Raw genomic sequence first — 115,343 nt, forward strand, 5'->3', positions numbered from 1 at the left:
TGCCTTGGGCAACGGCGGCGGTCCCGGAGGCGCGGACTGTCCAGCAGACTTCACCGTGCTGTCGATGAAGATGCGCGAAGGCAGCGTGAAGCCCCGCAACGCGAGCAGTTCCAGCGGCCCCCTGCCCACGTCGGTGCGGATCAGGTAGCGCAGCGGATGGGTCATGCTCGACGGTACGGGCACGAGCGGACCCTGCACGGTCAGCGCGTTACTGTCAGGCTTGCTGTCCGATCTGGTGTCAGTGGGCTCTGCCAGTTTCCCTTCCATGACAATCGGCGAAGCCTGCCACGTCAGCTGGTACGTTGCGCTGTCGAGCGGCTCCACCTTCGCGCGCTCGAGCATGCGCACGAGCGCCCAGCGGCCACCGAATTCGAAACTCCGGTTCGTGCCTGCGGTATCGGTCTGCCATTCGAGCCGGGTGCCGGCGGTTTGCGGATCGCTGGAGGGCCACGTCATCGTCTGCCACGTCTGCTGCTGGTTGTAGTAGTGCAGCTTCTGCGCGTCGATGGTGAGCAGCGTATCGGTGACGCCTGGCGTCGGTACCGGCTTGAGCTCGAAGCTGAACTGTGGCTCGCCCTGCGCGAGCAGATGGCCAGCGATCTGCTGCAGCGTGTTGATGGCTTTCAGGAAGGCGGGATCGAAGGCGCGCGAGGTGCCGCCTGCCCCTGCTCCCACGGAGGCCGGCACCCACTGGTCGCCCTGAAGCTGCAGGGCGCCGGCGAGCTGCGTGGAGAGGAATGCACCGATCAGACCGCCCTGGGGACGCACGAAGCGCGCAAATTCCGGCAGCGACGCATCGTTGGCCGTGTTCGCAAAGGGATAGCGCCCGGCGAACGAGCGGTTCCAGGTGGCTACGATCGTCTGGCGCCATGCATCGTTAAGGCTCGCCTGAGCCGGCCGCAGTACGGTCTGTGTCGCCTGCCCGATAGGCTGCACGAACAGGGCACTACCCATGCCCGCCCACTGTTCGCCGAGGCTCGCTGAGACGAGCTGCGCATAGGCGAGCGTGTCGGAGAGCTCCGAGCCCTTGCCCTGGAAAAGCGCCTGCGCGATCTGGCGTGCCTGGTCATCCGGGTCGGCGCTGTCGCTGATCTGCTGCAGCTTCAGGCGCAGTGTCGTGACGCGTTCGGTAAAGCGCTCCATGCTCAGGTCGCTGCCGCCGGCGGGTGCTGTATTGCCGCCTGCCTGACCGACCAGCTTGATCACCGGACCGAAAGAGGCATCGAGCGGTCCGGCCGGAGCGGCCTGCGCTGCCTGTGGCGCATCGTCCTTTTTGCCGAACAGGTTCTGCGCCTTGGTGACGAGTGCGTCGGAAAGCGAAGCCTGCTGCGCGCCCGCCCCGCCTTGCCAGGCGAGCGACTTCATCAGCGCAATAAGCGGCGACTGCCGGGCGTCGGCGATGAGCTTCAGCTGTCCGACAGCGGCCGGCAACGTGGGCGCGGCTTCGCAGCGGATGCCGTTCATGAAATCCTGCCAGTGCTCGGCGTAGTCGGCGAAATAATGGGCACGTAAGGCCGCACGCAGCGCATCGGGCGTCATGGCCGTGCCAGCCTGCGCTTCACCCGTGTTACCGAGCACCCAGTTTCCTTCGACGCCGTTATGTTTCGCCGCATCGTCGATCGCGGCCTCGATGGAGCCTTCCCAGGCCTGACGCGTAAAAACGCCGGGCACCGTCGCGGACGTCGCGAAGAGTCCACGGGTGTCCGTGCCAGCAGTGAGCGAGGCCAGGGTCTGGTCCGGATACTTGTGGCCCACCGAATCGAGAATGCCCTGATAGATCGTGTCCTCGGAGTTGCTCACACCGATGATCGCGAGCAGCGTCTGGCGTGCGTTGCCCACGAGATCCTCGCGCGGCTGGATGCGCCAGTCGGGATGCGCCGGAAAGTGCTGGGCCCAGAAGCCCATCAGTTGTGCGGACAGGTCGAGTTTTTCACCCGGACGCAAACCGGTATCCAGGTTCCAGTGATGCTGGAGCTGCGGCGTCATGAAGGGTGGATCCGCGCGTTGCGGATCGGCCATCATGAGGTACGTTTTGAGCGCCTGCTGGCCATCCTGTGCCACCTGGCTGCTCTGGATGTCGACCTGGGCGGTCGACATCTGGCCGAGATCGACGAGCTGGCCTTCGATGTCCTGCTGAACGGGCGCGACCAGCAGCGGCTTCGCGGCTCGCGCGTAAGGCGTCCACAGCGCGTTGAGTATCGCGCGGTCGTGATTCAGGCCGAAGCGCGTGAGCAGTGGCGTGTGTTCCTGCACGCGTGCCTCGTGCAGTCCGATGCGCTGCTGGAGTCCGAGCAGCGCGCGCAGACGACCAGGGGTGTCGCTCGCGCGGTTGAGCGCCTGCAGCGACTCCTTTGTCAGCATGACCTCGTGGGCGTTGTTCATGCCCGAGATGAGCATGCCGGCACTCCACAGGCCGACGAGCGCGAGCGCAATCGTCGAAGCGATCGTAACCGGATTGGACCAGGTACGGCGGCCGGGCGAGTGGTTCGCGGCGTTTGCAAGGTAGCGCCACAACGCCAAACGGGTGGTATCGGAAGAAGCGGCTGCCGATACGCCGGCGATGGCCAGCGGAGCGAAGAATGCACCCGCGACGGGCATTGCCCGACGCTGCCAGTCGGAGAGACCCGCAATCCAGCGCGCGAGCGGCGTTGCGCGGGTTTCGAGCCGCTTCGAGAGGTCCGAGGCGTAAGCGTCGTCCGCATTGGTGGCGAGCTGATGCACACTGCGGTCCGCGAGCCGGTCGCGCAGTTCGAACAGCGCCGCTTCGACAGCGGATGCGTTCAGCGGACGCTTGAATTCACATCCCGTCACGGGCGTGTCGATCCGGTGGACGGCATCGGTGCCCGCGACATCGAGGACGAACACCGGCGCCGACCAGCGCAGGATTTCGCGGATACGCGCAAGATGAAGGCCCCAGGGATTCTTTTCGTGCACCGATTCTGACAGCAGTGTGCCGTTGTCCAGCACGAGGGCAATCGCATCAATCGGGCGGCCGCGGCGCAGCCGGCGGATCCGGCGCAGCCACAGTCCGTCGGGGCGGTTGTCTGCGCCCAGGGCGCCCCAGAGCAGCACCACGTCATCGGTGATGATGAAGCCCTTCTGGGCCAGTTCCGGCACCAGTGCAGTCACGGCGGTGCTGTCGCCTGCGACCAGCAGCCACGGCTGCACGTAGGCCCACCGGAACCAGCGCTTCTGCCTGAGCTGAAACTTGAGGTCCTTCGCCCACGTTGCGACCTGCTCTGCCCGATTCCTGGCGGCGTTGGCTGCTGGATCGTCTGGCTTGGGTGGTTCGGCGCCCTGATCCCTGGACGCCTGCTGAAGACTGATCTGCGCAAGCTTACGTCGCCCGAAAGCGAAGCCGAGTGCGGCAAGAACCAGCACTGCCGCCGCAAGAATGACCAGTCGATTCCGGTCAACCCAGGCGATGAGATCCTTCTGGTCCACGGTGTACGCAACCACGCCTACGATGACAGCGATAATCGCAACGGCGATGATCCACAGGCCCCAGACGTATTTTTTTTCGTTATTCAAACCGGTGCTTCCTTTTGAGGCAGGGGCGAGACCGTGCACAGATGAAGGGATTCAGATTCGGGCTCGCGCCACGCGACAAGTTGCGGGCCGCCTCCGCGCATCGCTTCCATCGCAATGGCAAGCGCGATCCAGCCGCTGACCGGTCCCGGAACACCGAGAAGTCCGTCGAGCAGACGTTCGACTACCGACTTCTTCGGATCGGCAGTGAGTGCCGAGCGGATGGCGGTGGATTCGCCGTCCTCACAGCCGGCGAACCATACCTGCGTGAGAGGCACAGCAGGCGCCTGATACTGCTTGATCTGTTCGAGATCCGCTTCGAGAGTGTTGCGGGCGCTCGTCATGGGACGAAAGATCGAGCCGGCTGCGGACGCGCCAGGTTCGATGAGAAATGCCGCTGCACCTTCACTGAACGAGTGTCTGTCGACCTTGTCCGCCCAGAACTGTGCGGCGATCACCAGCCGCGTTGTTGTTTCGATCCGGTCAACCCGTTCTGTAATCCACGGCGCGCCGTCCGTAGCGGATTGTGCCTCTACGTTAAACACGACGCCGGGAACAAGCTCACCGAAAACGTTCTTCGCCTGCTGCCGAACGGATTCAGCCTGCTTGAGTGATACATCATCGAGCATCAACGAAATGAAGATCTCACTTCGGGTGAGAAGCGCGTCGGAGAAACGCTCCGCAACGAGCTGCAACAGCCTTCTACGCCGATCCGCGGCGGAGAGGTCCATTGCCCAGCGGAATTCGATGATCCGGTCCTTGTTCGACGGCAGGTCGATCTTCGCCTCGCCGAACTTGTCGATTTCATTTGTTGCCGCCACGAAGGCCGCAGCATCGACAACGCGCAAATGGCGACGGGACCAGTCGCGCCACATTCCGCGAAGACGCTCATGCTCCCTTTCGGTTTCTTCGGCATTGGTCTGATGACGTTCCCAGCGATTGAGCCTGGGGCCGAACACCAGAGCGCAGGCCACCAGCGGTGCCCCAATCAGCCCACCCCAGAACTGAACCGTGTTGGTCGGTTTGCCATGCGGCCATAGCAGGAGTACAGCAGCTACTGCACCCGATGCTATGGCAACAAGTGTCGGAAGCCACACGCGCAAAGCGATAGGCTCCGGTCTTTTTACGGGAGCAAATGACGGAATTGGCCAGGTCATGCCGTTAGATCGGTTCGTTCTAATCCTGCTTGCCAGGGATGAAGTTCTTGCGCTCTCAAGGAAAACCTATGCTTTTGATCACGGCTGCAGTGGGGAAGCCGCGACACCCGACTGGCTGTATCCATTCCCGTCCATACCGGTACTCGCATCGACCGGTACCGTATCGGATGCCGGTGACTGTGCCGTCTGTGTTACGCCGGACGGGTCGATGATCAGCCGCCTTGTGAGGTACATTCCTCGCACGATCGGAATCGCGAATCCCGCGCGCGAATCGTGGACATAGTTGTCGAAAAAATCCATCAGGCCGCGCGACAGTTTGGGTGGATGAAGCCACGCCTGGTAATAGGTTTCCTCCTCTGGCGAGAGGGGCACGGGTGCACCGGTCAGCTTGATCCGCTCGGTGTATTCCGTCGGATCGCTTTCCTTCAGCGTCTGCATGTAGCTGCGCCAGTTCAGCTCACTGGCTTGGGGGTCGATGGACGACAGCGACTGCTGCAACTGCGCCAGTTCGGCCCGGGCCTGCATGTCGGTCTGGCCAGCTGTTGGCGCGGCGCAGATACCCTCGTAGACCTTGCACGGGTCTGTGTTGTAGCGCGCGCTGAGCCAGCCATAGTAAAGGCGCATGTGAGCGGCAATCTGTTGTTCCAGCGTTCCGCCGATATCGACCGCTCCCATGTACTCATCGAAGCCGCTCTTTACTGCCTGATCGTAGCCGAACATGTCCGCAACGCTGGAACGGAGATCGGCGGGCGGCGTGAACGGCACACCTGCCTTTGCCGCCTCCAGACGCATGCGGTTCAACGATATTCGCGCTAGCATGTCGCTGCGTCCTTGTTCGCCCGGCCGGTATCCGCCGCCGACATCCGAATGCACACCCGGATAGACGATTTCACGGCATTGGCCAGCATTGCTACCAACTTTGGTCAGTGCGAATGCAGTGCGAATATCATGCGCGGCCACGAGATGCAGGCAATTTTCAACCGCATCGGGAATCGCCATTTTCATGCCAGCCAGGTTGTGTGCTGGCAATCCTACCGACTCGACAGTATCGAAGATGCCGAGAAAGCGGAAATGGATCGGCGCGGCTTTACCGTCAAGTGCGGTACCGCACGGCCAGTAGGGCTGGCCGTCACGGTATTCGCATTTGTCGAGAATGCGATTGACAAACGCCCGCGCGAGCGCCGCGCCACGCGAAAACCCGAACACTGCCACATCAATGCGGATCACACGGTGATTCTTTTCGAGCGCCTTATTCAGATCGCTTTCCGCCAGTTTCAGGCGCGCATCGCTTCCCGCACCTGAGCCACCACCCAGCGCTTCGCTGTCGCGAACGGCATCAATCCAGCTCGGATTGCTAGCGTCCAGCGGCGTGCCGACGCCGGGATAATACAGTTTGACGACAAGCGGGTCATCTGCTATATGCCCTTCGAACAGCCGCGCGACGTTCGACCATTTCTTCTTTTCGGCATCGAGGAACCTGTTATTCCCCGTGCCATCGAAAAAAAGGCTGAACCATGGCCGCTGCTCGCAGGTCGTGCACATCTTGAATTCTTCCGCATACAGTTCGGTCATGGTCTTGAACGTCTGCTCGAACGTTTCATGACTGTCCGTAAACCAGTCCTGCATCAGTGATTCATTGTTCTTGTCGTTCATTTTTATTCCCCGATACGACGCATTACGCCACGACCGTAAAAGAGCTGATCGAGTCTCGGGCTTCGGCCACCTCCCATCGGTTCCGACACAAGTTCGACTTCTAGCTGCTGGCCCGGAAAGAAACGCGTGATCACATAGTTATATGAATCGCCAGGAAGAGGCGCCGAGCCAATCACCACCACATCGCGCGAATAGTGGTACGTCTTCTCTTTATTACGATTTGGTGTTTCCTCGTCCCACACCACCCGCACGGTCTGTCCTGGGCCAGGCAGCGTAGCGCAGCATGTACTCCCTCCCGTCCCCCCCTTGCTGAAAGGATTAGCGCCCCCTCCTAGACCTAGGTTCCGGCCTTTCGTGTCATAAAACGTATAGTCAACATACATTTCGGTATAGTTTGCAGTAACTGCCCTAGCTTCGACATATCCCTGCTGCCCCCACGCTGAACAACCGGCGACCATAAACAGCAGTGCAAGCGCTGCCATTAATTTTTTTATTCCACCTAGTAAACCATTATTATTTTCTGTGGTCATTCTTATTCCCCTATCTGACGCATGACGCGTTGATCTGTAAAAAGTGCATCAAAACGGTGATTTCTAAGGCTCTCTGGTTTCTCTTCCTGAACGACATACTCCACCTCTACCTTGTCATCAGGAAAAAAACGAACAATTAGAGAGATATTCGAATCTGGATCATCTGACGTAGTGCCCCTTGCACGCGTAACTGCAGAATGTCGCGTCCAGCGTGACTCAGGATCATTACGTTGGCCCGTATACCATTCAACCTGGACGCTCTGTCCTGGTCTGGCAAGCGAGAAGCAACACACCCCTCCACCCGTTCCCCCTCTTGAAAACTCTTTAATTGAGGTTCCAGCAAGACGGTCATTTCGACTCTCGGGTATGCTGAGATAGAAGTCGGTAATGTAGTTCTCTGTATAGTTAGCCGCCCTCACACCAACGTCAGGAATAGCCTTACGATATCCAATAGCTGAACAGCCACTTATGATCATCAGTAGCACAAGCGCTACCACCGCTTTTTTCAGTCCCGTCATTGCCTGTTTCTCCCCGCGCTACGCAGTGCGTCCTCGTCCTGATCGGTCATCGTTTTGAACGTCTGCTCGAACGTTTCGTGGCTATCCGTGAACCAGTCTTGCATCAGATCGGTATTGTTCTTTGTAGTCATTGTTATTCCCCGGGATGGCGCATGACTCGCTCACCAAAAAAAGCTCGGTCGAGCCTCGGACTTGGCATGCCCTTTCCTAAATTTTCTTCTGGAACCGATATAAACTCGACTTCTAATTGTTGATGTGGAAAGAAGCGAATAATTAGCCGGTTATGTGCATCCTTTGACTGGGGCGGAGAACCGATAACAACAACGTCCTTTGTATAGGTGTATTTCGCGGCAGGCGCTTTGTGTTCTGTATCTTCATTCCAACCGATGCGGATAGCCTGTCCTGGGCCGGGTAGCGCTGCACAGCAGTCACCGCCAGTTGCGCCCCCCTTGTTAAAGGGTTTCGCATTACCACCCAACCAGAATGGCTTACCTTCGGCACTGAAAACGGCGTAATTAATATACTTATCGGTGTAATTAGCCGCATCGGGGGCCATCATGTATCCTCGCTGCCCACCGACTGCGCAACCGCCAAACGTCACCAGCAGTGCGAACATTGTCACTGCTTTTGTTAGTCTTTTCATTCGCTTTATTCTCCAATCTGGCGCATCACACGCCGACCATAAAACAACTGATCCCGTCGAGGGCTCGGAGCCCAGTTTTCTAGACTTTCTTCCGGTTCGGACACCAGTTCGACTTCCACCTGCTGATTTGGAAAGAAACGAGTGATCATGTAGTCATAGGCATCGTGAGGAATGGGAGGGGGGCCGATTACCACCACATCGCGCGTATAGTGCCTGGTTGTGCCTTTGCTACGGCCAGGAGGTATCTCATCCCACGACACCCGTATGGTCTCGCCGGGGCCGGGTAGCATGGCACAGCATGAACTGCCTCCCGTGCCGCCTTTGCTGAAGGGATTCGCTCTCCCACCCATTCCGAGATTCTTTCCACTTTGGTCGTAAAGAATGTAGTCAACAGACATTTCGGTGTAGTTGGCTGTGCGCACGCTGACATCAACATATCCCTGCTGCCCCAACGCTGAACAACCAGTGGCCACCAGAAGCAGCGAGAATGAGGTCAATATTCTTTTCAGGTGGTTCATTCTTATTCGCTTACCGTTGCATTCTTCTCACGCCTGCACGCGTTGCGGCGCGCTTTGCGCCAGTTCGCGCCACGCGCCTGCTTTTACGCGTCGATAGGCCGACGCGAGCGGGCCGCCCTGAGTAGCTGTGTCGGCTAGTGCAGCGGCAACTTCCGGATGCAGGTCATAGTCAACCTGATAGCGCAGACCGTAGGCAACGAATGTCGCCAGGTCCATCAGGCGACTCAGGCCATAAACCTCCTGGGCCCTTTCGACGAGCGGCGTGATCTGCGCCAACTGTTCGTTGTAGCACTCCCCGTCGATCGGGCCCAACCGGGCCTGTTTGAGCCATGCGTAGACTTGTGCGGGCATTGCCGCGCGCTGCAACGCTACCGCGACATCGGCCGGGATAGGCAGCACATCCCATGCATGCGGCACCTGGGCGCATTCGCCCTGCAGTTCGACCAGCTCACCATGCACGTCCAGCATCCACCATGCGTGGACGGGCCCAAAGACATATTGGCGCGTGGCCGCCGGCAGCTGTTCGTAAAGGACATTGAGATGTGACGGGTAATAAAAGAAGAACCAGGCGTCGTCGTCGGCCTCGAGATGGGCATGCAGCAATGTCTGCAGGTGCTCCACCAGCGCATCGGCGTCATGCGGCGTCCAGATCCATGTCACGCGCGCAGCATTACGCCAGGCGAGCGACAGCAGTCGCACAAACCGGCCTGCAGTGGAATCATCGCCCGATAAACTGGTGTACGTCAGGGGCTCGATGCTGCACACGTCCGGCATCTCCAGGAGTACCGGTCCCACCGCCTCCAGACTGTCCAGGCCAGAACCGGCGTACAGCGAAACGCCATGCGGCTCTTCCGGGTCTCCGAGACTGCGCCGTTCCTGCGATGTCAATCCACCCTGGTCGAGTAAGGCATAGAGACGGACACGCTGCCCGGCCTCCTCCAGTTCGCGATGCTTCGCGCGGAAGCGCTCCAGCATCGCGTTGTAGTCACCGAGATCGTCGCGCATTACGTCGCCATCCGTGCGAAGGGTACGCCAGCCTGACTGTCACGCAGCGCACATTCCGTCGTCACAAGCTTGGGGAGTTCCGGCAGTTCGGCCTGCATTTGAGCCGCGCCCTTCTTCTGGATCGTGATGACCTTGAAGAACAGATCGGCAGGGCCGCCGAGCGTGACATTGCCGTCCTTGAGCTGGATGAATGCGCCACCACATTCGAGTACAAGCTCCTTCTTTGCGCTGACGCGCACCGTGCCGTTAACGCTTGTGACCGTCACATCCTGATCGGCAAACAGCGACATCGCGTCGCTCTGGGACTGGATCTCAACAGGGCCCTTCGCGAAGATCTTGATGCCGAGCTTCTGGGCGAACAGCGAAATTTTTTCGCCCGCCGCGACCGTGAACTGCTTGAGCACGCTCCAGTCAACGTTCTTCCCGGCAACACCGGTGATGTTGCCCTTCGCTGCAAACTGCACGCCCTGCCCCGCAACAAGTGCCGCGGAAGCCGGCGTGCTCATCAGCAGCCCAGGTTTCTTGAGGCCGTCGAGATCGTCCTTGAGTTGTTGTTGCGCATCGGTGTCAGCGGGCTCCGCCTTGGCGCTGCTGGCAGATGCCGCGAGCGCCCTTGCCGTGGCCAGCGCGCTTTCCAGCTCCGCGATGGTTTCCTGCATGTCAAGCTGCTTGCCGGTGGCAGCCGGACGATCGTACGCCGTGAGGTGCAGGCCCTTGCCTGCGCGGTTGACGCCGTACCCCGACGTGCGAAGCTCATAGCCCTCACCCCGGTATTCGAGCTTCTGGTTCACCAGATAGCCGAGATTAAGCTGTGACTTGCCGGAATGCTCCGTGCTAAGCTTGATACCTTCCTGGCCGGTCCAGTCTTCCATCCGCAGCTTGTTGTTCTTCTGCGTACGGATCACGTTGCGCGAAAGCCAGCGACGATCATTGGTGATGAGGTCGCGCGCCTGACTGTGATGGTGGAAGCCGCTGATTTCTGGCTTGTCGGGATCGCCATCTCTAAAGGAAATCAGGGCTTCGTCATTATCCAGCGCGACGAAATGCATGCCGGTCTGCAGCTTGCCAGCGAAGGGTTTTGCGAGGCGCAGTGGTACACTTTCACCGCCCTTCGGCCAGTCCGCAAAATCGACGTCGAAACGCACGACGTAGTAGCCAACGGAATTCAGGTATCCATACGTGTACTTGTCCGGGCTGCAGATTCGCGCTGACAGTGTGCCCGCGATTTTGGGCCAGGTCTCCGGCTTCAGTTCAAGACGGAAACGGCGATCGGCAGGAATTGCCTTGTAGCTGTTCGAATAACCTTTGTCGCGCGCACCGCTGTGTGTGACCTCGATGATCACCTGGCCCTTGGGCGCATCGGGCAGCACGATGTCCGTTTCCAGGACGCGCGCACACTGCAGGGCGAGCACGGTGCTCTCGCCTTCATATACGACCTGACGGGCAAGTGCAGCCTCGTGGCGCAGTTGGGCTTCCCACTTGGCGCCCTGCTGGTCGAGGTGATTGGTCCCGTAGATGTACGGCTTGCCATACGTGGTCGGGTCGTCTGGCGCAACATTCGCCTCATCGCGAAAACGCTCCCAGGCGCTCTCGGGGTTATAGTCCGCGACCACGAACGACTGCGGCACCGTCTCGGTACGCGTCCTGATCGACGTGACGGCTTCTACCCCACCCGCTTCGAGACCGGCCGCTTCGCGGTACGGTGCGATCAGCAGCGGGTCGTAGATATAGTGGTCGATATCGTCGCCAAAGACGATCTGGTCGCCGTGCTCGGTCTCGACAATATAGAAGTAGATGCCGGACTTCTGCATGAGCATCTGCAGATAGGCCAGGTCATCGATCTTGTACTGGAAGCGAAAGAGGTGCTTGAGGTACTGCTTGCGCAGATGGAAAGAGAACTGGTGTTCGCGCAGGCCATGACGTCGCAGGATCGCCGCCATGATCTCGGGCGCCGTCTGATGCTGGTAGATCTGCGTAGTGGTGACCGCGGCAAGCCGGCCGATGTGGGATTTCAGAACAATCTCGTATTTCCTGAAATCCTTCGTCGTCTGTATGGTCGAGAAGCGTTCGATATATCCCGAAAACATCTTCGGCACACCATCTTCCGGCACGATCCTGAAAACGGCATCGCGACTCAGATAATCGGCGCGCGCAAGCTGGCCTGGATGGGTCACCACGATACGCACGACGTTGGGTTCGCCCATTTTTTCGGACGCGTCAAATGACACGACCGAGAGCTGCGCCGCACTGTCAGTACCTGGCACATCCAGGAAATACGCCTGCCGTCCCGGTATCGCTGTCAGGTTCGATACAAACTTCCTTGAGTCGTCATACAGGCTTGCCATTTCTTCTCGTTCCTCACCTGATCAGCAGTACTTCGGGATCGCGTTATGCAGAATAAATAGCTGCATAACCAACGGGTGTTTGGGGTGAGGACCATACGCGCGTTTTAGCTCGCGGTGAAGTATTGGTCACATCGATAAAAAGCATCCGTTGTTTTCAGCCAAAGGTTGACCATGTTTAAACTTTCAGACTGTTTTTGAGATGTTTTGCGTGCTATAGATGACCGGTTATACAGGACCGGGACAGATCAGGCATGCAACGATGAGCGCAAGTTTCGAGAACAGCACACAGCGGGACCTGAAGACCACGATAACGGGCACACTTGGGCAGGCAGTCATGAATGCGCGGGTACTCGTGGATCCGTTCCGCCTGGATCACGACCTCGCCACCATCGACCGGTTGCTCGGCAGCCAGATCGACGCGATTCTTCACCACCCTGCGTTCCAGACGCTGGAGTCCGCATGGCGTGGCCTGCAGTTCCTGGTAGACCGGACTGAGTTTCGCCGCAATGTGCTCATCGAAGTACTCGACGTCTCAAAGGAAACGTTGCGTCAGGACTTCGAAGACACGGCCGAGCTCATCCAGAGCGGCCTGTTCCTTCAAACGTACGTGCAGGAATACGACACGCCCGGCGCCTATCCCGTTAGCGCGATCATCGCGAATTACGAGTTCGACGCCAGCGCGCCGGACGTTTCCCTGTTGCGCAATCTTTCGAAGGTCGCGGCCGCGGCGCACATGCCATTTATCGGCGCGGTCTCGCCTGAGTTTTTCGGCCGGACCACCATGGAGGAAGTGACGGGAATACGGGACCTTCCCGGCTACTTCGATCGCGCGGCGTATCTCAAATGGAAGGCATATCGGGATACGGACGATGCGCGCTATGTCGGGCTCACGTTGCCGAGGTTTCTCGTGCGTCTGCCGTATGGCGCCGACACGAACCCTGTGCGTGCGTTCAACTACACCGAGGATGTCCGTACTGGTGGCAGCCGGTCCTTCCTGTGGGCGAATGCGGCGTTTGCCTTTGCCGTGAACCTGGTCAGAAGTTTCGTGCGCAATGGCTGGTGTCTTCAGATCCGCGGCCCGCAGGCGGGTGGTCTGATCCCGGACCTGCCGGTCAATCTGTACGACCTCGATACCGGGCATCTGGGCAAGATCGCCACTGACGCGCTGATTCCCGAGACCCGCGAATTTGAATTTGCCGAGCTCGGCCTCATCGCGCTCTCGTACACCAGCAATCACGACTACGCGTGCTTCTACTCCGCGCATTCGACCCAGAAGCCCGCTCACTACGAGACACGGGACGCTGCTGCCAACAGCCGCATCAACGCGCGCCTGCCGTACATCTTTCTGCTCTCGCGGATCGCGCACTACCTCAAAATGATCCAGCGCGAGAATATCGGCACCACCAAGGATCGCCGGCTGCTTGAACAGGAACTGAACGCGTGGATCAGCTCGCTCGTCACGGTCATGACCACGCCTGGCGACGACCTGCAGGCCTCCCACCCGCTACGCGAAGCCCGTGTCGTGGTGGAAGACATTGAAGACAATCCCGGTTTCTTCCGCATCGCGCTCTTCGTTGTTCCGCACTTCCAGATCGAGGGCATGGACGTGAGCCTGTCGCTCATGTCGCAGATGCCGAAATCAAAACGTTGACCACTGCCTACTCTCCCAATTTAATCCTCTATCCACGATGAAGATAACGAAACCCCTGTGGGCACGTGGCATTTTCATGGCGCCGCAGCACTTCCAGCAGCAGGCGCTGTGGGAACAGTTTGCCAATGACCAGATCGCCCGGATGTCCAGCCCCGATGCATGGGGCGTGATCGGCGCCGCACTGGATACGCAGGCGCTCGCCATCGACCGGCTGCAGGTCGCCAGACTGACGGCACGGCTGCGCGATGGTACGTTCATCGACAGCGAGACATCCGACTGGCTCCCCGCTGCGCGCAGCCTCGCCGACGTGCCAGCCAATGTCGAAGCGGTGACGGTGCTGGCCGGCGTGGCGCTTGTCGATCCACAGGGCGGCAACTGCGTTGAGCCGGGTGAGAAGTCAGCGCGGCCGCGGCGCGTCACGCGCGAATTCGTTCATGTGGTCGACATCAACGGTGACAGCAAGGAAGAGATCAGCGTCGAGCGTCAGGTAGTAGCACTGCTGTTCGATTTCGAGCAGGCCGGTGACTACGTCACGTGCCCTATTGCGCGCCTCGTGCGCACACCGCAGGGTCGCTTCGCGCAGGACGAGACATTTGTTCCGCCCTGTCTCTTCCTGTCGGCAAATAACCGCCTCATGCAACGCGTGCGGCGCCTATCCGAGATCCTGACGGCCAAGAGCGCGAGCCTTGCCGTGCGCCGCAAGGAGCGCTCGGACCAGATCGCTGACTACGCTGTTTCGGACGTGGCGCTCTTCTGGCTGCTCCATTCGGTAAACAGCACGTGGCCGGAACTTGCGCGCTTTGCCCAGGCGCCCGAGCAGCATCCGGAACGCCTGTACGCTTTGCTCGCGCGCCTCGCCGGATCGCTCCTCACCTTCTCGACCACGGAAACGCTGCAGGCCATTCCCGCCTACGACCATCGCGCGCCGGAACCTGTATTTGCGGATCTGGAAGAGCTGATCCGCGCACTGCTCGACGCCGTGATTCCTTCGCGGGTGGTACCCATCGCGCTCGAACGTATGCGTACCTCGATGTGGCGCGGCCAGATCAAGGAAGAGCGGCTGACCGTTGACGTCGACTACTACCTGTCGGTGCGCGCGGCGATGCCGGCCCACGCCCTGCTCGAGCAGGTCCCGGCGCTATGCAAGATGGGCGCGCCCGACGAGGTCGAGCAGGTCGTCAATTCCGCGCTCGCCGGTATTCCCCTGAAGCCCGTGTCGCGTCTGCCGGCCGCGATTCCGGTTCGCATCGAGAACCAGTACTTCGCGGTGGACAGCTCGGACCCGGCGTTCGCGCGCATGATCGCCGCACGTGCCTGCCAGATCTATGTGCCAGGCTCGATTCCCGAAGCCGAGCTTGAACTCTATGCGGTGCTGCCGTCATGAGGTTCGCCACAGCAAAACGGGTCGGGGACCTGCTACCCGTCGCCCTGCGTGACACGGCAGAGACCGTCGTGGCACTTCGGGAGTTCCGTCCGTCCTCGCTGAAGGGCCTGCGTGAGCGGTGTGATGCACAGATCGCCCACCTGCGTGAAGAGTTGCAGCAGCGCGGACAGCCACGCGACGTGATCGATGACGCACTCTATGCGCAGTGCGCGCTGCTTGATGAAGCTGCGCTCAAGGGCCTGCGTGGTGAGGCACGCGATGCGTGGGAGCGCGAGCCGCTGCAGGTGCGTGCGTTCGGCCGTAACGATGCGGGCGAGGAGTTGCTGCGGCGGATTGGCCAGCGGCTGCGTGAGGCGAAGCCGGTACTGCCCCTGCTGGCTATCTTTGCCGCCGTGCTCAGGCTCGGTTTCATGGGCCGCTTTGCCGCAACCGGGGATGGTGCTCGCGCGAAACTTGTCAGCGAGATCGATGAACGCCTCACGCGCGCCACGGCGGACAGAACGGACAGAAGCGCGGCAGATACGTCGAGCCCGATCGTGGTGAACCCGTCCCCCTGGCGCCGGCGGCCGGTGTCCCCGCTCGCGTGGGTTCTCCTCGCCTGTATCGCGGCGGGACTTGTATGGTTTGCGATCGACCGGTGGCTGCTGTCGTCGATCGCCGGCATGGCGCACTGAGGCCTGGCATGCGTACAGGACCAGGACTATTCGAGCGGATCACGGGGCATTTTGCTGACGGCTCAACCGTGAACGACTTCACGCCGCAGGAGCAGACGTTCCTGTCGGTGCGCGACAACATCGAGCGCATCCTGAACAGCCGGCGTCGCTCGCTCGCGCACCTGTCCGACTTCGGGCTCGATGACCTTTCGGAAATCTACCGGCATCTGCCTTCGTCGACGCACCGGCTGCGCAACGCGATCGAGTCGACCTTGCTCAAATACGAGCCGCGGCTGAAGGCGGTCGAGATTGAGGTGCATGCGCCGGAGCCCGGCATGATGGTCAGCTTCACGATGGCCTGCCACCTTCATCAGGAAGGGCTCGTGCGGTTTGACACGGTGTTCACACCAGACGGCAAGACGCGCCTGAAGATGTTGCAGGCTGCGCTCGACCGGTACTGACGCCGTGTTGGCGTGGTAGCAACGACTTCGACATGAACAGGAGATTGAAGTGGCAACGATGCTCGCGATCAAGGGCAACAGGACGACAACGGACGGCGAGGTACTCGAGGGTGACGAGGATTTTTCCGACGAGAACGGCGCACTCGCGAAGGATGGTGGGCTGGCGTCGTGCGGGCGCTGTGGGCACAACGGCCCCATGCTCGGCACAGCGAAAGGCTGGGGGCTGACTGGCTCCACTGCCGCAGTGAAGGACAACGACATCGTGGCCTGCCAATGCCCGCGTGGCACAAACCGCGTGATCGCCCGCTCGGAGTACTACGACGGGTAATCAGCGGTGCCCGGTCGCCGGGGGAGACCGGGCTGGCGTCACTGCGGTCCCCAGATGCGAATACGGGCCTCCATGTCACCGCCCGGATCAAGCACCCGCAGCCACTGCCGGAAACGATTGACCCGCGCGTTCACGAACACCGGCGTGGTCCCCAGTGCACGTGCTGCGTCACTGAACGTCACATTGCGTGAGAGCAAGGGTACCAGGGCGGCCACCACGTCCCGATGCCTGGCTCGCTCGAGTGCTGTTCCGGTCAAACGGGAGAACGTTCGCCCACAGTCGCGACAGATAAAATGGGGTACCTCTGCTGGCGTGCGTGGTTCCCGGTGCAAGCGGGTGTGGCCGCTATTGCAGTGCGCGCAGGCCGGCGGCTGAAGATCCAGCGACTGTGCCTGCTCGAGCTGCGCCGCGAGGAACGCGGTGAGCACGGAATCGTCTGCCGCATCTGGCTGTGCACCGGATTGTGATTTCCTGAGGCGCGTGCGAGCTGCAGGCTTCAGGGGCATCTGAACGACGGAGGCGGCGAGATCCACGCGCGAGGGCGGCTGCACGCGTGCCGCGACAAGAAGCAGCCCACGTTCCGGAGCCCGATGTTCCGGGGCATCGCGCCCTGCCCGACGGGTTCGCCGGGCAGCGGTCAGCGCCGGGTCGTAGGCAAGGTGGACTTCCATGCTGTGATCCGATTCATCATCAATCATCCAGGTACGGGCGCATTCCGGGCAGATAACCCGACGCCGCCGCCCGGGAGCGAAGCCGCCAAAATGAAGCGCCCCGTGGTAGCCGCAACGCTCACAGGTGTCGACAGGCCGGTACCTCAGCCCGAGCTTCACGCGCGGCAACCAGACGCCTTCCGGATCGTTCTGTACGATCAGTTGCCTGAACCGCATCAGCCAGTTTGAAATCGCCGGGTAGTCCATGTGCAGCCGCCGGCTTGCCTCGTTGAGCGAAAGTGGCAGGGACAGCAGCCGGATAAAATCAGGTGTCTTGTGGGGATGGCGCAGTCGCTTCACGGGCGATTCAGACATACGCGTGTAAGTCCTGCCGCAATCGCGGCACTGGAACATCGGCAGAAGTCGACGCGGACCTGCCCGGCTCAGCAATGCCGTACGCCCGCCCGCGCACTCCGGACACGGAGGAACCGGTGTTTCATCACGGGAGCGCAGTTCTTCCCATAGCGACATGACCCATGCGGTGAGTGCAATGTCCTCATCCGTTTCCAGATAGTCACGCGCAGGCTGCCGCTTGACGGTTTGCCTGGCGTCAAATACCGGCCCATCTGCGCTTGCCGGTGCCAGTGCGGGTGCGCTCGCGTCAAGCTCGGCGCCGGGTAGAACCACGGCTTTTCGCCGACCGCGCTTCATCGCCGGCCTGGTCACGAAAGCCCCAGCGCACGTGCCGGATCCAGCACCGTCATTTCGCCCTGCAGTTCGGCGATGCGCCGCGCGAGAGCCGGCTTGTCCGCATCCTTGCGGCTGCTTGCGGCCTTCAGTGCCCGCACCAGCTGGAGTTTGATCTCGAACACGAGCGCAGGATCCCAGCGTATGAGCGGTAACGATTTCGCTGCGGTATCAAGCTCGAGCAGCAGCGACATGGCCGTGTCCGGGCGCTCGGCGTTCTGCGCGAGGCGCGCCATCACAAAGCGCTGCAGGAACCGGTGCCGCTCCGTTTTCATGCCGGGCAGACCCTCGAGCCATGCGAAGGCCGCCTCGATACCATCGCGTGAGGTGAGATCCCTCGCCTGTGCCTCGATTTCCAGCCAGTCGCCGGCCCCCCCTTCCTCGCTGTCGGCCGACACCGGCAACGGCGCGAGCGTCTCCCCCGCTTCGAGATCGCGCACGACAGCGTGGCGTGCGATCCACTCGAGCGTCGTGTCGTCCGCGAAGGGCGTCCCATCGTTGAACGACAGCCGCTCGATGCCGGGCAGACGCTCGAGGAAGAGCGCGAAATCCGCGCGCAGCAATTCACGCCATGCGCTGTACGGCGCGCCCGCGTGATCGAGCGCAATGTGCTGGAAGTACTGCAGATCGAACCACAGGTGATTGACGCCTTCCATGAACGCACCTTCGACGCGCTCAAGCAGTTCGTTCCACTGCTTCTGCAGGACGAGCCGCTTCATCTGCGCGCGCAGTTCCGGGCGCGGGGCGGCAAGTCGCGTGTGTGAAGCAGCATCGGCCGGCGGCACATCATGCAGGGTATCCCAGCGAATGCAACGCACGAGACGCACAGACGGCAGGTAGCCCTGCTCCTGATCGCGCAGCCACATGGCCATCGTTCGCGACTGTTCCAGCAGGTCGGCCGTCGAGGCGATCGCTCGGGAGAGTGCACCACCCATCACAGGAGATGGGGGCGGCGACGTATCCGTGGCGACACCGGACGGTTCACTCTTACCTTCAAACCTCGAGATGAGGGGTTGCAGGTTCGGCCGCGCGGCTTCCGCCCATGTGGCCGTCTGCGTCGCGAGGACGTCAAGTGCTGCAAGCACGCGTTCAAGATCGTGGGAAGCTGGCTCGCCACGGCTCTCGAGCAACTCCACCATGCGGGTGGTGGCCAGCATTTCCAGCGCGCCCTTCTTCGCCTCGGCACGCGCGGGCAGCACCGACTCGCCGAAGCGCTCAATGAGGGCGGCTACCAGCTCCAGTCCGTCTGCAAATCCGGCCGGCCCATCCTGCCTCAGGCGTGCGCCGGCATGGTAGCCAGCCACCCGGAGATCCTTGCCGGTTTCCTTGAGCAGCTGCTCGCAGGAGCGCACGATCAGCGCATCGTCGATGCCGGAAAGCCGGGTCGATTCATCCTTGAGCGCAAAGAACGCGTCTTCATAGCCGGGATCACGCCCCACGCCGTGCTCGCCCGGTAGCGGCTGCAACCAGTCGCTCCATGTATCAAGACGCGAGCGTGTGAGCTGTTCCGCGTCACGCGATGGAAACAGTGTCCTGAGCAGGCCAGACAGCATCAACGGATCCCCACCATACAGATTCAGAAAAAAGAACGCCGGGGCGGTACGGTGCCCCGGCGCGGTTCACATCAGCAGTAACCGTTTAGCTTTTGGCCTTCGGCATCTGCGACACGAGTGACAGGCCAATGTCCATGCCTTCGACCTGGAAGTGAGGAATGACGTACAGCTTGATGCGGAAGAAGCCCGGATTGTCCTCGATGTCCTCGACCGTCACCTTCGCCTCACGTAGCGGGTGCGACGCCTGCAGTTCATCGCCCGGATCCTTCATCTCGGTGACGAGGCCCTTGATCCAGCTATTCAGTTCCAGCTCGAGCACGCGCCGGTCCTTGGTCGTGCCGATGTTTTCGCGCTGGATGAGCTTCAGGTAATGCGCGATGCGCGAGAGCAGGAAGATGTACGGCAGGCGCGCGTTGATGCGGCTGTTGGCCGTTGCCTCCTTCGTCTCGTAGAGCGCCGGCTTCTGCGCCGAGTTGGCCGAGAAGAAGCACGCGAAGTCGTGGTTCTTGTAGAACGAGAGCGGAATGAACCCCAGGTTCGCAAACTCGAACTCGCGCGTCTCGGGAATCAGCACTTCGGTCGGGATCTTGGCCTGAACGCCGGTGCCGAGATCGTACAGATGCAATGGCAGGTCCTCGATCTTGCCACCGGCCTGCGGCCCGCGGATCTGGACACACCAGCCGTTATTCACGAAGCTGCGGCTCATGTTGGCGGCGAATGCGAACGAGGCATTGACCCACAGGTACCTGTCGTGATCCGGGCCCATCACCGCTTCTTCATAGTTGAAGGCACGCACCGGCACCGTGTCCTTGCCGTACGGCAGGCGGCCCAGCACGCGCGGCATCGTCAGACCCACATAACGTGCGTCGTCCGTGTCGCGGAAGCTCTTCCACTTGATGTATTCGGCGCGATCGAAGTAGTTGCCGATGTCCTGGATGGCGGCCACTTCTTCCATCGACTTCTTGCCGAAGAACGCTGCGCCCACCGAGCCAATGAACGGCATATGAGCGGCGGCCGCCACCTTCGAGATGTTGCGCAGCAGGGCGATGTCCATCGGCGAGTTCTCGAACTCGAGATCGCTGATCAGCGCACTGATCGGCTGGCCACCCGGCGTGTCGTATTCCTCGATGTACGTGAGACGATACAGTCCGCTCTGGATGAGCTCCGGCGTGTCCTCGAAGTCGCGCTGCAGTGCGTCCTTCGACACATCGAGCACCTCGATGCGCGCATTGCGACGGAAGTCCGTGCGCGAGACGAGCATCTTCAGGCCGCGCCAGCGACCTTCGAGCGCCTGGAATTCCGGCGAGTGCATCACCGCGTCGAGCTGACGGCTGATCTGGCGATCAAGCTGGCCGATGTGGAAATCGAGCAGCGACTTGTCAAGACGCTCGACCGGCTGGCTCGATTGGGCAACCAGCTCAAGGAAGGCACCCATGCCGCGCGCAATGCGCTCGTCGGCGGAAGCTTCGGAAAGCGTGTCGCTGTCACGGAACGCCTCGATCGGGCGCGCTTCAGCGATGGGCTTCAGGTTGATCTTGCCGCACAGCGAGGCATATACGCTCTCGGGTGCGTCGAGCACAACGGTCTCAGTTGCGCCCTGATGGGTTTCGTTCTGTTTCATGAGGATTCCTGTCTGCGTTTGAATGGCAACCTGATTGCGAAAGGCGGTGAAGGCCGACTTCGGCCTGCCTCCCTCAGGCATGGCCTTCCGGTTGCGTTGCCGCCGTGGCGAGCTGTCCCAGTTCGCCACGCAGCTTGTCCGACAGACGCTTGTCCTTGAGGATCTTTTCGAACTCGCGACGGAACGTCGCGTTATCGAGCAGGTTCGATTTCAGGTCACGCAGCAGGTTACGCATCGCGAGCAGCGCCTGAAGTTCCGGGATCTGGCGGGCAACCTGTTCCGGCTCGAAGTCCGTCATCGAACGGAACGACAGGTTCACGGGCAACTCCGAACCATCGGCCGCGAGGGTGTTTTCCGCGCCAAATTTCAGGTCCGGTGCATAGTCAGCCAGTACCGAATCAAAATTGTTCTTGTCAATGTTGACCTTCTTGCGCTCGGCCAGCGGGGCCTGCTCACGGCCTGCGCTGAAGTCACCCGCGACGAGCAGCTTGAGCGGCAGCTCGACCTTCTTCTGTGCCCCGCCCGTGTGCAGGTCGAGTGTGATCGAAACGCGAGATTTCGGAATTTCTCTTTGAAAACTGTCCATTGGTTGTCCTCACGAATGGAGTAGATGATCTCCGCAGGAATCAACCGTCGCGACAGAGAGGCCGCCCGCACACACAGCGCGAATTTCCATCCAGACTGCTCCCCTTGACGTGGTTTTCATTCTTGCGACCCTATAGGCAACGCGTATTAAACAGGTTTACCGCATTCCAGTCAAAGCCTGTTCGCAATTCATTCACGAACCGTCGTTTGTTAAATAAGGTTAATTCGAAATGGGATTGACGCTATCTGGCATCCTCAACACAGTCACGATGATTTGCCCACTACCGTACCCCGCCTTTTTGCGGTGAGACGCCCTTTCAATCAATCAGATGGGGCTTTGCTGACTTGACGTTTATCAACAATCTCTGCGATGTGAATGCGCAATGCGTATCTCAAATTTAATGTACGCCGATATAACAATCCTTGTTTCATGATTCACCAGGATTCCTGAAAAAATCGCTATGCTCAATGCGACAGTGCCATATAGAATCCGATGCGTATGAGGAAAAGAACGTAGAGCAGCTATACAACCATAGACCAACTGTTGCAGACGGATAGCCCGTCCGGGGTAAAAGACCACACTCTCACAGAGCATGTGCCCCGGCGCATCCGGTCCCGCCTTGAAGACCCGAGCGCATGAACACTCTGACACTGGGCCGCGATAAACGGACCCACACATATCCTGCACCTGAGACCGGCCGTCTGGCCGGCGGTGGCATGCGTGATCTGCTTCACGATACCGCGCTGCTCGTGACATCACTGTCGTCCGGGGGAGCGGTTCGGAATGCTGCGCGCTTTCGCGGACGCTGCAGTCAGCTGGCCGATCAGCTCACGGATGAGCTTGCACATCGCGACTGTCCCGAAGACGTCAAACGCGAAGCGCTGCTTGCCCAGTGTGGCCTGCTCGATGAAGTGGCGCTGCGCTATCTGCCGGGCGAGGACCGTACTGCATGGGAAACGCATCCGATGCAGGTCGAGCGCTTTTCCATCTACGACGCCGGCAGGCGCGTAATCGACAACGTCGAAGCGCGCCTTCACGAATCATCGCCCGATGTTGAACTACTTGAGTACTACGCGGCGATCCTCGGCATGGGCTTTATGGGTCGCACGGTGCGCGAGTCAGACGCGAAACGTACTGCGCTGGTCGCAGCACTTGATACGCGTCTGCAGGCGCTTCGTGCAGACGTGGACCACCCTTTTCTGACGGATACGGCCGGGCTGCGGATTTCCAGCGGGCTTCGGCGCCTCGCACCGTGGCTCCTCGTTGCACTTGCGTGCATCGTGGCAGTTGCGGTGTGGATCGCTGGCAGCAGGGTGCTCGATACCCAGCTCGCGCAGATCGGCCCGGTGAAGGCGAAGATCGAGGTCAGCCAGCGATGAAATCCGATCTCTCGATGCTGACGGCCGGAACGGGTTCGGCGCAGGCGGCGGGCCATGACGGCCTGGGCTATCCCCTGCGGGTGATGACCGTGTTTGCGCTCGTGCTGGCGCTCGCCGTGATCTGGCTCGTGGCCCGGCTGACACCGGGGCTCGCCTGGACGCTGACGGCTGTCTTCGTGATCTTCGCCGGCCTGCTGATGTTCTGGCGTACCGGTCTGCTTGCCGGTGCGCGTCACGATAACGCCCACGTGATGGCGTCCCTGGGTGCTGCTACGGCTGACATTCCCCTGCGGCTTCGCACCCGCATGCCGCTCGTGCTGGTGACGGGCGACGATCTGCCCGCACTCTTTGACCGGCATAACGGCCAGCGATTCGCGCACGTCGGAGATGGCGCCATCTGGCTGCGCGTGGACCGGCCCCAGGATTTGCCCCGTATGGCGGTCGCCGTCAGGCAGTGGCGTGACGGGCGTGCACCGGACGGTGTCGTACTGTCGGTGGCCCCGGGCCGGTATACAGATGAAGATGTACTGCTGCAGTCGCTGCGTGTCGTCCGGCAGGCGACAGGAGACGCTGCACGGATTATGGGCTCGCGTCCGGTTCCGGGCTATGTCGCGGTGTATCAGCGGCTCGCACCCGAGGGAGTCCGCGGAACCCCGCAGGAGCTGGTTTCGGACCATGGTCCGATGTCACCGGTGGACCTTCCTGCACCGCAATGGTACGGCGTGTCGTCAGCCACCCGACTGCTCGATACGCAGCGTTTCGCGAGTGTGATCCGGGCCGCCGACAATGAAGTCGGACGCGTGGCAGACAGCTGCGTACCTGCCACGCGTGCCGCCGCTCTCGCCTCGATCATCGGCTGGACACAACGCGTTGTCATTCATGCGCTTGTTGACCCCCGGCAGCCCGCCACGCCATGGGCGCTGTACGGCGTCGGCTGGATCGACTGCGGGCCCGCGTGCGGGCCGGGCCGTCCGTGGGAAAACGACGTCCAGATGCAAACGCAGGTCACGCGCTCGCCCGGCGTTGGCTCACCGATGCCCTGGCCACTGCCACAGCCGCTGATCCGGGCCATGCCCCAGCGATTCTGGATGTCGCCACGCTGGATTGCGCTCGCCCACGCGCTGGTGCTGCTTGCCTGCGCCGCCGCCGTCGCGTTCTTCTTCTCGATGCGGCACAACCAGACACTAATCACGCGTATTGGCGCAGATCTGGGGCGCTGGTCGATGATCCCGGCCAGTCACGACGCCGCGAAGCGCGATGTCCTGCAAACGCTCGTCGCCGATCGCGACGAGCTGCAACGCTATGCACGCTCGGGCGTGCCGCTGCCGCTGTCGTTCGGCATGTACCGGGGCGCCAGCCTGATTGCACCGCTCAATGCCGCCATTGCGTCGTATCAGCCGCCACCACCACCGCCCGCCGTCGTGACGCTCGACAGCATGTCGCTTTTCGATAGCGGCAAGTCGCAGCTCAAGGACGGCTCCAACCGGGTCATGGTGGCCGCGCTCGACATGATCAAGGCACACCCCGACAAGCGGATTCTCGTGGCGGGCCATACCGACAACGTCGGCTCGCCGGACAGCAACCTGAAGCTCTCGACCGCGCGCGCCGAAGCGGTGCGCGACTGGCTGATCGACGCCTCGGGCATCCCGGCCACCCAGTTCGCGATTCAGGGCTATGGCGACACGCGCCCTCTTGCGGGCAACGACACCGACGTCGGGCGGGCAAAAAACCGCCGCGTGGAAATCACGCTGGTGCCCGATACACCCGTGACTGCCCAGGGCTCAGGCAAGCCGGCAGGTACGGGCGCTACGCCCCAGTAACGTTTTGGGTCCCTGGAGCTTCTGGCTTTGGGGTTGTGAAGCCCGGCGACTGGTTCCGGGCGATTCTTGCTGTAAGTAACAGGGAGTAAAGAATGGCAATTCCGTCATACATGTGGCTCAAGGACGATGGTGGCGCAGACATCAAGGGCTCGGTCACCGTCCAGGGTCGCGAAGGCAGCGTCGAAATCACCGCGTTCAATCACAGCCTGCATATTCCGACCGACGGCAACACCGGCAAGCTGACGGGCACGCGCGTGCACGCGCCGATCACGCTGGTCAAGGAGACCGACGCGTCGACGCCGTATCTGTACAAGGCCGTGACGAGCGGCCAGACGCTGAAGTCGGCGGAGATCAAGTGGTACAAGATCGACGACGCGGGCAAGGAGAAAGAATACTTCAACACCAGGCTCGAAAACGTGAAGATCGTCGCTGTGCGTCCGAAGATGCTCGACATCAAGGATCCCGACTACGAAAAGCATAACCACCTCGAAGAAGTCGAGCTGCGTTACGAAACGATCACGTGGTCGTACAAGGACGGCAACATCATCCACAAGGACACCTGGAACGAGCGTTCCTGATCCTTGTAAACGTTGGTCTGAAGGCCGGTCCACCATCCCCGGTGCCTCGGAATATCCGGCCTTCCTTTGCCAGCCCGCTCAATCCCCTTTGCGGGCTGGCCTTTTTATGCACGGGGCCGCGTCTCTTGCAGACGGGCCCCTACTCCAGTGCGAACAGCCCGAACATGACCGTGCACCCCGACCGATACGCTTTCACCCGTGACGCAAGCCAGCTGCTGCAGCGCCTGAATCCCCATTGTGCAAACGCGCTCGAGGCGGCCGCGAGCCTGTGCCAGGGACGACTCTCGGATGAAATTACGGTCGAGCACCTGCTGCTCAAGCTGATCGAGGCCGGCGACGGCGATATCCCGGCCATCATCAACCACTATGATCTTGATGTGGATGCCGTGTGGGATACGCTGCTCAAGGCCATCGACCACACGCCGCGTACCCAGCGTGGCCGCCCCAGCCTCTCGCCGCAACTGGCCGTCGTTCTCCAGGATGCCTGGTTCATTGCGTCGACGAACGACACAACCGGCGACGCGATGATCCGCTCGGGCAATGTGCTGCAGGCCATTATTGAAGCACCGCACGTGCTTCGTGCAAACAATGCCTGGCAACTCCTGTCAATCAGCGCAGCGCAGATCCAGCGCCTGCTGCCGCGCCTTGGGCTGCGAACCTGCGAGAACCAGCCGGAGGAGCCGGAAGTTCCGCAGGACCTGTCCCCTGCAGTGAATGGTGGCGACGCGGCTGGACACACGCCGCAGGCGACGACTGCGCAGGCTGCACAACCCGTCAGGCGCAATGTGGAAGGCGACGCGCTTGCCCGCTTCGCGATCGACATCACAGCCAGGGCACGGGATGGAAAGATTGACCCGGTGTTCGGCCGCGATCGCGAAATCCAGCAGATGGTTGACGTGCTGGCGCGACGTCGCAAGAACAATCCCATCCTCGTCGGTGAGCCTGGCGTAGGCAAGACCGCGCTCGTCGAAGGGCTCGCGCTGCGTGTGGCTGAAGGCGCCGTGCCCAATGTGATCCGCGATGTGCGCATCCTCACGCTCGATCTGGGGTTGCTGCAGGCCGGCGCGGGTGTGAAGGGCGAATTCGAGCAGCGCCTGAAGAACGTGATCGACGAAGTGCAGGCCTCAGCCGAGCCGATCCTGCTTTTCATCGACGAGGCGCACACGCTCATCGGCGCGGGCAACGCCGCCGGCGGCGCCGACGCGGCCAACCTGCTCAAGCCCGCACTCGCGCGCGGCGAATTGCGCACGATCGCCGCAACCACCTGGTCTGAATACAAGGAATATTTCGAGCGCGATGCCGCGCTCGAGCGCCGTTTCCAGATGATCAAGGTGGACGAGCCGGACGATGATTCGGCGTGCCTGATGCTGCGGGGCCTGAAGGACCGCTATGCGAAGTATCACAACGTGCACATCCGTGACGAAGCGCTGGTGGCTGCGGTCAAGCTCTCGCGCCGGTATATCCCCGCGCGCCAGTTGCCCGACAAGGCAGTTGACCTGATCGACACGGCAGCCGCCCGCGTGCGCATGGGCCTCGAATCACCGCCGGCGGAAGTGCAGCGCGCCCGGGCAACGGTGGCTGCGTTCGAACTGGAGCGCGCGACGCTCGACTCGGACGAGCGGACTGGCATCGACACCGTGAAGGCACGACGCGACAGCCTGGATGCCGCGCTCGTGGAGGCGCACAGCCAAATGACCACCCTGCAGGCGCGTTACGTCAGCGAACGCGAGCTGGTGCATCGGGCGCACGACTGTGGCCCTTCCGATGACGGCGGCGCTGGTGTCATGGATCGAACGAAGCTCGCCGAAGCCAGACGGATGCTTGCCCAGGCTCAGGGCAAGTCACCACTGATCTTCGCCGACGTGGACGCCCAGGCGATCGCGCGCGTGGTGGCAGAATGGACCGGCGTGCCGGTCGGCAACCTTCTCGAAAATGAGCTGAAAGGTCTGCTCACGCTTGAGACCGAACTTGGCAAACGCGTCGTCGCACAGGACGAGGCGCTGGCCGCACTCGCGGAAAGCCTGCGTACTGCGAAGGCGGGACTGAAGAGCGAACACGCGCCGCTCGGCGTCTTCCTGCTTGCGGGCCCGTCCGGTGTTGGCAAGACGGAAACCGCGCTTGCACTCGCGGACCAGCTCTTCGGCGGTGAGGCAGCGCTCACCACGATCAACATGTCGGAGTACCAGGAATCGCATACCGTATCCCAGCTCAAGGGATCGCCCCCGGGCTACGTCGGCTACGGCCGCGGTGGCATCCTGACCGAAGCCGTGCGCCAGCGCCCGTACAGCGTGGTGCTGCTCGACGAGGTCGAAAAGGCGCACCGCGACGTACTCGACATCTTCTACCAGGTGTTCGATCGCGGCACGATGCGCGATGGCGAAGGACGCGAGATCGATTTCAGCAACTGCGTGATCCTGATGACGTCGAACCTCGGCAGTGCAACGATCGACGAGGTGACCAGCGACAGCCCGGACATCGCGCAGGCGGCCCTCCTCGAGGCGATCCACCAGCAGCTGGTCGCGCACTTCCAGCCGGCGCTGCTCGCGCGCTTCCAGACGCTCGTCTATCGCCCGCTCGACGTCGCTGCGCTGGCTGCCATCGTGCGTCTGAAACTCGCGAAGATCGCCGGACGGCTGCGCCGGCAACACGATGTCGAACTCTCGTGCGATGACTCGCTTATCGCGGCGATGGCTGAACTATGTCTCGCGCGTGAGTCTGGCGCGCGCAACGTCGACGCGTTCCTGAACCAGCGCATCCTGCCCACCATGTCGCGCGAGCTGCTGGCGCGTATGGCCAGCGGCACAACGCCAGAAAAGATCCTGCTTTCGAGCTCGGCCGAAGGTAACCTCACGATCGACTTCGTCGATCGGGACGCGCCTCACGAAGCCGCATCCGGGGCGCGGGCTGCGGCGACGATCTGACACGATGCATACGAAGCCGTCCGCTGGCGACATTGCTGACTGCCACATCCAGCGCGAACAGTGCGATCGCGCGGCCGTCGGCACGCCGGCAAAAAAAATCGCCAGCCTTTCACCACTTCAGGCGAAAGGCAGGCGGCCAGCTACCGGTTGCCGGTTCTTGCAAATGTCTTCAGGAATGTGCCTGCATGGGCGAACGATGCCCTCTGCTGGAATCCCAATGCTTTTACCCCGGAGTGAAATGAAACAGAAGTTCGCGACGATCGCGATCATGTCTGCCCTGCTGGCAGTACTGAGCACCACCGCCCATGCAGCGTATACCGAGCAGTGGATGAGCCCCCAGGATCTGCGCAAGGAAGAAGCGGCGCATTCGAAACGTCACAAGCCGGCTGACGCATGCACGAAAGCGGCCACGCACTGCAACACCGACCATTCAAAGGCAGTTCGAGGGAAATCGGGCACGCAAACACCCAGTAATAAATCCGCACGCCCGGATGATCCGATTGCCACGTTTGCGCAATCGGGAAACACGCACGGCAACCGCATCGCGACACACTGATCGCGTCCTGATTCCTGGTACCGTCCCGAACTGAAGAGATGACCAGATTGTCCATTTCGATCCGGCTGCGATGGCTTGCGGCAACAGCGATTGCGCTGGCGTCCTTGCCGGTCGCACACGCCGGTAACCACGCCAGCGCGTATTGCGAACCCTCACTGCGCGCGAGTCTCGTGGCGGCCGCGCAATCCGCTCCCGGGGCCGTTCGGGAAGATGGGTCACTGTACGGAATGCAACGCTGGAATGCCTGGACGAAGCGCAGCTATTTCGGCGTAGGTTTCCCGGGGCTGCTGTCATGCGCCTACACCGTCAGTGCGATTTTCCAGGGAGCCTGTCACCCGATCGGCAGGATCGCTTCGGTGTCCGCGGTCGATGCAGCCCTCTCGCGCTGGCGGAAGATCGATGCCCAGGACATGGTACAGGCCGGCGATATTGTCTTCTGGCGACCTCGCCAATTGCCGGTCGTGCACCGGCTGTGCGGCGCGCACTGGCATGTCGGTATCGCAACGGGCAACGGCCGGACTGTCGATAACGACTGGTTCTCGGGAAAGCCGGAGAATCACGGTATGTCCCGCCTGTGCGTTGCGTTCGACCATGCACGTAGACCACCCGATTAAAGCGCATTTTGTCCAACCCCGGCCCCCGAATCCGGGTCACGGTGGCGGGCCCTCTTCACCTTCTTCACCCTCCTCAGGGTTCTCCTCCTCGTCTTCGCTCCCTTTCTTTTTCGCTCCCGGCTTTTGCGGTTTCCCTTCGCCCGATTCATTGCCGGTCTCGCTACCCGTTTCGTCAGCCGTTTCGCTGCCCATTTCGTTACCCGTTTCCTCACCAGCCTCGTTGCTACCTCCCGAGCCGGTCTCTTCCTCACCGCCCGTGTTCTCCTCGCCACCGGATCCGAACGGCGACGGCGTCAATTCGCCCTCGCCCTCAGACGTCTGCATCGCGTCGAAGCCCTCACCACCGCCGAAGTCCGGCATCTCACCGCCGCCCATGTCCGCCTCGCCACCACCACCTCCAAAGCCATAATCCTCGCCGCCTGAAGTGTCGGAGCCCGACGAATAGCTGTCGGTGGCCTCCGTCGTGCTCTTGTCCTGCACCGTCTTGAACTTCTCGTTGGCGCGGTTCGTGATCGGCAGCAAACCCTTGAAGAACTCACCGAAGGCCTTCTGCAACTGCTCGATGTGCTCGGTCTGTATCCTGAAGACATCCACGAGCGGTTTGCCGTCCTCGTCCATCGTGGTGAGCTGGGCGAGCTCCGGCAACATGCCGTTCTCGATCATGTAGAGGCGGACGTAGTAGGCCTTGGCCACTTCCTTCAGGGTTTCGATCTTCGCAGCGACATCGCCAGCCGTATCGACGTTGAAAAATTTCTCGGAGATCCACGCTTCGAGCCCGGCCTCAAGCGCCTTCGTGTAAGTCTCGAGCGCCGTCACCTGGTTTTCCAGCGTCGACGAGTTCGGCCGCGGCAACGACACCTCGACGTTCATCAGAAACTCGATCAGGATCTGCTCGACGAGGTATTCCTTCTGCTCTTCGCCGACATTCCTGTCTCCTGCCGGCCGCTCCGTGATCACGGGCACTTCCGCTTTGCGGTCCGGTGCGGCGCCCGCACGATACGTCGACCAGTTGCGCGCCTCCTGCCGGTCCTCCCTGTCGAACTTCAGCTTGGCGAAGTTATCGCGCAGGATCTGCTTGAGGTCGGCCATCGTCTCCGCCGTATTCATCACGTGGATGCGCATATGCGCCGCAAGCTGCGGATGAAACTCGTCCTGCAACTGCATCACGCGTTTGGACATCAGCGTATTGCTCGTGACGATCGAGGTGGCGAACTCGGGTTGGCTCGCGGTATCGATGAGCTCGGGTGGTGTGCCGACCTTCATGAGCGCGCGCTTGCGCAGGTTGTCCTCGAGATCCGTATCGGGCTTGGCATAGCTGGTATTCCGCTCGCCAAAGTCGATGTTCACGTCCGGGTAACCGGGATGGCCCTCCACTACGAAATTGAAGCCCGCTCGCGCGATGAAGTCCAGCACGTCATAGGGCGAACTGATTCCGACTGGCATCTGGTTTGAACGCAGACGCGCGGTCTCGTTCATAATGGTTTCCATCGTCTTCTCGGGGTTCGGATCCTCCTCATCGAGTTTGATCTTCACATCCGTGCGGGCGATGGAATTGCGCACGCCCGCCATCACGTTGGAGAAGAGCAGTGTCGTGCGCAGCCCGTTCAGGATGCGGATCTCGTCGAGCAGCGACTCCCCGATCCCGTTCTCGTTGAACCGGAAGGCGAAGTAGGTCATGAACTCCGCGGGAATGAAGAGCAGCTGGCTATTCTGTCTGGCCAGCGCCCGCGCAAACATCACGCGATAGATTTCCTCGCGCCGCGCGAGCTCGACGCCGGAGCCATAGACACCATTGCGCAGGCGCGCGAGCAGGTCCTGCTCGATCATGTCACCGTAGACCCTGGCGCTGTAATCGAGCGATTCCCGGTTCGTGAAATTGAAACCCTCCATCTGCGACTTCACCTTGTTGATCATCGCGGAGGGAAACGCACCGCCGGTGTTCAGCTGCTGCGTCATCTGCTGGTAGGAGTCGGTGATCGCCTGCCTGACGATCGGATGCCCTTCCATGTCCAGCAGCACGAAGAATCCAACCTGATGCTCAGGCGTGCCCGGCACATGCACCGGGATCACCGCCTCGGAAGGAATGTGCATGGTGAGCGGGCTGCCGACCGTGCGGCGCGTGAGCTGCTCCTGGGTCTTCACGCTTGCGATGGGTTGATACCCATACTGCCGGTTGCGATAGAGCACGCCCGTAAGTTCGCGATCGTTCATCTGCGCGATCGACATGTCGCGGCCGTAGCCCACCGATTCCAGCGCTGGCGATCTGAGCGCTTCGAGAATCCGGCACTCACGGATCTTCTGCCTGATCTCCGGGATCTTGAGCACCGTCGGGTTGTCGGTCACGCTCAGAAAAACCTCATCCTCGCGCAACGGCTGCGCGAATCCCAGTTCGAACCGGACCCGCCCGACGTGCCGGCTTTCCCACGCGTTGAAGCGCCAGTCAGCAAACGACTCGGCCGAGATGCTGGTCATGCTTTGCTCGGTGGGCGCCGTCTTCTGTACCGGCCCGAGTATCCCGAGAGGCCTCACCGTGCCATCGGCATAGATGTGCTCCGAGAGCGACTCCATCGACAGGCGCTGCTCGCCATTGATCACCGCGTCGACCGAATTTTCTGGAATCACGGCAACCGGATATGAGCCCGTCCTGAAGAGCGCAGCCCTCAGGATCTCGGGAATGAGCGCCTTAATTTTATGAACCTGCTCAAAATGCCGGCGATAGCGATCAATGAGCGCGCCGCTCACATCGGGCGGCATCAGCCCTTCTGGCGGTGTGAAGGTCAGGTCGATCGACATCATGTCCTTCGGCGACCCGATGCTGGCCACGAGTACCTGCTGCGCGAGCTCCATGTCGGGCAGCAGGCCCATGACGGTTTCCGCGTCATTGATGTTGCGGGCAGTCTGCTCCGCCGCATTGCGGAACTCATACAGGTTGGGTTGCGTGATCTCCCTCTGACCCTCCTGGTTGTATTGCACCGGATTGGTGGACGGGACCAGCTTGGCGAGTATGGCCGCGGTCTCCGGGTCGCGCCGCACGAGTTGCAGAACGTGGAATTTCCTGCCCGTTGCGGCCGATTCAATCACCCGCCGGTAGGCACTTGAATTCATGCTTTCCCCTTTTCCCGGATCCGGGAACCGCTTCAGCAACCTTTGCGCGCACCCTCCGCCCGGAGCACTGCCGTGGCATCGAGCAATTCCAATGAGTTCCAGGTCTATATCAACCAGTGCATCCAGCTCGCGAGCACCCTCACGATCAAGTCACAGGAAAGTTTGGATGGACTGAACCAGTATGTAAAGGACTACTATGGATTGATGAGATTTGACGAGACAGAGCCGACCACGTGGAAGTACTACATGAACGTGGCCGGGCAGTACCACTTCACGGATACGCCCATGCAGGTGAAATCGCTTGACAGCATGCAGATCATCGATTTCACCGTGGAGAACCTCAAGGTCCATACAGCGACTGCTGCCGCCTACCAGTTTGGAACATGGGAGTACTATCAGCTCGTCACGCAATACCCGAAGCAGGTGTTCCTGATCCTTGGAATCATCTATCCGGTTGAGGTTCAGAGCGCGATCAGCGCGGCCGATGGCGACATTCTCGGGTGGCCAGCATCGCTCATCGAACCCAACGAGTTCAGCCTGGTGCAAAAGCTTCAGGGCTGGATCAAGGCCTTCAAGAACCGCTGGTTCAATCCGCAGTACGGGATCAGTGACGAGCTTTACTTCACGGTCCAGAATTCGAACCTGTACTACGGCCTCGCCATGGCGATCATTTCGTATCGCCTTGCCGCCTGTGGCACCGCCGAAGCCCACAGCTACCACGTGAGGCAGTATCTCGCATCGCATCTCGGACTCGATGCGTACTACGATCAGCTCACGCTCGCGCAATCCATCTGGCTGTACCGCAACATCAACTATATCGAGCGCAATGCTGGCAAGCAGTCCACCTTCAGGACACTCATCCAGAAGCTGCTAACGGACCGCGGCATACCGCTGGCAGCCTACGTGATGAACCACAACGTGTCCGATATGCCGGATTCGCTCTATCCGGCGATCGAGTTCGACGCCATCGCACTGAACCTCGGCTACAACGCTGTCGCGGACACCACGTGGACGCTCGACCAGATGCTCGACAATGAGCAGCCAGTGGCCGTGGGCAATGCGCTGGTCCAGACCGACGTCGAAGCCAATATCCAGACGCGTATGGAGAATTCGCGCTCAAACACCTTGCAGACCAAGGTGCTCAATTCAGCCATGATTGATATGTCTGGATCGAGCCCCTACACGCTCGAGGATATCCTGCTCCACCACTGGGCCTTCTTCGCGAGCAAGGATCTCTACACGGCTTTTCTCGTCGTGAACAACCCCGTGACGGGAGAGCCGATCGTGCCCATGACCGCGAAGGACGGCTTTGCGTTCATGATCTACTGCTTCTGCCAGTCGGTCGGCTTTGACCTGACCAATGAGCCTGTCCCGAGCGTGATCGCTACACGTGTGCAGCGCATTCCCACGCCACCGATAGCGGACCTGATGTCCGTGGTTGACTCCGGGCTCGTGACACAGGATATCGCCCTTGAAGCGCTGTCCTGGCAGCCGGCAATTGTGCCGATGATCTCGGTTCATGCCTTCTGCGCCACGGCGAACGCAATCTGGCAGGCCGCCACCAACCAGTGGAAGCTGATCGCCTTTCAGGAGCATGAGGAACGTCGCGGCATGGTCTTCGGAATGGTCGAACGCATCTACTCCGACAACGTGATCCAGCTCGGCGACGGCAGTATCAACGGCAGCGGCGAAACCTACGCACAGTGGTTCAGGCTGCGCAATATCGACATCACAGTCTTCTCCGCTGACGACTATGGGCTCATGTACCAGTCGCTCATCGAGGCTGCCACCGGAGTGAACCTGCAGTCGACCCACTCTGTCGCAAACCTGCAGGCGGCCATGCTCTCCATGATGCAGAAGCTCTCCAGCTACAGCATCCAGTTCATTTCCGGGATCAACGACTCCACGATCAGGGACGTCGGTTCGGCCATCATACGAACGGGCGACAACCTCACGGCGTCCGTTGAGGATGTCTACGACGGTGATACTGAAGTCGATGTCATCCGTCACAGCACCCTCGCGAGGGTGCATTTCGATTACGACATCAATGCCGCGAGGGTTGGCCAGATCGGCAACCGCCTCGAAGCATCGGCGCAATCGAGTGTGAAGGAACGGATCGGTCTGGTCGTACGGCCGGCGCGCGATCCGATCGACGTCTACGGCTACGTCAGCATGCAGGGCATTGACGTGCGCTCAACGATACGTGTCTCAACGGGAAACCCTGTCATTCCTCCGTTGATTGGCATCGAGAACTGGCTCGCGCTATCCGATACGGATCGGGCCGCCTCCATCGTCAGCATCTGGCCGCCGCCCTGGCAGACACCCGGCGCCCCCCTACCCCAACTCCCGGATATCTGGCCAGTCAGGAATCTCGGCGGCCTCACGTACACGCCACCATCTGACTAGACCAGCCCGCCGCTCCTTCCGGCCGGCTCGCGTCATTTGATCAGGATACCTAAATGGAACAGAGTCAGCGCACGGCATGGGGCGCGTATCTGCAGACGTGCCTGCTGCAGAACCTTCCCTTCACGATGATGGCGAACACCACGCTCAACGAGAAGTTTGGTGTACAGGCAGGTGTGGCACCCTCACCTGGCATCCTCCCCTCCCAGCGCTACTACTGCATCGGCAATGGTGGCGCAGGTGTGACAGCCGGCGCCGACAACGTCGCGCTTTCGCAGCCCCTGCAGCATCAGGCAACGGATGCCGCACTATTCAATCACCTGCCTTTCATCATGCGCCCGGTGAACGCGGACCTCGCCACCTCGCAGATGGCCCAGTATGCCCTGCGACAGGTGATCACCTGGAATAGCGTGCCCTATGCATGCTACTTCCTGCGCAGGATCGATTTCACGGGTGTGGGGGTCGAACTGAACATGGTGACGGTAGCGGGCGGCGTCTCCACCATCACGCCCTATGTGCCGGATGCATCCAACCTCAATCCACAGCCGTCCACCCCAGCAAACGGGTCAATCAACATTCTCTCAGGCGACTTCATCACCGCGGCCGCCATCGTCAAGCTCTTCTTCAACGCACAGGACGTTACCGAACTGCTTAATTGCGCCAACATCATCTACGGCGATCCGAGATACGCAGTCGTCAACGAGATCGGGCTTGTCAGCGGCGTGGACAAGGTGGTGAACGTCCCGGTATCAGGCGGATCGTTCAACGTGAACGAGGTCATCTGCGCCCAGATCTGCTCGTTCTTCAACACGTATCAGGCAATGAACTACCAGAACGGCGGCGTCAACATCAATCTGAGCGTTGGCGCCACCGAACCGCTCTTCGTGCTTCAGAACACCGGCGCCCAATCTGGTACTTCCACTGGCTAGGGAGTACCTATGCTGAGCATGCCGGCAGACTCGCCACAGGAAATCTGCATCGTCGGCATCGATCCGGGAAGCGTGCATCTCGGCACAGCAGTGTTGTACATCGACCTCGCGACGCTGCGAATTACACGCACGACAGCGTGCACGCTGGACGCGCTGCATTTGACAACACGGTTGCCCGCGACGCTGTGGACCTCGCAACTTTTCGGTGAGCGCCTGGGCCGGATTGCGTCACTCGAAGACGCGCTCGTGTCGCTATTTCGGGAGATCGACCCGATCATGATTGCCTGCGAGGCTCCTTTCATCAATCTGCGACGCCCCCAGGCCCACGGCGTCCTGACCGAGGTGATCTGTGGCGTGCGTCGGGCCGTGATGCGCTACGACATCTGGAAGGCCCTTTATCTCATTGATCCGGCGAGTGTGAAGACCGCCGTCGGTGCGAAAGGCAATGCGGACAAGGACACAGTGCGAGACGCGCTTCTGCGCCTGCCTGAGCTTCACTACAACGGCGAAATTCCGCTCCAGTTACTCGACGAGCACAGCATCGACGCGATTGCAGTGGGGTATTCGCACTGGAAAGCATGGCTGGAGGTCTCATGTTTGACAAACTGAAGGCATACGCCGCAGTCATCGTCGGCACAGTGGTGCTCGCGCTTATGGCAAGCCTGGTTGCCTATGGCGCGTACCAGGCTCACAAGGTCAAGACCCTCAATGCAAGCCTGACGGCAGCCCAGCAACAGGTCAGCGATCTGCAGGCGGCCAATAGAAACCTCACCCAGCAGCTACAGCTCGCGCAGACCCTCAACCGGGTCAATGACGAAGTGGTCACCACCGTCGTGCAGGCCAAAGCTGACATGGCGGCCGCGCAGGGTTCCATCGCATCGTCTACAAAAGCCCAGATTGAAAGCGTCAAGACGAAGTACGCCCCAGCAGCCGGCCAGATGAAAAAGCAGGAAGAGGCTGACGCCGAGGCGCGCGAGATCAGCGCGATCCAGATCACCGGACTCTGGCAGAGCTACTGCGCGGCCGCCCCTGCGAATGCGGCAGGGTGTGTGGAATTTACCTCTCCCAGCCATGCTACGCCCAGTGCGCCCGCGGACATTCCATCAACACTTGTGCCACCCCCCTCCGGCCCGGACGGCTGATCGATCAATGTCACCCTGGCCAGAACCTGAGGGTAAGACGATGAAACGATTTAACGCGCTCGCCGCAACAGGCTTGACCGCCTTGTGTGTTGCAGGCTGCTCGACTACCCCGGCGGTCGTCAACCACTACCAGACGATCCTTCCCGAGATCCCCGCCATTCTCCTTGCCGATTGCCCGGTAGCGCCGCCGCCAGATCGCACGCAATATCTCTCGAGCGACTGGGAGGGAAAGGAAGACCTGCTCTCACAGGTGTATATCGCCCAGACGACCAATCTCGCCAACTGCAATATCGACAAAAAAAATCTGCGCACCTGGTGGGCCCAGACGAAAGCGGCCGTGGACAAGGCAAATGCCGCCGCCGCGCCAACCGGCACTGACGCACCCGGTGGCGGAGCTCCACAATGAAAGAAGAGATCGCGCAGACCATCAGGGTCGTGCTGTCAGATGTCGAAGACCCGGTACCCCTGCATAGCTACGAAGGAGCACCGCACGCCCTGCGTGACCTGCTGGTCGCCTACCAGACGCTCGCCGCGACACGCAGGCAACTGCCGGCGCTCAGCCAGGAGTCGACCGGCGCCGAGCTGAAGGACGCGATTGGCCAGCTTGAGCCCTCGCAGGCCATGGTCCTTATGGCCCGCTATGTCGCGGGCAAACGTCATGCCCATGAGGGCAGCCCGTCCGGATCCGCGACAACCCTGTCTGTGGACGTCGCAAACCTGCAGACACAGATCTATCTGCTCGCGGTCGTTCTCGCAGTCTTCATCGTGCTGACCATCGCGGCCGCCATCTACGCCACCCTCGTTCACTTCGGCATCGTGACACCGGGCGCGGTGTCTCGGGAAATGCTCAACCTGATGAAGGACGCCGTCAAGACGCTGTGGGGTATCGATTAAGGTCCGACTCCCGCCAGGAGCGCGTCATGTCCAGCCTGCTGAAACTGGCGCTCGAAGAAGATGCATCGGGCGCGAACTTCCACGAAATCGAATACGTCTTCTACGCAAGACTGCCCGAGGTCCAGCCAGAGGCGACAGGCTCCCTTCCGACTGTAGCGCCCCCGTCAGGTTTCACGTCCGCCGAGCGGCACGAACAGTGGGAAATCAAGGTTCCCCAGAGCGACGCGAACGGCGGCCGGGGCACTATCCGCATCCGTCGTACGACCTGGCCCGATGAACGTGGCAAGGCAGCCCAATACGTCCTCACCACCAAGGTGAAGCTGAAGGACGGCACGAACTCGGAAGTGCCGATCGGAACGACCGGGGATAACTTCCGGCAATTCAGGGTCCTGGCCGAAAGCGGCATGCTCAAGGACCGGTACACCTATCCCGTTGCTGAAGGCGCGCTTCCTGAAAGCATGGGGCATGGCCTCAAGTGGGAGGTGGATTTCTTCCACCGGTCGCCCCCTGAGGCATCCGGCGCGCCGGGCGCGATCCCGCGTCGCCCTGCCTGGCACCCCTGGGTCAAGATCGATCTCGAAGTCCGGCAGCGCATTTCTCCCCTTGCCACCACCGAAATCGATTCGTGGCCTTTTCCCTTCGAAGCGGAAGAGTGGATTGTCAACCAGAGGGGTGGCCAGACGCCCGAAGAAGAGGCGCGGATCGATGAGATCTACGAGCGCTGCTTTCTCATCAGGAACCCCTACGCCCGCGCCACCCTCCCCAGCCATCAACCGGATTCCCGTCAACCCGGAGCGCACGCATCATGATCTTCCACGAACACTTCGCCAGGAACACGAAGGGACGGGACCTCGTTGCAGGTGACATCCATGGCATGTTTTCTGCCCTCTCCCGCGTGCTGGATGTCGTCGGGTTCGATCGTGACGCAGACCGTCTCTTTTGCACGGGAGATCTTGTTGACAGGGGGCCGGAATCGGACCGCGTACTCGAATGGCTCAATTATCCGTGGTTTCATCCGGTGCGCGGCAACCATGACGACTACACCATCCGCTGGCCGCGAGGCACTGTCGATGCCGCTACCTACCTCTCCAACAGCGGAGGATGGAACATTGAGAACGTCCCCGAACTTCAGCAACGCTTCTCGGATGCCCTTGACCGCTTACCTGTTGCCATCGAGGTAGAGACCGAAGCGGGAATGGTCGGTATCGTACACGCCGATTGCCCCGTACCTTCATGGCGGGACTTCGTGACGCGTCTGGGCAGCGCGAAGGTTCCTGCTGAGGAGCGTGAACATCTCGCGCAGCTGGCCATATGGGCCCGGGCGCGCATCCTGGCGCTCGATCCCTCTTGCGTGCGCGATATCCACGCTGTTGTGGTCGGACATACCCCCGTCTCGCGCCATGGCACGCTGGGCAACGTCCATTACATCGATACCGGGGCGGTATTCGAAGGTGGTCACTTCACGCTGCTCGACCTCGCGAGCCTGACACCAGTCTATCCCGCTGCCAGCGAACCCAACTGGCACGCGTAACACCGGTCACGGCTCACGACAATAAAACGGCTCTCGGATATATATCACCGTTGGGAACAGTCATTGAGGACGCCCCTGCGGCGTCCTCCTTTATTTTCCCTTCCGGAGATCCGCCCATGGGCCGCCGAGACAAAAACCAGTTTTCGATCAAGGTCAACCCGCATCAGCACAATATCGTGGAACTCATGCGGGGGCTCTTTGCGAGGCACAACCCTTACTCGGTCTTTACCGACTTCATCGAGACGAGTGCCATCGCGCTGAGCAACCGTTTCGATTTCGCCCAGCGCGACAGGCGCGAGAAGCGCTATATGGAGATAGTAAAAGGCTATACCTCCGACGAGGCCACAAAATTCGCGCACATGTTCGTCGAGCTCCTGCTGTGTTATCGGGAACGCACTGACGAATTCGGTTCCCCCGGTCTTGGGCATTCCGCCATCGACCGCGACGGCGATGTACTGGGCAAGATTTTCAGCATGCTGGACGTAGGCAATGACCGCCTGGGGCAATTCTTTACGCCCGGCGGTGTTCAGAGTCTTATGGCGCTCATGACCTTACGCAACGAAGACGAGGTACGGGACCAGATCCGTGAACACGGTTTCATTACTGTCCTGGAACCGGCCTGTGGGGCCGGCGGTATGGTCGTCGCCCTTGCCGAAACCTTTCACAACCTGGGGTTCAACTATCCAACGCAGTTTCACGCGACGTGTGTCGACAAGGATCGTCTCTGCGTTCACATGACCTATCTGCAACTGTCACTGCGTGGGATTCCGGCCATCATCGTTCAGGGAGACTCGCTAACCTTGCAGACATGGGATACGTGGTACACGCCAACACATATCTTCCTGGGCTGGAACGCCAGATTGCAAAAGCGGCGAGAAAGCGAAAAACAGGCCGACCAGCAAGCCGCAAAGCTGCTCCAGCCCGCCGCTGAGCCACGCCTGGTAAAAACGCCTTCAGCCATGAATCTCGATCCCGGCAAACTGGTACCAACGCCAAACTAACCCAGGAAACGCACCTATGCTCTTCGCCCGAGAGGACTCCGGGGCGCCTTTCCTTCGCGACAACGAAACCGCCTTATTTCCTCAAGGCACGTATCCCCATCGTTCAAAAATTCGCCCCGTCTCCGGTGGCTCCCTCCTGAACTGACTGGCCTTCAGTCATTTTTTATGCGCGGCGCTTTCCACACCGAATGCCGTCTTTTCAACGCCAATCTATTTAATCAGGACTACCACATGTCTGGTCATCAATGCTGTCTTCATGGCTCTCTCAACATCAAACCTGGCACCTCCGAAGATACCATCGCGCGAGCGCTCGCTCCCCTGCTCAACGCCAACGGCATGAGGTTCGATCACGAACTGGCCAGTGGTGCGATTGAATATCTACCCGACTATCATCAGCTTAAACTCTCCCTGGAGTTCCAAGACACGGCGGATGGCCGCCTCAGCAGTGGCATTCAGGCGAATGTCGACAGCCTTGGCCGCCTTGTCGATGGCCACGGCTATCTCGAACTGGTCGATTACGACACCGCCGAAAGCGAGTCCATGATTGTTCCACTATTCATCGGCGAAAGCTTGAGGGAGCAGAACCGCGCCCGCGTCGGGTACGCAACCGATCAGGCCATTCAGTGGCTCCGACCGCTACTGCACGCAAACGCCCTGTCCTCCATCCGCGATTACATTGCATCTTTCGAGCCCGCTGGCGAACCAGCGTTTCGTCTCCCTACTGGATCACCTGCGCCGACTGAGCCAGCAATATTGGCTCGGGACGTCCTGGCGAGCACAACCGGATTCACGATTGAACAGATAGATCTGATGGTCCAGGAAACCGGACTGTCTGGCGAGGCTCTGGACGCCATTTACAACCCTGGAGGCGACGGCGAGCATCCGGCTATTACCCGCGTGATGTGGCGCGAAGCCGTGGCCAATCAGGAGACGGTAAGTGGCTACTGGGATTGGGCTGCTTACCAGATCGCAGAAGCCACCGGTCCGGCTCTGTGGTAATCGGGAGCAGTCGTAGACCATCAATTGACGTTCGGCGCGTCGATGTCCTCAACTGACGTCAACTTCTGGGTGGTCGTATTGCCCGTGATCTGGGCGTTACCCTTGACATTGACGTTGGCTGCGATGCTCACCTGCCCGGTGCCGCCACCCTGCGCACCGGGTGCTGTAGTCATGTCGCCGTTGAGTTGCAGCACACCGTTCTCGGTGAGGGTACCGGTATGGGTGGTATTGGCCTGAATGTTGAGACTCTTCGTCCTGATGTCGATTTCGTCCTGCGTCAGGATGCTCAGCTTCGACTGCATCATCTGAAGCAGCGACTGGTCGCCATTGCCGATCTCGAAGAGGTTTTGCGTTGAATCGAGCACAAGGTAGTTGCCTATATCGTCCTGGATACGCAGATAGCCTTCCTTGGTGTTGAGCTGGATTCCATAGGCGTGGGCTTCCCCGTTTGCCTTGGAAGTCGTCAGCGTCACAAGGCCCGTATGCGTTGAAACCTGAAAGAAGTAGCTGTTCGACGGGTCGAGATTCGCCGACTCGTCCTGCGTTCCACTCCATGCGTGCGTCACGGTCTCGAGTTTGCGCAGGCTCGAATCGTCGCCGCACACCGTCCAGTAATACCTGTCCGAATCCGCAAACTGGTACAGCTTGACACGGGCGCCACGCCTGACGTCAGGTGCGCTCACCCGGTTGGATTCTCCTTCCCGTAACCATTCAGCCTTGATCGTGGTAGAGGAAGCCACCTGGGTGTTGTATGCCGCACCGTTCACGTCCGTGCCAGACGCCGAGAGCGTCGTCCCGGTCTGGGTCAGTTCGCCATCAACGAACGGCAATTTCTCGATCGGTGTGACCTCGATCAGGTTACTCGAAGGCAGCTTGTTTTCCGCAACGATACCAATCGAAACAGGTTGAAGATGGGATGGCGAGGGGTTGGCCATGATCTCCCCTTGCGATAGTTTGCAAATGGAACAATAAAAAGTACTGCATACGATCATTCTCTGATTGGCAAGCCGTTAACAGGAAGTGAACATATGAAGAGTAGCGAAAACAAGAACCCGGTGGCGCAGCGTGGTGACCTGATCCTGATGATGAGAACGAGGCCCATGCTTGTCGCTGAAGAAGGCACACTGCTGGCGTGCTTCTGGTCACTCGGCCGCGTCACAGGCGTCGCACAGGACGGCATCGTCAGCGCCTTCCGCATTTTTGGCACGCACTATGTCTGTCGGGATGTGCCAGAGAACTATCAGCTGCTTTCCGCCACACTGGTCGACATGCCAGCCATCGAAGGCGACATGACGAATCGTGTTGGGCAGCACAGCGGCGCGAATGAATTCCCGATACCCGATCATGCGTACGAGTACGCAACAACGTTCATGCTGGAAACAACGAATAACGGAGTTTGATTGATGAACAGGAAAAACCTCGATCCGTATATCAGGATCTCCGCCGACTCGCTCGGCGAACTGCGCAGGGTCGACGTGCATCGCGTGATCAGTTCTGTCTGCTTTGACAATATCGACGGCGTTACACGTGGCGATCTCGCCACCTGGATCGCGACGCATCGCCCCGACCTGACCGATGAGGTCATGGACGTCATGCAGGACGAGTTTCCCGACGAAAGCTGGAAGCCAGCAACAATGGACGCGGCAAAATGATGGAAAAGCCGACGACACGACATGAGCAAGGCACGCAGACGCCGTTCATGAGCAAGCCGACCAAGCCATCCCGGCGAGGTGACCTGGTAGCCATTGTCATGGGCGAGGTCGTGTACACGGAAGAGCAAGGGGAAACGACGCGTCTGTTCTGGACGCTGGGACGTGTGACGCATGCTGACGATAATGGTACGGTTTCGGCCTGGCGCCGATTCGGTCAGCACTTCATCGACAAGGAAGTGCCCGCGCGATGCGGCGGTGTTGGCGCCCACCGCATCGACATGCACGCGGTCGAAGGCGACATGGTCGCACGCCTGGCGAAGAACGCAAAGGCCAACGAATTCGAGGACCTGGATGCACTTAACAGCTACCTGCTTCCATTTATGAAGACAATCGATAGGCAGCGCATTTGAGGCGTGGTACCAGGGATAGGAAATGAAAATGACACAAGAAAGCGTCAGGGCAAAGCGCGGTGACCTGATCGTGACGCAGACAACCGCGTCGCACGTCCATGTCAAGGAAGGAGCCCGGAGCCGCACATTCTGGACACTGGGGCGCGTAACATCCGTGTCCCGTGACGGACGGGTGAAGGCCTATCGTACCTTTGGCGGCCATCATGACAGCCGGCACATACCTCTGCACTGCCACGTGGTGACAGCGGAGACCGCCGACGTCACTGCGATCGAACGCGACATGCCGGACTGATCGTGAACCAGTGGGATGCCAATGAATTTGTCGACCTGGACGCCGTACGCATTTACCTTCAGGCCTTCAAAAGAGTGGCCGTCAATGGTGGATCACAAGCCATCAAAGCGAAAAAATGAGTCAGGCACACATTCACACCCAACCTGATGCGCATGCGCGTGCATTCTCCCTGTGCGCGGCGGCCCAGTTTTCGCCGGCGCAGGCCCTTGTGATGGCACGAGGATTCGCAGCAAGGGGAAAGACCGATGCCAGCGAAGGCTGCGCCCATTACGTCATGCGCCTGATGGTTCAAGCACAGGCAGATCACGATGCGCTACACCGCGCTGATCCTGAAGGGCTATAAACGTTTCGGCCTGAACCAGATCCAGAGCTTCACCATCCAGCCCACCGAAGCCGTCCAGCTGATCCTCGGCACCAACGGTTCAGGCAAATCTTCCCTGCTGCACGAACTCACCCCCCTGCCTGGAAGCCCTGCGGACTATAGCAAGGACGGATCCAAGGAAATCCATATCCTGGATCAAGGGCATCACTATGTCCTGAAAAGCGATTTTTCCCTCAAGCAGCCTCACAGTTTCCGCAAGGACGGTGGCAAGGAGCTGAACCCCGGCGGCACTGCAACGGTACAAAAGGAACTGGTCAGGCAGGCGTTTGGTGTCACGCCCGAGACGCACGCACTCGCGCTCGGCGCTGAACGGTTCACCTCGATGGGACCAACGCGCCGCCGCGAATGGTTCACCATGCTCTCGGACGTCAACTATGACTACGCGATCACCGTCTACAACCGCCTGAAGGAAGAGTGGCGCAACGTCTCGGGTGCGCTCAAGCTCGATCGCCGGCAACTCGTACTCGAACAGGCAAAGGTCATCACACAGGAGGAACAGGCCAGACTCGATGCCGAAGTCAGAGACCTGCATAAGGAGCTCACGCGTCTCATCGAACTGCGCGCGCCGCTCGAGCGATCAGTCGGGGAAATCGATGCCGGGCGCCGCGAGCGCGAACGTGAGCTTCATGCAATGAGCCGGCAACTGCTTGCGATGCGCGTACAGGCCCCCGTTGATCCAGTTGGCGCAGATGGCACGCCCCCGAAAAAGCTCACCTTTGAAGGCACCGATGGTGTCGACCGCCACATTGAAGCGATCCGCAGCAGCATCACAGGACAGGAGGCCGTGCTCACCCGGTGCGTGACCGAACACGAAAAGATCAGGGAAACAGTCGAAATTCTCCGACGACGAGGAACCGACGATCTGAACACCCTGCGCTCGCGCATCAGGCGTGCGCAGGAGCAACGCCAGCAGTTACTCAAGGCGCGGCGCCTCGGGCTCGAAGGATTCGACGCCGCGGCTGCCATGCAATCTTTCCAGTCGATTGCAGAGACGCTTTCGGAAAAGCTCGCTGAGATGCCCGCCAACGAGGAAGGCCTCTTCAGTTCCATCCGGCTGAAGGATCGGCGTGAGCAACTGCTCAAGCTCAAGGAAGCGGGTACGCGCGGCAACCGGCAACTGGCGCAACTGCAGGCAAGGAAGCAGCACGCCGAGCAGCACCGTGCCCATGGTAGCGTCACCTGCCCGAAGTGCCGTCATGTCTTCACTCAGGGCGTGGGTGCGGAAACGTTGCAGCAGTTGGAAAAGGAAATCGCCGCGAGCGTAGAGACGCTCGCCAGCCTGGAAAAGGAGGTGACCAAGGCCGAACAGTCGGTGGCCACTATTCAGGCCTACGGCGACCTTTACCGCGAGATCATCCAGATCACGCGCATGGCGAGCGCGCTTGAACCGTTCTGGGATCATCTCGCGCAGACAAACGCCCTGAAGGTGGCGCCCGCGAAGGTCATTGGCATGCTCGCGCTGCTCGGGGAGGATCTCAGGCTGGAGGTCAAGGCGGCTGAACAGGACGCCGAGATCGGCAAGGTGAAGGAACTGCTCGTCCAGTCGGAGCGCCTCGGGGACGCGACGCTGGGCGAGACGTCGCAGAAACTGCGCGAGTCGGAGCGCACCATCGAGGCACTCACCAGGGCGCTGGCAGCAGCACGCCGATGCCTTGGGGAGTTCGTCCAGTATCGCAGGAAGCTCGCCGATGCGATCGCACTGTCCGCACGCATCGACGCAGCGTGCCGGGAATTCGAAAATCTCACCCATGAACAGGTCGAGATGCTCTGGCGCGCGAGCATCCATGCGTGTATCCGCCACGTCCAGAGCACGCTCTCGCGCAAGGAGGAAATCCTTGCGAACCTTAACCAGCAGAAGGCGATTGTCGCCAACCTCGAGCAGACGATCCTGCGGCGCTCCCTGGAGGAAGAAGCGCTTGCAGCTGCCATGCGTGAACTCTCTCCAACCGATGGCCTGATCGCGCAGGGACTACTGGGCTTCATCCGCATCTTCACCCGCCAGATGAACCAGCTCATCAGCCGGGTCTGGGTTTATCCGCTCGAAGTCGTTCCGTGCGGAACGACGACGGAAAAAGGCGCCGGCCTTGACTACAGGTTTCCCCTGCGGGTGGGCTCCGAAGGCGACATCAAGGAGGATGTGAGCGACGGCAGCGACGGGATGCTGGAAATCATCGATCTGGCGTTCCGGGTTGTCGGCCTGAAATGCCTTCATCTCGACGACGGCCCCCTGCTGCTTGACGAGTGGGGCGCCACCTTCGACGCCGGGCATCGCAGCAATGCGATCAACACCATCAGGCACATCATGGAGACGTGGCCCTTCAGCCAGCTTTTCCTGATTTCCCACTACGCCGCGACCTACGGTGCATTCAGCAATGTCCAGACGTGTGTGCTGGATGCGCGCAACATCGCCGTACCGAAAGTCTACAACACGCACGTCACCATGACCTGAACGGACATGCCATGACCCGTGATGAAATCGCCGAGGCCCTCGCGTCGATCGGCCAGCACCATACCCGTGCCCAGCGAGAACTCCTGCAACTGGCCCTGCGGCTGCAAAACGAGGGGCTCACCGGGCAAACGCGAGACATGCTGCCTGCCCGGCACGCCATACCGGAGGACTCGCAGGAAGATCTTCTCCCTGTGGTGGCCGCAACGACGGCAGTCAGCGCACCGCGGCTCCGACCCACAACGGCGCAGGCCCTCGCCACGGCAAAGGAGGTACTCAAGGAAGAGCTGATCAACCACGACCAGTCTCATCTGCTGCACCTGGTCGACACCGTCGAGCAATCCGACATCGATGCGACCCATCACGCGCCCGCACCGACGCCTGTTACAGAGCCGTCAACGGGGAACCAGGCGAGTGTCGAGTTCTTCCGAAACATCTTTAACGCGCAAACGCTGGCCGGTGGCACAGGTCCGCTCGGCATCGGCGTAGCCGGCCTGAAACACTATCAGCAGGATGTGCGCCTTGCGAGACAGGCGCATCTGAAGAACTGGCCAAGCGGCTTCTATACGGAACACACGACTCATGCAACGCAGTTTCTGCTCAACCGGGCCGATCTGGGATGGGCAATCCTCGTCGAAGGGTTGCAGCGCGCCGATATACGTGCTTCGACCCTGAACTACGGCAAGGAAGAATTCGCAAGCTTCATGCCGATGCCCTCCGTCGGCCTCGATGAAGGAAAGCGGGAACGTCTGGCCAGTTGCTTCAACCAGACTTTCAGCTGCGACACGGCTACAAACCGCTCGCATGATCTGATCGGCGATCACGATCACATTAGCGCAGTCTTCGATAAACAGTAAGGAATCCAATTGGAATCACTAGCAGTCAACACATGGGCGCACCTCGAACATTTCGGTATCAAGGCGCTCACTGGCGAGGCCTGTAGCTACATGATGCGCATACTCTGCGACGTCAATGAGGATGGCCGACTGGGCATCCTCGACTATCTCTCGCTTCCCGTCAATACGGTACTCACAGGCCCCTGGAACAGTCTGGTGAACGGAAAGCCGAGCGTAGGCAGCATCATGCTGCATCGCGACTGCCTCCCCGCGCTGGCTGAATTCATGCTCCGACGTGCGGGGGTGAGGGCACTGGTTCGCCTTCCCTCCTCCGGCTCGATTGTCGGGCTCTTCACGGAAGAGCGCGTAACGCAGTATGAGCAGTTGCTACAGGACATGCCCAACTCCACGCATCTGTGGCAGATCCAGCGACTCTCGGGAACCACCCAGCCCTGCATTGGTTCGAGGAACATTCACGCAGCGACTGGTCGGGCCCTCTGAGCATCCCCGACGCTCAACCCTGTCCTGTCCAATACAAACATTACTCCGGAGTTCGACCTCATTCTGGATAAATCCAGTTGTCCGGGACCGTCGCAAATCGTACGTGGCGACGACGTGCGATGGAGAGGACAGCGAGGAACCCACTGTCCTCGACTGCGTGTTGCGTGTCTATTTCCTCGGTTACGGCTCGCTGACCGATGCCCCAAAACACGCTGATGATCTGAACTCCGGAGGGTTCTCACGGCAAACTTCATGAACACACAGGAAATCGAAACGGCTGCACGGCACTTTGTCATTGCAGCTATCTGGGCGGACGGCCCGGAAGGAAGGAAAATCAAAAGTGCTCCGGAAACCGATGCCATTGCCCGCGTCTTTGTCGAGGAGTTTGCGCAAGCCTGGCCGTCGGAATGCGCACAGGTCATGGCCAAGGATGGTTACGGCTTACATCCCGATGCGGGCACTCCCGCCGCAGCATTCGGCCACGACCTCTACCTCACCTGTGCAGGACACGGCGCAGGTTTCTGGGACCGCCCCGAACTGGGCGAATCCGGTCGCCGCATCAGCGAGCGCATTCGCGCCGAATGGCGACGCTGGAGCATCGAGTCGTATCCATACAGGCGGCGGCTGTATTTCTGTGTCTCACCCGAAATGCGCAAGCTTGCCGGGCAAGCCGCATGAAAGTCAGCCAGGACGTCCTGGAAGTCCTGGGAGCGGCATCTACGCAGAACACCTCGCTCGCATTGCCTCATGAGCTCGGGCGAAACCTCTATGTACGCACCAACAAGGTGCTCGAAGCCGCCGGCGGCAGGTGGAATCGGAAGGCGAAAGCCCATCTTTTTGACGGTGATGCCGCAGATGCCATCGAGCAGATCATTCTGTCCGGCGAAATCACCATCCCCCAGGACTTTGGTTACTTCCCGACCCCTGAGGAGGTCGTTCAGCGCCTGATCAAACTCGCGGATGTGCGTGCGAATCACGTCGTGCTGGAACCCAGTGCCGGGCGGGGAAACATCGCCCGTGCACTCGCGCATGCCGCACGCGTCGATTGCCACGAACTGCTGCCGGAGAATGTGGCTGCACTGCGCTCACTCGGCCTCAGGAACTGCAACATCGTGCAAGGAGACTTTCTCGGTGTCAAACCGAAGCGCGTCTATGACCGGATTGTCATGAATCCACCTTTCGGCAAACGGGCCGATATTCATCATGTCAGGCATGCGCTGCTTTTTCTTGCACCGCGCGGACGTCTCGTCTCCGTCATGTCGAAGAGCGTCACGTTCCGGCAGGATCGACTCGCGAGCGAATTCCGTGAGCTTGTTGCACGACGGGGCGGTGAATTCGAGGCTGTTCCAGATGGCGCCTTCGCAACGAGTGGCACGCTGGTGGGAACTGTGATCGTGACCATCCCTGCCGAAATCCGTTCCCCTTCCGGCAAACGCCGCGTTGCCGCTGAACATGACGGCCGGGAAGCGCACGCGGCAGGAGCGGAAGCAGGTACCCGCCCCCGCATAGCGGGAACGCGGCGTCAAGGGCAAGCGCCGCGCCCCCCCGATGGGACCCGAAAGCCTGACATACCGTCTGGCGACCACGTGCGTCTTCCGGTTGAACTGCCCGATGGCTGGGATGCCGAGCCTTACGGTGATGGCGACGTCGTCATCATCACCAGCCCGCATCGGCGCTGTGCCGTGTCAGTGTCACCAAAATGGCGGAGCTTTTCACTGGGCGCTGGCCGCCCGCGCCGAAGCGCAATAGGTATGTCACTTTACAGCGGTCGCAACTGGAGAGCCAACCTCTTTACTGCCGCAGTTGGATCCCTAAAACGTGAACTTGATGAATGTGCTATCGAAACTCAGCCACCTACCGAAGAGAAAAATTTTGAATGATTGAGATCAGACAGACAGGACTTCCTGAAAGTGGGAACCATTGGAGTTACGGGCGTGACTACATGCGCCGAATTTCAGCCGGCAGCGCCAGGAAACTCTGCGGCCTGTACCCGATGCCCCGCATGGGATATGAAACGATTGTAGCCGTCGCGAATGATGGCTACGGAGGGAAATACCATCTCTGCGTGCAAAACATCTCCGGAATCTGGTTTCTCGCGTGCACGTCTGTACCCGTGGCAGATTGGCCGGAGATCTTTCAGGTGAAGATCGTGGAGCCAGCCCGGGAAAGAGAAGATGAGAAACAAGCCCATCTGGAGTGAAGAGTATCGGGGCCACCACATCCAGGGCGTGCACGAGGACGGTAAGGAGCGGATCGAGGTGATGCTTCGTGATGCCGAAGGCCCGGGGGTCACCATCGCCACCTGCAGCAGTCGTAAAACTGCGAAAGCGAAAATCAGTCATCACGTAAGGCGGAAGACTCCGCGGTTCGATGAAATCATCCGCACCAGCGCCTGGCGTGTCCGGAACGTGACAATTGACGTCAACGAAAGCATGCCAACCGTTGCCATCGGCGAAAACGTCTTTCTTCAGGGCGAAGAAGCAGACAATTTTATCGAGGCCGCAAAGGGGCTCTACGAGCAGGCCCAAACCGTAACGATGGACGATTGCTATGCCTGCGTCGCCCATCCCTATGTCGAAAGCTGCGAGACGTGACGTCCAGTTCAAGCACACACTCTGCCCGACCCCAGTCTGCACTCTACTACGATGCCGTACGCGCGGCTGGTGAAATCAATCTGCTGTTCCTCGACCTGGTAAAAGAAGGTCTGACGCGCGAAGAACTCGCGATCAACATCAAACGCCGCCCGTCCCTGTGGCAACGCTTCGAGACGTGGCTCGATCATCTTCCCACCCTACCCGCAAAATGACATCTGGAAACACGATCAACCTCAACGATATGAACCAGGCTGCGCTGAACCGGCACAGCGAGGCACTCAACGCCCTGCAGGGCGCGTCCAATCTGAGCGGCATCGCGCGCTCGCTGGTGCGGGCGATCAACCAGTGCCATACCGAGAATCCTGGCTCCCAGGAAATCCGTGATGACCCTGCGATCCGGTTCTTCGTCCACCACATGGCGTTCCTGTGCAACGTCGGGGAGCTCGACCGGAAGCCCGATGTCTATGAAGCGCTCGAGAAAGCCTGCGAGGTAGGAAGCGCTACGCGCAAGGCTGAACTCAGGACACGACAACAGGCATAACCTCTCATGGGAGATCGGACATGACGCCGAGTCAACCGGACACGGTGATCCTGGACCTGCGCTCAGCCATTGACGAATACGAGCGCGACGTCAAACATTTGACCGGTGTGCTCGACACTGACCCAGGTGCGATGGTGAGTTGGCTGGCGTGCTACGTGACTACCCGCGAATGGGCCGAAGACGAGATCCAGAACGCTGTTATTGACGCCGTGTGCGATGACGACGACACGCCACCGGACGCGCTCGAAAAGTTTTCTGACGCTGCCTTCGGGCTCGGCCTGTCGATGGTGAGGAAGCTGGAAGAATGCGGCATATTCTCGCGCAGCGACGGTCAATTCCACTACACGTACTCCGGCCTGCTTGGCAGGTCCGCTGTTTTCAGGCGGACTGCCTAGCTGGCAGGCCGAATCACACCCGATCTACAAGACTCAGCCGTGGATCAACGCGTTGACATCAATTAGGATAACAGATGGATTCTGAATCTCTCGACGTGGACGGCAACCCGCTGTACGTCAATGCACGCTGTACTATCGTTTCAGTCTGGCATCAGGCGTTTTCGGGGTACATTGGAAAGAAGGTTGTTGTGGCGAAACTTCGAGGCGAATCCGCCTGGATTTACAACGACCAGCCAATACGCTACCGAACGAACCGGAAAGGTCGCGATGTGGTGGACCACGACCCCAAGACCATTCAAACCGTGATCGGTGTTGCGCACTTGCGTCTGAGGATTAACGAATGACGACAAATACCACCGCATCGGCACGGAAAAGCGAACGGGAAAGGCGGTCATGACGGTCCATTACCCCAACACGGTCATCGTGGATCTGGGAACGGCCATCAAGGATTACAGGCGCGAACTCAAGTGCCTCGATAGCCTTGTCGACACCGATCCCAATTCGATGCTCAGCTGGTTGTCGAGTTGCATCACCACGGCCGACCATGCCGAAGATGAAGTCGACAACGCTATCATGGAAAGTATCTCAGCAAATATTGACATTCCTTCGGACGAGATAGGCACGTACTTCGACGCTGCCCTGGGGCTGGGTTTCACGATGGTAAAGGAGCTTCGCGACAAGCAGATCTTCCCGCCCAGGTCATCGTCTAATGGCGAATTTCCCTACGAGTTCGTGTGCCTGCTCGGCAGTTCTGCGGTGTTCACGAGACCTGATCCCGCATCGGACTAGCCATATACTGCGGCCTGGTCAGCCACCTGAAAGATTGACATCACAGCCGATCTGAAGAAAGTATGCGGGACTCAGGCCCGTCGCGTGGATGGGATTGCGGCTATCGGAAAGACCCGTCTCAACCTTCGCGTCGACGGTCCTGTATATGGGGTTGTTCCTGAAGTTGTCCTCCACCCTTAGCGACCACTGCCTGTCTTCCGGGACAGGCCAGTATTCCGCAATTTTTCCGCAACCCGTCACGAGTGGCCAGACAGGTTGCACATAGCTAATATAGGCATGGGGCCAGCGTGGCGCCTCGACGCCCAGAAACTCGGTCCAGAGTTCGGTGTTGTCGATGAGCACGATGAAGGACTGACTGAGCGTGAGATAGGCCCCGATAAAGGCATCGGAGATCATTTCCGTGACCGTGAACGCGTGCGGGTTATCCGGCCACGATGTTAGCGGCATTGCAGAAAGGTCGATGAAACGCTTCGATTCGTACCAGCGGTCGAAGAGCGGCAGGTTGTTGAAGTCGATCATGATCGTGTCGGCGCCCACCAGCGTCACGGTCTTCGGATCGAGCACGTGGAGATATCCCCCGATCACCGCCATCACGGTGTAGCCCGTCAGATCTCTCCCGAGATTCAGGTACGTGTGATTGCCCAGGTTCTGCTCGTCGATCTGCTTGAAGAGCATCTCACGCGTGATCGGGACATAGGTGAGCGTCCCCAGGTCCTGAAAATCCAGAATTCCGACTTTATTTTTTTTGGCATGAGTAACGGATTTCATTCCGTCCGTCACCCATATACCGTTCTGGCCGTCGCTGTCGATCAGGTGGAAGAATCCGTTTACAGTCACCATGCAGCTCTGGAAAAACGAGCTGTAGGACGTTCGGGCGCGCGTGAGAAACAGATCCGTCTTCTCCGCTGTCGGTAGCGGACTGGACAACGACGCAACGGGGCTGATCGGCTCGATTGCATAGCCCGCCTGAAATGCGTCCTGATACCGCGCATACCGGGTGTCGAGCGTGGGGATGGTATCGGATGTCGGTAGCGCCATGTCACCAAGGGCAGCCAGATACTGGTTGAAGGTCTGCTGCTGGTCGGTGATGGTGCCAGCAATATCGTTGAGATTCAGGCTGACAGGGTTGCCGAGAAAGGGATTGGTCAGCACCGCGCAGACCGTCGAGAAGGTCTGGACGACCGTTGAAAAGGTCATGTCCCCGAGATCGATGGCGCACCAGTCCTGTCCACCGCCCAGTGATTTACCGATCGCAGATACCAGGGCATACATCGTTTTCTCCGGAAAAGGTCGCTCATCATCCTATGGTCCTTCGCACAGCCATACGATGAGCGACGCGTTTTCAGGAGTACGAACCGTATGTCTACCATGCCCTCGTACCCGTTCGATCCAACAGGTTCGCTCGCCTCGAACCTCATCACCGGAGAGCAGCAGGTACTGGTTGCCCAGAATTTTCGCGACCAGCACCTGATCATCCCGGCGGCCGCCCCCTATTTTGCCGACACACTCCAGATCCAGTTCAGGGATACGAGCGGACAGATCACGACGCTCAAGGAGGGGACGGACTACTTCTGCACGCACTGGTTCATTTCCGCGAGCCGTTCGTGCGCCATGCGGGTGCACGGCTCCATCAGCTTCATCAACACCGCCCTGTCCGGGGTGGTGCAGTTGCGGTACCAGACAATCGGCGGAATCTGGGTGCTCGACGCTGCCACGATTGCCGGGATACTTGCAAGCGCGATGAACAACGCGCGCGTGACCTCGTGGGAAGAGATCAGCGGCACACCCTACGCCTTCCCGCCCGAGGCCCATACGTGGGACGTCTATGACATGGTCGGGATGGACGCCGTCGTTCAGGCGCTGGCCGACATCCAGAATACACTGCAGGAGACAGGCGGTGCTGGTCTGGCCGCTCACAAAGCCGATCACGACAATCCGCACGTGGTCACGGCTGCGCAGGTCGGGCTCGGGAACGTCCAGAACTATGGCGTTGCGGCCAACAGTGATGCGGCCGCCGGCACGTCAACCACGCTTTACATGACCCCGGCGACGACCGCTGCGGCGATCCAGACACAGGTTCTGGGCCCCTTCCTGATTCACGCAAGCAACTTCAACAACCCGCACCAGGTGAGCGCTGCCCAGGTGGGCTTAGGCAACGTCAGGAACTATGGCGTCGCAGCGCCAGCCGATGGGGTAAGTGGCACCTCGAACACGCTCTACATGACGCCGTCCACCACGGCCGCGGCGATCAACGGGACGGTTGGCATCACGATCAACCAGCACCTGCTTGACTTTGGCAATCCGCACCAGGTGAGCGCCGCCCAGGTGGGCCTAAGTAATGTACGCAACCTGTTAACGGCGAGTGCAGCAGATGCAGTGGCCGGCACCAGCAACGATCTCTACATGACACCTGCGGCGACCGCGGCCGCCATTGCCCAGACGGGTGCCATGGGGCAACTGAACAGCCACATCACCGACTACAGCAATCCTCACCAGGTCACCGCGGCACAGGTTGGCGCGGTCACCGTGGGTGACGTCAACAATCTCCTGCAGGGCTACCTCCCCCTCACCGCTACGGCGGCCGACAGCACACTGGCGTACGGCCTGACGCTCAGTGAACTCGCGGCTTCCATTCTGGAAGGCACGGCCTCGAACGCGACGATGGTCGGGGGCATGACACCGCAGGACCTGATCAACTACATCACGAGCGGCATGTCGGACGATGCATCCACGTTCGGCGGCATGTCGCCAGCCGACTGGCAGGACTATATCGCGCACGCGACCGTCGCAAACGCCAATCTGGCGTATGGCCTCACCCAGGACGCCCTGACGGCGGCGATCCTGTCGGGAACCGCTGCCAATGCCAACCAGCTCGGTGGCATGTCGGTCTCGGAGCTCAGTGCGAGCATTCTCTCGGGCACCGCGGCGAACAGTGAACTCGCATACGGGTTGACGCAGGCCCAGCTCGCCAGCGCGATTCTTCAGGGCACAGCCGCTAATTCCGCAGAACTGAACGGCATGACGTCCAACGTGCTGATCCAGACAGCGGTGAACGCTGTCAGCGCGGTGGTCGCAGCTCAGGAGACCATTGCGGCCAACACCGACAACGTTGCCAATGTCTGGACGCCACTGGGGCAGGTCGCGATGCCGGGTCCGGCGCAAACGCAGACCGTGTTTCCCGATGTGCAGTGGATTGTCACGGGAGGCGATGCGACCACGGACACCGGCAGTGGAGTCTGGCTTGTACGCATTTCGGTCAGGGCGAGCGGACAACCCGGCAATGCGCTGCTGAGCGTGGTGAGCCTGAACGGCGTGAACATGGACACGGTGTCGTTCGGCTTCACCGTCGACAGCACCACGACACCGGGAGCACCCGTGCTCACCACGTGGATGAAAACGCCGGGCGAGACCAACCAGATGTCCGTGACTTCGCTGTCCGAAAACACCACCCAGCTTGCCGGCAACGTTGTTCAGGTTAGCGCCGAGCCCTCCGGCATTACGTACTGGGCGGCAGACGCGTTTGCGACCGTGTCGCAGATGGCCGACCTCGTAAGCCAGTTGTACTTCGCGTTTGAAACCTTCTCCAGCTCGCTCAGCTCCGCTGCGTAACTTCGCCTGCGGCACGGGGCTGGTGGATTGCATTCGCGGGAAGGCGGACTCCATACCCCGGTCAGATACGTGGGAGCGTTCATGTCGACTCCACCCGTTTCGCTGCCTGTATCACTACCATTCGACCCCGGCGGCAGCGCGCGCAGCAACCTGGTCGAGGACGAAATCCAGGTCATCGGACTACGCAGCATTCGAGCCTTTCCGTTGAATTATGGGCTTTTCTTCACCACCTCCCTGGTTGTAACCGACAATGCGACCGGCCTGCCCCTGACGCCAGGGGCGCAGTACTACGCGACACAGATGGATGTCGGCGCATCCATGCGATGCGGCAGCGAGATCGACGAGGTTGTGGTCATCACCGACCTCACGGTGAGCCAGACAGTTCGCGTGACCTATCAGGCGCTTGGCGGCGTCAACAATGTGGCACTCGGTGCCCTGCAAATCGCGATCGATAACCTGCACATCAATGACGGCCCTGTGAGCTGGGCTGACGTGACAGGCAAACCATGCGCCTACCCGCCCACGCCACACCATCCGCATATTGCTGACGATATCTACGGTGCGGAGTACATCGTTGTTGCGCTCGAGCGCCTGAGTGCATCGATCCTCCAGGGACAGGGTGGCGCACAGGACGAACTGATGGCCTATGCGCAAAGCTGCGTGAATGAGGTCCTCGATTCGATCGCGGCCGCAGGCGCCACGCTTGACGCCCACGAGACGGATTCTGGCAACCCGCATCAGGACACTGCCCACCTGATCGGTGGCTATACCACGGAAGAAACTACTGCGGCGATCGCCGTCGAGACGGTGAACCAGGAGCAGGCCGATGCCACTATCCAGGCCGCTCTCAATGCCCATATCGCTGATTACGACAATCCGCACGAAGTCACCGCCAACCAGATTGGCGGCTGGTCGACTGCGCAATCCGATGCAGCCATGGCTGCGATGCAGGCATCGCTCATGCAGGCGATCACGACGACCGAAGCCGTGCAGAACGCCCACTTTGTGAACCATGCCAACCCCCATCAGGACACGGCGGTGAATATCGGCACGCTCACGAGCGGGCAGATCAGCAGTGCTGCAACGGCTGGCGCCGCCACGCCTGGCTCGCAGGCCTCGGGGCTCGGCACCTCGGTCAACAACCACGTGACGAACACGGGCAATCCGCATCAGGACACCGCGGCCAACGTCGGCACGTGGACGTATGCGACAATCCAGAACAGCATCGTCAATCCCCTCACCTCGCACATCAACAATCTGGCCAATCCCCATCAGGTGACAGTCGCCCAGCTCGGGACCTACTCGTCGGCCACTATCAACAACAACATTGCTGCCGCACTCAACCAGATCGTAAGCGATGTGAATTCGCTGAACGGCTATATCTCGGCGCACACGGGCAACATGAACAACCCGCATCAGGACACCCTGGCGAATACGGGTGCGGGAGGCTTCACGGCCGGGGCGCTGCAAAACGCGATCAACCAGCTGCAGGGTCCGGGAGGCAGCGCCGGCAATGCCATTGCCGCGCTTCCCTGAGCACCTCGCTGAGCCTCTCCTGGGTGGAAAGGTTGCGTCTACAAGGGGCCGCGGATGATACCCAATCTCTATCGCTACCCGCTCGACCTCTCGGGCGAACGCCGGAAAAACTTCGTGACTGGCGAGCCGCATGCGATCGGAACCATGCCTGTACGCGTCATCGCGCCCCGTCAGGGGCTTTTCTTTGGCGCATCCGTCCAGATCGTGGACGCGTTCACCCAGCACACGCTGTTGCCGCTCCAGTATCGTTTCCAGTTCCTGCACGAACACGCGACGAGACTGACGGGCAAGGAGGTCGACGCGGTGATCGTCATCACCGATCCGGGCGTCAGCCCCAATGTCCTGATTACCTACCAGGCGCTGGGCGGCGAGTACGGCCAGCCGCTGGCCGCGATCACGGATGAAATCACCGCGTTAGCCAACGACACGCGCGGTGTCGCATTCCAGGACATCACGAACAGGCCGGATACCTTTCCCCCCGTGCCACATCTGCACGCAATCGGGGACACCTACGACTGGGACTATATCGTCACGGCCATCGAGATGCTGATGGCGATCGTGAGCCTGTCCGAAACGGCAGCCTACGACACCGTGCTGGGTTTCATCGATCAGCAGGTCAATCTTCGCGACGGCGACATTGCCAATCTTGCGCAGCAGCTCTCGGCGCACATCACAAACTACAGCAACCCGCACCAGACCACGCTCGCCCAGCTGAACATGTATTCCGCCGCGCAGGTCGCAACGCTGATTGCCAGCCAGACAGCCGCACGTGAGGCGGGTGACAGCGCTCTGCTTGCCAGCATTGCGGCCCATTCGGGGGATCTGGGCAACCCACATCGCGACACGGCGGCCGACATTGGCGGCTATACAAGCGAAGAGGCGAATGCCAACCTGAACACCATCGTGAATGCGCTTGACGCAACGCTCGCGCAGGATGCATCTGCGATGGCCGCGCACATCGCCGACACTGACAATCCTCATGAGGTGACACTCGCCCAGATTGATGGACTGACGACGGCACAGATCAACGCCGTGATTTCGACGGCGATGCAGCCGGCAACCACGCAGCTCGCGGCCATCGAGAGCCAGCTCGATACCCACATCACCAACTACAGCAATCCGCACCAGACCACGCTCGCACAGATCAGCGGGTGGGACAACGGCAGTATCGGCACGGTCAACACGCAGGCGACCAGCCACATCAGCAACCGAAGCAATCCGCACCAGCTGAACGTTTCACAGGTCGGTACGCTGACGGGCGCACAGATCAACGCGAACATCACCAGCAACCTGGTGAACCCGGCGAACAACTCGTATCTGACGCCACAGGCAAACAACATCAACGCCCACGTCGGCAATTTCAATAACCCCCATAACACCACGGTGGCGATGCTCGGCGGCTGGACCTACGCACAGTGGCAGGCCGCATTACAGGCCGCGATCAACAACCTTTCTTACCATTGACCTCGACGTTCAGGAGAACTGTGTATGTCCGAAGTCATGAGTTTGCCACTGGACGCAACAGGAAAGGCACCATCAAACCACATCACCGACGAACATTACGTAATCGGATCAGCCGGTATCCGGGCTATCGCGACAGACTACGGTGGATTTTACGCTTCTAGCCTCATCATCCGGGACGTTGCAACCGGCGAGCCGCTTGGACCCGACCAGTATTTCCTGTCAGGGATCATGGATCTGGCCACCGCGAAGTACGGCGCAGCCAATGCTACGCAGATCGTCTCGATCGTTGTTGTCACGGATCCTGCGGTTTCCAGCAACGTCGAACTCGACTATCAGGCGCTTGGCGTGCAGTACGCCACACCGCAAACCGCAATCGCCAATGCGATCGAAACGTATGAACCTGATACACGATCACCGCAATGGCCATCGGTTATCGACGATGTAGCCGATCTGCCTGCCTCGCAGGCGCTGCATGACGCGGGACAGGAAGGGCTGATCACCTTCGAATATGTGGTCCATGCCATTGATCGCCTGCAGCAGCTGGCGTTAATGGGTGATCCGATCGCACAGGACGAGGTGAAGGCTTACGCGGACGGGGCCGACAATACACAGACGCAGGCCATCAGTTCACTGCTCGATCTGCTGGTGAAGCACGAAGCGGATCACGCCAACCCCCACCGGCTCACACCCGGCCAGATTCTGGCTTTGACACAGTCGCAGCAGGACGCTGCCATCAGGGTCGAGACGTCAGCGCGTATCGCGGCTGACACGGAAGTCGACGAGACGCTGAACGATCACATCACCGACTACGCAAACCCGCACCAGACCACCCTTGCGCAGGTCGACATGTACTCAGTCGCACAGGCGAACAACCAGATCAGTATTGCGCAGAATGGGGTCAACGCCGTGCTCGCGTCCAACGTGAGCACAATGAACGCCCACATCAACAACACGAACAACCCCCACCAGACGACTCCCGCCGAACTCGGCACGCTAAGCGCCAGCGACATTTCGGCGGCAATTGCCGCGGCCGCCAGCACGGTGACATCCGGGGTAAGCGCTGCGCTCTCGACGCTTAACGCGCATATAGGCAATACCGCAAACCCTCACGAGCTGACCCCTGCACAACTCGGAACATGGACTGCTGCGCAGTTGCAGAGCCTCGCGAGTGCGGTGTCGGGACACGCCGCAAACTATTCGAATCCTCATGGCGACACGGTCGACATGATCGGCGGCATGGCGAGTGATGCGATCGACAGCGCCATCAATAGCGCACTCTCAGGACTGCTGTCCTATTACTCGAACAACAACGCGGCGATGGTCGGGCACGTCAATAATTTCGGCAATCCGCATCAGGTTAGCGCGCAGGCTATCGGTTGCGTCGGACCCTGGAACAATCTCGCGGGCGATCTGAACAACGCACAGGCGCAGATCAATGCGAGCGGCCATCCTGTCACTGAGTCGCCAACGCAGTATTTCAGCATCAACTACTCGGGTGCGATGGGGGGCAATTTCGAGCGCAGCCTGGAGATTGCCTGGTCCATCAGTGCCGGCACAGCGTACTACCGCCCGTCCGGCGGGGACAACACCTTTTGCGGCATCTTCCCGTTCTTCAGCGTGACCGGCGGAGCTCAGGTTCAGGGCTTTTTCCGCTCGGGCAACGTCATCTCGATCTATGTGCTCAATGGCAGCCTCGACGGCATGACCTTCACGTCGTCGATTGGCGACAATGTTCTGCTGTCCAACGCGCGCTCGTACACGTTCCTCCAGACGGGCAATGGCCTCTTCACGTTGTACTGCGGGATCAGTGCGGTGGGGCAGACGGGCACGCCGCGCTCGTACGCCGTGAATTTCACGGGCTCACCCCTGGCACCGCAGCCGCCAATGGGCTACGTCAACAACCAGCCGCCTGCGCCACCCCCGCCGCCGCAGGAAGCTGGTGGCGGGGCCTGACATGACGGCGTCCCAGCATCACTATCGCAAGCCCCGGGAGCCAGACACGATGAAACCAGCATTGCCAGGTGAGCGCCGGAGCGCAAGCCAGATGCTTCGGGATCTGATCTACCACTCGCCGCGAGGATGTGGACAAGCGCACATCCGTGAACGGAAAAGGTATCGGCAATGCAATCGCAAGTCTCATGAGTCGACTTCAATGAAACCGCCATACTCGATCTATCACAGAACATCGCCCCAGATTCTTCGCGATCTGGTCTATTTTACCTCCGGTTTTCTTCTGCCAGAACAGGGCGTGATCTATGGGAAGCCTGTAGCTAAAAAGCCCGTTCACGGAGATACGATCAAACGGGATACCGTAATCGAAATAGGGATAGAAAGAGGAGGCGCCTGCAGCCAGCGCATTCGGGGCAGAAGGTCGTTCTGGTACAGGCGGATCGATCTCGGCTTGCTTGATCCTCCAGAAGCAGGTCACGAGCCGATCCCCATAACGGCTTACCCATTTGATACGTATAACATCCTGCCTGCCATCAACGAATACTACGGGCTGAAACTCGGCCAAAACGATGTCGAAAACCGCGTATGCGGGCCAACGGACGTCGCTTACCTAGTAGCCAGCAGCGGATCGCTGGCGTTTTCGGGGTGCAAGGAACTCCAGTTGACCCTGCCGGATATCGCGAGTCTGGTCGATACAGCAAGTATCGGGGAGTTTGAAGCTGCTGCCTGAAGAAGGCGTCTGCCGGTCAGCTTCCCGAACCGGCCTCCGTATTCCATGCGAGATAGCTGGCCGGCACGGCATTGATGAACGCGCTATTGCCGGGATTGAACGTGACCTGATCCGCGACCTGCCAGGTTGACGCGGCCGGAAACACCTGGGCGGCCTGAGCGTTGTGCCGGCAAATGCTCTGGATGGAGATCCCGCCGACGTTGCCAACGGGATTCTGGCTGTTCGGCGCATCGCCGTTCCACTGCTGGGTGATCGGGTTGTAGAACCAGATGAGCGCGTCGGTGAGGTTGACCGCCATGCCCACCGTGATGCCCTGCGATGGCGGCTGCGCGCCGGTCGAATCCACGACGGCGCCCAGGTAGTAGACGCCGCTCGTGGCCTTGGCCACGTTGGTGAACATCATGATGCTGTTCGCGTCTGCGCCCAGCTCGCCTACCGGTGCCCCGAACTGGTTAGTGAGACCAAACCCTACAGCCCCCGTCAGACGGTCATAGGTCGCCTCGGCGTAGAAGTAGCCCGAAACCTGCCCGTAAGTCGTGCGCGCAGTGAGCCATTCGTTCGCGCTCGCCGCCACCGTCATGTTGCTGTTTGCGAGTTCCATGCCGTCTGGCAGCAATTCGGGATCAAACGTCGCCGTCACTGTCGGCAGGATTTTCGTACCGCCTCCCGTGCCAGGAATATCGCCACCGGGAATCGTTCCGTCATCGACCAGACTCTGGATGAACTGCGAGAGCATCGCGATCTGCTGCTGCAGTGTCGCGATCTGGGCGCGCGCTGCGGCCAACTGGGCTGTAGGCGTGCCCTTGCTACCCATCAGCGCCTCACGGCTCGCGGTGATCGAGGCATCCTCCTGCGGGCTGATCAGGGTCTTCGACGTCACGGCAAGCGATGTCACCGCGCCTGGGTGCACACCGATCGCGTCCTGCACTGCGGCGCTCACCTGCGACTTCACGTAGGTCAGGTCGAGCGAATCCGGCAACGCACCGAGATTGACGCCAAGCACGATACCCCGATACGGGATGTTGTTCGCGTTAGGCATCTGGCTGATGTACGTGCTCGGTACATACACCCAGTTGCCGCCCGTGGCCTGCAGTGAAACGATGGCGGCGCCAGCGGCGACATCATTCTGGTAGTCGGTCTGGGTCAGGTCCTGCGGCTGATAGTAGAGCGTAAAGGGATCGCCGCCGGCCGCGATAATATCGACAAGCAGGCGTACCGCCACGCAACTGTACGCCAATGCGGGCGAGATCAGCTGGTCGAATGGTGCAACCAGCGACCACAGACCCGATGCACCGACGTTCGGATTCAGGGGTGTCGTCATGGCAGGCTGGTTCACGAAGTGAGCGATGCAGTGTCGGCGGGCTGTACGGGAGCCGGCACACCGGGAAGGGGGAAGTTTGACAGCGTGACCATCAGATAGCTGATGCCCCCATAACTGGAGACGAGATACAGAATATTGTTGCGCACGAGCTTGGTCATGCCTGCCGGGACGCTACCGAACTGCGTCAGCGTTTCCGCGGTTTTGAGCATGTCAACGAGGAGCAGCAGGAAGTTTTGCGTGTCGACCGCCATGCGGTTGAAATCCACGCTTTGCGTGGGCACCGAAAGGATATCCGGAAACACGTTCACGATCTGGAATGCGCCGTTCCTGTTATTCGGTGAACCGCAGCTCACGAGCGCTACGCATTTATACGGCACGGTCTGCACACACGCGTTCGAATCAATATGATTCGAACCATACGCCGCGACCTGATTGATCATGGCATTGGCACGGCTGAGGTTGGCGACTGGCGAGTAAATCCCGCGTTGCTGGCTACGATCCGGAATCGCGAACTGGTCCCACATCGGCACGAGAGTGAATTCCGTTCGTCTGAAAATGTCCGGCAGGATCGTTTCCCAGTCGGCCTGGTCATGCGCGCTGTTGGCCAGAATGAAATTGATGATGGCATTGGCAATCGAGTCGATATTGTTGCCGGCCAGTCCGTAAATCAGGATCGTCCAGTTTGTCGGTATCGTATTGGCCGGGTTATTCGGATCGATGTAATTGAAGCTCAGTGCCTCAATCATTGTTTCCGGATTATTGCCTCTGGCCGCGTTGACCAGCGCAATGGTATCGGTATAGGACTGCGCCGCGACAAGTGCGGCGACGTTGGAGGAGGTCGTGAAAAAGTCATCGAGATTCTGGATCGGCGGCACGACGAGGATCGTGTAGTCATCGTACTGTGCAGCGAACGCCGCATCGGTGAACCAGATCCGGATGAGGCAGGTGCTACCCGTCGTGATCGAGCCATAAACCGGATCCGTGAGGTTTTCCCATTGCAGCCATTCCGGCACCCAGTACGTGCCGTCGGTCACCATGGTGCCGCACGTGAAATTCTGTGCCTCGGTCTGGAACTGGCCCAATAACCCGTCGAGCAGGGTTTGTGCCGCGATCTCGCCGGGGTTCGGGATGGCCTGCGTCTGCGCGTACACCCAAGCGGCGAACCGGAGTACCTGTGTCGCGATTCCCGGCGGTGGTTGCACCGTGCCGGTGTCGTCCGCGCTGGTAAAGCTCACGAAGAAGAGGTCTGGACTCGACTCCTCAAAAAACATGGATTTCGTGATCGCGTAGGTACTCGAGAGTTCCGAAAGCGCGCCGATCACGGCAAGCGTGCCCGCAGGAGCGGCGCTCGCGAGCTTCGAATTATTGATGAAACCTTTGAGCAGATACATCGCGTTCGCGCTCCCGCCAGAGTGTCGTTAATGAGGCAAAAGGGGCATCCAGCGTCCCGCCTTTCCAGGACCATAAAATTCGAGGTGCTGCATGCCTGTTTTCCAGTACGTCACAAAGCTGTTCACCGTGACATGGTCAGTCGTGCGGGAGATGGTGCTCAACGACCAGCCTTTCACACAGGTTCTCAGGGGCAACCGGCGACGTGCGATCTTCAGCGTCCTCGTGATGTCGAGCTTTATTTTCAGCGTGGTCAGTCTCGGCGCGGACGCGAGATTCGTGTCCATCCTGATCAGTTATGTACGACTGCAGCGTCAGTATCAGGAACTCGCAACGCAGTACAGGGAGCATGACGGGGAACACGCTTCAGATCATCGCGCCGCGGACGCTGGTCACGAGGCCGCGGCTTCCGCATCCGCGGCGCAATCCGATCCGGTCGACCGGCTACGCGCGGCGCTCACCGACTGGGAACCTGACAACTGACGATAGGTCCGACCATGCTCCAGTACGGATGGATTCTCCCGGGCATCACGCTTGCCCTGCTACCAGGTTGCATCACGATCAATCCTGTCAGCACAGCACCTCCCTCCTCCGCTCCCACCGTGCTCTATGTTTTCACGCTGCCATCACCCGCGAATAATGCCGAGCACCCCGCCATCCGTCCTCCAGAAGTGCCGGAAACGCACCGCGCCACATCGACGCACACGCCGCCAGGAGCACCGGCGAGCTCACAGACCAACCATGAGGCCCACGAGGGCATCAATGCGCAGGACGTCTGTACCCGCTTTGTCATGCCCGATCTCCCGGCCGTACCCAAAGCGCCACTCAAGGAACTCGACGCGGTCCTTCCCGGCGATACCGCGTCGGCGCTCGCCATTTCCGACCGGCACATCATCGACCTGCATCATTACATCGTCCGCCTGAAGCGCTCGCTGGACACCGCATATCAGGATTACCTGCATCGCTGCCGCGTCACCGCACCGTAAAACGTTACCGGCTCCTTCCATCGTGTGGTCCGGACTTGATGGGGAGGCGTGATGTACGCAGAAGACGGGTTTCTCGAGAAGGAAGCCAGGGACGCAGACGCGGCAGACACGCCCCCGGTCAATTCGTCCAGTCGTCCCGCAGATGACGTCCCGGACAGGCTTGCGAGTGAGGTAACGACCGGTCTCGTTCTGTATACGGACGCTGGCAGCAACCCGAATCCGGGGCCAACGGGATGGGGGGTCCACGGCTACCTCTACGCCGACTCCGCGCCGTCGAAAGGCAGCGGCAACAGCCGCTGGCTGCTCACCCGCAAGGGCTACGTCGAAAAGTACGATGCCGCGAAGCGCGTCGGTCTCACTGAAGTCACGCCGATCCACTATGTCGACGGCTACGGCTCCATGCTCATCACTGGCGAGCGCAGACCCAGCAACGACATCGGCGAGCTGACGGCCGCCGCGCGCGCGCTCGAGTATGCCCAGGACTTTGACGTGAAGCGCGTTGTCATCAGGGTTGATAGTGAATATGTACGCCGGGGAATGGAAAGCTGGGTTGACACGTGGGAGAAGAATGGCTGGATCAGACGCGGCGGCAGGCCCGTTTCCAATGTGGAACTCTGGAAGGAGTTGACCGCTGCGAGAACGCGCCTTCTGGAACGTGGCGTGGACGTCAGGTTCATCTGGGTCAAAGCCCATAGTCATCATCTGGGCAACGTGCTGGCCGACAAGCTCGCCACGATCGGCATTGCGCTGTCCGCCCAGGGACTTCCCAGAAACGAGATAAGCTCGGCAGCCGCACAGGGATACTGGAAATACGATACCGGCCGTCATCCGATGCTCGCCAACCGGTGTCTGTACTTCAACAGCGTGGCACAGTACCAGCAGCCTGGCGTCTACTATCTCGGAGATCATGGCAAGGAAGACGAGCTGCTCGGCAAGCGCATCAGCGACGGCGCGCATACGGTCACGAGACTCAGCGCACCCGATCCGGCAATCGAGCTCATCCGCAACTACACCACGGAACTGGCGGCCGGCCTCGACTCGATCATCATTGTGCGTCTGGACCAGCTTTTCAGTCCCACTACCCACCGCGAACTGATTACCTGGGGCACAGCTGCCCTGCTGAGGCCTAACACATGGAGGCTGGACCTGAACTGCCTCGATGAAGAGCCCGGCGGCCATACCCACAAGCCGCTGTCGCGGGAATGCCGGCCGCCGCGCATCGCCATGCGTGCGATCGAAGCGATATCCGGCCTCATTGAGCGTCTGCGCCTGTATGAAGCGCATGATGCGTCCATCACCACCACAGACCTTACCGGCCATCTCTACGAAACGAAGGAAAAACCCGCTGCGAAAAAAGGAGAGCCACAGGTCGTTATGGAATTGCGGCCAGAGTATGGCGTCGGCTTTGCCTCGATGAGCGTTTGCGCAAATTATCACGCAGCCGACAGCGTAGCTTCGATTCCCCTGACCCTGACGCTTGGCATCGACCTGCTCAATCGCAACTCGCTCAAGCGTCTGGAGAAGTCCAGCCCCACGGTAACGCTGATCACATGGCCCGAATCAGGGCGATCCTTCCGGTATGCGACGGTGGTCAAGGCGGGCGAGGACATCTGCATCAGCGCCGGCACGTATTCGAACCTGCGGGTGATCCCCTGATTCTCAATGCCCCGGCGTACGGCTCTGATGCCCGCCGCTGCACGCGTGACGGTTAGTCCTGCCGGAACTGCGCATCACTCAGACGCTCGGCCTTGACGTAGTGAACGTGCCAGTACGGATCGTCCAGTCTTTCAACGCGCACATGACCGCCGGACGACGGCGCGTGAACGAACTTTCCGTGGCCGAGGTATAGACCCACGTGGGAAATCCCCCGTCCGTAGGTATGAAAGAAGACGAGATCACCCAGCTTCAGGTTACTGCGCCCGACCTGCTGTCCCGCTGTCGCCTGGCTCGCCGCCGTACGGCCAAGCTGCAGCCCGGCCGCATGGCGCATCACGTACTGCACAAAGCCGCTGCAATCGAATCCGCTCAATGGAGAACTTCCGCCATACCGATACCGCACACCGACGAGGCTCATAGCTTTTTCCTGCACCCGCTCGAGCGCCGTGGTGGACTCATCGGCCACCTCAGTCTGCGGCTCGGCGGTTGCCACTGGACTTGACCCCATGTCCTGTACAACGAGAGGCGTCGAATCCTCGTCGGGGGAGTGGACAAAACCCCGCTTTGGCTGCGGGTGCGCGTCGAGCGCAACGCGCCGGTGTCCCGGCTCACGATGCAGGTTGTGCGGGCGGTGATGCGCCCAGGCAGGTGCGGCCGTCGTGGCTGCTGCCGTGACAACAATAGCCGCGCCGGCTTTCGAAATAAATTTTGCCGTATTACCTGGAAGAGTCAGCCGCATGGATGCCGTGGCCCATAGGGCCGGAAATCACGGCTGGTCATCTCGCAGCTCGACCGGAGTGTTAGCCAGTCCGCCAGATTCCAAGGCAAGAGCAATCAGCACGTCATGAAAGGAAGCTCGCGAGAATAACAGGCATATTTTTGCGATACCGTGTCATGACCTTATTTAACAAAAATGGTTCGATTACCGGATTGCTACCGGCTCGCCTGCTCCTTGCCAACAAACGCCCGGAGCACGACCTCGGCACTGAAGTCCACAGCCGTCACGAACGTCTGCACCTTGTACCAGACGGCGCTGTACATCTCGAGCTGCGAGGCCATCTGGAATGCCCCTTCCGAGAGCTCCGTCACGATCCCGGGTGAGACGCCCTCCAGCTCCTCCCGGACAATCTTCTTTTCGATCACGTCGAGCAGGTGCACCGATTCCGCGATCTTCTTCGTGATGATCGAGCGATCGACCCGGTTAATATCCGCTGTGAGCCTGTTGGCGACCTCGAACACGGTCTTCCAGTCAGCATTGCGCGAGACGACGTCCGCATAGGTGCGCTCCGTCCTCGTCGATCCCGTCTGGTAGCACTGTCCGAGCTTCTGGTTGTCGTCCTCACGCTGGCGCTGCAGTTCCCTGTAGTAGGCGGGGTCGTACTCCGCGCTGTACTGGAATTCGTGGCTTGTCACGAGCCTGCCAAGAAAGAGCGTATAGCGCGAAAGCTCTTCATTGATCTGCGCCGCGTGAGATACGGCATCCGATAGTGCTTCCGCATAGACCAGATACGGTACCTTCAGTCCCTGGGGGACGCGCGCCGGCAGTGGCGAAAGCGTGACGTAGTTGTGTCCCGCGAGCAGCCCGAGAAACGTCTTCTGGTCTGCGCTCAGGACTACCGGACGATCATCGGGTGAGATGAGCCCCGCCAGATCCTCAAAGCCCTTCCTGATGGCCGGAAAGGCCCGGCGCAGCAATCCGGCGATATCCTGAAGGGCAAATGCCTCCAGCGCCACCACCTTGCGCTGGTTCTTGAGCAGGGTCGTCATGGTCTGTGTCCCCTCATGCGGGCGCCCGGCGGGCGGTCATAAAATCTAACTTTCGAAGATCATCATCTGTAAGCAGTCCAGATCAGTTTGCAATTGACACGGAGGCGAGATGACCCAGGACATTGATCTTCGGTCGAGGATGACGCCTGCGCCCAACGTCAAGCTCATGATCAATCTCGGCGCGTGTCTGGACATCCCGACCGGGCACTACATCGAGGGACGACGCGGCGAATCGATCCTCAATGGCGGACTCGGATTTATCACCGGCATCGTTGGCATCGGCAACAACTTCAAATCGACGATCGAGCGCTTCATGATGCTCACCGCCATGGCGCGCATGATGCATTCCACCGCCAAGACCTATGACACCGAGACCAACATTCATGAAGAGCATCAGGTCAAGGTTGCCGCGAATATCGGCGATTTTCATGACGAAAACATTCTGCGCAACGGCCGCTGGATCATTACCGACAAAACTGTCTATGTGGGCGACGAGTGGTATCGCATTCACAAGGAGGAACTGGAGGAGAAGGGAAAGCGCCGTGACATCGCTGTGAACACGCCGCACTGGAACCGCGAGCATTCCGGCCCCTTCCGGATGCTCATCCCGACCTTCACGGAAATTGATTCCTTCAGTGAATTCGAGACCAGCAACATCATCGAGATGCAGGACGATATCGAACTCGGCGAGGCGAAGGGCAATACCATCGACATGCAGCAGGGGCGCGTGAAGAACCGCATCCTGATGGAAGTGCCGCGCACCCATACCAGTGTCTACGACTATCTTCTGATGACGGCCCATATCGGCAAGGTGATCGACCTGGGCGGGCCACCCGGTGCTGGCGTTCAATCCAGCATGCTCAAGTATCTGCGCAACGGCGACAAGATCAAGGGCGTACCGGCCAAGTTCACATTCCTCACGCACAACTGCTGGCACGCATTCAGTGCCGCGCCCCTGCTGAACCAGGGAACGAAAGGGCCGGAGTATCCGCGCAACAGCAGCGATGACATGGCGCACGATACCGACCTGAATGCCGTACAGATCCGTAACCTGCGCGGCAAAGCCGGGCCGTCGGGCATGCCCGTCACCCTCATCGTGTCGCAGGCCGACGGCGTGCTGCCGTCGCTGACCGAGTTTCATCACATCCGGGAAAACGCCCGCTATGGGCTGGAAGGCAGCAACACCAGCTATGCGCTCGCGCTCTACCCCGACGTGAAGCTGCAACGCACCTCCGTGCGCGCCCGGATCGATGCCGATCCTCTTTTGCGGCGGGCGCTTGCGATCACTTCGGAGATGTGCCAGATGGGCTATCTCTGGCACTCCCAGCCGGAAAAGTACCGCATTGGTCCGAAAGCGCTGTATGAGAACCTGAAGTCGCAGGGCTACGACTGGACGGTTTTGCTGACCACACGCGGGTGGTGGACCCATGAACCGGGGGAAGCACGGGAGCTCCCCTACCTCTCGACGATGGATCTGCTCCGCATGAGCCTGCCCGTTGGCGATCCCAAACGTTACGTGCCGTACTGGCTCGAGGAGGACAGGAAGACTGTCAGGCCGCGATACCAGGCATGCATGGAACAGTACCGCGCACGGGACGCAGAACGCGCAACCGTGCATGCGTGATGGACGTGCCTGGAATGCACGCGCGGTGAAACCTATATTACTTACTGGACAGAGCGCTCATCATGAGTCACCCGATCGACACCTCCGGCGGGCCTGAACCCATGCCGGCTGCGCCAGACAATCTTGCTGCTTTTGTGACCGGCCTGCTGGCCGAAAACCTTCATCCGGAGCCACAGGCCTGGCTGAGATTTCTCCAGTCAGGGGTCGATACGCTATCTGACCCCCACTATCAGCGCTTCGCCATCAATCGTGCGTGGCGCGTTATCTTCGCCAAACTGAATCAACGTGAACGTATCGACACCATCGACGTGCGGTACTGCCTGGTAGACAAGGAAGGGAGTATTCAGGATTGGAAAAAACTTTTCGAAACGGGCGTGCTGCCGTTCATTCTGGAGCATCAGCTTCCCGGCTCGCTTTGAGCTCCCGGGTTGCTCCCCGGTTGCCGCCGCCGGCGCCGTCCCGGCTGACCGCCCTGCCGCCCCTGATGATCGGCCACACTGCGCTCAGCCACACCGCGATTCGCTCGTTCGACGAAGCGGTCGTCGTCGCGGGTAGCCGTACCTTCAACGACGACCGCGTTTTCGCCGAACTTCTCGAGTCGTGGCTTGACAGGAACGTGCGCCCCGGCGCATCGGTGATCTTCATCTCGGGCAAGGCTCCCAGCGGTCCTGACGAGATGATCATCCGCTGGTGCCGTGCCCGTGGTCAGGCGTGGACCGAATATCCTGCGGACTGGGAGAACCTGGGCGCGCCGAACTCCTACATCAAGAAGAGCGCCGTGACGGGCAGACCCTACAACGCGCGCGCAGGCCATCAGCGAAACCGCGAGATGGCCCGCGTGGCCACACGCGTCGTCTGTTTCTGGGATGGCGTCTCGCCCGGCACCCGCAACATGATCGAGGAGGCCGAAGACCACCAGATCAAACCCTCCATCTTTCTGATCAACCGCGATCCGGAGCAATGGAATGAGCACCGCAATGGACAGCCCACCCGGAAAAAGAAAGGAGACAGAGAAGTTCCTTCTTGAGTATATCGGCAAGCTTATTCCCGGCTCTGACAGCAACGTCAGGATCTACCGGGCGCTCTTTGCCGGCATGGACGATGAGGCATTCCACGCCTTCATGGGCAGGCTCGAGCGCCGTGAAATCCGGCTTGCCATCGTGGCGCCCAACCTTTCGAAGGAGAAAGTCACCGTCGCCAACAACCTGGCGATCGCCGACGAGCTCGGCCACAATTTTTTCGAACGCATCTGGATCGACAACGGTAACGATGCCCCGCCCTATCTCTCGCCGGTCCGGTATCTGGTGTGCGATCTCACGCTGTGCCGCCAGGCGCAGCTGCTCGTGAAGAAGATCTCGATTCCCGAGGATAACCGCAGCGTCGACGATCTCACCGGCCAGCCTTCCGGCAAGTCGGAAGCGAGCAAGATTTCGTTTCCTGAAAACCAGGTGCTCGCCGCCTTCCATCTGGACAAGACCCTGCACGAGCTGATCACCCTGCGAGGTGGCGACACCCAGGGATTCAACGCCATGAACGAGAGCTTCGCCCGCACGGGCGGCGCCTCGCAGAAGGCGATCGAACCGTTCCGCGGTGGCGTGAAGTCGACCCAGGCGCTGCGCGTCATGCTGCTGTCCATGCACCTCGATGCTGAGGGACTGTAATGGCGCTCACCAGGGGACAGGAGGAGGGAATTGGGCCATGTCTCTCACAAGCGACGAGTGGCGCGACACAGCGCTGATCTTTACGGAAAGCGTGGAATTTGTGCTGAACAACATCGCGGCAGGCAACGAGGAGCTGCATGAAAAGCTCACGGATTTCCTGATGTCGCTGATCCTCGCCGACAAGCCCTATCTGCTCGCGAGCGCGAAGGGACTCGACCGGGCGGTGAATCTCGCCTTTGTGGATCCGCAGGTGTGCGACTTCATCCTCATGATCGTGTTCGTATTTTTTTCAAGATGGGGTGCATCGTTCAGCCGGTACATGCACCTTGTCGAATCGCTCGCGTTTGCCGTCGCGGGAGACGCCCCATTTTCCCCACCGGGCTCCCAGACCACGCAGCGCCAGGTGCTCGTCGCAACACCCTCCGAAATTCACGAATCGCTGCCCGACCCGGCTCTCACCCAGGACCTGTTGCTGCAGAACAAGTGGCTCAGCGTGCTGCTGCTCATCCATCTTTTCGTTGGGGCGCCTCGCGCAAAGCGTCAGAAGGCCACCCGCAATGAAGTCCAGCCATGAAAACGCGATGAAAGATGGAACGAATTTTGCCACTGTCCTGATCTTCCTCGACTGCCTGCTCGATACCCGTCTGGGCACCCTCGCGCGCATGAGCGATACGCTCGCGTGTCGCGCGCTCTCAGCCAGCTATCACCAGCGCGAAGAAGATGTTTTTGAAGGCGTGGACACTGCGGAATTTCGCCAGATGTACCGGGCACGCGATGTCGAGACGCTCAAACGTTCGACGATCACCACGCTGACCACCCTGCTGGGTGACTTCTCCCGCACGCTCTCGCGGATCGTGGGCACCCGTCCATGGCTTGATGGGGTGCGCATCCTCGTGAACACCTGGCCATACCGGCTCGATGCACCCACGCTCGACGCATTGCAGGGGGTCATTGCACTCTGGAGCGGTGGATCTTCGCCAGTTGAAATGGTCGACTACGCGCCCGGCCAGCTGACACCGGCGTTCGTGAAAGCGAACTTCGACATTCTCTTCATGTATGAATATGAAGAGTGGCTTCACATGCATGGCGAGGCCTTCAGCAAGACCTCGCTTGCGGACATCAACGTGATCGTTCCCGCGCTCTATTTCAACCACAGACCCGACGAGAAAACATTTGATGAACTGGTCCGTGACGGCGCCCATCCGTTTGCCGCCATCACGATGCTGACGTCCGGATTTGTCGGACTGGAACTGATCGACGTGAAGTACTTCAGTATCGCAGAGCCTGCCGGCATACCGGCGGCATAGTCCGCCTCCGCGGGGTGGCAGGAGGCGGACGCTGGTCATGCCTGCAGGGCGCCCTTCGGCTCGTCACATTCACCCAGCAGTGCCCAAGCCGGCCATGAACGAGTCAACATTCATCTGCGCGGCTTCCATGTCCGTTTCCCCTGGCACGAAGACGGGTTCGGGCACATCACACGGCAGCATCGGAATCGCAGGGCGCAGTTCGCCTGAGTGCTGATCTGACTGCCCGCCCGGCCTCGGCGCAGCCTGCCCGATTCCGGGTGTACCGAGAATCTTTGCGATGACGGCAGCAGCGGCAGCCTGGTTGGCCAGCGCAATGTTTTCCGACTTCAGACGCTTCCTGCCAAGCGCGACACGATCCATACCGTCGAGCGCGGCGAGTACAACGTCCATCTCGCGCGGGGAGAGCTTGCTGAGGCTCTCCCCGCTGTTTCCCGCCATGGTCACGATGATTGCCTGACGCTGGCGCAATGTGTAATCGAGGACTTTATCCTCATCGTCGGGCACCTCGAATACGGGCACGGCATGTTCTGGCCCGTCATCCTGATCCGCCCGCAAAACAGTACTGGACATGGCATTCCTCACGAATTCAATCCTGGCGACTATCATAGAAATGAACGATTGCGCTAAAACCCGGGCGTATGAGGTACTCCATGCAATCGTGGCGCTTTCGACTCTCCCACTGGTTTCGCAGCAAACGCACGGATCGGCTGGTCACCAGATTGATCCGCGAAGAACGGGCGATGTCCAGTCACGAGGCAGGCCGCGCGATGCTCGAAGTGCTATGCCAGTGCCTGGACATCGAGAGGTTCCAGCGCTTCGGTCTGTCCGATTCGTTCGGCTTCGATATCCGGCCGTTCTACGCAACGATTGGCCAGTACTGCGACGAACTGAAGGCCATCAATGCGAGACTCGCGACAGGCACGCCACTGCCGCCGCAATGGGCGATGCTGGATGGCAACGCCACCACCCTTGACCGGTTCTTCGAATCAAAGGAGGGCTTCTACATCAATGTCCCGGAGCACCTTGCCCGGTTCAAAAACGAAATCCTGATTTTATGCACGCTGATGCGTGAGAGCGATGGAGCCGAGACCGGCATTCATCAATACAACCTGCGCATGCTCACTCGGGTATTCGTCAATCTCAGACGGCTCGTCATCGTACTGATCGGAATGAGTCACGAAATCGGGCGCTGAACGAGACCGCAAGCCGGACAATCTGCGCAGGCGCGCCCGTCGCCCATCACAAGCCGCTTCACACGTTTTCTCACAAGTTTTTCTGCAAGGAATGCGATCATGGCTTCGCAACAGCTCGGTCACATCCTCAAATCCAGCGACAAGGACGTCCACCGCACCGCCGGTCCCAATGGAATTCTGGCCAATCTTTACCGCAAGATGCTGGTCGAACTCAACGTTGGTCCAGGGCGTTTCAGCGATTTTCTGCGCGAGTACGTGACCGACCCGCGACACGGCATTGCGCAGACCCAGAAGGATCTCACCACTGCACGTGGCAACCTGATGAAGGAGCTGTCGCGCTCAGGAATGACGTTCAAGGTCTTCCTCAAAGGCATGCGCTTTCTGCAGGTCAGGAAGTTCGACTTCTGCGTCAGGTGCCACTACTACACCGGCAGCCCATCGATCCATCAAGCCCTGATCGACTTCGGTAGCAGAAGGGATCATCAGGTGGTTTCGCCCAACGGCATCCTCGCTGATCTCTTTCGCCAGATGCTGGTCGATCTCGACATCGGCCCCGGGCGGTTCAGCGATCTGCTCGACGACTATGTCAACGATCCACGAAACGGCGTTCCCCGGACACCGAAAGACTTCACCACTGCGCGTGGCAATCTGACCAAGGAGCTTTCCCGGGACGGGATGACGTTCAAGGTCTTCCTCAAGGGCCTGCGTTTTCTGCAGGTCATAAAAGTCGAGTTCTCGGTGAGATGCCACTATTACAGTGGCCGCGTCTCGATTCACGGAACCACCGTCGAATTCGCAAAACGCCCCGAGCTCCTTGATGAATCTGGCGAGCCCGTTCGTAACGAGGAAGAAACGGCGTCACTGCTGTCCAATGCCGTGCCGCAATCCCTGATTGCGCTTGCCTGAGATACGGCGTAAGGCGTCCTGATAGCTACCCGGGGCTGGCGTCACCAGCCAGAAAGGACAGTTCACAAGCGACACAATCCCGTCAGAGATCGAGTCATGACTACGGCATTCCATGAAACCGCCCTGTCGCCATCCATCACCTTTGCTGGCATGAAACCCGAGGACGATGGCATCACCCATATCAACATTTCGACAAGCGGACAAACAGCACTCGGAAGAAAGCTTGCCCATTACAGCGTCACCCCGTTCATTCATCCGGTCTATGGACCTTTTCGCTCGATGGAGGGCTTCTGGTATTACATCAAGTGCGAAAGACCTGATGACGAGTTTCGCAACCTGTGCGGCAGCCGCGCAAAGGCGCACGCGAAAACGAAAAGGATGGTCTGGAGAGAGCACTTCAGCCAGATCATCAACGAAGCGAACTTTTACCGCATCGTGCAGAACGATGATATTCGCGAGGCCATGATCGCCTCAACGCTGCCGTTCGGCTATTACTACCTGCATGGGCCACAGCAGCTTCAGATCCACAGCCCGATTTCCGGGTGGCTCTGTGATGGCCTGGAGGAAATCCGCCGCCACCTGAAGGCGAGCTTTCCCTGGCCGCCGGCGCCCGTCGTGAAGTTCGACGTAACCCAGCATTGGCAGGAGTAACGCAGCAGGAGTCAAACATGCCATCCGGCGCACTGGCCAATCCAGGCTTCCTGACGGGTCCCGGAGACAACCTCGCGGCTGTCGACGTCTACAGCGGTACTGCAGCTGGCATCATCAACTCGATCCAGAGCCTTGCGGCAAAATACGACGTCAACCTGATCGGCATGCTGCGTGCAGGCGCCGCGGCTGCGCAGTTGCTACCGCTGGTGCAAGGCGTAGCCAACGGTCAGCTGCTCATGAACCCGCAGAACACGATCGCGCGCATTCTCACGGCGTCGAACACTCTTGTGCAGGCCGCTTCAGGCGGCACGCTCAGTGGCACCGTCAACAGCGCCTTTACTGCACTCTCCCCTTCGATCCAGAGCAGCATCGGAGCGTCGGCCCAGGTGGTCGGCAGCGTGCAGACGAGCGTGGGCGGCGTCATGAGCAGCATCACGAACGGTGCGATCGGCGACATCCAGAGCCTGGGCAAGCTCATCAACAGTTTCTCCGGATCCTCGTCGTTCATGATGATCGACAACCAGGCGCTCGGCGGTGTCGCCGCAGGGGTCATCAACCAGTGTGCGAGTCTTGGCGTCAGCGGAGTCTTCCAGCCGCTCGTAAGCCAGATCACGAGTCCGACCGTACTGTCGGCGATCGTCAAACAGACGCTGCCCAGTCTCGTCCGCACGGGCGACCTCGCCAGTCTCCAGAGCCTCGTGGCGGTGGCGGGGGCCGCCGGTATTGCCGCAGTGAATCCCGGCGTGATCTCGCAGTTCGCGCAGACCTACGTCCGCACGGCATCGGGCAATGTCACCCAGGCTACGCCAGCGCTCGATTCGACGACGTACACGCAGATGATGTCCGTCTTCGATACCGCCGCGCCCTCGTGGAACGTCTGCACACGCTCGACCCCTAGTGCGGACGACAATACCATCGACATCTCGTCGATCATTGGCGGCACAGACAACTTCAACAGCGTGCTCGCAGCAGGCGTTGCCAGCAGCAGCGATCTCGGGGAACAGTTATACGGCCTCGCCGCGGCATGCCCCGTCACCAATGTCGATTTGCTGCTCAAGAACACGTACCCGGGCTCCTACATCGATCCGGCACTGCGCAGCACCGGAACGCCGGTCGATCCCTCACAGGCCGGCATTTCCGCCGGGGTCAACGCGGCGACGAGCACGACAGCCGTCCAGGTGACATCCGGCATCGCAGTCACTCAATCGCTTCCCAACGACCCGGTCTGTAGCCAGCCCAATGCGGGTACGATCGGTCTCCTCTCATCCAACTCAGCAACCCAGGTCACCATGACCAATACCCAGATCAACTGGCTCACTGGCTGAAACCGATTCACCGGCCTGACAAGCGACAGGTCATGCACGTGCGGCCCTGCCGTCGGAACCAGCCTTCCTACTTGAGGTTGATGCGCCCAGAACCCCGGCGTGCGCTTGATGCGGCTGCTCTCCGAACCGCAGCAAGCGCATCAGACAGACGCAAGCCGGACTGCGTTGTTGCCGTCATGTGTTCCCTGATCAATTCTGTCTGGAAGCGACAGATGGTAGCAGAGAGGTACAATATTAGCCTTCACGGAGGCCGCCGGTCGAGCCGTCTAGTTGAGCGAACTGTCACATAAAACATGCTAATCGATCTAAAAAAATTCCCGAAGTATAAGAGAACTGACACAAGCGCCAAACTCGATACGTTGCGCCGACTGATCCAAGAAAATGTTTTGGCATCAAAGTATATGGATGCCCCGGCCGCGCGCCGGCTTATTGGAACGGCAATCAACTCTTTTAAAGAATTGCTAATTAAGGACCAGCAGGGCGCTAATCCAAATACCGTGCCGGACGCGAAACTCGTGCTCGCGTTTTTGTTCGACCTGACCTGCAATGCCGAATATTTGCACGACCGGCTAACCAATGATCGATGGATTTACTGCGACGCTCATGTTGAAGGTGAATCGCGGCAGCATGAGGCGTATTTTTCATTCCTTAAACAATGCCCGGACTGCTGTCTTTCGATGGGTCTTGATGCTAGAATTGAAAAAGCACAGCACAAACCGACCAGTCATCACATTGGGGAAATCACCTCTACCATAACGGTACTTCTACTGACGTTGCTTGCGAAGGCCACGGATGAAAATATTCAGCTCGCACCCATTGCGAAACAATCTCACGATGTGGACGCAGTTGTATTCAACGAAGATCTGTTGGTGCTCCTAGAGGTCAAGTCCTCACCTCTCGTGACTTTCCCGGTTGCCGCCAAGCTAGACGGATCGCTCACGAAGGAAGGCGAAGATGGACCGATTGAAGAAGCGCGACACGCTTTAGTGAACGTGGATTTTCGTAAGTATCCTTTGAGTCTATTTATTCCCCATCGTCAATTACATATTCCTCTGCCACACGTCGACGAAAAAGACTGGCCCTACGTTCCCCTCACCGACTGGATAAGTGTGCCGGAGAATTTTCTCGTGCTGTTTGAAGCATGGAAAGAGATATTCGAGGCTTACAGTGTTCCCAAAACCCAGCGTACCGGCTCACAGATATCACTTGGCTACATCGCTAATGGTTGGGGTGATGAGATCGACTCCAATAAAACGAAACCCGGTCTTGGGCGTACAGACGACGTTAAGAAAGGAACCTACCAGCTCATCAAATACGGTGCCTACTATGCACTGCAAACGCCGGATCTGACAATTAAGTCGGCGCTCGTCGCCAATTTGGATCCCCTCTTTATGCATGCGGCCTACCTTGAGAAACTCCTCGATATTCGCTGGGGCAAAAATGTCGACTTTCGTGATCTGCCAGAATTCGAGGAGTTTGCTATCAAGCGGGACCGCCTTAAATGGCTCTATGAGGGGATACTAACTTTCAACAACCCTCATATCAATGACGAGACGCTGCGGAAATTATTTAATTTTGATCGACTAGGCGAGTCGTTGCGTTACGGTCGTTTAAACACATTAATTGAGGAATGGATGACCATTCCCGTAGGTGGAAAAAATTAATTATGCCTGTTCTTAATGCATTAGCAATTCTGCGGAGCAACGTTGAGCAAGAAACCGATTTTTCACTAGCGCTTGAGGAAGCCAAAGCTCTATGCGGCGACGATTGCAAACCCGTCAAGAATGCGGACGCTCTCAGGCGGTCTCTGCCTGCTGAGCTTCGTGTGGTTGCAGAGAACGCACTTCTTGCGAACAACTTAAGCGCAGTAGCGGTCCGCATTAACAACGTTACATCTGCAACTCTGGCCGCCTTCGCTCTACGGACTGCATTTTTTCAAGAAATTGCGTTTTGGAGCAGCACTACGACGCTCCCGCAGTTTCCGCATCTACCAGCGACCGAATTGCCCGGTGGTCGCGCTATGGTTACCCTGTCCCTGTATTATGTCCTGGAGATCGAAGGGGTCTCCGCGGTGCAAGGCGATCTGCTCCGAGGACGACTTGAGTGCCTGTATGAGATTTTGCTATCTGAGGTCACGAATCCCGTGCCGAAATCGCATCGAATTGGTGGTGCGAAGCGGACGACACTGACACTCACACACGATCTCCACATCTATAAGGCGAAATTTTTCCCCCGAATGATTCGAGCGCTTCTAAATATTTATGCGCCGGAGCATGCCCGCGTGGTAGATCCTTTTTGCGGTAGCGGCACCGCATTGCTTGAAGCGAGCTTACTTGGGCTCGAGTCATACGGCATAGATTTCGACCCCATCTGCGAGCTCATCTCATCCTCGAAAGTCACGCCGTTTTTGAGTGCGACTGCGCTGAAGCAGGACCTTCATTTAGCACAAAAAGCGTTCGAAACGATAACGCCAACCGCTGACGATCATTCGGCGTTTCCCGAAGAGCTAGGAATAAAGCTTAAGAACCGCGATCGGAAATTCGGGACCCGCGAGTTCGAGGAAGTAACCAGCGATGCTGTGCTCTTGAGGGGGCTTTACCGCTCGATCAAAAACGTGTTGTCGACGGCAATCGTACCGGTGCTCGCAAGCGATGCCCTTACGAAAAAAGTGCGCTACCGCTATGTGGGTATCGGCAACGGGGCTTACACCGTTGAGGTCCTTCGATTACGAGCAGTCGACCGTTTCCGCGAAAAGGCAATGCGCTGCGTCGAGCTATGTGATGTATTCGCCGAACTCTCAGGGATTTTGCCGTGGAAGCTGGGCAAGACCAGCGCACGAAGAGGGTCGGCCGGCGACTTCTCCACTTGGGGCTTGAAAAAGGCGGTAGACATAGTCATAACCAGCCCACCGTATTTGCCAGCGTCTTCTGGACGTGAACACTATACGTCGTCACGTGCGCTGTCCTTTTTTGCAGTCGACGCCCCAGCGATGGCTTCGAAGGCGCCTCCCTCTTCAACGGAATGTCCCAGCGAAGAATGGTTCGATGCGCCCGAGATTGCCGCCTTAATCCAGTACCTAGGTGCCGATCAAGGAATTGGGAATCTGCAGACTGATGCAATGCGCTCGATCTGGAAGCTCAAGCCCACTATCGAGTATCTGCACCTGATCAAAGATTTTTTCTCGGCGGCGAAGACCGCCCTTAAAGGAGATGGCCTGTTGCTGTTAGTTGTTGCGACGCAGCACGTCTTCTACTCTCACAAAAGAAAAGAGATTGAGCACGTGGTGAATTGCGGCCAACTCTACTCGGCACTGGCGATTTCATCTGGATTTAGACTGGAGCGCGAAATCAAACTCCAACTTACGAAACACGCAGCAAGTATGGCTCGGCCTCAGGCAAAGGACGAATACTTCGAAAGCGTGCTGGTGTTCAGACAACAGTCGTTACAGTGAGCGAAGAACATGCGATACAGGAGCAGAATCGTGCCCGGGTCGGGTACGTAGCGCCCCCAGCGACGCTGTGGCTCGCGTCTGCGCTGGGCGCGCCCGCGCTGCTCAGCATTCACCACTACATTTCCTCCTTCGAAGCGCTCTGGTAAGCGAACACGCCTTTCGAGCCCGGATGGCGGATTTTGTTTTTCCCTGTTCAGAAGCCGGACCTGGTTGGTATTCGGAGAGTTGCGGCCGGACCAATAGGTCCGTCGCAACGACTCTGATGCCCTACCATTGGGGGCTATGTGTTTTTCTTTTTTCCGTAGGGAATGCTCTTTTCAGATATTCGAATCAATACCCTTGAAAAATCCCGAGATCAAACGCGCCGGCATCAGGTCTCCCGCGAAGCTCGCCCAGTGCGCGGGTGAAAGCCAGGACTTCCACTGCGCCATCTGCATCGTCAGATTGAGTTTCAGCTTTCTGAAAACATAGATCTGGTCCGCAAGACCAAGACCACCCAGCACGGCCATATAGTCGGTGAAGGGATTGTCGCCATCGAAGATATTGTCGAGTGACGTTGCAACGTTCGATACCGTGTCCACCACGGTTCCAAGCGCCGCTCCCGCGGCCGAGACTGCGGCTGCCACCGGCAGCGCCGCGGCAGCCGCACCCGCCCCACCCGCGACCGCCCCCACCGGACCCGCGATAGCACCACCTCCCACGGCACCGGCAACCGCAGCCGCGCCTTCTGTCACGGCGAACCCGAGACTCGCCCCCGTCTGCGCGGCCGCCGTGCTCAAGCCCTGGCTGATCGGCAGATACACCAGCGACGAAAGATCGGCAACCGTAAACGTTACGTCGATCGCCAGTGCCCGCCCATCGTTATTGAATCCGAGATTGCCCGTGCCTCGTGTCACGGAGAGACTGTCGATGATGCCGAGCCGTATCTGGCAGCGACCACGGTCGTACAGTTCGCAGATGAATGGTGCCGTATAGGACTGCCGGCCGGTGGCAAGTGGCAACGCGCCTGCGATCAGCATCGCGAGCGGGATGTAGAGGTTGATGAGCTGCGAGACCGGATTGCCGTAGGGGCTTACGAGGTTGACGGTATAGCTCGTGCGGGCGAGTGATGCCGAGGCCGACTGCCAGTGCCGCGGGATATCGACGAAGGCCGAGCCGCCCAGCGCGGCCAGGCCCGATAGCCCCATGCCGCCGGCGATACCGGACGCAAAGTCGAGTGCATCGTTCACCGCACTGCCGACGAGTCCCAGCACGCCACCACTCGCGAGATTGCCACCAGCCGCATCGAAGCGCGTCGTGCGTGCCTGGCTCGACATGCTGTTGATCTTGTTTGCGATCTCGGAATCCGCCGTCTGGTTCTGGAATGAATCCGTGACCGCCCCGGTCGCGTTCACGCGGAAACTGACGAACGATCCGCCATCGTTGAGCTCCGCGTTCAGGAAATCGAAAAACCCGGCGTTCTCGCTCTGGGACTGTGAAAAGTTCTCCGTGACCGAATCCAGCGTCGCGTTATCCTGCGTCTGGGTAACGGCTGTTGACGCGCCTGATGTGTCGGCGCTGGTTGTGCCGGTGGAGTCTGCTGGCGCGCTCGTGCCTGGCGCACTGTCATCGCCGCCGCCGGCCGGCTTCACCTGCGCATTGGCGACCGTGCCAAACCACTGCGAGATATAGTCGCTGAATGAGCGTGCGCCGGTATCGGCGAGCTTGTTGCCAGGACTGAAGAGGTTCTGGATGACCGAGGCGAGATTCTGGCTCGTAAGCGCACCGGTATCCATCGCAGCCTGATACATCGCAATCTGCTTCGCCTCCAGCCGCCGTGCACGCGTCGACATCTTGTAGACGTCGATTCCGCCTCCATTGAAAAAGATGTCCGGCCACGCCGCCTGCATTTGTGCAATACCTGCTGCATCAAACTGGTACTGATCGCCAAGCCCCGGAATGTTCGTCACGTCCGCGCCAACCACCGCGTCGCCGGCGCGCGGAATGACCCCGAGGTTCACGGCAATCTGGTTGACGATCGTCTGCACGATCTGCCAGTACACAGGCATCGTGCGCTTCAGGTAATAGAACTTCGAGGAGGGCTTGTTCATGAGGAAATTCAGGCCCACGCCGGCCAGATGAAACGCGAGCAGCCTCCAGCTCATGAGCGACACGACGAACCCGGCTGCCTTGCCCAGCGTGTAGAAGAAGGTCGTGCCGCGCCCGGTTCTTGCGAGCACTCCTGCTCCACTGTTATAAAAGCTCGTAAAGAACTGCGTGAGTGAATTGAACTGGGGCACGCCAAAGCTCATGTGGATGACCTGGGCGTTGTCGTCGATCGCCTCGCTGTAGTAGATGCCAAGACCGTTGCTGCCATTCAGTCGCGAAGGTGCCTTGGGATCGGCATGACGCGTGAATTGCGGCGGTGGATTGATGGCGATGTTGCCGCCCGGGCGCGTGTCGACATACTTGAGCGCCGCGCTCGTGAAAAAACGGTTCGAGGCATCGGGGCTGCCCGTTGCAAAACTGGATGAAGGCACGAGAAACGACTGCCTCACCCAGCTGACGTCACTGCCCTGGGTATCGAGTGTGTTGAGATTGGATATCATGGAGGAGTCCTATGTTTCATGATGTGCCCGGAGGAGTGGCATGCTTCCCCGGGCGGCCGTCAGACCATGCCGTCAGGCCATCTTCGCCATGGAGACGGGAGCCGTTGGCATCGGTCGCGACGTTGAAGGCAGCGACTGGACCGTGCTGGCTGCCGCCGCATTGGCACCCGCCGCCAGGTTTCCGGCACCGGAGCGCGCACCCTGCTTCACCGCCTGCTGCATCAGGTCGTACATGGCCTTCAGAACGTCCAGTGCCTGTTCGTGAACCTTGAGCGACCTGTCCAGCGTTTCTCCCACCCCACCCAGCGCGTCCATGTGCTCGTCATGCTGGGCCTGCTGGATCGTCATGAGGGATTTCGGGCCCTGGTCGATCAGCTTGACGGACCCCGGCCCGAAACCAAACTGCGCGAACGGCGCGGCTGGCGAACCGCCCGCGAAGGGGATTTTCGAGGGCACATTGCTGATCGCCCCAGCCAACCTGGTCCGCGCAACCGAGGCGTCAGCCAGGGTCACCGCCGCGGCAACTGCTGGCTGCCTGGGTACGACGCTCAGAGGGTCACCCTGCGAGGTGTTCGTTACCGGGATCATGGCCCCCGCCGTCGCGGATTTCGACGCGGTGGCTGGACCAGCAGCGGAAGCGGCGGTGGCACTTCCCGCACCGCCGACTCCAGTCATGCCCGGCGTTGTTGGGGCGATTGCCGCCGCGCCCGTCGCAGGACTGGGCGCTTTCGCAGATGCCGGCGAAGCCGGTTTCGCCGGTCCGGCGTCCGCCGGAGCGTTAGTTGCATTTGCACCTACCCCCGAGGCACCCGGCGCCGGCGCCTTGATGGCGGTGTCCGCAACGCCCGCGCCCTTGCCGGTTTTAACTGGCGCGGATGCAACGTCAACCGCGCCTGTCGTCACCCCTGTCTGCTTCAGGCCGAGCTGGACCCGCCGGCCGATCTCCGCATAGACCCCGGCCACCGAGCGATGGGAACCATCCCTGTTGAAGAAGATCGACCGATTCGCGGCCGCGGGCCCTGGCATGAGCGCTACAGCGTCCGTGCCGGGATCGGCCTTGAGAAGCTGCTTCGCACCACCGGGACCCAGAAAGTGCGCGAGATAGACATCCGTCGGTGTGATGGTAGCCTTCACGCCCTTGAGCGCCGCGACGTTTTCCTTGATGAACTCGGCACCCATGAGGGCGCTCGCGCGCGGATCGGTCTGTGGCGTGTTGGGCGGAATGTCGTACTTCGACCCGTACTTCCTGAGCATCGTCTGCCAGGTGCTGTTGATGAACTGGAACAGACCCGACGCGCTGCTCGTGCCCGCCTTCGCGGACGGATTGAACGCGGACTCGATCGCACCGATCGCTGCGAGCAGGATCGGATCGACGCCCACCATCGACGCGGCCTTGCCGATCAGATCCTTGACGGCGCTCCAGCCGCGGCCGATCGGCAGCGGCAACTGGCCAATCCTGCCGCCCAGTGCCTGCAAGCCCGTGCGGATCGCACCGCCTGCAGCACCCGCCACACCGGCTACGGTTTCCTTCACGCCGGAAACAACCTTCCCCGCCATAGTTCCAACCGCGGTGCCCGCGCGCTTCGCGACATCCCATGCCCTGCTGGCACCACCTGCGGCAGCACTCTCCACCCCCGAGATCAGGTTGCCCGCCACATCCTTGACGCTGTCCCACATGCCAGCCATGAGGCTCCCAACCGTTCCCACGCCCGACTGGATCCTGTCGGTCAGCAGGTCGGTCCAGCCCTTGCCCTGATCCCTGGCTGGTGTCGACGCGGGTGTTACGTCCCGTGCCGTTTGCAATCGCTGCGCGGCGTCGGCTTTCTTCTTCTGGTCGGCTGCTGCCTTGCCCGCTTCGGTTGCAACACTACTTGCGGCCGCGGCACCCACCTTCAGCGCGGCCGCCTTTCCCGTCGAAGGTTGATCCGCGCGCATGCTGTCGATCGCAGCCTGCGCGGCGGCAACGTAGGTGGCCACCTCCTTTGGCCCCGCATCGAGCGTCAGGCTACGGTGAAGCGTGAGAATCGATCCATGAAATGGCGAGCGCATTTCCTTGTATGGACCAGTGGGCCACGAAACCGCCTTCAGATATTGCTGCCGGTCCTCCTTCCTGCGCAGCCGCTCGTCGACCTCAGGAAGACTGATGTTCTGCCCCATCGATTTCAGAACCGTCAGGTGCGTGCAGAAAACCGGCTTGAAACGACGCAGATACCAGGTCGCGAAGTTCGCCACTTCGCCCCTGTTGGCCGGGTCGATGTCAAACGGAGCGACGATCTCTCTGAAATTGATGGATTTGCCACTGACGTCCGCGCGGCCGTTCCGGTAGTACACACCCTTCATCAGGGTGTCCTCGAGAGTAAGGATTGCCTTGACGCTGTCGTGGTCATCGGGCAGGAAGCCATACTGGGCGATGCGCACACTGGCGAGCGCCCCAGGCTTCTTCTCGAGCAGTCGCCTGATACCGCGATATGCCAGATAGCCCGCCCCCGCGACGGCAGCAGCACCGAGCACCACGGGCAGAGACAGAAAGCTGCCCACCGCGGCAAGCCCACCACCAATCACTTCGCCCGCAGTGGCGAGTCCTCCTGCCAATCCTCCCATCCCGGCAAGCGATCCACCCAGGCCGAGTGTCCCGGTCGCGCCGGCGGCGGCAAGACCTTCGCCGGCAAGCGCCTCGGCGCCCCCCGTCAGTGCGGTGCGCCCCAGCACGCTCCCAATGCCCCGGCCCAGCAGCTTCCTGCCACCACCAGCGAGCGCTCCCAGACCACGCCCCGCCCGCTTCACACCCTTCATCGCTCCCTTTAGCAGCCTGCCGCCTCCCCATCTGCCAAGCTTGCGTTCCAGCCAGTTTTGCGCGTCGCCCATCAGACCGCTGCCGTCCTTCCCATCCTCACCTTCACCATCGCGCTTGCCGCGCCCCCTGAGCCGGCCAAGCAGGCTGCCGAGCCCGGCAAGGAGCCCCTTGCTGCCGCCTGCCTCTCCGGTCGCAGCGCCACCGGGCTTTTCCCTGTCAGCAAGACGGCGTTTACGCTCGAGGTCTTCCCATGAGTTGGTGATAACGCCGGTGCCCTCCTGATCGCCGACGAGACGCTTGCGTGGCTTTGGCAGACGCTCGAACAGGATGTCGCGGATTTCGGTCAGGCGCTGCGTGATGGTCTTCGAACCGGCAAAGACAATGCCGTCCGGTCCCATCATCCTGTTGAACCAATCCGAAAGCCCCCTGAATGGCGAAAGCGCGAGATCCTTGAGAACGCCAGCCCCCTTTCTGATCGCCTTGAAATAGCCCTTTACCGGCGCCATGACCAACGCCGCGAGCTTCATGAGCGGCGTGCGGATGGGATGCCCCTGTGCATCGACCAGGCCGCGCGCGAGGTCCTCTTTCCTCAGTACGACCTTCGGATAGCTCCGGTCGCTATAGTCGACTACCGGCCCGTCGATCATGCCGGGGCGCAGGATGACCTTGTCTTCGTGCAACTGTGAGCGGTAGGCGCCCGCGCGCATCATGATGGCCAGCAACCTCGGCTCGGTCTCGCCCTTGACGTAGATGTCGACGGGCGGGTCGAGATATTCGAGACCACGTCTGGCAAGCGCAATGCCCTTTGTGACGGTCTTCGCCGCCATCGAGAAGACGTCGCCCGTCATGAACTCAGCAGCGCGGCCAATGAGCTTGCGGCCCGCGCCAAAAGCCGAGATGAGTTTTGCCTTCAACCGCCCCTTCGCATAGGCGCGTTTGATGTCTTTCGATTGCAGCACGACATTGTCATTGTCGGCGCTGTCAATCACATCGCCCTTGATGTCCTTGTACGAACGGATGACGGCACCGGTCGCCCTGTCGCGGTAGTGGCCAAGTCGCATTTTCCAGGCAAGCAGTACCGGCTCGCTGGATTCGGGCAGGTAGACATCCTTCAGGCTCGCGACGTAATCGAGCCCCTTCTGGCCGCCCTCCTTCGCGAGATCAACGCCACCGCGAATCATGCGCGCGCCGAGATGTTCGGACTTCGTCATCCAGTCCCAGCCCGTGCGCACAGCCGATGTCGCTGCCTGCCGCGCGCCCCGCAGCGTGTCGACACCCGCGCTGGCAAGATCGCGCACGGTCCAGTCCGAAAAGCGCTTGCCCCAGCGCGAACCTTTCAGCCTCTCACCGAGTTCGCCAAGCCTGCCTGCCGCACCGCTTGCTGCACGACCGGCGGCGCCCTTGATGCGACCGCCGATTCCGGAGACATCCGGTACGTGAAACAGCCCCTCCTCGATCTTTTTCTGGATGACAAGGAGCGTCTCGTAGATTTTCGCGACCAATGGCTTGCTGCTGTGCTCCCTGAATTGCTCCCTGAGCACATCAATGACGGCGCCCATCGGTCCATGCACCGCGCCCGCGGTATCGGCAGGCGTGAAGCGCCGCCCCGCCCCGAACGCCGGAACCGCGCCAGGCTGCAACGACCTTCCCCACTTCTGCTGCAGGAAGCGTTCAACATCGTGCGCGGTACTGCCATGCCGCTGCACAGGCATGGGCTCTTCCTGCAGCGCCATGCTCGCCGTTTGCACCTGCGCGGACGGCTGGATGCTGGCGATGCCTGTGACACCTGCGGCAGGAGCGATGGCTGGAACCACGCGGCGCGCGCCACCCGTGAACGGTTGGGAAACGACAACGCCGGCACGCCGTGTCTTCGTGGTTGCCTTCGCGCGGTGCGGCGGCACGCGCGCGAATGTCCTGATGGGGCGCGGAGCATGACGACGCGCGGCCATCGGCGCGACACCTGAAATCCCTGCAGAGCCCGGGGTTCCCCGCAGATCGCCTGCGCCCGGCTCAACGCCCGGCGTGTATTCTCCGGACAGGTACCAGTCAATCAGCCGGTTCTGGTCGATCATGCCGTCCTTAACGATACCGGCGTCTTCGGCGAACTCGAGCATGCCGGCATTGATGAGGCTCTGGACCATCTCGCGCGGATCGGCAATGCCCCCACCCAGATAGGCGAAGCGCGCATGAAACGCCTTCTGCCTCTCCTCCCGATCCTGCGAGGCATAGTTCTGGAACAGCTGGGCAAACGTGCCCGCGTGCTTCGCCTCGTCGCCGGCATAGCTCCACAGATCGCTGTAACGTTTGAGCGACCCGGTACGGTTGGCAAAGTTGTCGCGCACAAGGCGCCGGATCAACATCTGCCGCTGCTCCGCGCTCAGCTTTACGCCACTGTTTTTTTCCAGATCATCGATGAGTGAGCCGGCGTGCTCCTGGACGTGTTGCCGGTCGCGCGGCTGCACAATCGACTCGAATGCGCGTTTGAAGGTCAGTGAACGCTCGCGGAACCGGTTGCCTGACCAGTCGAACGATGTAAGCTCGACTTTCGTGTCTCCCGTGCGCAGGATCTGCAACTCGCGATAGATCCGCGCGAGAAACCCGGGGATGATTTCGGTGATCGACTTTCTGACGAGATGCGTAAAAGGTGCGGGCTCCTGCAGGTTGCGCAGGTTGTCGACGTGGACGCCCGTCTGCACCGCGTTCGCCCTGATGATCTGGTTCTTCAGCCACTGTACGGCCGAGCCCACCACCGGCGTGTCGTTGAGCCTGTCCGAATACGCGAACTCGGTCAGATGCTGGGGCACGCTCTGCGCGAAGTGACCGGCCGTGTGGCCGTGCCGCTCAATGAAGTCGCCAACGCGCGTGCCCTTGAGCGTGCGGCCAATGCGTGACCCGAGCACAGAAGCGAGACCCTGGGCCGCAAGACCGCCCGCCATGTCCCCGGCCATCTCCGCCTTCGATGGCCCGATTCCGTCCATCCCCGACATGCCGGCGCCCACGTCTGCCATGCCAAGACCCATCTGTGCGCTACCGACGAGGTTGCGCAGCGATGAGGTAAGTGACGACCTGATCTGTCCGGTCAGTGCCCGCATGAAGTTGCTGCGCTGACCGAGAAACCAACTGCCCGCATTGCCCATGAACTTGTTGCGCAACAGCGTCGGCCAGTCCTCGCGCATCTTCACCTTGAGCAGATCGGGCAGCGCGGTGTTCTTCTGGATGTTTTCGAGCAGCTCACGCGTGGCCACGCCCTGTTTTCTCTGCTCCATCAGCGCATCCATCGCCACGAAGTAGTGGCGCAGCTGCACTTCAAGCGACTTGCGCTGGTAGTTGACCGTCACACGGTCCTGATAGTCTGCAAGCCGCTGCAGCGCGAGTCTGATCGAGTTCAGATGTCCAAGCTGGCTGTTCGTGCGATCGGTCTCGATCTGCTTCAGGATATCGGCTTCGGCCTTGTCCTCGGCACGTTGTTGCGCCTGCGTCTGCGCCTGGTAGCTGAAGATGTCCCCGAGTGTCGCCTGCAGCGAGGCATGACGCGCGGCCTCGGCAGACAGGCCGGTGGTGCCTGTGTCCGCCGATTCCGCCCAGGATTTGAGGCGGTCCTGCGCGCTTTTCGGCAAAAACTTACCGCCAGCCGGCAAAAGTTTGCCGACGGCGCGCTTGAGTTCATTCTGGATCGGCTTTACTTCGCGTACCGAAGCATTGTATAGATCCCGGATCGATGATGCGGCCTCGTCTGCCCGGTCCAGCGCCTGTCCATAGCCGGTCGGCAATGCCGAGCGCAGCGTCCTGTTCAGAAATGACTTGCTGCGCACCCCCTCCCAGACACCGCCTGCACCGCCCTTGACGAACTCTTTCGCGTGCTTCGCGACCGGCACGCGATCATCCCGCTTTGCTTTCTCCCTGTAATTGAATTCCGGAATATCCAGATCTGCATCGAAGCCGAAACCGTCGTCGGCCTTGAACGATTTCTTTCTGAACATGACGTTTCCCAGATCAGGTTGAAACCAGTGACTCCCTCATAGTTCTTCTCCGCTTGCATTCATTAACGGAGGATGTGCGCATGCCCGAGCGTTCTGCCATCCCCTTCAATATCCGGCTACTCGACCTCACTCCCGCGCGGCTGCAGAACATCCGCCCCGTCACCTCGCTCGAATTCTTCGATGGAAACAGCCAGAACTTTCATCCGGAAGGGCTTTTTTCGACGCTGATCTTTGGCAGGGTTGGTGACGAAAAGCGCTCGCTGCGGTTTTCGTATATCGATATCCGGGTACCGGTCTTTCACCCCGTCATCTATCGCGCGCTCACGAGCCTCAAGCAGCTGTACAAGGACGTTATCGCGGGCAGCCAGTACGCTGTGTGGAATGACGTAACGAAAGACTTCGATCGTAGCGACACACTTAACGGACAGACCGGGTTTCATTTCTTTGTTTCGCACTGGCACGACATCCAGTTCTCCGAAACAAAAAGCGACGAGCGTCAGGCAAAACTCCAGCTGCTCCAGAAATATCGCGAGAAGGCAATGACCTCGAAGATTGTCGTCATGCCAGCCGGCATGCGTGACCTCGAATTTACCGACGACGGGCGCATCCGGGAAGACGAGACGAACACGATCTACCGCTCGATCATCGCCCGCTCGAACAGCGTCAACGAAAACACCGTCAGACGCAATCCCGAACTCATCGACACCGTCCGCTACAGCCTCCAGACCACCTTCAACCAGCTCTATGACCATCTCGAAAGCATGGTCGAAGGCAAGCACAAGCTGCTGCTGGGGAGGTGGGCAAGCCGCCGGATCTTCGATGGCACCCGCAACGTTGTTACTGCCATGGATGCCTCGCAGAGCTATCTGGGCTCGACCGGCTCCACCGGTCTGAACGATCATGTGGCGGGCCTGTACCAGACGCTCAAGGCCGCCAGACCGCTCGCGGTCTATCACATCCGCGCGGGGTTTCTGCAGTCGGTTTTCCCGGGACCCAACGAGCCGGCCCGGCTCGTCAACCGGAAGACGCTCGGGAGCGAACCCGTGCAGTTACGGCCTGAATACTACGATCGATGGGCGACCATCGAGGGCATCGAGAAGCTGCTCACGCTCTTCGGCGAGGAGAGCCTGCGCCATCGGGTCATCGAGATCGATGGCCGCTATCTGGGTCTCATTTACAAGGGGCCCGACATGACCTTCCGGCTCATGAACAATATCGATGAACTGCCCGGCCATCTTGACCAGCAGCACGTCTTTCCCCTCACGTTCTGCGAGCTCCTTTACTGCTCCACCTACCGGCATATGAACAAGGTGGCGGCCTTTCTCACGCGCTATCCCATCACGGGCCTGGGGTCGGTTGTGCCGGGAAAGATCCACATGCGCACCACCATCCGCAACGAGATTCGCCGCGAGCTCGGCGCGGACTGGACGCCACTCGGCGAGGACTACGTTGCTCACGAGTTTCCTATCAGGGATGGTGAATTCATCAACAGCATTGTGGTCGCGCCCGCGCTTCTTGGCGAGCTCGGTATGGATTTCGATGGCGACACCGGATCGCTCAATCTCGCCTACACGGACGACTCGATCCAGGAGGTCGACGCGTTTCTCAGAAGCCGCAAGGCCTACATCGGACCCGATGGCAGACCGCTCAAGAGCTGCGCCGTCTCCACGGTCGATCTCGTCCTGCACAACATGACCGGCGACGCCTGACAGGCACCGTGACCTGAACCGGGCATCGCATCGGAGCATCGCATCGGAGCAGCTCATGGCCGTCCTCTTCGAGACGTGGTACCGGCAGTTTGGTGTACGTCGCTCCAACCAGCTCGTCCAGCCACCGCTGCCCGGCATGGACCGCCTCATCCTTCCACGACGCAGCCTGTTTCACTATCCTGGCACGGGCCCGCTCGATGACGGACCCGATGCGACACAGCTGGAGTTCAGGGGGATCACCCGCCCCATCCTCGTGCACCACGTGGTCAGGCAGTCCGTCAATCTGGGTAACCCGCGACCGTTACCCACGCCCGTCGCCACCCTCGCCTCACGCTTCTTCCAGAAGAAGCGCCGCTACAAGAAGCTGGTGAATTTCGAAACCGCCACGAGGGACGACAACACGCTATGCGTTTTCAACTATGCGTTCCTGTGGCGCACGTACCGCTATGCGCGCTCGATCTACGCCGGTACCTGGCAGTGGCACAACATCAACGAAACCCTCTGGATGCAGGTCACGGAAGTCGCCAGCCGCTCGAACCGCAACCAGTTCATACCCGTGGCGTTGCCAGCCGTCCTGCCATGTCTGACCGACCTTAAGCTCGGCGAAATGGGACAGCCGATGGGTCAAATGAGCCAGCGTCTGGTCAAGCGCTTTGCCGCCCACGAATCGCTCATGATCCTCGAGATCTGGAAATGGCTGGGAGAAAACCGCAAGGCTTCGATGATCTCCCATGTTCCCGACGACAGGCTCAGCCGCGTAAACCTGATCCTTGAGGAAAGCGGTCGCTGGTTCGTCGTCAATCTTGGCACGCTCAACGGCTGGCGCGTAGCCACGAAGGAAGAGCTCGAAGCGAATCCCGAAGCGAACCGGCACGGGTTCGAGCCCAACCGCATCCAGCGTTATTTCCTGCGCATGCTCATGACGCTCATGGAAGTGCGCACAGCCGCCGCGCCCGAAGTCAGCGCGCAAAGCGGCGCGGCGCGGGAGCCGTCGGCCGCACCGCCCGAAGAACCCGTAAATGTGGTGGACGAAACCAGTGCCGAGGCTGGCCCCGCCGGTGCCCACTTCGGTGATCAGGTCACCCGGACCGTCCAGCAGCCGCAGCAGCTACCCGACTCGCCTGCGTTCCATGCGACGCATCCCAGGCAGGCGCACGACGATCAGGAGGACGAACGCGAAGAAGACAACGCCAGGGTCGGGCGCGTCGCCGCCCGCCTGGCCGTTGCCCAGCATGAACCCGATGAACGCGGCGTCGACATCCACCCTGATGAGGAACTGGAGCAGCAGATCGAGGCCGACCTGCAGCAGCTCGAGCATATTGCTGGCCTCACGTTCTCCGACGAAGACACGACGGCCGGTCCGGCCGCACCAGCCGAAACAGCGGCGCCAGCTGGCCCCCTGGCACCAGAAGACGCGGTCATGAAAATCGCCGACCGTCTGGCCGCGCAGGGCATGATGAGCGCCGGCGAACACCGGCGCTACCAGACGCTCTCGCAGGCCTACAAAAAGATCGTTGCCCCGGATGGCAGGTCCACGCTCAGCGCCTTCGTCCAGATTCCGCCCGGGGACGTCCATATTGCCGAATCCCCCGCGATTACCGACATCCCCACGGTGCTCGACAAGACGATGCTCAGGTCGTCACTGCTCACCTTCGATCCGAAGTACATCAGGACCGTGATGCAGAAGGACATCGCCGGCATGGTCCTGAACCTCCAGCACGCGGGGCTGTGTGTCACCGGCTATGACGTCGAGGATGTCGACGACGTCATGGGCGCATACCGGATCCATACCGCACGCGTGGTGCCTATCGAAGGTGCAGCTTCCACCCTTCGCTTCCGGCTGCCCGTCGTCGACGAGGACGGTACCTTCACCAGCAACGGCGTGAAATACCGCATGCGCAAGCAGAAGGGGGACCTGCCCATCCGCAAGATCGCGCCGGGGCGCGTGGCGCTCACGAGCTATTACGGCAAGGTGTTCGTCTCACGCTCGACGAAACGGGTCAACGACTATGCTACGTGGCTCACCAACGCCATCATGGCAGCCGGGCTCGATCCGCACGCCGGTCTGGTTACGCAGATGCATACGGCGCCGGTGTTCGACAACCTCTTCGCGTGCCCACGCCTCTACAGCACGCTGGCCACGTCGTTCAGAAGTTTCCAGCTTGCTGGCTTCGAGTGGAACTTCGATCACACACGGCGCGAGACCCTCTATGGCACCGATACCCTGAGGCGCTACGAGCAACATGGTGAGCATGAAGGCGCCATCGTCTGCGGACAGTCGCTCACCGACCCGGCCGCGCTGGCTGTCATGGACCAGCATGGCGCGCTGCGCGAAGTGCGAGAGGGCAAGGAACAGCCGCTGCCCACCTTCGAAGCGATGCTGCAGCTCGATGCCACAAAAGCGCCAGTCGATTTCGCCGAAGTGATGGTGCTCGGGCGCGCTATTCCGCTTGGTCTCGTGCTCGGCTACGAGATGGGGCTGGAGCCCCTCATGAAGCTGCTGCGCGTCACGCCGCGGCGCGTGCCCGCTGGCCAGCGTGTGAGCCTGCAGCCCGAAGAATATGCCCTGGTGTTCGCGGACGAAACGCTCGTCTTTCCGAAGGCTAACACCTTCGCCTCGATGGTGCTCGCGGGCTTTAACGAATACCACCGCAGCATCCGCACCTTCAACGTTCACGAATTCGACCGCCGCGGCGTCTACCTGAATGTGCTCGAGTCCGGCGGACAGTCGCAACGCTACCTGCGCGAGATCGACCTGCAGTACCAGCTCTTTGTCGACCCGATTACGCGCGAGCTGCTCGTCGACATGAAGGAGCCCACGGACTATCAGGGACTGCTGCTGCGCGCCTGCGCGATGCTGCTCGCCGACCACCACCCCGACGAACTCGATTCGGCCTGGATGCGCATCAAGGGCTACGAGCGCATGGCCGGTGCGGTCTATTCGGAAATCGTGCGCTCGATCCGGGTGCATCACGGCCGGCCCGGGAGAAACCGTCTGCCCATCGACCTGAATCCGTTCCAGGTCTGGAAGAACGTGACGCAGGATCCCGCCAAGCTCCAGATCTCGGAAATCAACCCGATCCAGAACATCAAGGAGATGGAAGCCGTTACCTATTCGGGTGTCGGCGGACGTGGCGCGCGCAGCATGGTCAAGCACACGCGAGCCTATCACCGCAACGACATGGGCACGATCTCCGAGGCAACGACGGACTCAAGCGATGTCGGTGTCAATACGTACACGAGTGCGGATCCCCAGTTCACGTCGCTGCGTGGCATCTCGCGCCGCTACGAGACAGGCAGGACCGGTGCCACCGCCCTTTTCTCGACGTCGGCGTTGCTTGCGCCGGCCGCCGACCGCGACGACCCCAAGCGGGTGAACTTCATCAGCATCCAGGGCAGCCACAAGATCGCCTGCCGGGGCTATCACCAGCCCGCGCTGCGCACTGGCTACGAGCAGGTGATCGCCCACCGGACCGGCGATATGTTCGCCGTGACGGCGAAAAAACCCGGCCGCGTGATCTCGGTCGGCCCCGAGGGGATGAAGGTCCAGTACGAGGACGGTGAAACCCAGGGCATCGAGCTCGGGCGGCGTTTTGGCAACGCGGCGGGTCTCGTTGTTCCCCACCAGATCAGGACGCAGATGCGCGCGGGCCAGACGTTCAGTCCTGGCGACGTAATCGCCTGGAACGAGGGTTTCTTCGAGCCAGACATCCTCAACCCCGCGAACGTCGTCATGAAAACCGGCGTCTCCATCAAGACGGTTTTCATGGAGAACCCGATGACGCTGGAAGACTCATCCGTCATCTCGAAGGAAACCGCGGCGCTCCTGATGACGAAGCAGACCCGGGTAAGAACCATCGTCATCAATTTCGACCAGGAGGTCCACAAGCTGCGCAAGGTGGGAGACGAGGTTGGGTCCGACGATATTTTATGCGTCATTGAAGACGCTGTAACGGCTGGCAATCGCCTTTTTGATGAGGCATCGCTCGACACGCTACGCGTGCTGAGTGCGCAGACACCCCAGGCCAAGGCAAAGGGCGTCATTGAGCGCGTGGATGTGTTCTATCACGGTGAGGTCGAGGACATGTCGCCGACGCTCGCGAAGATCGTGGCGACAACGGACGCGCAGATGATTCGCCGCGCGCGTGCAACCGGAAGGAAGGCCTTCACGGGAAGCGTTGACGAGGCGTTCCGGGTCGAGGGCAATCCGCTACAGCTAGACACAGCCGCGATCCAGATCTATATCACCTCGGATGTGCCGGCGGGCGTGGGCGACAAGGGCGTGTTCGGCAACCAGCTCAAGACCGTCTTCGGCGAGGTGATGGAGCGCGACATGTTCACCGAATCGGGTGTGAAGATCGGCGCCGTGTTTGGCGCCAAGTCGGTGGCCGACCGGATCGTCTCCTCACCCGAGCTCATTGGGACCACCACCACGGTACTCGACGTGATCGCGATGGCAGCGGTCGACCTGTATAGATCGTGATGTCCCGGAGGGATGGACCATGAAATCGCGGGAATCGGAAAAGACGCTCGTCACGCTCGCCAATGCCACGACGCTCGTGCGCTGCATCGTCCAGGGCGTAGTGGGCAACGATCTGGCCGACACCTTCGCCGGCGCGCCGCTGACGAACGACGTCATCGACCAGCTGGCCCAGGCCCGCTTTCAGGCGGCCGTTCAGCAATACCTGTAGAAGGGTCTCGCCATCATGCTCAATGAACGCACCCTGCTCGCATCGCTCGCGCTGACCGAGCGGCTGGACGCGGCCGGCTTCGCTCTCCACCCGGTCGCGGGCACACCGCTCGCCGCCATGTGCGCGGCGACCACCTACGATACGGGACTCGCCCAGGTGCCGGACGGCAATTTCCAGACATATGCCACCCAGCTTGCGCAGAGAACCAGTCAGATCGATCCGCTCATGGACTGCTCCGAGCACGACGCGGTGCTCGATTCGATTGCGAACACCGCGATCGACGCAGTCAGGCGTCACGTCGCCTTTGCGCGCTCGGTCGTCGCACCCACAATCCAGAATCTCTACGAGCGCGTCAGGAACTCCGTCGAGAACCTGAGCGTCTCCTCCCTGCTCGGTCTTGAGGTGGAAGTCTGGCGCGAGCCAAAACCGGTGTTCAATACAGCGCTGCAAAGCGAGCTGCGCAAACTCGAAGACATCGCGCTCGATGATCCTCCCCTTTCCATGCGCATGCCCGACCTCACGATTGCGGAACTGATGGAGCTCATCAAGACCGGCAATGGCGGGCTTGACGCGGATATTGCCGAATGGGTCGCGACCATTGGTGACGAGTTCTTCATGCAGGTCTGGCGCGACTTCTTCCAGCAGCACATGCCCGAAGATGGCGAGCGCAATCGCACCTTCACCGAGCGGGTGACCGATCGTTTTACCGGCATGCCCGTCGCGCTCGCTGTCTACCTCCTTGCCCGCAAGCTACTCGACGAGAAGCCGCCTGAAGGTGTAGAGATGCCGCTGGCCAATTATCGTGCGCAGCTCGCCGGGTTCCGCAACCAGGCCGGCGGGGCGCTCACACGTGCGCTCGAGCGCATCGAGCGCGCGCTGAAAAATGGCCTTCTTGTCCGCGAGATCGCGGGCAGCAAGACCGTCGTCTACGAACCGGTCTACCGCGACTATCTGGAAAAAGGCGGCAGCAACGAAATGCTTTTCGCCAACGCCCTCTCGCGCCCTTTCATGATGTCCACCACCGATCTGCTCGAACACAAGAATGCACTCGCGAGCCGCTGGGCTACCCACAGCGCGCTGATCAGCACGGCAGAGTCCAACCAGCGTTACAACAAGGTCATCGAACTGCTGGAGCTGCATTTCCGTTCACAACTGAACGAAGCGACCGAAGGCGAAGACACCACGGCGCAGAACCGCGACACGGTGCTCAAGCTTTTTCGCGACTGCCTGAAGCACGTCACGGAGAGCGATCTGAACGACCTGTACGCCGTATGCCTGAAGCTCGTGTGCCGGGCGAGGTTCTACACCACCGACGCCGAGCGCATCCTGACCGGCATGGAGCTTGCGAGGGCGCGCAATCCCTCACTCTCGCCGCGCGAAGCCGCCACGGCCAGTATCGTCGACTACATCGCCTGGTGGGTCGCCACGCAGATGCGGCTTGCGAGCTGTTAGCTCCGGAGCCGGTTACACGCATTTTCAGGCCGATCGCGACTTCGGCTATTACGCGCAGCTAACCGCCGAAAAGATCACGATTAAGGACTTCGCCGGGCATCAGTTCTGGGAGGGAGGTGGGAATTGCCGCTCGGCCCTGCCAACGAGGCGCTGGATTACCGTGTGCATCGCTACGTAGCCCGGTGCGGAACTGCATTATCGTTTGCGGCTCACCGTCTACACCGAACGTGCGGCGCCTCCCTATGTTGAGGCGGTTGCAGGTTCGCAGCTAGCAGCGCCCCACGCTCACTTGTATTGCTGTTCGCTTAATTGTTTGGCAAGACTATCCACGTCAATCCGCCTTCCTGCGATTCGACAATTTTCGCGTTGTAGTTTGGAGTGATCACACGTGGGCGAGATTTGACGATGTCAGCAACTTTCCTGACTATCGGTTCATCCGCTTCGGACCAATCTAGTGCTGCGATGTCAGTGCCACTACCGGACAAAACAACCCGCTTCTCGCACTTGTACACTGCTGTAGGGATTCCTTCTGGAGCGCACTCGAGCAATATCACGCGCTCCGCATTGCGCAGTTCATCTAGGGTAGCTTTCCGTACAAGTACGCTGTAATCAAACGGGACGCCGTTGACGTCCAACGTGCAAACAAATTTTGCGTCTCCTTCTATCCTGGTTGGATTTACCTCAATTAGCCAGCGGCCACAATCTGATTGAAGAAATGCCGCCAGTATCTCGTCCGCGTTACTTTGTTTCACCTTTACCACACTAGCCTCCTAATCTCAGCAGCAAACACTCGTGGCCGATAGAACTACCGGCGTGACTTTAGCATCCCCGGCCCAGTAACACCGTGTTGTCCCTCCTTCTCGATATTGGACGGGATAACCCGAGCTCAACTGGAGGCCTCCCGCGCGGCGGTGCAAGCAAGTGTGTATCCGGGTCGGCATCAGTCCATCAACCCGCGAAATTCCTGTATTGCAGCGCAACTGCGGCAGCTGACATCAAACCGGAATGCAGACTCACTCTTTTTATATCGCGACAGCTCGCAGAGGGTGCGATGGACCCGAAACACCTGGTACGCGACCCCGAGCGGGTCAGGAACGCCCTCGTGGAAACACCGGACGGCAAACTGGTGGCCCGGGATACCGTCAGGATCTACATCCCGGCCCGATTTGCGGAGCGGGGACTCGCCGAGGTTGGTATTGAAACATTCATCTACGGCGTCTATGCCATCACGGTCGAAGACAGCTACTACGGCGTCTCGCTCGTGAACGCCATGATCCGCATCGAGCCGACTTCCATGATGAAGATGCTCATCGGTGAGGACGAATACTACGAGTTTGAATTTGAGAAAGGCGCGGTCATCACGCCCTCGCTGAACCTGGTCAAGAACGATGCACTCGTCTACCGGATTTTCAACGAGATGCTCGCCGGTGCCCATGTGCCCTGGTACATCGGCTATAACGAAATGGCGTGCCTGCTCGACAGCGCGAAGTATCACGCCGGCGCCAATGTCGGTCGAAACCACGACATCACGGAGCTGCTTGTGTCGATCGTCTCGCGCAATCCGCACGATCGCCACGAGTTCTATCGTACGGTGGTGAAGGGGCAGCACGACCTGCTAGCCAACCCACCCGTTTTCATCCCCCTGCGTTCGATTGAATTCGCGGCCACCAGTGCGCTGAACAAGGTCGCGGGCAGCTATTTCAGCCGCGGCGTCGTCAGCGCGCTCGTGAGTCCCAGTACACGCGTCGAGCGGCTCAATGACATTCTCGCCCGATAGCCGCCTTATGCTTCCAGGGTTGCTCGTGTGAAAGCTTCCACGTTGTCGATCAGTTGATCCAGCCCAGCGCGCGAGGCCTCGATGTCGCCTGTGCTGATGGCGGACGCAATCACGGCATGCAGACGCGCGGTCTCCCCGAGATTCGCAAAGCGCTCGTAATGCGCGTACCAGAAGCGCCGCGAGAGCCCCTGCATCAGCTTCATCGTCGACGTCGCGTATTCGTTGTTGCCGCTTTCAAGCAGCATCCTGTTGAACTGGCGATCCAGCGACAAAAACTCCGTGCCGTTGTTGGACTTTCCCGCCGCCGCCATCAGATCGGCGATCAGTGCGAACCGGGCTTTCTGCGAAGGTGTTGCGTTTCTTGCCGCAGCGCCGACGAGCAGTCGCTCGACTTCACGGCGTACCTCAAGCAATCGCAACTGCTTGCGAACGTCGAGCTCGGAAACCATGATGCCGAGCTTTGGCATGATCACGACCAGCCCTTCGCGCGATAACTGCTGCAGGGCTTCACGAACGGGTGTGCGACCCAAACCCAGGAGTTTGGACAGACTGTTCTCCGACACAATCTGTCCAGGCCGCAAGGCGAGCGTGGCAATCCGCTCCTCGATCTGGGCATATGCCTGATCGGCAAGACTCTGCTCTTCCAGTGAATCGGGAGAAGGCAGCGGATTGGGTCCATTCATAGCTACATCCAGTAAGTTATCGGCGGCTGCCGGGCACCTCGCGCTCCCCCAGCACCGCGCCCTTTGAAAGCGGTTGTACCAGTTGCCGGTACATGGCAAGCCAGCCCTTTTCCTGGGTCGGCGGCAGCGGCGGCAGTGCAGCCATTCTTTCCCTGAGCACGGCGTCCGACAGTTCGAGGTCAATCGTCTTGCGGTTCAGGTCGATCACAATCGTATCGCCGTTCTGTATTGCGGCAAGCGGGCCACCTTCGGCCGCCTCTGGCATCACCTGCCCGATCGTGATGCCGCTGTTCAGGCCGGAGAGTTCACCATCGGTCACGACCGCAACGGACTCGCCCAGTCCCGCGCCCACGAGCGCTGCCATGAAACTCGCGGCAAATACGGTGCCGGGTCCCCCCTTCGGGCCAAGCATACGCAGTACCACGACTGAACCGCGCTCGATTTTACCCTGCTCGATCGCATTAATCGCATCGTTCTCGTTTTCGTACACGGCCGCCGGGCCGATGAAACGCCGCACGCTCGCGGGCACCGCGGACAGCTTGACGATCGCCCCGTCGGGGGCCACATTGCCGCGAATGATGACGAGGCCGGGCTCCGGGCGCATCGGTTGCGCCAGCGGCGCAATCACGCGTTCGTCCGGCGCGGGCTGCCCGGCCAGATTGTCGGCGAGGGTCCTTCCCGTCACGGTCAGCACCGACGTATCGAGCACGCTCGCAAGCTGCTTCATCGCACCCGCGCAGCCGCCGGCGGCCGCGAAGTCCTCGATGCGGTCCGGCCCGTTCGGGCGCACCTTCGTGATCTGCGGGACCAGGTGCGCGGCGAGTTCGAATTCGCGGATGATGTCGACATCGCACTCCGACTCGATCGCCGCGGCGATCAGGTGACGCATCACATTGACCGACGCGCCGATCGCCACTGCCACTCGCACCGCGTTGCGGAACGCGGCCGCCGTCATGATCTGCCGGGGCCGAAGATCCTGTTCGACCAGGGCCATGATCGCCTTGCCGGCGCTCGCAGCATACCCGTTGAGCTCGTCGCTGCCCGCGCGGATGGGCGCATTGCCGGTCAGCGCCATACCCAGTGCCTCGGCCATGCAGTGCATCGAGTTTGCCGTCGCGAGTCCCGCGCATACCCCCGGCCCCTTGATCGCATGACAGGTCATGTCGGTCAGTTTCTCGAGCGTGATCGTACGGGCCTTGTATGCGCCCACCGATTTATAGACTTCCTCGATATCAACGTGGTGGTCGCCGCACTGCGAGCCCAGCTGGAAGCCGCACGTCACGATCAGCGACGGTACGTTGAGCCGGCCGGCCGCCATCAGCTGTGCCGGCGTGGTCTTGTCGCACGACGCAAGCAGCACCATGCCGTCGAGCTCGGCACCTTCAACCTGCACCTCGACGTCGTTGACGAGCAGATCGCGGGTCGGCATCAGGTAGCGGCCCTGCTTGCCCGCGCTGGTCACGAAATCGGACGGGGCAACCGTGCGGATTTCAAGCGGCACGCCGCCTGCGGCACGCACGGCGTCCTGCACGACCTGGGACACGCCGTCGAGATGCTGATAGCAGACCGACAGCTTGCTCGACGAGTTCACGATCGCGATCTTCGGCTTTTCGAAATCCTCTTCGGACAGACCCATCGCGAGCCATTGCGCACGGCGCACGGCCCAGCGCGTGGTTCCAGGCGTAAAGCTGCTGCGGAGTTTCGGCTTGTTCATTGATGTTCCTCAGTTGGTAAGTTGTGCACCATCGCGATTCAGGAGCACGCGAACGTCGGCTCCATCGAGCCGACGCACGTCGATATGTTCGTTCACTGCAAGCGCCGCGGCGTGTCCTATTGCGTGCCCATACGAGAAGCACTGCGCGGTCACGCGCGCCGACGCGACGGCTTCGTGCTCAGCCGACAGGCAGCGCCCGGCCACCAGCAGGTTCGTCCCGGACTCGGGTACGAAGCAGCCGAACGGAACCTCGTAGTAGTCGTTGAGCAGCCACTCGACACGCGGCTTGCTGCCGCTGTGCAGCTCGATCGGCCACGGCGAGCGCGCGATGCCATCACGAAATTTCGTGCCTGCGAGAATGTCCACATTGCGCAGCGTGCTGACACCGGCCACCTGACGTGTCTGCCGCACGCCGACCTGCACGCCGGTATCGATGACGAAGCTCGCTTCGCAGCCGGTCAGATAATCCCGGAAGAAACGCGCGTATTCGCGGACCTGCAGACGGCCCTCGAATTCGGCCTCGGTAAAGTCGCGATGGATCACCGGATTCAGTTCGCGCCCATCGGCGCCCGTCACGCGCGTGCAGTTGCACAGCAGCTCGCCGGGCTGCGGCGTCGGAAAGAGCCAGATCTTGCCGCGCGGCAACCGGTAGCCCCGTGTGTTGGCTTGCGCGATCTGCTCCGAGACAGACGGCGGCATGATCGTGTCTGCGCCATACGCCTGAAGGAAACGGGCCACATCGACGCCGCCCAGCCGGAAGATCATCGTCGGGTTCTGCACGCGGCCGTTGTCGCCAATGGTCGTGCCGAGACCCGCCATGGACACGAGATCCGCATCGCCGCTGGCATCGATCGTCAGCGGCGTAAGCACGCGCACCTTGCCCTGCCCGGTATGGAGCTGCGCGCCGCGGATTGCATCGCCCTCCTTCAGCACATCGGTTACCGTCGCGTGATAGATAACCGTCACGCCGGCATCGCGCAGCATCGCGTCAGCGACCTCCCGCCACACCAGCGGGTCGTGCACAAGCGTCCACGTCTTGCCGTATTTGACCGGCGCGCCAAGTCCGTTGCGCGCCCTCATCCGCGCGATGAAGTCATCGACGAAGCCGTGTACGACCTGCGTCGGGCCCGCCCCTGATTCCGTTGCCTCGTACAGTCCGCACACCGTGCCTGATAGGCCGGCGACGGCCCCACCACCGCAGAAGCCGTAGCGCTCTGCGAGCACAACGCGCAAGCCGTTTTTCGCGGCGGTAACTGCGGCCGCAAGCCCGGCGGCGCCACCGCCCGCGACAAACAGGTCGGCGTCAATTGTCTCCCTCACGCGGTCGTCGACGACCGCCATACCCATGAACTCGCTCATCTCTCCTCCATCACAATCCATGGTTGACACTTTAGATATGGTGGCGATACTCTGTCAACATGGTACTAACATATTAGCCAGATACAAGGCTTCACCACCTACAGGAGACAGGTATGAGATTACGTGTGGGCTATCGATGGATCATTGCGGTAGTACTGTTTATTGCGTACAGCATCCAGTATCTCGATCGCGTGAAAAGCAGCGTCCTGAACCCGGCGATCGCGCACGACATCGGCCTCACCACGGCTGACATCGGAACCGGCGCATTCCTGATGCTGCTGTTCTACGGACCGGCGCAGTACGTGTCAGGGCTGCTGACTGACCGCTTCGGCGCAAAGAAGATGCTGATTTTTTCGGTGGTGGCGTGGTCGGTGATGACCATGTTCATGGGGCTGATCCAGACGCGCGATGAATATCTGTGGCGGATGGCGTTATTCGGCGTACTGGTCGGCACGGAGTACGTGCCGTCGGCTCGCGTGCTGATGCGCTGGTTCAACAAGGAAGGGCGGGCCCGCGCGCAATCGGTGCTGGCCTGGGCGTGGATCCTGACGCCGGCATGGGCGAGTGTGCTCGCGACACAGTTTGCCGCACATGCGAACAGCTGGCGTATCGTTTTCTTCGTCACCGGTGCGCTTGGTGTCGTCCCCCTGCTGATGATCATCCTGTTCGTGTACGATCGGCCAGAGCAGTATCGTCATGCAACCGAGGCCGACCTCGAATACGCGTACCGTGACGAGCTCGAGGCGGGCACGATCCGGCGTGGGGAATATGCGTCAGCGCAAAAGACGATCCTGAAGGCAAGTAGTGTCCGCTTCCTCGATTTGTTCAAGAATCCTACCTACGTCGCCGTCATCTTTGTCGATATCGTGATGCAGATCACGCTATATGGTGCACTGGTCTGGATTCCGCTTTATCTTTCCGACACCTTCGGCTTCAAGCTGCAGACGATGGGCTGGTGGAGCAGCCTGTATTTTGCGGCGGGCGCGATCGGCAGCTTCGTGTCGTCCTGGCTGTCGGACAAGGTCTTCAGGGGCAACCGGAAGATCATGATCCTCGTGTGCTTCATCGGTCTCGCACCGTTTGTCGTTCTGCTCGGCACGCTGCAGCACGCGAATCACATGCTGCTTGCGGTGGCGCTGTGTGGCATGGGCTTCTTCGGCAACATGGCATGGGGGCCGTTCCTCGCGCTGCCGGCGGAGATTTTCACGCCTGAGGTCTACGGAAAGGCGATGGGCTTTGTGAACGGCGCCGGCTATTTCGTTGCCGCATTCTCGGCGAAAATCTTTGCCGCGCTGGTGATGGTCGATGCACTGGGCCACAAGGACTACACCTACGGGTGGTACTTCATCGCACTTTGCGTGGTGGCCGGGATCGTGGCGGCCAGCAGGATCAGGTCGACGCGCAAACCGGATCAACGGGTGAAGCAGGTGGCGGCGAGTCTTTAGCACATCAGCAGTACATCCGTATCTTCAACCGGCTGAGCGATAAAGCGGGTGAAGGGAATCGAACCCTCATCGAGAGTCCGGCATGGCTCTACCCTATCCCTAGGCTACACCAGCGGATGACCCCCGCTTAAGCATCCGCAATCGCGGAAGACCAAGAGGCCCAGCGATCCCACATCGCCGGGCCTTTTTTCATGGCGCTCGCACGTGAAGCATGTCAGCTAACGCCATATGGCCCGCAGCATATCGGACTGGCTATCCCGATGTAATAGAAGAATGTCGAACCTTGCACGGATATCTGATCGTGCGCAGCGGTTTCAGATGTCATGCCATCTCCCAGGCTAACCGGCAGGCCCACCTCCCAAATTCTATGTCCTGAACATCGCGCGAGGCCCGGTCATGACCAACTATGTGCGCTTTGGCCTCACGGCACTGAACGGCATGAACAAATCGGGCACCCTCAAGCCCGACGCCAACGGCTACTATCCCGTGGTCCTCGGCGGGTTGAACATGTTCAACTCGGTCAACCAGTACTACCCCTACGAGCCGGCCAGGGAGTTTTTCGAGGGTTCCAGCCAGTTCATGCGGCGCGTGCATTCCGGCAACCTGCGCGGCGAATATGGTCATCCGCGACGTTTGCCTGGCCAGAACATCGAAGATTACGCCCGGCGCATTCTCGATATCGACGTCAACAACGTTTCGCATCATATTGCCGAAGTCACGCTCGATTTCGAAAACTACAAGGACCCCGAAGGTCGCAACATCATCGCGATCCTCGGACAGGTCAAACCTTCCGGCCCCCAGGGCGCCCATCTGAAAAACTCGCTCGACAACCCGAAGGAGAACGTGTGCTTCTCGATACGCTCCTTCACGCTTGACGTGCCAGTCGGGCGCACCGTGCGGCGCGAGCTCAGGAACGTGGTGACGTGGGACTACGTCAACGAGCCGGGGCTTTTCATCGCGAGTAAATTCAATTCGCCCGCGCTCGAGGAAATTGACGAGGCAATGTTTTCCAGGCCGCAGCTGGATCGCGCAGTCGCTGCGGCAAACGCCACGAATATCGGCATGGAATCAGCCCAGCTGACCCTGGACGATCTCTATCAGTCGCTTGGATGGCTCACCGAAACCGTCACCCCGCCGTGGCTCGGATGGTAACTATACTGAATTAAATGGGGCTGGCGCAGCCGGCCCCTATGCCGTCCACCGTTCGCTCCACCCCGATTCAATCCAGTTTGAACCCTATATCACTGCACTGAGCCGCAAGTGGAAATCTGGCATGGAAAATTCTTACCGCGCCGAAATTTCCTATGCAGTGAATTCTTTCCTTCAACTGGAACACGTATGGACACCGTCACCGTAACCGAACACGTTGAACCCGTATTCATTTTCAAGGCACAGGAATACCGGCTCGAGGCCCTCAAGGCACAACTGCCGCGCGCACCGCTGGTTGAAATCAGCACGGCGGACCTCAATCCGCCGGGAGTCGGGGAAGGTCCGTTTCAGGTGCAGTTCTTTTCCGGTGCAATGGATGGTGCGGGCGAGGAGGTCACGTTCTTCAGGCAGGAGGGCAAATTCACCGTCCTGCTGGGTCAGTCATATGTCCAGGCGCCGCTCAAAGACGGGACCCGGCACGTGCGCGGCCGCATCATTTCAAGCCCTGCGCTCAAGCGCGCCAGAATCGGATCGCCTTTCATCGAAGGATCCGCGCAGGCGCTGCAGGAACCCGTGCGCGAGCCTGTCGCCGTTCAGACCCCGGCTAATCGCCGCAACACCGGTCTAGCACGCACTGAACCTCGGCGCTGGCACACGAACCCGCGTCCACGGAATGGCGCTGGCGCCCGCGGGCAATCCGCAACGTCACGCTATCGCAAGGGAGGCTAACCGGACCACTATCACGGCGCCCCATGTTCACCGCCTCAGGCCCGGACCGAATCCCGGCCAGCCCATCTCTTCATTACCAGGAAATCCAGCAATGAGCACAACCACACTGAGCCCTGACAAGCATGCGACATCCGCCGCGATCAGGAAGGATCTGAAGGTCAACGAAAAGGGCAGGACCGAGGTGCCCGACGACCTCTACGAAAAGCACCTGCCAGACGGCATCACCATCGAGACCGTCAATCGTCTCCACGAGCACAATCGCACCTTCTTTCTTGCAAGCCTCGAAGCCTTCGGAGAAGTCTCCGAAAGCGCGCTGAAGAAGCACAAGGATATCGATCGCACGTCAATGCAGATCAACGCAGGCGATGGTGCGCGTTTTTCGGCGCAGTATGCCCGATCGGTCAAGCGGGCTGCGACCGGCGAGGATGGCAAGGTCGGCAGCGAAACGACCTACGGCGCGCTCACCGGCAAGTACGTAATCAAGGGCGGCAATGCGGACGACTACAACGCCGTCAAGGAGCGGTTTGCGAAGCAGGCAAAGAAGCTGTTCGCGGAATAGATCGCTACACGAGGGATCGCTACACGAGTCTGGCGGGATGGGCTTTCCCATCCCGCCTTTCTTTTTGCCCTTCTTCTTTCCGACTCTCATAGCCGGATCTCGTCAATTTTCACCGGAGTCAACAATGCCAGTCGTCGTCACAGGGGAGTTTTTCAAGAAGGATGTGCATGCGCCCATGCAGACGCATTGCCGCCTCGATGGCGGTCCCCGTCTAAAGCGCGCCGTGCGCGTCGTCCTGATACGCAAGGCCAATACGCAGCGCTGGGTGGGCCTCGTGTCGGATAGTCCGGCGCAGGTTGGGGTATCGGTCTCGAACGCCGCTCAGGAGTACATCGAGGCCGCCTGCAGGCTCCCGTCCCGGCCACTTTTCCCCACATCCGTCGCATGGTTTCAGCGAGACTCGCAAGGAAGCTTCGATCGGCTTCAGTATTCCGGCAATGGTGTCGGGTTCACGGAACTGCAGATGCCAAACGTTCCTGCGCGAAGCTATGAGGCGATGGCCGCGGCCTTCCAGCACGAAGGCATCGATGCGGATAACGCGTACGTGTCTGAAGCAATTCGTTGGGCACTCACTGACTGATCATGCTCGTTGACAGTGCGCCGCCATGCCTTGCTGGCATGGGAGTAGGCATGACACAAAACATCCTCACCGTTCTCGCCATTCTTCTGTGGTGCCTGATCGGCACCGTACGTCTGAATCGCATCCCCCTTCTCTCCGACGCCCGTCTCTACGCCAGGTACCGTCACGGCCCAGCTATCAACCAGCTTGTGATCGTGATTGTTCTCATCGCGCTCTGGCCAGCAAGCAGGCCCATCAGCGCATGGTTGACGAGCCGGATATCTCATTAGCCTCGCGGCGACACAAGGCCGCGACTTCCCTTCTGCACCCATCCAAACAGGAAACATGCCATGTCCATGCTCGACAGGAAAGAGGTGGATCAACTCTTCCTCGCGCACAGCACCTTCATCGTGCCGGCGGACGGCCGCGGCTCACACGCCGTCATGTCCGTCGACCAGTTTCACGCGGCAATCGCGCAACTTGAATCGTCACTGCAGGCACACCAGCCCGTGGCCCCCGAAGCTGCAGGTGTTGTGAAGCTGCCCGACGGCAGCGCCTGCGCAATCGTGAGTCTTCCGCTACCAAAGGACCACTGGCTTTACGCGCCACACACCTACTCCGCGAACAGGCCTGGCCACGAGCCTGACGAGTTACGCGAGCCGGTACTGGGACCGCAATACCGTGATGCTGTCGTGGCCGCTGCGCGCTATGCGGTTCGCGCTGCAACGATGTGCGGCCAAGAGCCCGATTTCGATCCTGACGCGCTCGTACGCAATACCGTCTGCGCGCTCTGTGGTCCATACGCTCACGGCTCGCTCGCCAGGGATGACCGCACGCCCTCATCCACCTGATCACAACGCACCGCGAAGCAGCCCTGGCCGGCTTTCCGATCCTTCACAAGGGCCTATGCCATCCCACCTCGTCATCATGGCGTGTTCCGCAACCAAGGGCGTGGTCGCTGCACCCGCAGTTGATCTCTACCAGGGCGTGATGTATTCGACATTGCGTGCGAACATGCCTGCACGGCCACCGCCCATTCTCATCCTGTCGGCAAGGCACGGCTTCGTCCTGCCAGACCAGCTTATTGGGCCCTATGAACAGCGGATGACGGAGGCACGTGCCAGCGAAATGCTCGCAAACCTGCCCGCCTTCGACACGGTCCAGTGGCCCTCAGATCCGGGCTCAATACTGTTAGCCGGTGGAGCAGCCTACCGGCGCGTAATGCGGGCGGCTATCCAGCGCCGTGTCCATCTCGGCCTGATCCCGGCCACCGCAACGACGGTCGAGACGACGGGCAGCATTGGCTATCAGCGGGCGCAGCTAGGTGCGTATCTGAGGTCCATGGCAGCGGGCGACGCATGACATCCGACCCTGCATTCTGCCGGTTACAAGGGCGCATCAAAATTTAATGTACCTCATTGAAAGACACCGCATGAAAACCATCACCATGCCGGTCATCGCGACCTGCCACATCACCCGGGCAACCGACCGGCTTCTGCAGGACGAAGGCGACCGCAACCCATGGACCATTGCCGCACCGTATGACGAAGGCGTTTTCATTTACGTCCAGTCCGAAGATGGGGAAGGCCAACCCGCGGAACTGGGTGATATCTTTGCCTGGGCCCGCAGGCACGGCCACGAGTGGGTTTGCATCGACGCGGCCGGAGACGTCGTCGACGGGCTTCCGTTGTACGACTGGGACTGACGCCAGGCGGGAAGCACGACAGGCACATCGTTTACAGATCATTTTCCAGACGGCATAGTGCCCTCCCCATTGGGGAGGGCACTGATCACCTTTCTTTTTTTCTTAACCCCAACCACCGCAATCAGGACGTCACTGCGCTGCTTGGCGGCGTATTGACCGCGGCGAGCGCCGCGGCCGCGAGCGCGGCCGTCACATCCTGTCCTGTGGGCAGCACCGAGGTCGGGCTAACCTGATTCGCCGCGATCTGCGCGATCTCGTTCTGGTAGCCGGTCGTCGTGGCAGCCACATCCGGGTTGATCGCGTTGATGAACGCGTTCTGCGTGTAGGGATTGGCGTTCACGATGCTGATCGAGCTGAGCACCTGCTGTGCGAACGCATCCACCCCCAGACTCCATTGCGCGATGCCCGAGTAGGTAATGTCGACTGTCAGGTTCTCGAGCGCACTGGCCTGATCGCGCGAGCCCAGGATGTCACCGGTGCCCGTCGGGTACATGTTGGTCACGAGCCACGACTTCACCACCCGCGTATGTGTCGGGTCAGGCTCCATGAACAGCATCGTCGCCGAGTACATGTCAGCGAGCATGTCCGGTGGCGGACTCATGCCCGTGATGCCAGAGAGCGTGGCAATATTCGCAAACTTGGTGTCAGGGTCCATCATGAGATTCGTGATCCACCCCTGATGAAACATCGACACCGGCATGCCGTATTTCTCGTTCCAGCTGAACTGAGGCTGCGAACGCTCGCGTTTGACATCCGTGAAGTCCTGCTGCATGTTCCCGCCGCCACCGACTGGCGTCTCCGCCATCTCCACCGTCAGGTGTGCGTTCAGGCCTGTGATACGCAGCGCGTGCAGCTCCACGAGCGCGCGCAGGGTGCCGATCCATACGTCCGGATTTGGCAGGTAGCTGAAACCCAGCGGAGCCTCGACCAGAATGCAGATCAGGTTGCGCCGGACGTACTGCTGGTTGCTGACCCACTGAACGTAGTTCGGAACGAACCCCATCTGACCACCAAAGCGGGGATCAAGCATCGGGTTGTTATGACCTTGCGCGAAACCGAACTGGTTTTGCAGAATCGCATTTGCGACGCGCCCCATGACCGTATCTCCCTTTGCTCAGCATTGCTTACCGTTGCAGACGCTTCCCCAACGGGGCGAACTGGCTTGCGCTCAGGTCGTCGCTGTCGATGACTGGTCCAGCCGCACGGACTGGATCACGATGGTGGCAACCGTCTTCATGCCGGCGGCCGCGATCTGCAGGATCGAGGTCCAGCTGTAGTTGCGCTGCGCGTCCATGCCGGTGATCGTCGTGGTCGGCGTGATCGTGAAGCGGTTATCGAAGATGTTCGCCACGCGCGTCGTGATGAAGTTGTTCACGTTCTTGATGAGCTGCGCGTTGGTCATCGATGACACTCCGCTGAACTGACGGCGTGCGAGGTCGCCGATCTTCTCGAGCGTGCAGATGGCACTGACCGTGAAGAAGCTGTTGAGCACCGACGTGTCGTTGTCGTAGATCGTCTTGAGCGCAGGGAAATACGCCTGACGGCGCGCGCAGGCTTCGACTCCCACCATGCCGTTGGCCCAGTCCTGGTTGCGCGCGGTCGCACTCCAGAAGGTCACGTTGATGTTCGAGAAGAGGTTGATCTGCGAGCCCGGCTGCATGTCGAAGGCGTAGCCAGACTTCCACTTGCCGCTGCTCGCGCCCATGTAGGCCGCAGCCTTCGACGCAAGCTCGATGGTGAGTGGCAGCTGGCCGGTGTAGAGCGAGCCCGTGAGCGAGCCCGAGCCTGGCACCACCATGCCCCGTGCGCAGGGCGTGCCAAAGTAGTCCGACTCGGGGTACTGCTGCAGGAACGCCTTGAGCGCCACCGCCATGGACGATTCCTCGGAGGCAGTAAGCGGCGGCGAGAGCGTCGAATAGGTCGACAGCGTGATGAACGTGTCCGGCCGTTGCGAGATGAACTGCGCCAGCGCCTTCTTGGTGTCGATCGGAAAACCCGAGTCCCAGAAGTGGGAATACGGATACATCACCATTTCCTGGATCGGATCAGCCGCGTCCGCAAAGCGCGCGGCATCCTCTGCCACGAGCGCCGCAAAGCTTGCATCGTCCATCGTGCCGTCGCTGCCGCCCGATGCCCACAGCGTGCTCGCCTGCCCCAGATACGCCGCATCCGGGTCCGACGTGTTGAGCTGGAAAGTCGAATAGGGCGCTCCCTTCGACGAGACGCCGCTGACGAAGTTGAAAAGCCACTGCTCGCCATGCGCACCGGTAAAGTCAGAAAACGAATTGATGGCCGCGGCCTCCGCCGCGTAGAACATCCCGATGAGCGTGGCGAGATTGTCGTCGTAGACGTGCAGGCTGCCGAACAGGCCGTAGACGTCAGCCGTGCCCGCCGGATTGTTCAGGTCCTGCCAGGCATTCAGGAAGATGTCCTGGATGGATATCTGCGCATCAAGGGCCGTATCGATCGCGTTGGGCTTGAACGTGACGTCGAGATACGTCGAGCCGTTGATCATGCGCGTGAGCGTACCCGTGCTCGAAGCCGAGGCGCGTGTAACGCACGAGACACGAAACGGATAGACGAGATCGTCCTCGATGAAGTTCGAATTGGCCGGCGTTGAGGAATTCACCGTCGGCGCCCACAGGCGCAAGCCATCGTTGTTGCCATACGCGCCAAAGCTTGGCACCAGCAGGTCCATCACCGGATAGCGCTGCGACGTATCTGAACCCGAGGATTGATCACCAGCCAGAATCTGTGCCTCGCCATAGTCGCTTGACCCGTCGGGGCTGTACGTCACCGTCGACACAACCCATTTCGCGATATAGCCCGCAAGCGTTGAGCCCGCGCCCGTAACCGGAACAGGCGCACCGCTCTCACCCGTCATGAATGAGCCGTCGGTATTGCGCTGGTACTGCTGGATTTGTGCCGGGAGCACATCCAGGCACAGACGCAACGACGCGGGCGGATTCGCGTCTCCCGGTTGCAGGCGCCTCACCATGATCGCGTTGCCCTGGGCATTTACTGCATTGGCAAGCACTGTCGCGTGATTGGCCCACGGTTTGCGCAGATCGAATGAATCGGCGCCATACAGGTTGGTCAGATCGACACCCGACACGACTTCCTCGGTTGTCGGGCCCATCTGCGTGTACAGATAGATGTAAGGGAGGTGCTGGGGAATCTGCTCCGGGGCCGGGGTCACCTGCTGCGTACTGAGATCATCGGTACGCTGGAAGATGGTCATCGGAGCGCCATTGACAATCATGGCTGTTGTCATGGTTGTGATCCTGAAATGAAATGCTATGGCTGGAAAGCGATGCGGCGCATCATATAAATTTGTGCGCTTCGTAATCCTCAGTAATTCACGCGATACGGCATCGCGGGTCACAGGGCGGGCCGTTTCTTCTGGACGAGGGCGTGGAGAATGAAACGCTATGCGACGGCGTACGACACCACGCAGTGCAGTGGCTACGTACTGGACAGGCTGGACTCAGGACTGAAGGCGGCGCTGCTCGCGGGAGCGCTTGCACCTTCCAACGAGGCGGCCACGATACTGGAGGTGCACGGAGGACAGCCGCTCGCGGACGCGGTGCCCGAGTTTGCCCACCCGTGGCTGATTACGCACGAAAAAGAACGCGAACAAACACATGGACACGATTGGCGCGGGACCATCGTGTTCGATGCCCGCCCGTTCGGCGCCTTCGACAGGATCAAGGGGCAATTTCTTGTCCGCAACGAGATCGAATACGGCCTGCAACGGCGCCGCGCGCAACTGAACGACATCTGGGTCAATGACGATCCGGCGCTGCTGCGTGATGTCTCTCCGGTGGCGATGAGCCTCTTCGCAGGCTGGATCAGCGAGAACCTGGCAAGACGCTTCGCGCTCGATCCCCGCGAGCAGTTGAACATGGCCATCCTCTCGGCCATTCACTACCTTTCGCTCTTTTCCGACGATGGGAACATCGATACGCCCCAACGCATAAAGATGGCGATGCAGGTGTCGCGTGGCTTGCGCTGTCCGGCTGAGGAAGTCATGACGCTGCTCGAGAAGCGGCAGCACGAGGGGCCAGGGATCATCGGCCTGTGCGGGGCTGCCGCAGATGCCACCGGTAGCGTGAGACTGCGTGAGCTCAACCCCGGCATCCTGATCAGCATCGTCAAGGGCACGTGGTTCGGCATCAACGCCGCCGAAATGCTGGCCGTGGCGCTTGAACATCCGCCCACCTGGCTGGCCCTCCTTGCCGCCGCGCACATCGAACGGACCTACCGGAATTCAGGCCTCGCGCGCATGGTCGAGCGTCAGGCCCACAAGGAACCCAACCAGCTCTTCCTGCGCGCCGTGCTCAATCTTGCACAACTGGCCGATCGCGGTTCGCGCTAAGCGCCGCCCCCTTGCCCAGGCTTCGTTTCTGTCGCCCTTCGCGACGCTCTTTGTCCGGGATACGAGCATGTACGACTATCTCGTCGATAACGCTTTGCGCAATGTCTGGTGTGCTCCCACCCAGGACCGGCAGGCCATACTCCAGCCTGCGCGGCTCACCCCCGATGGCGGGGTCGTCAATAGCGTGCAGATCGACTGGTCCCAGTACCGCCTGCCGGTCAGCAACACCGCGTATCACATCTACCAGATCGGACAGATCAGTCCATTCCTGCTGGGCCTGCTGTCGTGGGCCCGAACATGGACGCCGTTTGCTGTCGCCATGAACCGGCTGAACCTGATCGTGGATCTGTACGTCAACTCCGGCATCCAGCTCGCACGCTTCCAGTCGTACTTCATGATCACCCGTGACAACAATCTGGTCGTCGCGGTGCAGTTGCAGTCCACCATCGACATCAACCTGGATCACGAACCCCTGTGCCTGCGGCTCTACAGCAATGCCTTTTTCCAGAGCCCACGCGCTACCGCCGGCGCGACACAAAACTACATCCAGACCGGCGGCATCGTCCCCAGGATCAAGACCGATATCCTGCCCGTCCAGAATACCGTGACGGCACTCAGGGCGCAGCCAGGCACCGTGTACTGCTTCGTGAATGGGTTCAAGGTCGACACGATCAACGTGGTTACCGCGCAGCCTGGTGACGTGATCGAGTACGTCTATGACAGCTCGGTCTATCGCGTCGCGGATTTCGCACTCACCGGATTGCCGGTGTTCAACAGTACGCTCGACAGCAAGTACAAGTACCTGCTTCACTACAACGGACGCGGACGCCACACCATCGACTACGAGGACGACATCGACGTGTGGGTCATCTACACGCTGCCCAGTGGGCTCACACAGGGCGTCTTCTACCACCACAACGAGACAGATGCGATCCGCAACGTCACGCACCGCGACTACGCGTTGCCCACGGCCTATGTCGCAGGCTATCTGTCTGCACGCGGAAACTGGAACTCGGAGTCGAACGTCACGATCCGCCTCCACATTCGCAAGGCCGGACTCGAGCGGCCACTCATCCATGAGAACAACCGCATCTTCGAGCTCTACAAGCTCGATGACGACCAGATTGTCAGCGCGATGGCGGGCGTCGATGCGACGCTCGAAAACTGGCAGGCAGCCACACTGGAAGCCGCGCCCTATACCCGGATCATGCGCGCATGCAGTGACAGAAGCGGTAACAGCATGTTTGATCGCCGGACGGTCGAGGAAGCGTACGGGTACAACGCGACGAGCCGGCTGGTTGGCAT

At 60.3% G+C, this 115,343-nt stretch carries 103 protein-coding genes and 1 tRNA gene (2 of these 104 only partly in view); 73 read left to right on the forward strand and 31 right to left on the reverse strand.

What is annotated here, in order from left to right; translation table 11 throughout:
* The 10 genes from HDG34_RS15320 to HDG34_RS15360 form a co-directional block, all read right to left on the reverse strand.
* On the reverse strand, positions 1 to 3,531 hold the 5' portion of the coding sequence (locus tag HDG34_RS15320) for an ImcF-related family protein (RefSeq protein ID WP_184061094.1). 60 nt of this gene lie to the left of the window's left edge; 3,531 of the gene's 3,591 nt are visible here — the first part of the coding sequence; it begins with the start codon at positions 3,529 to 3,531; its stop codon lies beyond the left edge, outside the window.
* Positions 3,528 to 4,685, reverse strand: a complete 1,158-nt coding sequence (locus HDG34_RS15325) for a hypothetical protein (RefSeq protein ID WP_184061095.1) — start codon at positions 4,683 to 4,685, stop codon at positions 3,528 to 3,530. Before HDG34_RS15325 ends, HDG34_RS15320 begins: the two co-directional genes overlap by 4 nt.
* A 78-nt stretch (positions 4,686 to 4,763) precedes the next feature.
* Positions 4,764 to 6,338: a DUF2235 domain-containing protein gene (locus HDG34_RS15330; protein ID WP_184061096.1), complete on the reverse strand. Its 1,575-nt coding sequence runs from the start codon at positions 6,336 to 6,338 to the stop codon at positions 4,764 to 4,766.
* 2 nt (positions 6,339 to 6,340) lie between these two features.
* Positions 6,341 to 6,868 carry a DUF3304 domain-containing protein gene (locus HDG34_RS15335; RefSeq protein WP_184061097.1) on the reverse strand — a complete coding sequence of 176 codons (528 nt, stop codon included), beginning with the start codon at positions 6,866 to 6,868 and terminating at the stop codon, positions 6,341 to 6,343.
* A 2-nt stretch (positions 6,869 to 6,870) separates the two neighbouring features.
* The gene (locus tag HDG34_RS15340) at positions 6,871 to 7,386 is read right to left on the reverse strand and encodes a DUF3304 domain-containing protein (RefSeq protein WP_184061098.1); all 516 of its coding nucleotides are present in this window, start codon (positions 7,384 to 7,386) and stop codon (positions 6,871 to 6,873) included.
* Positions 7,383 to 7,517 (reverse strand): hypothetical protein, encoded by a 135-nt coding sequence (locus tag HDG34_RS39185; protein ID WP_260321184.1) that lies wholly within the window; start codon positions 7,515 to 7,517, stop codon positions 7,383 to 7,385. The genes HDG34_RS15340 and HDG34_RS39185 overlap by 4 nt, the downstream gene beginning before the upstream one ends.
* Before the next feature lie 2 nt (positions 7,518 to 7,519).
* The gene (locus tag HDG34_RS15345; protein ID WP_184061099.1) at positions 7,520 to 8,029 is read right to left on the reverse strand and encodes a DUF3304 domain-containing protein; all 510 of its coding nucleotides are present in this window, start codon (positions 8,027 to 8,029) and stop codon (positions 7,520 to 7,522) included.
* Between the two features lie 5 nt (positions 8,030 to 8,034).
* Positions 8,035 to 8,547, reverse strand: coding sequence for a DUF3304 domain-containing protein (locus tag HDG34_RS15350; RefSeq protein ID WP_184061100.1), 513 nt, complete (start codon positions 8,545 to 8,547; stop codon positions 8,035 to 8,037).
* 27 nt (positions 8,548 to 8,574) lie between these two features.
* Positions 8,575 to 9,552, reverse strand: a complete 978-nt coding sequence (locus HDG34_RS15355) for a DUF4123 domain-containing protein (protein ID WP_184061101.1) — start codon at positions 9,550 to 9,552, stop codon at positions 8,575 to 8,577.
* A complete protein-coding gene (locus tag HDG34_RS15360; protein ID WP_260321185.1) occupies positions 9,552 to 11,897 on the reverse strand; it encodes a type VI secretion system Vgr family protein in 2,346 nt (781 codons plus the stop codon). Before HDG34_RS15360 ends, HDG34_RS15355 begins: the two co-directional genes overlap by 1 nt.
* A 259-nt stretch (positions 11,898 to 12,156) precedes the next feature.
* Here HDG34_RS15360 and tssC (HDG34_RS15365) point away from each other — a divergent pair, with 259 nt between their 5' ends.
* Genes tssC (HDG34_RS15365) through HDG34_RS15385 form a run of 5 tightly spaced genes read left to right on the forward strand, consistent with a single transcriptional unit; the run spans position 12,157 to position 16,374 of the window.
* The gene (gene tssC, locus HDG34_RS15365; RefSeq protein ID WP_184061102.1) at positions 12,157 to 13,548 is read left to right on the forward strand and encodes a type VI secretion system contractile sheath large subunit; all 1,392 of its coding nucleotides are present in this window, start codon (positions 12,157 to 12,159) and stop codon (positions 13,546 to 13,548) included.
* A gap of 37 nt (positions 13,549 to 13,585) precedes the next feature.
* Positions 13,586 to 14,932 (forward strand): type VI secretion system baseplate subunit TssK, encoded by a 1,347-nt coding sequence (gene tssK / locus HDG34_RS15370; protein WP_184061103.1) that lies wholly within the window; start codon positions 13,586 to 13,588, stop codon positions 14,930 to 14,932.
* A complete protein-coding gene (locus HDG34_RS15375) occupies positions 14,929 to 15,606 on the forward strand; it encodes a DotU/TssL family secretion system protein (protein WP_184061104.1) in 678 nt (225 codons plus the stop codon). Before tssK ends, HDG34_RS15375 begins: the two co-directional genes overlap by 4 nt.
* Positions 15,607 to 15,614: 8 nt before the next feature.
* Entirely contained in the window at positions 15,615 to 16,046 is a 432-nt protein-coding gene (gene tssE, locus HDG34_RS15380) for a type VI secretion system baseplate subunit TssE (RefSeq protein WP_184061105.1), read from the forward strand.
* A 58-nt stretch (positions 16,047 to 16,104) separates the two neighbouring features.
* Entirely contained in the window at positions 16,105 to 16,374 is a 270-nt protein-coding gene (locus HDG34_RS15385) for a PAAR domain-containing protein (RefSeq protein ID WP_221309154.1), read from the forward strand.
* Positions 16,375 to 16,412: 38 nt separating this feature from the next.
* Here HDG34_RS15385 and HDG34_RS15390 read toward each other — a convergent pair whose 3' ends face one another.
* The 4 genes from HDG34_RS15390 to tssB form a co-directional block, all read right to left on the reverse strand.
* Positions 16,413 to 17,399 (reverse strand): DUF746 domain-containing protein, encoded by a 987-nt coding sequence (locus HDG34_RS15390; protein WP_184061107.1) that lies wholly within the window; start codon positions 17,397 to 17,399, stop codon positions 16,413 to 16,415.
* Between the two features lie 347 nt (positions 17,400 to 17,746).
* Complete coding sequence (gene tssA / locus HDG34_RS15395; RefSeq protein ID WP_184061108.1) at positions 17,747 to 19,324, reverse strand: type VI secretion system protein TssA; 1,578 nt, start codon at positions 19,322 to 19,324, stop codon at positions 17,747 to 17,749.
* 85 nt (positions 19,325 to 19,409) lie between these two features.
* Positions 19,410 to 20,945, reverse strand: a complete 1,536-nt coding sequence (gene tssC, locus HDG34_RS15400; protein WP_184061109.1) for a type VI secretion system contractile sheath large subunit — start codon at positions 20,943 to 20,945, stop codon at positions 19,410 to 19,412.
* 73 nt (positions 20,946 to 21,018) lie between these two features.
* Positions 21,019 to 21,531, reverse strand: coding sequence for a type VI secretion system contractile sheath small subunit (tssB, locus tag HDG34_RS15405; RefSeq protein WP_184061110.1), 513 nt, complete (start codon positions 21,529 to 21,531; stop codon positions 21,019 to 21,021).
* A gap of 716 nt (positions 21,532 to 22,247) precedes the next feature.
* On the opposite strand from tssB, the gene HDG34_RS15410 reads away from it, so the two are divergent.
* The 6 genes from HDG34_RS15410 to HDG34_RS15435 all read left to right on the forward strand — a co-directional run bounded on the left by HDG34_RS15410 (position 22,248) and on the right by HDG34_RS15435 (position 29,399).
* Positions 22,248 to 22,910: a DotU family type IV/VI secretion system protein gene (locus tag HDG34_RS15410; RefSeq protein WP_184061111.1), complete on the forward strand. Its 663-nt coding sequence runs from the start codon at positions 22,248 to 22,250 to the stop codon at positions 22,908 to 22,910.
* Positions 22,907 to 24,730 carry an OmpA family protein gene (locus HDG34_RS15415; protein WP_184061112.1) on the forward strand — a complete coding sequence of 608 codons (1,824 nt, stop codon included), beginning with the start codon at positions 22,907 to 22,909 and terminating at the stop codon, positions 24,728 to 24,730. Before HDG34_RS15410 ends, HDG34_RS15415 begins: the two co-directional genes overlap by 4 nt.
* Before the next feature lie 92 nt (positions 24,731 to 24,822).
* Positions 24,823 to 25,308, forward strand: coding sequence for an Hcp family type VI secretion system effector (locus HDG34_RS15420; RefSeq protein ID WP_184061113.1), 486 nt, complete (start codon positions 24,823 to 24,825; stop codon positions 25,306 to 25,308).
* Between the two features lie 164 nt (positions 25,309 to 25,472).
* Complete coding sequence (gene tssH, locus HDG34_RS15425) at positions 25,473 to 28,229, forward strand: type VI secretion system ATPase TssH (RefSeq protein WP_184061114.1); 2,757 nt, start codon at positions 25,473 to 25,475, stop codon at positions 28,227 to 28,229.
* A gap of 238 nt (positions 28,230 to 28,467) precedes the next feature.
* Positions 28,468 to 28,785, forward strand: coding sequence for a hypothetical protein (locus tag HDG34_RS15430; protein WP_184061115.1), 318 nt, complete (start codon positions 28,468 to 28,470; stop codon positions 28,783 to 28,785).
* A 38-nt stretch (positions 28,786 to 28,823) separates the two neighbouring features.
* Entirely contained in the window at positions 28,824 to 29,399 is a 576-nt protein-coding gene (locus HDG34_RS15435; RefSeq protein WP_184061116.1) for a hypothetical protein, read from the forward strand.
* A 36-nt stretch (positions 29,400 to 29,435) separates the two neighbouring features.
* Here the strand turns inward: HDG34_RS15435 and HDG34_RS15440 are convergent, their stop codons facing one another.
* Positions 29,436 to 32,543, reverse strand: a complete 3,108-nt coding sequence (locus HDG34_RS15440) for a hypothetical protein (RefSeq protein ID WP_184061117.1) — start codon at positions 32,541 to 32,543, stop codon at positions 29,436 to 29,438.
* A gap of 33 nt (positions 32,544 to 32,576) precedes the next feature.
* Between HDG34_RS15440 and HDG34_RS15445 the strand changes: the two genes are divergently transcribed.
* The 10 genes from HDG34_RS15445 (at position 32,577) to HDG34_RS15490 (ending at position 41,403) form a co-directional block, all read left to right on the forward strand.
* The gene (locus tag HDG34_RS15445; protein WP_184061118.1) at positions 32,577 to 34,910 is read left to right on the forward strand and encodes a hypothetical protein; all 2,334 of its coding nucleotides are present in this window, start codon (positions 32,577 to 32,579) and stop codon (positions 34,908 to 34,910) included.
* Between the two features lie 53 nt (positions 34,911 to 34,963).
* Positions 34,964 to 35,836 carry a hypothetical protein gene (locus HDG34_RS15450; RefSeq protein WP_184061119.1) on the forward strand — a complete coding sequence of 291 codons (873 nt, stop codon included), beginning with the start codon at positions 34,964 to 34,966 and terminating at the stop codon, positions 35,834 to 35,836.
* A gap of 9 nt (positions 35,837 to 35,845) precedes the next feature.
* Complete coding sequence (locus HDG34_RS15455; protein WP_184061120.1) at positions 35,846 to 36,445, forward strand: hypothetical protein; 600 nt, start codon at positions 35,846 to 35,848, stop codon at positions 36,443 to 36,445.
* On the forward strand, positions 36,430 to 36,978 hold the full coding sequence (locus HDG34_RS15460) for a hypothetical protein (RefSeq protein WP_184061121.1): 549 nt from the start codon (positions 36,430 to 36,432) through the stop codon (positions 36,976 to 36,978). The genes HDG34_RS15455 and HDG34_RS15460 overlap by 16 nt, the downstream gene beginning before the upstream one ends.
* Positions 36,979 to 37,018: 40 nt before the next feature.
* Positions 37,019 to 37,384: a hypothetical protein gene (locus HDG34_RS15465; protein WP_184061122.1), complete on the forward strand. Its 366-nt coding sequence runs from the start codon at positions 37,019 to 37,021 to the stop codon at positions 37,382 to 37,384.
* A complete protein-coding gene (locus HDG34_RS15470) occupies positions 37,381 to 37,872 on the forward strand; it encodes a hypothetical protein (RefSeq protein ID WP_184061123.1) in 492 nt (163 codons plus the stop codon). The genes HDG34_RS15465 and HDG34_RS15470 overlap by 4 nt, the downstream gene beginning before the upstream one ends.
* 26 nt (positions 37,873 to 37,898) lie before the next feature.
* Positions 37,899 to 38,681, forward strand: coding sequence for a hypothetical protein (locus tag HDG34_RS15475; RefSeq protein ID WP_184061124.1), 783 nt, complete (start codon positions 37,899 to 37,901; stop codon positions 38,679 to 38,681).
* Complete coding sequence (locus tag HDG34_RS15480; RefSeq protein ID WP_184061125.1) at positions 38,678 to 39,403, forward strand: metallophosphoesterase; 726 nt, start codon at positions 38,678 to 38,680, stop codon at positions 39,401 to 39,403. Before HDG34_RS15475 ends, HDG34_RS15480 begins: the two co-directional genes overlap by 4 nt.
* A gap of 116 nt (positions 39,404 to 39,519) precedes the next feature.
* The gene (locus HDG34_RS15485; RefSeq protein ID WP_184061126.1) at positions 39,520 to 40,404 is read left to right on the forward strand and encodes an N-6 DNA methylase; all 885 of its coding nucleotides are present in this window, start codon (positions 39,520 to 39,522) and stop codon (positions 40,402 to 40,404) included.
* Positions 40,405 to 40,569: 165 nt separating this feature from the next.
* Positions 40,570 to 41,403: a hypothetical protein gene (locus tag HDG34_RS15490; protein WP_184061127.1), complete on the forward strand. Its 834-nt coding sequence runs from the start codon at positions 40,570 to 40,572 to the stop codon at positions 41,401 to 41,403.
* A 20-nt stretch (positions 41,404 to 41,423) separates the two neighbouring features.
* Here the strand turns inward: HDG34_RS15490 and HDG34_RS15495 are convergent, their stop codons facing one another.
* Entirely contained in the window at positions 41,424 to 42,338 is a 915-nt protein-coding gene (locus HDG34_RS15495; protein ID WP_184061128.1) for a hypothetical protein, read from the reverse strand.
* Between the two features lie 93 nt (positions 42,339 to 42,431).
* Here HDG34_RS15495 and HDG34_RS15500 point away from each other — a divergent pair, with 93 nt between their 5' ends.
* The 16 genes from HDG34_RS15500 (at position 42,432) to HDG34_RS15575 (ending at position 52,241) form a co-directional block, all read left to right on the forward strand.
* On the forward strand, positions 42,432 to 42,803 hold the full coding sequence (locus HDG34_RS15500; protein WP_184061129.1) for a hypothetical protein: 372 nt from the start codon (positions 42,432 to 42,434) through the stop codon (positions 42,801 to 42,803).
* Positions 42,804 to 42,806: 3 nt separating this feature from the next.
* Positions 42,807 to 43,055, forward strand: a complete 249-nt coding sequence (locus tag HDG34_RS15505) for a hypothetical protein (protein ID WP_184061130.1) — start codon at positions 42,807 to 42,809, stop codon at positions 43,053 to 43,055.
* Entirely contained in the window at positions 43,052 to 43,465 is a 414-nt protein-coding gene (locus HDG34_RS15510; protein ID WP_184061131.1) for a hypothetical protein, read from the forward strand. The genes HDG34_RS15505 and HDG34_RS15510 overlap by 4 nt, the downstream gene beginning before the upstream one ends.
* A 22-nt stretch (positions 43,466 to 43,487) precedes the next feature.
* Positions 43,488 to 43,757: a hypothetical protein gene (locus tag HDG34_RS15515; RefSeq protein ID WP_184061132.1), complete on the forward strand. Its 270-nt coding sequence runs from the start codon at positions 43,488 to 43,490 to the stop codon at positions 43,755 to 43,757.
* 308 nt (positions 43,758 to 44,065) lie between these two features.
* On the forward strand, positions 44,066 to 46,588 hold the full coding sequence (locus HDG34_RS15520) for a hypothetical protein (RefSeq protein ID WP_184061133.1): 2,523 nt from the start codon (positions 44,066 to 44,068) through the stop codon (positions 46,586 to 46,588).
* Positions 46,589 to 46,599: 11 nt separating this feature from the next.
* Complete coding sequence (locus HDG34_RS15525) at positions 46,600 to 47,442, forward strand: hypothetical protein (protein ID WP_184061134.1); 843 nt, start codon at positions 46,600 to 46,602, stop codon at positions 47,440 to 47,442.
* A 9-nt stretch (positions 47,443 to 47,451) separates the two neighbouring features.
* Positions 47,452 to 47,922: a hypothetical protein gene (locus tag HDG34_RS15530; RefSeq protein ID WP_184061135.1), complete on the forward strand. Its 471-nt coding sequence runs from the start codon at positions 47,452 to 47,454 to the stop codon at positions 47,920 to 47,922.
* A 252-nt stretch (positions 47,923 to 48,174) separates the two neighbouring features.
* Positions 48,175 to 48,600, forward strand: a complete 426-nt coding sequence (locus tag HDG34_RS15535) for a hypothetical protein (RefSeq protein ID WP_184061136.1) — start codon at positions 48,175 to 48,177, stop codon at positions 48,598 to 48,600.
* On the forward strand, positions 48,597 to 49,802 hold the full coding sequence (locus HDG34_RS15540; RefSeq protein WP_184061137.1) for a methyltransferase: 1,206 nt from the start codon (positions 48,597 to 48,599) through the stop codon (positions 49,800 to 49,802). Before HDG34_RS15535 ends, HDG34_RS15540 begins: the two co-directional genes overlap by 4 nt.
* Positions 49,799 to 50,122: a hypothetical protein gene (locus HDG34_RS15545; RefSeq protein WP_184061138.1), complete on the forward strand. Its 324-nt coding sequence runs from the start codon at positions 49,799 to 49,801 to the stop codon at positions 50,120 to 50,122. The genes HDG34_RS15540 and HDG34_RS15545 overlap by 4 nt, the downstream gene beginning before the upstream one ends.
* Positions 50,097 to 50,516 (forward strand): hypothetical protein, encoded by a 420-nt coding sequence (locus HDG34_RS15550; RefSeq protein ID WP_184061139.1) that lies wholly within the window; start codon positions 50,097 to 50,099, stop codon positions 50,514 to 50,516. The genes HDG34_RS15545 and HDG34_RS15550 overlap by 26 nt, the downstream gene beginning before the upstream one ends.
* Positions 50,513 to 50,728 (forward strand): hypothetical protein, encoded by a 216-nt coding sequence (locus HDG34_RS15555; RefSeq protein WP_184061306.1) that lies wholly within the window; start codon positions 50,513 to 50,515, stop codon positions 50,726 to 50,728. Before HDG34_RS15550 ends, HDG34_RS15555 begins: the two co-directional genes overlap by 4 nt.
* Positions 50,729 to 50,757: 29 nt before the next feature.
* Complete coding sequence (locus HDG34_RS15560; RefSeq protein ID WP_184061140.1) at positions 50,758 to 51,057, forward strand: hypothetical protein; 300 nt, start codon at positions 50,758 to 50,760, stop codon at positions 51,055 to 51,057.
* Positions 51,058 to 51,077: 20 nt separating this feature from the next.
* Positions 51,078 to 51,452 (forward strand): hypothetical protein, encoded by a 375-nt coding sequence (locus HDG34_RS15565; protein WP_184061141.1) that lies wholly within the window; start codon positions 51,078 to 51,080, stop codon positions 51,450 to 51,452.
* Between the two features lie 74 nt (positions 51,453 to 51,526).
* On the forward strand, positions 51,527 to 51,796 hold the full coding sequence (locus HDG34_RS15570) for a hypothetical protein (protein WP_184061142.1): 270 nt from the start codon (positions 51,527 to 51,529) through the stop codon (positions 51,794 to 51,796).
* A gap of 49 nt (positions 51,797 to 51,845) precedes the next feature.
* Positions 51,846 to 52,241, forward strand: a complete 396-nt coding sequence (locus HDG34_RS15575; RefSeq protein WP_184061143.1) for a hypothetical protein — start codon at positions 51,846 to 51,848, stop codon at positions 52,239 to 52,241.
* 18 nt (positions 52,242 to 52,259) lie between these two features.
* On the opposite strand, the gene HDG34_RS15580 is transcribed toward HDG34_RS15575, so the two are convergent.
* Positions 52,260 to 53,513, reverse strand: a complete 1,254-nt coding sequence (locus HDG34_RS15580; protein WP_184061144.1) for a hypothetical protein — start codon at positions 53,511 to 53,513, stop codon at positions 52,260 to 52,262.
* An 87-nt stretch (positions 53,514 to 53,600) separates the two neighbouring features.
* Here HDG34_RS15580 and HDG34_RS15585 point away from each other — a divergent pair, with 87 nt between their 5' ends.
* From HDG34_RS15585 to HDG34_RS15605, 5 genes are all read left to right on the forward strand, one after another.
* Positions 53,601 to 55,850 (forward strand): hypothetical protein, encoded by a 2,250-nt coding sequence (locus HDG34_RS15585; protein ID WP_184061145.1) that lies wholly within the window; start codon positions 53,601 to 53,603, stop codon positions 55,848 to 55,850.
* An 81-nt stretch (positions 55,851 to 55,931) separates the two neighbouring features.
* Positions 55,932 to 57,386 (forward strand): hypothetical protein, encoded by a 1,455-nt coding sequence (locus HDG34_RS15590; protein ID WP_184061146.1) that lies wholly within the window; start codon positions 55,932 to 55,934, stop codon positions 57,384 to 57,386.
* 54 nt (positions 57,387 to 57,440) lie between these two features.
* A complete protein-coding gene (locus HDG34_RS15595; RefSeq protein ID WP_184061147.1) occupies positions 57,441 to 58,850 on the forward strand; it encodes a hypothetical protein in 1,410 nt (469 codons plus the stop codon).
* A gap of 24 nt (positions 58,851 to 58,874) precedes the next feature.
* Positions 58,875 to 60,803, forward strand: a complete 1,929-nt coding sequence (locus tag HDG34_RS15600) for a hypothetical protein (RefSeq protein ID WP_184061148.1) — start codon at positions 58,875 to 58,877, stop codon at positions 60,801 to 60,803.
* A 199-nt stretch (positions 60,804 to 61,002) separates the two neighbouring features.
* Positions 61,003 to 61,530, forward strand: a complete 528-nt coding sequence (locus HDG34_RS15605) for a hypothetical protein (protein WP_184061149.1) — start codon at positions 61,003 to 61,005, stop codon at positions 61,528 to 61,530.
* Positions 61,531 to 61,546: 16 nt separating this feature from the next.
* Here the strand turns inward: HDG34_RS15605 and HDG34_RS15610 are convergent, their stop codons facing one another.
* Positions 61,547 to 62,851 (reverse strand): hypothetical protein, encoded by a 1,305-nt coding sequence (locus HDG34_RS15610; RefSeq protein ID WP_184061150.1) that lies wholly within the window; start codon positions 62,849 to 62,851, stop codon positions 61,547 to 61,549.
* Positions 62,852 to 62,862: 11 nt separating this feature from the next.
* The gene (locus HDG34_RS15615; RefSeq protein ID WP_184061151.1) at positions 62,863 to 64,242 is read right to left on the reverse strand and encodes a hypothetical protein; all 1,380 of its coding nucleotides are present in this window, start codon (positions 64,240 to 64,242) and stop codon (positions 62,863 to 62,865) included.
* 91 nt (positions 64,243 to 64,333) lie between these two features.
* Here HDG34_RS15615 and HDG34_RS15620 point away from each other — a divergent pair, with 91 nt between their 5' ends.
* Genes HDG34_RS15620 through HDG34_RS15630 form a run of 3 tightly spaced genes read left to right on the forward strand, consistent with a single transcriptional unit; the run spans position 64,334 to position 66,882 of the window.
* On the forward strand, positions 64,334 to 64,723 hold the full coding sequence (locus HDG34_RS15620) for a hypothetical protein (RefSeq protein WP_184061152.1): 390 nt from the start codon (positions 64,334 to 64,336) through the stop codon (positions 64,721 to 64,723).
* A gap of 14 nt (positions 64,724 to 64,737) precedes the next feature.
* The gene (locus HDG34_RS15625) at positions 64,738 to 65,226 is read left to right on the forward strand and encodes a hypothetical protein (RefSeq protein ID WP_184061153.1); all 489 of its coding nucleotides are present in this window, start codon (positions 64,738 to 64,740) and stop codon (positions 65,224 to 65,226) included.
* A 51-nt stretch (positions 65,227 to 65,277) separates the two neighbouring features.
* Positions 65,278 to 66,882, forward strand: coding sequence for a ribonuclease H (locus HDG34_RS15630; RefSeq protein WP_184061154.1), 1,605 nt, complete (start codon positions 65,278 to 65,280; stop codon positions 66,880 to 66,882).
* Between the two features lie 52 nt (positions 66,883 to 66,934).
* Here HDG34_RS15630 and HDG34_RS15635 read toward each other — a convergent pair whose 3' ends face one another.
* Positions 66,935 to 67,621: a C40 family peptidase gene (locus HDG34_RS15635; protein ID WP_221309152.1), complete on the reverse strand. Its 687-nt coding sequence runs from the start codon at positions 67,619 to 67,621 to the stop codon at positions 66,935 to 66,937.
* Between the two features lie 194 nt (positions 67,622 to 67,815).
* Positions 67,816 to 68,649, reverse strand: a complete 834-nt coding sequence (locus HDG34_RS15640; RefSeq protein ID WP_184061155.1) for a hypothetical protein — start codon at positions 68,647 to 68,649, stop codon at positions 67,816 to 67,818.
* 109 nt (positions 68,650 to 68,758) lie between these two features.
* On the opposite strand from HDG34_RS15640, the gene HDG34_RS15645 reads away from it, so the two are divergent.
* The 6 genes from HDG34_RS15645 to HDG34_RS15670 all read left to right on the forward strand — a co-directional run bounded on the left by HDG34_RS15645 (position 68,759) and on the right by HDG34_RS15670 (position 73,241).
* Entirely contained in the window at positions 68,759 to 70,273 is a 1,515-nt protein-coding gene (locus HDG34_RS15645; protein WP_184061156.1) for a hypothetical protein, read from the forward strand.
* Between the two features lie 62 nt (positions 70,274 to 70,335).
* Positions 70,336 to 70,692, forward strand: coding sequence for a hypothetical protein (locus HDG34_RS15650; protein WP_184061157.1), 357 nt, complete (start codon positions 70,336 to 70,338; stop codon positions 70,690 to 70,692).
* A gap of 65 nt (positions 70,693 to 70,757) precedes the next feature.
* A complete protein-coding gene (locus tag HDG34_RS15655; protein WP_184061158.1) occupies positions 70,758 to 71,300 on the forward strand; it encodes an SLOG family protein in 543 nt (180 codons plus the stop codon).
* Complete coding sequence (locus HDG34_RS15660; RefSeq protein WP_184061159.1) at positions 71,239 to 71,934, forward strand: hypothetical protein; 696 nt, start codon at positions 71,239 to 71,241, stop codon at positions 71,932 to 71,934. Before HDG34_RS15655 ends, HDG34_RS15660 begins: the two co-directional genes overlap by 62 nt.
* Before the next feature lie 100 nt (positions 71,935 to 72,034).
* Positions 72,035 to 72,508, forward strand: coding sequence for a hypothetical protein (locus HDG34_RS15665; RefSeq protein WP_184061160.1), 474 nt, complete (start codon positions 72,035 to 72,037; stop codon positions 72,506 to 72,508).
* Complete coding sequence (locus tag HDG34_RS15670; RefSeq protein WP_184061161.1) at positions 72,492 to 73,241, forward strand: hypothetical protein; 750 nt, start codon at positions 72,492 to 72,494, stop codon at positions 73,239 to 73,241. Before HDG34_RS15665 ends, HDG34_RS15670 begins: the two co-directional genes overlap by 17 nt.
* 69 nt (positions 73,242 to 73,310) lie before the next feature.
* Here the strand turns inward: HDG34_RS15670 and HDG34_RS15675 are convergent, their stop codons facing one another.
* Positions 73,311 to 73,811: a hypothetical protein gene (locus HDG34_RS15675; RefSeq protein ID WP_184061162.1), complete on the reverse strand. Its 501-nt coding sequence runs from the start codon at positions 73,809 to 73,811 to the stop codon at positions 73,311 to 73,313.
* Positions 73,812 to 73,891: 80 nt separating this feature from the next.
* Here HDG34_RS15675 and HDG34_RS15680 point away from each other — a divergent pair, with 80 nt between their 5' ends.
* From HDG34_RS15680 to HDG34_RS15705, 6 genes are all read left to right on the forward strand, one after another.
* Positions 73,892 to 74,434, forward strand: coding sequence for a hypothetical protein (locus HDG34_RS15680; RefSeq protein ID WP_184061163.1), 543 nt, complete (start codon positions 73,892 to 73,894; stop codon positions 74,432 to 74,434).
* 99 nt (positions 74,435 to 74,533) lie between these two features.
* Positions 74,534 to 75,340: a hypothetical protein gene (locus HDG34_RS15685; protein ID WP_184061164.1), complete on the forward strand. Its 807-nt coding sequence runs from the start codon at positions 74,534 to 74,536 to the stop codon at positions 75,338 to 75,340.
* 96 nt (positions 75,341 to 75,436) lie between these two features.
* Positions 75,437 to 75,991 (forward strand): hypothetical protein, encoded by a 555-nt coding sequence (locus HDG34_RS15690; RefSeq protein ID WP_184061165.1) that lies wholly within the window; start codon positions 75,437 to 75,439, stop codon positions 75,989 to 75,991.
* Between the two features lie 17 nt (positions 75,992 to 76,008).
* Positions 76,009 to 77,316 carry a hypothetical protein gene (locus HDG34_RS15695; RefSeq protein ID WP_184061166.1) on the forward strand — a complete coding sequence of 436 codons (1,308 nt, stop codon included), beginning with the start codon at positions 76,009 to 76,011 and terminating at the stop codon, positions 77,314 to 77,316.
* Positions 77,317 to 77,609: 293 nt separating this feature from the next.
* Positions 77,610 to 78,980: a hypothetical protein gene (locus HDG34_RS15700; protein WP_184061167.1), complete on the forward strand. Its 1,371-nt coding sequence runs from the start codon at positions 77,610 to 77,612 to the stop codon at positions 78,978 to 78,980.
* Positions 78,947 to 80,767, forward strand: coding sequence for a DNA methyltransferase (locus HDG34_RS15705; RefSeq protein ID WP_184061168.1), 1,821 nt, complete (start codon positions 78,947 to 78,949; stop codon positions 80,765 to 80,767). Before HDG34_RS15700 ends, HDG34_RS15705 begins: the two co-directional genes overlap by 34 nt.
* A 317-nt stretch (positions 80,768 to 81,084) precedes the next feature.
* Here the strand turns inward: HDG34_RS15705 and HDG34_RS15710 are convergent, their stop codons facing one another.
* The gene (locus tag HDG34_RS15710) at positions 81,085 to 83,355 is read right to left on the reverse strand and encodes a hypothetical protein (RefSeq protein ID WP_184061169.1); all 2,271 of its coding nucleotides are present in this window, start codon (positions 83,353 to 83,355) and stop codon (positions 81,085 to 81,087) included.
* 72 nt (positions 83,356 to 83,427) lie between these two features.
* Complete coding sequence (locus tag HDG34_RS15715; RefSeq protein WP_184061170.1) at positions 83,428 to 90,129, reverse strand: transglycosylase SLT domain-containing protein; 6,702 nt, start codon at positions 90,127 to 90,129, stop codon at positions 83,428 to 83,430.
* Between the two features lie 80 nt (positions 90,130 to 90,209).
* On the opposite strand from HDG34_RS15715, the gene HDG34_RS15720 reads away from it, so the two are divergent.
* The 4 genes from HDG34_RS15720 to HDG34_RS15735 all read left to right on the forward strand — a co-directional run bounded on the left by HDG34_RS15720 (position 90,210) and on the right by HDG34_RS15735 (position 97,981).
* Entirely contained in the window at positions 90,210 to 91,838 is a 1,629-nt protein-coding gene (locus HDG34_RS15720; RefSeq protein WP_184061171.1) for a hypothetical protein, read from the forward strand.
* A 55-nt stretch (positions 91,839 to 91,893) separates the two neighbouring features.
* On the forward strand, positions 91,894 to 96,321 hold the full coding sequence (locus HDG34_RS15725) for a hypothetical protein (RefSeq protein WP_184061172.1): 4,428 nt from the start codon (positions 91,894 to 91,896) through the stop codon (positions 96,319 to 96,321).
* Between the two features lie 19 nt (positions 96,322 to 96,340).
* Positions 96,341 to 96,529: a hypothetical protein gene (locus tag HDG34_RS15730; RefSeq protein ID WP_184061173.1), complete on the forward strand. Its 189-nt coding sequence runs from the start codon at positions 96,341 to 96,343 to the stop codon at positions 96,527 to 96,529.
* A 117-nt stretch (positions 96,530 to 96,646) separates the two neighbouring features.
* Complete coding sequence (locus HDG34_RS15735; protein WP_184061174.1) at positions 96,647 to 97,981, forward strand: hypothetical protein; 1,335 nt, start codon at positions 96,647 to 96,649, stop codon at positions 97,979 to 97,981.
* Positions 97,982 to 98,286: 305 nt separating this feature from the next.
* Here HDG34_RS15735 and HDG34_RS15740 read toward each other — a convergent pair whose 3' ends face one another.
* On the reverse strand, positions 98,287 to 98,742 hold the full coding sequence (locus HDG34_RS15740) for a hypothetical protein (protein ID WP_184061175.1): 456 nt from the start codon (positions 98,740 to 98,742) through the stop codon (positions 98,287 to 98,289).
* Between the two features lie 341 nt (positions 98,743 to 99,083).
* Here HDG34_RS15740 and HDG34_RS15745 point away from each other — a divergent pair, with 341 nt between their 5' ends.
* Positions 99,084 to 99,758, forward strand: a complete 675-nt coding sequence (locus HDG34_RS15745; protein WP_184061176.1) for a hypothetical protein — start codon at positions 99,084 to 99,086, stop codon at positions 99,756 to 99,758.
* A 5-nt stretch (positions 99,759 to 99,763) separates the two neighbouring features.
* On the opposite strand, the gene HDG34_RS15750 is transcribed toward HDG34_RS15745, so the two are convergent.
* Genes HDG34_RS15750 through HDG34_RS15760 form a run of 3 tightly spaced genes read right to left on the reverse strand, consistent with a single transcriptional unit; the run spans position 99,764 to position 103,514 of the window.
* A complete protein-coding gene (locus HDG34_RS15750; protein WP_184061177.1) occupies positions 99,764 to 100,441 on the reverse strand; it encodes a GntR family transcriptional regulator in 678 nt (225 codons plus the stop codon).
* Positions 100,442 to 100,457: 16 nt separating this feature from the next.
* A complete protein-coding gene (locus tag HDG34_RS15755; RefSeq protein ID WP_184061178.1) occupies positions 100,458 to 102,155 on the reverse strand; it encodes a dihydroxy-acid dehydratase in 1,698 nt (565 codons plus the stop codon).
* A gap of 9 nt (positions 102,156 to 102,164) precedes the next feature.
* The gene (locus tag HDG34_RS15760; RefSeq protein WP_260321186.1) at positions 102,165 to 103,514 is read right to left on the reverse strand and encodes an FAD-dependent oxidoreductase; all 1,350 of its coding nucleotides are present in this window, start codon (positions 103,512 to 103,514) and stop codon (positions 102,165 to 102,167) included.
* Positions 103,515 to 103,627: 113 nt separating this feature from the next.
* On the opposite strand from HDG34_RS15760, the gene HDG34_RS15765 reads away from it, so the two are divergent.
* Positions 103,628 to 104,959: an MFS transporter gene (locus HDG34_RS15765; RefSeq protein WP_184061179.1), complete on the forward strand. Its 1,332-nt coding sequence runs from the start codon at positions 103,628 to 103,630 to the stop codon at positions 104,957 to 104,959.
* 43 nt (positions 104,960 to 105,002) lie between these two features.
* Here the strand turns inward: HDG34_RS15765 and HDG34_RS15770 are convergent.
* Positions 105,003 to 105,073 (reverse strand) — tRNA-OTHER (locus tag HDG34_RS15770).
* 282 nt (positions 105,074 to 105,355) lie between these two features.
* On the opposite strand from HDG34_RS15770, the gene HDG34_RS15775 reads away from it, so the two are divergent.
* The 8 genes from HDG34_RS15775 to HDG34_RS15810 all read left to right on the forward strand — a co-directional run bounded on the left by HDG34_RS15775 (position 105,356) and on the right by HDG34_RS15810 (position 109,660).
* Positions 105,356 to 106,111, forward strand: a complete 756-nt coding sequence (locus tag HDG34_RS15775; RefSeq protein ID WP_221311848.1) for a S80 family phage morphogenetic serine protease — start codon at positions 105,356 to 105,358, stop codon at positions 106,109 to 106,111.
* Positions 106,112 to 106,297: 186 nt separating this feature from the next.
* The gene (locus HDG34_RS15780) at positions 106,298 to 106,837 is read left to right on the forward strand and encodes a hypothetical protein (RefSeq protein WP_184061181.1); all 540 of its coding nucleotides are present in this window, start codon (positions 106,298 to 106,300) and stop codon (positions 106,835 to 106,837) included.
* A 91-nt stretch (positions 106,838 to 106,928) separates the two neighbouring features.
* Positions 106,929 to 107,396, forward strand: a complete 468-nt coding sequence (locus HDG34_RS15785) for a hypothetical protein (RefSeq protein WP_184061182.1) — start codon at positions 106,929 to 106,931, stop codon at positions 107,394 to 107,396.
* 124 nt (positions 107,397 to 107,520) lie between these two features.
* Positions 107,521 to 107,976, forward strand: a complete 456-nt coding sequence (locus HDG34_RS15790) for a hypothetical protein (RefSeq protein WP_184061183.1) — start codon at positions 107,521 to 107,523, stop codon at positions 107,974 to 107,976.
* A gap of 50 nt (positions 107,977 to 108,026) precedes the next feature.
* On the forward strand, positions 108,027 to 108,245 hold the full coding sequence (locus HDG34_RS15795) for a hypothetical protein (RefSeq protein ID WP_184061184.1): 219 nt from the start codon (positions 108,027 to 108,029) through the stop codon (positions 108,243 to 108,245).
* 60 nt (positions 108,246 to 108,305) lie between these two features.
* Complete coding sequence (locus tag HDG34_RS15800) at positions 108,306 to 108,806, forward strand: hypothetical protein (RefSeq protein WP_184061185.1); 501 nt, start codon at positions 108,306 to 108,308, stop codon at positions 108,804 to 108,806.
* 55 nt (positions 108,807 to 108,861) lie between these two features.
* Positions 108,862 to 109,317 (forward strand): DUF6884 domain-containing protein, encoded by a 456-nt coding sequence (locus HDG34_RS15805; RefSeq protein ID WP_260321187.1) that lies wholly within the window; start codon positions 108,862 to 108,864, stop codon positions 109,315 to 109,317.
* A gap of 70 nt (positions 109,318 to 109,387) precedes the next feature.
* Positions 109,388 to 109,660, forward strand: coding sequence for a hypothetical protein (locus HDG34_RS15810; protein WP_184061186.1), 273 nt, complete (start codon positions 109,388 to 109,390; stop codon positions 109,658 to 109,660).
* A gap of 121 nt (positions 109,661 to 109,781) precedes the next feature.
* Here the strand turns inward: HDG34_RS15810 and HDG34_RS15815 are convergent, their stop codons facing one another.
* The gene (locus HDG34_RS15815) at positions 109,782 to 110,756 is read right to left on the reverse strand and encodes a hypothetical protein (protein WP_184061187.1); all 975 of its coding nucleotides are present in this window, start codon (positions 110,754 to 110,756) and stop codon (positions 109,782 to 109,784) included.
* A 72-nt stretch (positions 110,757 to 110,828) separates the two neighbouring features.
* Positions 110,829 to 112,934, reverse strand: coding sequence for a hypothetical protein (locus tag HDG34_RS15820; protein ID WP_184061188.1), 2,106 nt, complete (start codon positions 112,932 to 112,934; stop codon positions 110,829 to 110,831).
* A gap of 147 nt (positions 112,935 to 113,081) precedes the next feature.
* Between HDG34_RS15820 and HDG34_RS15825 the strand changes: the two genes are divergently transcribed.
* Both HDG34_RS15825 and HDG34_RS15830 read left to right on the forward strand, forming a co-directional pair.
* Positions 113,082 to 114,038, forward strand: coding sequence for a hypothetical protein (locus HDG34_RS15825; RefSeq protein WP_184061189.1), 957 nt, complete (start codon positions 113,082 to 113,084; stop codon positions 114,036 to 114,038).
* Between the two features lie 67 nt (positions 114,039 to 114,105).
* Positions 114,106 to 115,343, forward strand: partial view of a hypothetical protein gene (locus HDG34_RS15830; RefSeq protein WP_184061190.1) — the beginning only. 1,405 nt of this gene lie beyond the right edge of the window; 1,238 of the gene's 2,643 nt are visible here — the first part of the coding sequence; the start codon lies at positions 114,106 to 114,108; its stop codon lies off the right edge, out of view.

This window comes from Paraburkholderia sp. HC6.4b (assembly GCF_014200875.1).
GTDB classification, from domain to species: Bacteria; Pseudomonadota; Gammaproteobacteria; order Burkholderiales; family Burkholderiaceae; genus Paraburkholderia; species Paraburkholderia tuberum.

Excerpts from the sequence above, each read along its gene's own strand:
- HDG34_RS15325 (WP_184061095.1), bottom strand. The coding sequence starts at position 4,685 with ATGACCTGGCCAATTCCGTCATTTGCTCCCGTAAAAAGACCGGAGCCT.
- HDG34_RS15330 (WP_184061096.1), bottom strand. The coding sequence starts at position 6,338 with ATGAACGACAAGAACAATGAATCACTGATGCAGGACTGGTTTACGGAC.
- HDG34_RS15335 (WP_184061097.1), bottom strand. The coding sequence starts at position 6,868 with ATGACCACAGAAAATAATAATGGTTTACTAGGTGGAATAAAAAAATTA.
- HDG34_RS15340 (WP_184061098.1), bottom strand. The coding sequence starts at position 7,386 with ATGACGGGACTGAAAAAAGCGGTGGTAGCGCTTGTGCTACTGATGATC.
- HDG34_RS39185 (WP_260321184.1), bottom strand. The coding sequence starts at position 7,517 with ATGACTACAAAGAACAATACCGATCTGATGCAAGACTGGTTCACGGAT.
- HDG34_RS15345 (WP_184061099.1), bottom strand. The coding sequence starts at position 8,029 with ATGAAAAGACTAACAAAAGCAGTGACAATGTTCGCACTGCTGGTGACG.
- HDG34_RS15350 (WP_184061100.1), bottom strand. The coding sequence starts at position 8,547 with ATGAACCACCTGAAAAGAATATTGACCTCATTCTCGCTGCTTCTGGTG.
- HDG34_RS15355 (WP_184061101.1), bottom strand. The coding sequence starts at position 9,552 with ATGCGCGACGATCTCGGTGACTACAACGCGATGCTGGAGCGCTTCCGC.
- HDG34_RS15360 (WP_260321185.1), bottom strand. The coding sequence starts at position 11,897 with ATGGCAAGCCTGTATGACGACTCAAGGAAGTTTGTATCGAACCTGACA.
- tssC (WP_184061102.1), top strand. The coding sequence starts at position 12,157 with ATGAGCGCAAGTTTCGAGAACAGCACACAGCGGGACCTGAAGACCACG.
- tssK (WP_184061103.1), top strand. The coding sequence starts at position 13,586 with ATGAAGATAACGAAACCCCTGTGGGCACGTGGCATTTTCATGGCGCCG.
- HDG34_RS15375 (WP_184061104.1), top strand. The coding sequence starts at position 14,929 with ATGAGGTTCGCCACAGCAAAACGGGTCGGGGACCTGCTACCCGTCGCC.
- tssE (WP_184061105.1), top strand. The coding sequence starts at position 15,615 with ATGCGTACAGGACCAGGACTATTCGAGCGGATCACGGGGCATTTTGCT.
- HDG34_RS15385 (WP_221309154.1), top strand. The coding sequence starts at position 16,105 with ATGCTCGCGATCAAGGGCAACAGGACGACAACGGACGGCGAGGTACTC.
- HDG34_RS15390 (WP_184061107.1), bottom strand. The coding sequence starts at position 17,399 with ATGTCTGAATCGCCCGTGAAGCGACTGCGCCATCCCCACAAGACACCT.
- tssA (WP_184061108.1), bottom strand. The coding sequence starts at position 19,324 with ATGCTGTCTGGCCTGCTCAGGACACTGTTTCCATCGCGTGACGCGGAA.
- tssC (WP_184061109.1), bottom strand. The coding sequence starts at position 20,945 with ATGAAACAGAACGAAACCCATCAGGGCGCAACTGAGACCGTTGTGCTC.
- tssB (WP_184061110.1), bottom strand. The coding sequence starts at position 21,531 with ATGGACAGTTTTCAAAGAGAAATTCCGAAATCTCGCGTTTCGATCACA.
- HDG34_RS15410 (WP_184061111.1), top strand. The coding sequence starts at position 22,248 with ATGCGTGATCTGCTTCACGATACCGCGCTGCTCGTGACATCACTGTCG.
- HDG34_RS15415 (WP_184061112.1), top strand. The coding sequence starts at position 22,907 with ATGAAATCCGATCTCTCGATGCTGACGGCCGGAACGGGTTCGGCGCAG.
- HDG34_RS15420 (WP_184061113.1), top strand. The coding sequence starts at position 24,823 with ATGGCAATTCCGTCATACATGTGGCTCAAGGACGATGGTGGCGCAGAC.
- tssH (WP_184061114.1), top strand. The coding sequence starts at position 25,473 with ATGACCGTGCACCCCGACCGATACGCTTTCACCCGTGACGCAAGCCAG.
- HDG34_RS15430 (WP_184061115.1), top strand. The coding sequence starts at position 28,468 with ATGAAACAGAAGTTCGCGACGATCGCGATCATGTCTGCCCTGCTGGCA.
- HDG34_RS15435 (WP_184061116.1), top strand. The coding sequence starts at position 28,824 with ATGACCAGATTGTCCATTTCGATCCGGCTGCGATGGCTTGCGGCAACA.
- HDG34_RS15450 (WP_184061119.1), top strand. The coding sequence starts at position 34,964 with ATGGAACAGAGTCAGCGCACGGCATGGGGCGCGTATCTGCAGACGTGC.
- HDG34_RS15455 (WP_184061120.1), top strand. The coding sequence starts at position 35,846 with ATGCTGAGCATGCCGGCAGACTCGCCACAGGAAATCTGCATCGTCGGC.
- HDG34_RS15460 (WP_184061121.1), top strand. The coding sequence starts at position 36,430 with ATGTTTGACAAACTGAAGGCATACGCCGCAGTCATCGTCGGCACAGTG.
- HDG34_RS15465 (WP_184061122.1), top strand. The coding sequence starts at position 37,019 with ATGAAACGATTTAACGCGCTCGCCGCAACAGGCTTGACCGCCTTGTGT.
- HDG34_RS15470 (WP_184061123.1), top strand. The coding sequence starts at position 37,381 with ATGAAAGAAGAGATCGCGCAGACCATCAGGGTCGTGCTGTCAGATGTC.
- HDG34_RS15475 (WP_184061124.1), top strand. The coding sequence starts at position 37,899 with ATGTCCAGCCTGCTGAAACTGGCGCTCGAAGAAGATGCATCGGGCGCG.
- HDG34_RS15480 (WP_184061125.1), top strand. The coding sequence starts at position 38,678 with ATGATCTTCCACGAACACTTCGCCAGGAACACGAAGGGACGGGACCTC.
- HDG34_RS15485 (WP_184061126.1), top strand. The coding sequence starts at position 39,520 with ATGGGCCGCCGAGACAAAAACCAGTTTTCGATCAAGGTCAACCCGCAT.
- HDG34_RS15490 (WP_184061127.1), top strand. The coding sequence starts at position 40,570 with ATGCGCGGCGCTTTCCACACCGAATGCCGTCTTTTCAACGCCAATCTA.
- HDG34_RS15495 (WP_184061128.1), bottom strand. The coding sequence starts at position 42,338 with ATGGCCAACCCCTCGCCATCCCATCTTCAACCTGTTTCGATTGGTATC.
- HDG34_RS15500 (WP_184061129.1), top strand. The coding sequence starts at position 42,432 with ATGAAGAGTAGCGAAAACAAGAACCCGGTGGCGCAGCGTGGTGACCTG.
- HDG34_RS15505 (WP_184061130.1), top strand. The coding sequence starts at position 42,807 with ATGAACAGGAAAAACCTCGATCCGTATATCAGGATCTCCGCCGACTCG.
- HDG34_RS15510 (WP_184061131.1), top strand. The coding sequence starts at position 43,052 with ATGATGGAAAAGCCGACGACACGACATGAGCAAGGCACGCAGACGCCG.
- HDG34_RS15515 (WP_184061132.1), top strand. The coding sequence starts at position 43,488 with ATGAAAATGACACAAGAAAGCGTCAGGGCAAAGCGCGGTGACCTGATC.
- HDG34_RS15520 (WP_184061133.1), top strand. The coding sequence starts at position 44,066 with ATGCGCTACACCGCGCTGATCCTGAAGGGCTATAAACGTTTCGGCCTG.
- HDG34_RS15525 (WP_184061134.1), top strand. The coding sequence starts at position 46,600 with ATGACCCGTGATGAAATCGCCGAGGCCCTCGCGTCGATCGGCCAGCAC.
- HDG34_RS15535 (WP_184061136.1), top strand. The coding sequence starts at position 48,175 with ATGAACACACAGGAAATCGAAACGGCTGCACGGCACTTTGTCATTGCA.
- HDG34_RS15540 (WP_184061137.1), top strand. The coding sequence starts at position 48,597 with ATGAAAGTCAGCCAGGACGTCCTGGAAGTCCTGGGAGCGGCATCTACG.
- HDG34_RS15545 (WP_184061138.1), top strand. The coding sequence starts at position 49,799 with ATGATTGAGATCAGACAGACAGGACTTCCTGAAAGTGGGAACCATTGG.
- HDG34_RS15550 (WP_184061139.1), top strand. The coding sequence starts at position 50,097 with ATGAGAAACAAGCCCATCTGGAGTGAAGAGTATCGGGGCCACCACATC.
- HDG34_RS15560 (WP_184061140.1), top strand. The coding sequence starts at position 50,758 with ATGAACCAGGCTGCGCTGAACCGGCACAGCGAGGCACTCAACGCCCTG.
- HDG34_RS15565 (WP_184061141.1), top strand. The coding sequence starts at position 51,078 with ATGACGCCGAGTCAACCGGACACGGTGATCCTGGACCTGCGCTCAGCC.
- HDG34_RS15570 (WP_184061142.1), top strand. The coding sequence starts at position 51,527 with ATGGATTCTGAATCTCTCGACGTGGACGGCAACCCGCTGTACGTCAAT.
- HDG34_RS15575 (WP_184061143.1), top strand. The coding sequence starts at position 51,846 with ATGACGGTCCATTACCCCAACACGGTCATCGTGGATCTGGGAACGGCC.
- HDG34_RS15580 (WP_184061144.1), bottom strand. The coding sequence starts at position 53,513 with ATGTATGCCCTGGTATCTGCGATCGGTAAATCACTGGGCGGTGGACAG.
- HDG34_RS15585 (WP_184061145.1), top strand. The coding sequence starts at position 53,601 with ATGTCTACCATGCCCTCGTACCCGTTCGATCCAACAGGTTCGCTCGCC.
- HDG34_RS15590 (WP_184061146.1), top strand. The coding sequence starts at position 55,932 with ATGTCGACTCCACCCGTTTCGCTGCCTGTATCACTACCATTCGACCCC.
- HDG34_RS15595 (WP_184061147.1), top strand. The coding sequence starts at position 57,441 with ATGATACCCAATCTCTATCGCTACCCGCTCGACCTCTCGGGCGAACGC.
- HDG34_RS15600 (WP_184061148.1), top strand. The coding sequence starts at position 58,875 with ATGTCCGAAGTCATGAGTTTGCCACTGGACGCAACAGGAAAGGCACCA.
- HDG34_RS15605 (WP_184061149.1), top strand. The coding sequence starts at position 61,003 with ATGAAACCGCCATACTCGATCTATCACAGAACATCGCCCCAGATTCTT.
- HDG34_RS15610 (WP_184061150.1), bottom strand. The coding sequence starts at position 62,851 with ATGACGACACCCCTGAATCCGAACGTCGGTGCATCGGGTCTGTGGTCG.
- HDG34_RS15615 (WP_184061151.1), bottom strand. The coding sequence starts at position 64,242 with ATGTATCTGCTCAAAGGTTTCATCAATAATTCGAAGCTCGCGAGCGCC.
- HDG34_RS15620 (WP_184061152.1), top strand. The coding sequence starts at position 64,334 with ATGCCTGTTTTCCAGTACGTCACAAAGCTGTTCACCGTGACATGGTCA.
- HDG34_RS15625 (WP_184061153.1), top strand. The coding sequence starts at position 64,738 with ATGCTCCAGTACGGATGGATTCTCCCGGGCATCACGCTTGCCCTGCTA.
- HDG34_RS15630 (WP_184061154.1), top strand. The coding sequence starts at position 65,278 with ATGTACGCAGAAGACGGGTTTCTCGAGAAGGAAGCCAGGGACGCAGAC.
- HDG34_RS15635 (WP_221309152.1), bottom strand. The coding sequence starts at position 67,621 with ATGCGGCTGACTCTTCCAGGTAATACGGCAAAATTTATTTCGAAAGCC.
- HDG34_RS15640 (WP_184061155.1), bottom strand. The coding sequence starts at position 68,649 with ATGACGACCCTGCTCAAGAACCAGCGCAAGGTGGTGGCGCTGGAGGCA.
- HDG34_RS15645 (WP_184061156.1), top strand. The coding sequence starts at position 68,759 with ATGACCCAGGACATTGATCTTCGGTCGAGGATGACGCCTGCGCCCAAC.
- HDG34_RS15650 (WP_184061157.1), top strand. The coding sequence starts at position 70,336 with ATGAGTCACCCGATCGACACCTCCGGCGGGCCTGAACCCATGCCGGCT.
- HDG34_RS15655 (WP_184061158.1), top strand. The coding sequence starts at position 70,758 with ATGATCGGCCACACTGCGCTCAGCCACACCGCGATTCGCTCGTTCGAC.
- HDG34_RS15660 (WP_184061159.1), top strand. The coding sequence starts at position 71,239 with ATGAGCACCGCAATGGACAGCCCACCCGGAAAAAGAAAGGAGACAGAG.
- HDG34_RS15670 (WP_184061161.1), top strand. The coding sequence starts at position 72,492 with ATGAAGTCCAGCCATGAAAACGCGATGAAAGATGGAACGAATTTTGCC.
- HDG34_RS15675 (WP_184061162.1), bottom strand. The coding sequence starts at position 73,811 with ATGTCCAGTACTGTTTTGCGGGCGGATCAGGATGACGGGCCAGAACAT.
- HDG34_RS15680 (WP_184061163.1), top strand. The coding sequence starts at position 73,892 with ATGCAATCGTGGCGCTTTCGACTCTCCCACTGGTTTCGCAGCAAACGC.
- HDG34_RS15685 (WP_184061164.1), top strand. The coding sequence starts at position 74,534 with ATGGCTTCGCAACAGCTCGGTCACATCCTCAAATCCAGCGACAAGGAC.
- HDG34_RS15690 (WP_184061165.1), top strand. The coding sequence starts at position 75,437 with ATGACTACGGCATTCCATGAAACCGCCCTGTCGCCATCCATCACCTTT.
- HDG34_RS15695 (WP_184061166.1), top strand. The coding sequence starts at position 76,009 with ATGCCATCCGGCGCACTGGCCAATCCAGGCTTCCTGACGGGTCCCGGA.
- HDG34_RS15700 (WP_184061167.1), top strand. The coding sequence starts at position 77,610 with ATGCTAATCGATCTAAAAAAATTCCCGAAGTATAAGAGAACTGACACA.
- HDG34_RS15705 (WP_184061168.1), top strand. The coding sequence starts at position 78,947 with ATGGATGACCATTCCCGTAGGTGGAAAAAATTAATTATGCCTGTTCTT.
- HDG34_RS15710 (WP_184061169.1), bottom strand. The coding sequence starts at position 83,355 with ATGATATCCAATCTCAACACACTCGATACCCAGGGCAGTGACGTCAGC.
- HDG34_RS15715 (WP_184061170.1), bottom strand. The coding sequence starts at position 90,129 with ATGTTCAGAAAGAAATCGTTCAAGGCCGACGACGGTTTCGGCTTCGAT.
- HDG34_RS15720 (WP_184061171.1), top strand. The coding sequence starts at position 90,210 with ATGCCCGAGCGTTCTGCCATCCCCTTCAATATCCGGCTACTCGACCTC.
- HDG34_RS15725 (WP_184061172.1), top strand. The coding sequence starts at position 91,894 with ATGGCCGTCCTCTTCGAGACGTGGTACCGGCAGTTTGGTGTACGTCGC.
- HDG34_RS15730 (WP_184061173.1), top strand. The coding sequence starts at position 96,341 with ATGAAATCGCGGGAATCGGAAAAGACGCTCGTCACGCTCGCCAATGCC.
- HDG34_RS15735 (WP_184061174.1), top strand. The coding sequence starts at position 96,647 with ATGTGCGCGGCGACCACCTACGATACGGGACTCGCCCAGGTGCCGGAC.
- HDG34_RS15750 (WP_184061177.1), bottom strand. The coding sequence starts at position 100,441 with ATGAATGGACCCAATCCGCTGCCTTCTCCCGATTCACTGGAAGAGCAG.
- HDG34_RS15755 (WP_184061178.1), bottom strand. The coding sequence starts at position 102,155 with ATGAACAAGCCGAAACTCCGCAGCAGCTTTACGCCTGGAACCACGCGC.
- HDG34_RS15760 (WP_260321186.1), bottom strand. The coding sequence starts at position 103,514 with ATGAGCGAGTTCATGGGTATGGCGGTCGTCGACGACCGCGTGAGGGAG.
- HDG34_RS15765 (WP_184061179.1), top strand. The coding sequence starts at position 103,628 with ATGAGATTACGTGTGGGCTATCGATGGATCATTGCGGTAGTACTGTTT.
- HDG34_RS15775 (WP_221311848.1), top strand. The coding sequence starts at position 105,356 with ATGACCAACTATGTGCGCTTTGGCCTCACGGCACTGAACGGCATGAAC.
- HDG34_RS15780 (WP_184061181.1), top strand. The coding sequence starts at position 106,298 with ATGGACACCGTCACCGTAACCGAACACGTTGAACCCGTATTCATTTTC.
- HDG34_RS15785 (WP_184061182.1), top strand. The coding sequence starts at position 106,929 with ATGAGCACAACCACACTGAGCCCTGACAAGCATGCGACATCCGCCGCG.
- HDG34_RS15790 (WP_184061183.1), top strand. The coding sequence starts at position 107,521 with ATGCCAGTCGTCGTCACAGGGGAGTTTTTCAAGAAGGATGTGCATGCG.
- HDG34_RS15795 (WP_184061184.1), top strand. The coding sequence starts at position 108,027 with ATGACACAAAACATCCTCACCGTTCTCGCCATTCTTCTGTGGTGCCTG.
- HDG34_RS15800 (WP_184061185.1), top strand. The coding sequence starts at position 108,306 with ATGTCCATGCTCGACAGGAAAGAGGTGGATCAACTCTTCCTCGCGCAC.
- HDG34_RS15805 (WP_260321187.1), top strand. The coding sequence starts at position 108,862 with ATGCCATCCCACCTCGTCATCATGGCGTGTTCCGCAACCAAGGGCGTG.
- HDG34_RS15810 (WP_184061186.1), top strand. The coding sequence starts at position 109,388 with ATGAAAACCATCACCATGCCGGTCATCGCGACCTGCCACATCACCCGG.
- HDG34_RS15815 (WP_184061187.1), bottom strand. The coding sequence starts at position 110,756 with ATGGGGCGCGTCGCAAATGCGATTCTGCAAAACCAGTTCGGTTTCGCG.
- HDG34_RS15820 (WP_184061188.1), bottom strand. The coding sequence starts at position 112,934 with ATGACAACAGCCATGATTGTCAATGGCGCTCCGATGACCATCTTCCAG.
- HDG34_RS15825 (WP_184061189.1), top strand. The coding sequence starts at position 113,082 with ATGAAACGCTATGCGACGGCGTACGACACCACGCAGTGCAGTGGCTAC.